Origin of the sequence: Bacillus sp. FSL W7-1034, from assembly GCF_038593365.1 — a bacterium.
Classification (GTDB): Bacteria; Bacillota; Bacilli; order Bacillales; family Bacillaceae; genus Bacillus; species Bacillus altitudinis.
Genome location: NZ_CP151989.1, coordinates 979,998 through 1,095,340 on the forward strand (window position 1 = coordinate 979,998; position 115,343 = coordinate 1,095,340).

111 protein-coding genes (2 of these 111 cut by a window edge) are annotated in these 115,343 nt (G+C 41.0%); 66 read left to right on the forward strand and 45 right to left on the reverse strand.

Annotated features, from left to right (window positions below):
* Window positions 1-719, forward strand: the 3' portion of a protein-coding gene (dat, locus tag NST73_RS04930) for a D-amino-acid transaminase (protein WP_144678965.1). The gene continues 136 nt to the left of window position 1, outside the view; 719 of the gene's 855 nt are visible here — the last part of the coding sequence; its start codon lies beyond the left edge, outside the window; the stop codon is at window positions 717-719.
* Window positions 720-767: 48 nt separating this feature from the next.
* On the opposite strand, the gene NST73_RS04935 is transcribed toward dat, so the two are convergent.
* Complete coding sequence (locus NST73_RS04935; RefSeq protein ID WP_017360333.1) at window positions 768-1,274, reverse strand: universal stress protein; 507 nt, start codon at window positions 1,272-1,274, stop codon at window positions 768-770.
* A gap of 559 nt (window positions 1,275-1,833) precedes the next feature.
* On the opposite strand from NST73_RS04935, the gene NST73_RS04940 reads away from it, so the two are divergent.
* Both NST73_RS04940 and NST73_RS04945 read left to right on the forward strand, forming a co-directional pair.
* Entirely contained in the window at window positions 1,834-3,591 is a 1,758-nt protein-coding gene (locus tag NST73_RS04940; protein WP_144678964.1) for an ABC transporter transmembrane domain-containing protein, read from the forward strand.
* Window positions 3,588-5,603 (forward strand): ABC transporter ATP-binding protein, encoded by a 2,016-nt coding sequence (locus NST73_RS04945; RefSeq protein WP_144678963.1) that lies wholly within the window; start codon window positions 3,588-3,590, stop codon window positions 5,601-5,603. Before NST73_RS04940 ends, NST73_RS04945 begins: the two co-directional genes overlap by 4 nt.
* A gap of 125 nt (window positions 5,604-5,728) precedes the next feature.
* On the opposite strand, the gene NST73_RS04950 is transcribed toward NST73_RS04945, so the two are convergent.
* From NST73_RS04950 to NST73_RS04980, 7 genes are all read right to left on the reverse strand, one after another.
* On the reverse strand, window positions 5,729-6,346 hold the full coding sequence (locus NST73_RS04950) for an NAD(P)H-binding protein (protein ID WP_008348943.1): 618 nt from the start codon (window positions 6,344-6,346) through the stop codon (window positions 5,729-5,731).
* A gap of 284 nt (window positions 6,347-6,630) precedes the next feature.
* A complete protein-coding gene (locus NST73_RS04955) occupies window positions 6,631-6,834 on the reverse strand; it encodes an alpha/beta-type small acid-soluble spore protein (protein ID WP_008348940.1) in 204 nt (67 codons plus the stop codon).
* A 227-nt stretch (window positions 6,835-7,061) separates the two neighbouring features.
* On the reverse strand, window positions 7,062-8,168 hold the full coding sequence (gene ugpC / locus NST73_RS04960; RefSeq protein WP_024719977.1) for a sn-glycerol-3-phosphate ABC transporter ATP-binding protein UgpC: 1,107 nt from the start codon (window positions 8,166-8,168) through the stop codon (window positions 7,062-7,064).
* Window positions 8,169-8,306: 138 nt separating this feature from the next.
* Window positions 8,307-9,182 (reverse strand): helix-turn-helix domain-containing protein, encoded by an 876-nt coding sequence (locus tag NST73_RS04965; RefSeq protein ID WP_045034848.1) that lies wholly within the window; start codon window positions 9,180-9,182, stop codon window positions 8,307-8,309.
* 20 nt (window positions 9,183-9,202) lie between these two features.
* On the reverse strand, window positions 9,203-9,412 hold the full coding sequence (locus NST73_RS04970; protein WP_008348933.1) for a YheE family protein: 210 nt from the start codon (window positions 9,410-9,412) through the stop codon (window positions 9,203-9,205).
* Window positions 9,413-9,557: 145 nt separating this feature from the next.
* The gene (locus NST73_RS04975; RefSeq protein WP_144678962.1) at window positions 9,558-10,916 is read right to left on the reverse strand and encodes a YheC/YheD family protein; all 1,359 of its coding nucleotides are present in this window, start codon (window positions 10,914-10,916) and stop codon (window positions 9,558-9,560) included.
* Window positions 10,873-11,979 carry a YheC/YheD family protein gene (locus NST73_RS04980; RefSeq protein ID WP_144678961.1) on the reverse strand — a complete coding sequence of 369 codons (1,107 nt, stop codon included), beginning with the start codon at window positions 11,977-11,979 and terminating at the stop codon, window positions 10,873-10,875. Before NST73_RS04980 ends, NST73_RS04975 begins: the two co-directional genes overlap by 44 nt.
* Window positions 11,980-12,193: 214 nt before the next feature.
* On the opposite strand from NST73_RS04980, the gene NST73_RS04985 reads away from it, so the two are divergent.
* From NST73_RS04985 to NST73_RS05005, 5 genes are all read left to right on the forward strand, one after another.
* Window positions 12,194-13,327, forward strand: coding sequence for a DUF445 family protein (locus NST73_RS04985; protein WP_041507517.1), 1,134 nt, complete (start codon window positions 12,194-12,196; stop codon window positions 13,325-13,327).
* Between the two features lie 122 nt (window positions 13,328-13,449).
* Window positions 13,450-13,806 (forward strand): YlbF family regulator, encoded by a 357-nt coding sequence (locus NST73_RS04990; protein ID WP_008348927.1) that lies wholly within the window; start codon window positions 13,450-13,452, stop codon window positions 13,804-13,806.
* A gap of 446 nt (window positions 13,807-14,252) precedes the next feature.
* Window positions 14,253-15,119, forward strand: coding sequence for a Cof-type HAD-IIB family hydrolase (locus NST73_RS04995; protein ID WP_008348923.1), 867 nt, complete (start codon window positions 14,253-14,255; stop codon window positions 15,117-15,119).
* Between the two features lie 113 nt (window positions 15,120-15,232).
* Window positions 15,233-16,732 carry a coproporphyrinogen III oxidase gene (locus NST73_RS05000; RefSeq protein ID WP_047946612.1) on the forward strand — a complete coding sequence of 500 codons (1,500 nt, stop codon included), beginning with the start codon at window positions 15,233-15,235 and terminating at the stop codon, window positions 16,730-16,732.
* Window positions 16,733-16,807: 75 nt separating this feature from the next.
* Window positions 16,808-18,082: a SidA/IucD/PvdA family monooxygenase gene (locus NST73_RS05005; RefSeq protein ID WP_144678960.1), complete on the forward strand. Its 1,275-nt coding sequence runs from the start codon at window positions 16,808-16,810 to the stop codon at window positions 18,080-18,082.
* A 37-nt stretch (window positions 18,083-18,119) separates the two neighbouring features.
* On the opposite strand, the gene NST73_RS05010 is transcribed toward NST73_RS05005, so the two are convergent.
* Together NST73_RS05010 and NST73_RS05015 are read right to left on the reverse strand one after the other, a co-directional pair.
* On the reverse strand, window positions 18,120-19,343 hold the full coding sequence (locus NST73_RS05010) for a cation:proton antiporter (RefSeq protein ID WP_007497140.1): 1,224 nt from the start codon (window positions 19,341-19,343) through the stop codon (window positions 18,120-18,122).
* 3 nt (window positions 19,344-19,346) lie between these two features.
* Window positions 19,347-19,844 carry a cation:proton antiporter regulatory subunit gene (locus NST73_RS05015; RefSeq protein ID WP_017366937.1) on the reverse strand — a complete coding sequence of 166 codons (498 nt, stop codon included), beginning with the start codon at window positions 19,842-19,844 and terminating at the stop codon, window positions 19,347-19,349.
* Between the two features lie 526 nt (window positions 19,845-20,370).
* Here NST73_RS05015 and NST73_RS05020 point away from each other — a divergent pair.
* Entirely contained in the window at window positions 20,371-21,186 is an 816-nt protein-coding gene (locus NST73_RS05020) for an enoyl-CoA hydratase (RefSeq protein ID WP_144678959.1), read from the forward strand.
* Window positions 21,187-21,221: 35 nt separating this feature from the next.
* On the opposite strand, the gene NST73_RS05025 is transcribed toward NST73_RS05020, so the two are convergent.
* Window positions 21,222-21,410, reverse strand: a complete 189-nt coding sequence (locus NST73_RS05025; protein ID WP_024719988.1) for a YhzD family protein — start codon at window positions 21,408-21,410, stop codon at window positions 21,222-21,224.
* A gap of 173 nt (window positions 21,411-21,583) precedes the next feature.
* Here NST73_RS05025 and NST73_RS05030 point away from each other — a divergent pair, with 173 nt between their 5' ends.
* From NST73_RS05030 to NST73_RS05045, 4 genes are all read left to right on the forward strand, one after another.
* Window positions 21,584-22,798: a DNA repair exonuclease gene (locus NST73_RS05030; protein WP_144678958.1), complete on the forward strand. Its 1,215-nt coding sequence runs from the start codon at window positions 21,584-21,586 to the stop codon at window positions 22,796-22,798.
* Between the two features lie 16 nt (window positions 22,799-22,814).
* Window positions 22,815-25,601: an AAA family ATPase gene (locus NST73_RS05035; RefSeq protein ID WP_096881195.1), complete on the forward strand. Its 2,787-nt coding sequence runs from the start codon at window positions 22,815-22,817 to the stop codon at window positions 25,599-25,601.
* A 62-nt stretch (window positions 25,602-25,663) separates the two neighbouring features.
* Window positions 25,664-26,617: a 3'-5' exoribonuclease YhaM gene (gene yhaM / locus NST73_RS05040; RefSeq protein WP_007497151.1), complete on the forward strand. Its 954-nt coding sequence runs from the start codon at window positions 25,664-25,666 to the stop codon at window positions 26,615-26,617.
* 108 nt (window positions 26,618-26,725) lie between these two features.
* Window positions 26,726-26,956 carry a sporulation YhaL family protein gene (locus NST73_RS05045; protein WP_017360318.1) on the forward strand — a complete coding sequence of 77 codons (231 nt, stop codon included), beginning with the start codon at window positions 26,726-26,728 and terminating at the stop codon, window positions 26,954-26,956.
* 55 nt (window positions 26,957-27,011) lie between these two features.
* Here the strand turns inward: NST73_RS05045 and NST73_RS05050 are convergent, their stop codons facing one another.
* The gene (locus tag NST73_RS05050) at window positions 27,012-27,887 is read right to left on the reverse strand and encodes a peptidylprolyl isomerase (protein WP_024719991.1); all 876 of its coding nucleotides are present in this window, start codon (window positions 27,885-27,887) and stop codon (window positions 27,012-27,014) included.
* A gap of 161 nt (window positions 27,888-28,048) precedes the next feature.
* Here NST73_RS05050 and NST73_RS05055 point away from each other — a divergent pair, with 161 nt between their 5' ends.
* Both NST73_RS05055 and NST73_RS05060 read left to right on the forward strand, forming a co-directional pair.
* On the forward strand, window positions 28,049-28,135 hold the full coding sequence (locus NST73_RS05055) for a YjcZ family sporulation protein (protein WP_008361129.1): 87 nt from the start codon (window positions 28,049-28,051) through the stop codon (window positions 28,133-28,135).
* A 145-nt stretch (window positions 28,136-28,280) separates the two neighbouring features.
* Window positions 28,281-28,370: a YjcZ family sporulation protein gene (locus NST73_RS05060; RefSeq protein ID WP_034647786.1), complete on the forward strand. Its 90-nt coding sequence runs from the start codon at window positions 28,281-28,283 to the stop codon at window positions 28,368-28,370.
* A gap of 53 nt (window positions 28,371-28,423) precedes the next feature.
* Here the strand turns inward: NST73_RS05060 and NST73_RS05065 are convergent, their stop codons facing one another.
* Window positions 28,424-28,609 carry a hypothetical protein gene (locus tag NST73_RS05065; RefSeq protein ID WP_072368131.1) on the reverse strand — a complete coding sequence of 62 codons (186 nt, stop codon included), beginning with the start codon at window positions 28,607-28,609 and terminating at the stop codon, window positions 28,424-28,426.
* An 82-nt stretch (window positions 28,610-28,691) separates the two neighbouring features.
* On the reverse strand, window positions 28,692-29,210 hold the full coding sequence (locus NST73_RS05070) for a DUF3267 domain-containing protein (RefSeq protein ID WP_008348895.1): 519 nt from the start codon (window positions 29,208-29,210) through the stop codon (window positions 28,692-28,694).
* Between the two features lie 234 nt (window positions 29,211-29,444).
* Between NST73_RS05070 and NST73_RS05075 the strand changes: the two genes are divergently transcribed.
* Complete coding sequence (locus NST73_RS05075; protein WP_007497157.1) at window positions 29,445-29,789, forward strand: YhaI family protein; 345 nt, start codon at window positions 29,445-29,447, stop codon at window positions 29,787-29,789.
* Here the strand turns inward: NST73_RS05075 and NST73_RS05080 are convergent.
* Window positions 29,767-30,381 carry an HTH-type transcriptional regulator Hpr gene (locus NST73_RS05080; RefSeq protein ID WP_008348891.1) on the reverse strand — a complete coding sequence of 205 codons (615 nt, stop codon included), beginning with the start codon at window positions 30,379-30,381 and terminating at the stop codon, window positions 29,767-29,769. The genes NST73_RS05075 and NST73_RS05080 overlap by 23 nt on opposite strands.
* A 187-nt stretch (window positions 30,382-30,568) precedes the next feature.
* Entirely contained in the window at window positions 30,569-30,925 is a 357-nt protein-coding gene (locus tag NST73_RS05085; RefSeq protein ID WP_007497160.1) for a YtxH domain-containing protein, read from the reverse strand.
* A 128-nt stretch (window positions 30,926-31,053) separates the two neighbouring features.
* Here NST73_RS05085 and NST73_RS05090 point away from each other — a divergent pair, with 128 nt between their 5' ends.
* A complete protein-coding gene (locus tag NST73_RS05090; RefSeq protein ID WP_008348888.1) occupies window positions 31,054-31,245 on the forward strand; it encodes a hypothetical protein in 192 nt (63 codons plus the stop codon).
* Between the two features lie 55 nt (window positions 31,246-31,300).
* Here NST73_RS05090 and NST73_RS05095 read toward each other — a convergent pair whose 3' ends face one another.
* The 3 genes from NST73_RS05095 to NST73_RS05105 form a co-directional block, all read right to left on the reverse strand.
* Window positions 31,301-31,819, reverse strand: coding sequence for a tryptophan transporter (locus NST73_RS05095; protein WP_342467919.1), 519 nt, complete (start codon window positions 31,817-31,819; stop codon window positions 31,301-31,303).
* Window positions 31,820-31,944: 125 nt separating this feature from the next.
* Window positions 31,945-33,024: a 3-phosphoserine/phosphohydroxythreonine transaminase gene (gene serC, locus NST73_RS05100; RefSeq protein ID WP_039167563.1), complete on the reverse strand. Its 1,080-nt coding sequence runs from the start codon at window positions 33,022-33,024 to the stop codon at window positions 31,945-31,947.
* A 158-nt stretch (window positions 33,025-33,182) separates the two neighbouring features.
* The gene (locus tag NST73_RS05105) at window positions 33,183-33,611 is read right to left on the reverse strand and encodes an HIT family protein (protein WP_039167561.1); all 429 of its coding nucleotides are present in this window, start codon (window positions 33,609-33,611) and stop codon (window positions 33,183-33,185) included.
* Between the two features lie 487 nt (window positions 33,612-34,098).
* Here NST73_RS05105 and NST73_RS05110 point away from each other — a divergent pair, with 487 nt between their 5' ends.
* Genes NST73_RS05110 through NST73_RS05120 form a run of 3 tightly spaced genes read left to right on the forward strand, consistent with a single transcriptional unit; the run spans window position 34,099 to window position 36,806 of the window.
* Entirely contained in the window at window positions 34,099-34,839 is a 741-nt protein-coding gene (locus NST73_RS05110; protein ID WP_008348877.1) for an ABC transporter ATP-binding protein, read from the forward strand.
* Window positions 34,832-36,052 (forward strand): ABC transporter permease, encoded by a 1,221-nt coding sequence (locus NST73_RS05115; RefSeq protein ID WP_135009088.1) that lies wholly within the window; start codon window positions 34,832-34,834, stop codon window positions 36,050-36,052. The genes NST73_RS05110 and NST73_RS05115 overlap by 8 nt, the downstream gene beginning before the upstream one ends.
* 46 nt (window positions 36,053-36,098) lie before the next feature.
* A complete protein-coding gene (locus NST73_RS05120) occupies window positions 36,099-36,806 on the forward strand; it encodes an EcsC family protein (protein WP_024719995.1) in 708 nt (235 codons plus the stop codon).
* Between the two features lie 28 nt (window positions 36,807-36,834).
* Here NST73_RS05120 and NST73_RS05125 read toward each other — a convergent pair whose 3' ends face one another.
* The gene (locus NST73_RS05125) at window positions 36,835-38,022 is read right to left on the reverse strand and encodes a M20 family metallopeptidase (protein WP_144678957.1); all 1,188 of its coding nucleotides are present in this window, start codon (window positions 38,020-38,022) and stop codon (window positions 36,835-36,837) included.
* 495 nt (window positions 38,023-38,517) lie between these two features.
* Entirely contained in the window at window positions 38,518-39,003 is a 486-nt protein-coding gene (locus NST73_RS05130; RefSeq protein ID WP_007497177.1) for an antibiotic biosynthesis monooxygenase, read from the reverse strand.
* Between the two features lie 127 nt (window positions 39,004-39,130).
* Between NST73_RS05130 and NST73_RS05135 the strand changes: the two genes are divergently transcribed.
* The 7 genes from NST73_RS05135 (at window position 39,131) to NST73_RS05165 (ending at window position 49,176) form a co-directional block, all read left to right on the forward strand.
* On the forward strand, window positions 39,131-41,266 hold the full coding sequence (locus tag NST73_RS05135) for a transglycosylase domain-containing protein (RefSeq protein ID WP_017360307.1): 2,136 nt from the start codon (window positions 39,131-39,133) through the stop codon (window positions 41,264-41,266).
* A 124-nt stretch (window positions 41,267-41,390) separates the two neighbouring features.
* The gene (gene hemE / locus NST73_RS05140) at window positions 41,391-42,449 is read left to right on the forward strand and encodes a uroporphyrinogen decarboxylase (RefSeq protein WP_025207037.1); all 1,059 of its coding nucleotides are present in this window, start codon (window positions 41,391-41,393) and stop codon (window positions 42,447-42,449) included.
* A gap of 32 nt (window positions 42,450-42,481) precedes the next feature.
* A complete protein-coding gene (hemH, locus tag NST73_RS05145; protein ID WP_017366949.1) occupies window positions 42,482-43,420 on the forward strand; it encodes a ferrochelatase in 939 nt (312 codons plus the stop codon).
* 22 nt (window positions 43,421-43,442) lie between these two features.
* Complete coding sequence (gene hemY / locus NST73_RS05150; RefSeq protein ID WP_008348859.1) at window positions 43,443-44,855, forward strand: protoporphyrinogen oxidase; 1,413 nt, start codon at window positions 43,443-43,445, stop codon at window positions 44,853-44,855.
* Between the two features lie 175 nt (window positions 44,856-45,030).
* Complete coding sequence (locus tag NST73_RS05155) at window positions 45,031-45,609, forward strand: TetR/AcrR family transcriptional regulator (protein WP_007497184.1); 579 nt, start codon at window positions 45,031-45,033, stop codon at window positions 45,607-45,609.
* Window positions 45,610-45,673: 64 nt separating this feature from the next.
* Entirely contained in the window at window positions 45,674-47,983 is a 2,310-nt protein-coding gene (locus NST73_RS05160) for a YhgE/Pip domain-containing protein (protein ID WP_342499427.1), read from the forward strand.
* 143 nt (window positions 47,984-48,126) lie between these two features.
* Window positions 48,127-49,176, forward strand: a complete 1,050-nt coding sequence (locus NST73_RS05165) for a M42 family metallopeptidase (protein ID WP_024720001.1) — start codon at window positions 48,127-48,129, stop codon at window positions 49,174-49,176.
* A 32-nt stretch (window positions 49,177-49,208) separates the two neighbouring features.
* Here the strand turns inward: NST73_RS05165 and NST73_RS05170 are convergent, their stop codons facing one another.
* Window positions 49,209-50,498: a cation:dicarboxylase symporter family transporter gene (locus NST73_RS05170; protein WP_008348850.1), complete on the reverse strand. Its 1,290-nt coding sequence runs from the start codon at window positions 50,496-50,498 to the stop codon at window positions 49,209-49,211.
* Window positions 50,499-50,837: 339 nt separating this feature from the next.
* The gene (gene yhfH, locus NST73_RS05175) at window positions 50,838-50,975 is read right to left on the reverse strand and encodes a protein YhfH (protein WP_008359029.1); all 138 of its coding nucleotides are present in this window, start codon (window positions 50,973-50,975) and stop codon (window positions 50,838-50,840) included.
* A 155-nt stretch (window positions 50,976-51,130) separates the two neighbouring features.
* On the opposite strand from yhfH, the gene NST73_RS05180 reads away from it, so the two are divergent.
* The 3 genes from NST73_RS05180 (at window position 51,131) to NST73_RS05190 (ending at window position 54,592) form a co-directional block, all read left to right on the forward strand.
* Window positions 51,131-51,874, forward strand: coding sequence for an MBL fold metallo-hydrolase (locus NST73_RS05180; protein WP_201268119.1), 744 nt, complete (start codon window positions 51,131-51,133; stop codon window positions 51,872-51,874).
* 2 nt (window positions 51,875-51,876) lie between these two features.
* Window positions 51,877-52,866 carry a lipoate--protein ligase gene (locus tag NST73_RS05185; protein WP_008348846.1) on the forward strand — a complete coding sequence of 330 codons (990 nt, stop codon included), beginning with the start codon at window positions 51,877-51,879 and terminating at the stop codon, window positions 52,864-52,866.
* A 172-nt stretch (window positions 52,867-53,038) separates the two neighbouring features.
* Window positions 53,039-54,592: a fatty acid--CoA ligase family protein gene (locus NST73_RS05190; RefSeq protein ID WP_342473975.1), complete on the forward strand. Its 1,554-nt coding sequence runs from the start codon at window positions 53,039-53,041 to the stop codon at window positions 54,590-54,592.
* 208 nt (window positions 54,593-54,800) lie between these two features.
* Here NST73_RS05190 and NST73_RS05195 read toward each other — a convergent pair whose 3' ends face one another.
* Entirely contained in the window at window positions 54,801-55,217 is a 417-nt protein-coding gene (locus NST73_RS05195; RefSeq protein ID WP_007497192.1) for a hypothetical protein, read from the reverse strand.
* A gap of 177 nt (window positions 55,218-55,394) precedes the next feature.
* On the opposite strand from NST73_RS05195, the gene NST73_RS05200 reads away from it, so the two are divergent.
* Window positions 55,395-56,678, forward strand: a complete 1,284-nt coding sequence (locus NST73_RS05200) for a M48 family metallopeptidase (RefSeq protein WP_144666918.1) — start codon at window positions 55,395-55,397, stop codon at window positions 56,676-56,678.
* A gap of 46 nt (window positions 56,679-56,724) precedes the next feature.
* On the opposite strand, the gene NST73_RS05205 is transcribed toward NST73_RS05200, so the two are convergent.
* The 4 genes from NST73_RS05205 to NST73_RS05220 all read right to left on the reverse strand — a co-directional run bounded on the left by NST73_RS05205 (window position 56,725) and on the right by NST73_RS05220 (window position 61,822).
* A complete protein-coding gene (locus NST73_RS05205; RefSeq protein ID WP_045034875.1) occupies window positions 56,725-57,870 on the reverse strand; it encodes a S8 family peptidase in 1,146 nt (381 codons plus the stop codon).
* 386 nt (window positions 57,871-58,256) lie between these two features.
* Window positions 58,257-58,841, reverse strand: a complete 585-nt coding sequence (locus tag NST73_RS05210) for a histidine phosphatase family protein (RefSeq protein WP_342499428.1) — start codon at window positions 58,839-58,841, stop codon at window positions 58,257-58,259.
* A gap of 61 nt (window positions 58,842-58,902) precedes the next feature.
* The gene (locus NST73_RS05215) at window positions 58,903-60,198 is read right to left on the reverse strand and encodes a globin-coupled sensor protein (protein WP_007497200.1); all 1,296 of its coding nucleotides are present in this window, start codon (window positions 60,196-60,198) and stop codon (window positions 58,903-58,905) included.
* A 91-nt stretch (window positions 60,199-60,289) separates the two neighbouring features.
* Complete coding sequence (locus NST73_RS05220; protein ID WP_342499429.1) at window positions 60,290-61,822, reverse strand: FAD-dependent oxidoreductase; 1,533 nt, start codon at window positions 61,820-61,822, stop codon at window positions 60,290-60,292.
* 142 nt (window positions 61,823-61,964) lie between these two features.
* Between NST73_RS05220 and NST73_RS05225 the strand changes: the two genes are divergently transcribed.
* Window positions 61,965-62,825: an SDR family oxidoreductase gene (locus NST73_RS05225; RefSeq protein ID WP_017360297.1), complete on the forward strand. Its 861-nt coding sequence runs from the start codon at window positions 61,965-61,967 to the stop codon at window positions 62,823-62,825.
* A gap of 64 nt (window positions 62,826-62,889) precedes the next feature.
* Here NST73_RS05225 and NST73_RS05230 read toward each other — a convergent pair whose 3' ends face one another.
* A complete protein-coding gene (locus NST73_RS05230; protein WP_003210924.1) occupies window positions 62,890-63,120 on the reverse strand; it encodes an IDEAL domain-containing protein in 231 nt (76 codons plus the stop codon).
* 289 nt (window positions 63,121-63,409) lie between these two features.
* Here NST73_RS05230 and NST73_RS05235 point away from each other — a divergent pair, with 289 nt between their 5' ends.
* The 3 genes from NST73_RS05235 (at window position 63,410) to NST73_RS05245 (ending at window position 66,106) form a co-directional block, all read left to right on the forward strand.
* The gene (locus NST73_RS05235; protein ID WP_017366958.1) at window positions 63,410-63,988 is read left to right on the forward strand and encodes a competence protein ComK; all 579 of its coding nucleotides are present in this window, start codon (window positions 63,410-63,412) and stop codon (window positions 63,986-63,988) included.
* Between the two features lie 143 nt (window positions 63,989-64,131).
* Window positions 64,132-65,238: a D-TA family PLP-dependent enzyme gene (locus NST73_RS05240; protein ID WP_342473977.1), complete on the forward strand. Its 1,107-nt coding sequence runs from the start codon at window positions 64,132-64,134 to the stop codon at window positions 65,236-65,238.
* A 385-nt stretch (window positions 65,239-65,623) separates the two neighbouring features.
* Window positions 65,624-66,106, forward strand: a complete 483-nt coding sequence (locus tag NST73_RS05245; RefSeq protein ID WP_008348662.1) for a hypothetical protein — start codon at window positions 65,624-65,626, stop codon at window positions 66,104-66,106.
* 30 nt (window positions 66,107-66,136) lie between these two features.
* Here the strand turns inward: NST73_RS05245 and NST73_RS05250 are convergent, their stop codons facing one another.
* Window positions 66,137-67,576: a PLP-dependent aminotransferase family protein gene (locus NST73_RS05250; protein WP_342467924.1), complete on the reverse strand. Its 1,440-nt coding sequence runs from the start codon at window positions 67,574-67,576 to the stop codon at window positions 66,137-66,139.
* A 143-nt stretch (window positions 67,577-67,719) separates the two neighbouring features.
* Here NST73_RS05250 and NST73_RS05255 point away from each other — a divergent pair, with 143 nt between their 5' ends.
* From NST73_RS05255 to NST73_RS05285, 7 genes are all read left to right on the forward strand, one after another.
* Window positions 67,720-68,889: an MFS transporter gene (locus NST73_RS05255; RefSeq protein WP_342467925.1), complete on the forward strand. Its 1,170-nt coding sequence runs from the start codon at window positions 67,720-67,722 to the stop codon at window positions 68,887-68,889.
* A gap of 62 nt (window positions 68,890-68,951) precedes the next feature.
* A complete protein-coding gene (locus NST73_RS05260) occupies window positions 68,952-69,230 on the forward strand; it encodes a barstar family protein (protein WP_041507495.1) in 279 nt (92 codons plus the stop codon).
* 159 nt (window positions 69,231-69,389) lie between these two features.
* Complete coding sequence (locus tag NST73_RS05265) at window positions 69,390-70,340, forward strand: ABC transporter permease (protein WP_268416792.1); 951 nt, start codon at window positions 69,390-69,392, stop codon at window positions 70,338-70,340.
* Window positions 70,333-71,283, forward strand: a complete 951-nt coding sequence (locus NST73_RS05270) for an iron chelate uptake ABC transporter family permease subunit (RefSeq protein ID WP_342467927.1) — start codon at window positions 70,333-70,335, stop codon at window positions 71,281-71,283. The genes NST73_RS05265 and NST73_RS05270 overlap by 8 nt, the downstream gene beginning before the upstream one ends.
* Window positions 71,274-72,032, forward strand: a complete 759-nt coding sequence (locus NST73_RS05275; RefSeq protein WP_342473978.1) for an ATP-binding cassette domain-containing protein — start codon at window positions 71,274-71,276, stop codon at window positions 72,030-72,032. Before NST73_RS05270 ends, NST73_RS05275 begins: the two co-directional genes overlap by 10 nt.
* Window positions 72,033-72,054: 22 nt before the next feature.
* A complete protein-coding gene (locus NST73_RS05280) occupies window positions 72,055-72,999 on the forward strand; it encodes a siderophore ABC transporter substrate-binding protein (protein ID WP_342467928.1) in 945 nt (314 codons plus the stop codon).
* Window positions 73,000-73,138: 139 nt separating this feature from the next.
* Entirely contained in the window at window positions 73,139-74,095 is a 957-nt protein-coding gene (locus tag NST73_RS05285) for an LCP family protein (RefSeq protein ID WP_007499147.1), read from the forward strand.
* Between the two features lie 232 nt (window positions 74,096-74,327).
* On the opposite strand, the gene NST73_RS05290 is transcribed toward NST73_RS05285, so the two are convergent.
* Window positions 74,328-74,762: an enoyl-CoA hydratase gene (locus NST73_RS05290; RefSeq protein WP_268416794.1), complete on the reverse strand. Its 435-nt coding sequence runs from the start codon at window positions 74,760-74,762 to the stop codon at window positions 74,328-74,330.
* Between the two features lie 85 nt (window positions 74,763-74,847).
* Window positions 74,848-75,210 (reverse strand): hypothetical protein, encoded by a 363-nt coding sequence (locus tag NST73_RS05295; protein ID WP_017360224.1) that lies wholly within the window; start codon window positions 75,208-75,210, stop codon window positions 74,848-74,850.
* 158 nt (window positions 75,211-75,368) lie between these two features.
* Between NST73_RS05295 and NST73_RS05300 the strand changes: the two genes are divergently transcribed.
* Together NST73_RS05300 and lepB are read left to right on the forward strand one after the other, a co-directional pair.
* Window positions 75,369-75,986, forward strand: coding sequence for a TVP38/TMEM64 family protein (locus tag NST73_RS05300; RefSeq protein WP_017366969.1), 618 nt, complete (start codon window positions 75,369-75,371; stop codon window positions 75,984-75,986).
* Complete coding sequence (gene lepB, locus NST73_RS05305) at window positions 75,986-76,498, forward strand: signal peptidase I (RefSeq protein WP_007499139.1); 513 nt, start codon at window positions 75,986-75,988, stop codon at window positions 76,496-76,498. The genes NST73_RS05300 and lepB overlap by 1 nt, the downstream gene beginning before the upstream one ends.
* A gap of 239 nt (window positions 76,499-76,737) precedes the next feature.
* On the opposite strand, the gene NST73_RS05310 is transcribed toward lepB, so the two are convergent.
* Entirely contained in the window at window positions 76,738-77,880 is a 1,143-nt protein-coding gene (locus NST73_RS05310; protein WP_007499137.1) for an AbrB family transcriptional regulator, read from the reverse strand.
* Window positions 77,881-78,155: 275 nt separating this feature from the next.
* Between NST73_RS05310 and NST73_RS05315 the strand changes: the two genes are divergently transcribed.
* From NST73_RS05315 to NST73_RS05325, 3 genes are read left to right on the forward strand one after another with little or no spacing between them, the layout of a single operon-like run.
* On the forward strand, window positions 78,156-78,578 hold the full coding sequence (locus NST73_RS05315; RefSeq protein ID WP_007499135.1) for a BlaI/MecI/CopY family transcriptional regulator: 423 nt from the start codon (window positions 78,156-78,158) through the stop codon (window positions 78,576-78,578).
* Window positions 78,571-79,410: a M56 family metallopeptidase gene (locus NST73_RS05320; protein WP_250027040.1), complete on the forward strand. Its 840-nt coding sequence runs from the start codon at window positions 78,571-78,573 to the stop codon at window positions 79,408-79,410. The genes NST73_RS05315 and NST73_RS05320 overlap by 8 nt, the downstream gene beginning before the upstream one ends.
* A gap of 57 nt (window positions 79,411-79,467) precedes the next feature.
* Complete coding sequence (locus NST73_RS05325; protein WP_008348626.1) at window positions 79,468-79,878, forward strand: DoxX family protein; 411 nt, start codon at window positions 79,468-79,470, stop codon at window positions 79,876-79,878.
* Between the two features lie 191 nt (window positions 79,879-80,069).
* Here the strand turns inward: NST73_RS05325 and NST73_RS05330 are convergent, their stop codons facing one another.
* Window positions 80,070-80,516 carry a ferritin-like domain-containing protein gene (locus NST73_RS05330; protein ID WP_342499430.1) on the reverse strand — a complete coding sequence of 149 codons (447 nt, stop codon included), beginning with the start codon at window positions 80,514-80,516 and terminating at the stop codon, window positions 80,070-80,072.
* A gap of 166 nt (window positions 80,517-80,682) precedes the next feature.
* On the opposite strand from NST73_RS05330, the gene addB reads away from it, so the two are divergent.
* From addB to NST73_RS05355, 5 genes are read left to right on the forward strand one after another with little or no spacing between them, the layout of a single operon-like run.
* Window positions 80,683-84,192 (forward strand): helicase-exonuclease AddAB subunit AddB, encoded by a 3,510-nt coding sequence (addB, locus tag NST73_RS05335; RefSeq protein ID WP_342499431.1) that lies wholly within the window; start codon window positions 80,683-80,685, stop codon window positions 84,190-84,192.
* Window positions 84,170-87,874, forward strand: a complete 3,705-nt coding sequence (gene addA / locus NST73_RS05340; RefSeq protein WP_342467930.1) for a helicase-exonuclease AddAB subunit AddA — start codon at window positions 84,170-84,172, stop codon at window positions 87,872-87,874. Before addB ends, addA begins: the two co-directional genes overlap by 23 nt.
* A gap of 25 nt (window positions 87,875-87,899) precedes the next feature.
* Window positions 87,900-89,075 carry an exonuclease subunit SbcD gene (gene sbcD, locus NST73_RS05345; RefSeq protein WP_342467931.1) on the forward strand — a complete coding sequence of 392 codons (1,176 nt, stop codon included), beginning with the start codon at window positions 87,900-87,902 and terminating at the stop codon, window positions 89,073-89,075.
* Window positions 89,072-92,467, forward strand: a complete 3,396-nt coding sequence (sbcC, locus tag NST73_RS05350) for an exonuclease subunit SbcC (RefSeq protein ID WP_342467932.1) — start codon at window positions 89,072-89,074, stop codon at window positions 92,465-92,467. The genes sbcD and sbcC overlap by 4 nt, the downstream gene beginning before the upstream one ends.
* 17 nt (window positions 92,468-92,484) lie before the next feature.
* On the forward strand, window positions 92,485-92,784 hold the full coding sequence (locus NST73_RS05355) for a hypothetical protein (protein ID WP_017360217.1): 300 nt from the start codon (window positions 92,485-92,487) through the stop codon (window positions 92,782-92,784).
* A 47-nt stretch (window positions 92,785-92,831) separates the two neighbouring features.
* Here the strand turns inward: NST73_RS05355 and NST73_RS05360 are convergent, their stop codons facing one another.
* The 8 genes from NST73_RS05360 to NST73_RS05395 all read right to left on the reverse strand — a co-directional run bounded on the left by NST73_RS05360 (window position 92,832) and on the right by NST73_RS05395 (window position 96,301).
* A complete protein-coding gene (locus tag NST73_RS05360; protein WP_003211468.1) occupies window positions 92,832-93,050 on the reverse strand; it encodes a spore germination protein in 219 nt (72 codons plus the stop codon).
* A 22-nt stretch (window positions 93,051-93,072) separates the two neighbouring features.
* Window positions 93,073-93,507 (reverse strand): spore germination protein GerPE, encoded by a 435-nt coding sequence (locus NST73_RS05365; RefSeq protein WP_008348609.1) that lies wholly within the window; start codon window positions 93,505-93,507, stop codon window positions 93,073-93,075.
* The gene (locus NST73_RS05370; protein ID WP_003210893.1) at window positions 93,507-93,683 is read right to left on the reverse strand and encodes a germination protein GerPD; all 177 of its coding nucleotides are present in this window, start codon (window positions 93,681-93,683) and stop codon (window positions 93,507-93,509) included. The genes NST73_RS05365 and NST73_RS05370 overlap by 1 nt, the downstream gene beginning before the upstream one ends.
* Window positions 93,680-94,294 carry a spore germination protein GerPC gene (locus tag NST73_RS05375; RefSeq protein WP_008348607.1) on the reverse strand — a complete coding sequence of 205 codons (615 nt, stop codon included), beginning with the start codon at window positions 94,292-94,294 and terminating at the stop codon, window positions 93,680-93,682. Before NST73_RS05375 ends, NST73_RS05370 begins: the two co-directional genes overlap by 4 nt.
* A 31-nt stretch (window positions 94,295-94,325) precedes the next feature.
* Window positions 94,326-94,559: a spore germination protein GerPB gene (locus NST73_RS05380; protein ID WP_035392485.1), complete on the reverse strand. Its 234-nt coding sequence runs from the start codon at window positions 94,557-94,559 to the stop codon at window positions 94,326-94,328.
* A 14-nt stretch (window positions 94,560-94,573) separates the two neighbouring features.
* Window positions 94,574-94,795 (reverse strand): spore germination protein, encoded by a 222-nt coding sequence (locus NST73_RS05385; RefSeq protein WP_003211745.1) that lies wholly within the window; start codon window positions 94,793-94,795, stop codon window positions 94,574-94,576.
* A 127-nt stretch (window positions 94,796-94,922) separates the two neighbouring features.
* Window positions 94,923-95,084, reverse strand: a complete 162-nt coding sequence (locus NST73_RS05390) for an aspartyl-phosphate phosphatase Spo0E family protein (protein WP_008348605.1) — start codon at window positions 95,082-95,084, stop codon at window positions 94,923-94,925.
* A 122-nt stretch (window positions 95,085-95,206) separates the two neighbouring features.
* The gene (locus NST73_RS05395) at window positions 95,207-96,301 is read right to left on the reverse strand and encodes a CotH kinase family protein (RefSeq protein WP_342473982.1); all 1,095 of its coding nucleotides are present in this window, start codon (window positions 96,299-96,301) and stop codon (window positions 95,207-95,209) included.
* 906 nt (window positions 96,302-97,207) lie between these two features.
* Here NST73_RS05395 and NST73_RS05400 point away from each other — a divergent pair.
* Window positions 97,208-98,113: a fumarylacetoacetate hydrolase family protein gene (locus NST73_RS05400; protein ID WP_007499116.1), complete on the forward strand. Its 906-nt coding sequence runs from the start codon at window positions 97,208-97,210 to the stop codon at window positions 98,111-98,113.
* Window positions 98,114-98,204: 91 nt separating this feature from the next.
* Window positions 98,205-98,573, forward strand: coding sequence for a YisL family protein (locus tag NST73_RS05405; protein ID WP_007499115.1), 369 nt, complete (start codon window positions 98,205-98,207; stop codon window positions 98,571-98,573).
* A 38-nt stretch (window positions 98,574-98,611) separates the two neighbouring features.
* On the opposite strand, the gene NST73_RS05410 is transcribed toward NST73_RS05405, so the two are convergent.
* Window positions 98,612-99,139 carry a DUF2777 family protein gene (locus tag NST73_RS05410; protein WP_342473983.1) on the reverse strand — a complete coding sequence of 176 codons (528 nt, stop codon included), beginning with the start codon at window positions 99,137-99,139 and terminating at the stop codon, window positions 98,612-98,614.
* 155 nt (window positions 99,140-99,294) lie between these two features.
* Between NST73_RS05410 and asnB the strand changes: the two genes are divergently transcribed.
* The 4 genes from asnB to NST73_RS05430 all read left to right on the forward strand — a co-directional run bounded on the left by asnB (window position 99,295) and on the right by NST73_RS05430 (window position 105,105).
* Complete coding sequence (asnB, locus tag NST73_RS05415) at window positions 99,295-101,136, forward strand: asparagine synthase (glutamine-hydrolyzing) (protein ID WP_047945600.1); 1,842 nt, start codon at window positions 99,295-99,297, stop codon at window positions 101,134-101,136.
* A gap of 147 nt (window positions 101,137-101,283) precedes the next feature.
* Entirely contained in the window at window positions 101,284-102,801 is a 1,518-nt protein-coding gene (crtI, locus tag NST73_RS05420; RefSeq protein WP_342467934.1) for a phytoene desaturase family protein, read from the forward strand.
* Window positions 102,798-104,273: a phytoene desaturase family protein gene (crtI, locus tag NST73_RS05425; RefSeq protein WP_342499432.1), complete on the forward strand. Its 1,476-nt coding sequence runs from the start codon at window positions 102,798-102,800 to the stop codon at window positions 104,271-104,273. The genes crtI (NST73_RS05420) and crtI (NST73_RS05425) overlap by 4 nt, the downstream gene beginning before the upstream one ends.
* Window positions 104,266-105,105 carry a phytoene/squalene synthase family protein gene (locus NST73_RS05430; protein WP_024720032.1) on the forward strand — a complete coding sequence of 280 codons (840 nt, stop codon included), beginning with the start codon at window positions 104,266-104,268 and terminating at the stop codon, window positions 105,103-105,105. The genes crtI (NST73_RS05425) and NST73_RS05430 overlap by 8 nt, the downstream gene beginning before the upstream one ends.
* 85 nt (window positions 105,106-105,190) lie before the next feature.
* Here NST73_RS05430 and NST73_RS05435 read toward each other — a convergent pair whose 3' ends face one another.
* Window positions 105,191-106,567 (reverse strand): MATE family efflux transporter, encoded by a 1,377-nt coding sequence (locus NST73_RS05435; protein ID WP_342499433.1) that lies wholly within the window; start codon window positions 106,565-106,567, stop codon window positions 105,191-105,193.
* 113 nt (window positions 106,568-106,680) lie between these two features.
* Between NST73_RS05435 and NST73_RS05440 the strand changes: the two genes are divergently transcribed.
* From NST73_RS05440 to NST73_RS05450, 3 genes are all read left to right on the forward strand, one after another.
* Window positions 106,681-107,547: an AraC family transcriptional regulator gene (locus tag NST73_RS05440; RefSeq protein WP_058337495.1), complete on the forward strand. Its 867-nt coding sequence runs from the start codon at window positions 106,681-106,683 to the stop codon at window positions 107,545-107,547.
* A 14-nt stretch (window positions 107,548-107,561) separates the two neighbouring features.
* On the forward strand, window positions 107,562-108,122 hold the full coding sequence (locus NST73_RS05445; protein WP_035392472.1) for a GNAT family protein: 561 nt from the start codon (window positions 107,562-107,564) through the stop codon (window positions 108,120-108,122).
* A 63-nt stretch (window positions 108,123-108,185) separates the two neighbouring features.
* Window positions 108,186-108,461, forward strand: coding sequence for a hypothetical protein (locus tag NST73_RS05450; protein WP_008348576.1), 276 nt, complete (start codon window positions 108,186-108,188; stop codon window positions 108,459-108,461).
* A 168-nt stretch (window positions 108,462-108,629) separates the two neighbouring features.
* On the opposite strand, the gene NST73_RS05455 is transcribed toward NST73_RS05450, so the two are convergent.
* Window positions 108,630-109,166 (reverse strand): serine O-acetyltransferase, encoded by a 537-nt coding sequence (locus NST73_RS05455; RefSeq protein ID WP_017360201.1) that lies wholly within the window; start codon window positions 109,164-109,166, stop codon window positions 108,630-108,632.
* A gap of 386 nt (window positions 109,167-109,552) precedes the next feature.
* On the opposite strand from NST73_RS05455, the gene NST73_RS05460 reads away from it, so the two are divergent.
* The 5 genes in view from NST73_RS05460 to NST73_RS05480 are tightly spaced (each overlapping or abutting the next) and all read left to right on the forward strand, a layout consistent with a single transcriptional unit that may run on beyond the window.
* Window positions 109,553-110,899: an aspartate aminotransferase family protein gene (locus tag NST73_RS05460; protein WP_045034701.1), complete on the forward strand. Its 1,347-nt coding sequence runs from the start codon at window positions 109,553-109,555 to the stop codon at window positions 110,897-110,899.
* Complete coding sequence (locus tag NST73_RS05465; protein WP_058337493.1) at window positions 110,886-112,382, forward strand: aspartate aminotransferase family protein; 1,497 nt, start codon at window positions 110,886-110,888, stop codon at window positions 112,380-112,382. Before NST73_RS05460 ends, NST73_RS05465 begins: the two co-directional genes overlap by 14 nt.
* A complete protein-coding gene (locus tag NST73_RS05470; protein ID WP_056407991.1) occupies window positions 112,379-114,160 on the forward strand; it encodes an IucA/IucC family protein in 1,782 nt (593 codons plus the stop codon). The genes NST73_RS05465 and NST73_RS05470 overlap by 4 nt, the downstream gene beginning before the upstream one ends.
* Window positions 114,157-114,711 (forward strand): GNAT family N-acetyltransferase, encoded by a 555-nt coding sequence (locus NST73_RS05475; protein WP_342499434.1) that lies wholly within the window; start codon window positions 114,157-114,159, stop codon window positions 114,709-114,711. Before NST73_RS05470 ends, NST73_RS05475 begins: the two co-directional genes overlap by 4 nt.
* Window positions 114,686-115,343, forward strand: the beginning of a protein-coding gene (locus NST73_RS05480; RefSeq protein ID WP_342499435.1) for a lysine N(6)-hydroxylase/L-ornithine N(5)-oxygenase family protein. 692 nt of this gene lie beyond the right edge of the window; 658 of the gene's 1,350 nt are visible here — the first part of the coding sequence; the start codon lies at window positions 114,686-114,688; its stop codon lies beyond the right edge, outside the window. The genes NST73_RS05475 and NST73_RS05480 overlap by 26 nt, the downstream gene beginning before the upstream one ends.

The window sequence follows — 115,343 nt, forward strand, 5'->3', positions numbered from 1 at the left end:
AGCATACTGAGCGTCTATTCAAGAGTGCAAAGGAAATCGGCATTCATCTGCAAGGTACAGTATCCGATATGGAAGAGAATTTGAAGAAGCTAGTCGCAGATAATCAAGTGATTGATGGCGGCGTGTATATTCAAGTCACGCGAGGCGTCGCACCTCGTAAACATCAATATGGTGCACTTACCCCTCAGATTACGGCATATACATTTCAAGTGAAAAAGCCTATTCAAGAGCAGACAGCTGGTGTGAAAGCTCTATTGTCTGAAGATCTTCGCTGGTTAAGGTGTGATATTAAAAGCTTAAACCTTTTATATAACGTCATGGAAAAGCAGAAAGCGTCTGAAGCTGGTGCGTTTGAAGCGATTTTAATAAGAGACGGCTTTGTGACAGAGGGGACGTCCTCGAATGTATATGCCGTCATTGACGGTGTCATTCGTACACACCCAGCAAATAACCTGATTTTAAACGGCATTACACGTAGAAAGCTGCTAGAGGTTTGTCAGGAAGAAGGATGTCGTGTGGAAGAAACCCGCATGAGTAAAGACGAACTTTTGCATGCACAGGAAATTTTCATCAGTTCAACGACAGCTGAAGTGATTCCAATTGTAGAGATAGATGGTCAGCCAGTTGGGGAAGGTGTTCCAGGAGAGATCACGAAGCGTGTACAGGAAGGGTTCCAGAAAAAAATTAAGTATGAAAGCGAAGCATCCATTTCTTCGTAAAAAGAAAAAGGCTGTAAACCAATGTTTACAGCCTTTTGTGATTCATATTTATTTCACGATCAGTACAGGTATATCTGATTTGGACGATAACTTTTCACTCACACTGCCAAAGAGCATTTTTTTCAATCTGCTTTGGTCACGTGCTCCCATGACGATGAGGTCTGCTGAAATCTTTTCAGCGTATTCGATAATCGCTTCTGCAGGCTCCCCTTCAACAATTTCAATCGCAGCTTCAAACTGCTCTTCATTTAACAGCATTCTTGCTTCTGCAACGACCTCTTCTGTATGATCTTCAAAAATCAAGGGACTTTGCTGTTCATCATGAGGTACATACACAGGGGGTGTTTGAAGGTCTGCCATGCCGCCTCCGATATAAGCGCCGCCAGTCATTGGGCGAGGTGCATCAAACACCTGTCTGCTGGATTTCCCATCATGAGCGTAAGCAACGGTCAGCTTGGCATTCAACGTTTTGGCTAAAGCGATTGCCTTCTTTAATGCTTTCTTACTGTCTTCATGTCCATCAAACGCAACGACCATCCGATCAGCTTGAAACAATGTCCTCATTCCTTTCAAAAGGAGTCTATACGTTCATGGTATACCCGTTATGAGAAAAAGATACACATGAAAGCGATTGTGTTTTTGTTAGAAAATTTCATTTATTGAAAAATATTTATTGACAAAATGGTGACAGCCACTATAAGATAAAAAAAGATTCAAGAGCCAAAAGGAGGAAATGTCATGTGCAACATCATTGGAAGAATGAAATCAAACTGCATGAATGGGTTGATTCACGTGACAATTACACCTTCATTGGTCATTGAAAAGGGACTCGTATGTTCCAATTGATCGGATGAATCAAGGCGTATGTTGCGTATTTGTCAACATGCGCCTTTTTATCATGTATAAAAGAGGCGTACCAGTTAGCTGGTTGCCTCTTTTTTTGTTGTATACATTTCGTATCTCGAAATAATGGAATGCATCAACAACTAAATGAAGAGGAGTGAAAGCATGTGAACATGCCAAAGGCAAGACAAATGACAAAAGTTCAAAAAACGAAACAAGGTGACAATCAGGAAAATATAGAAAGCGGCTAGCTTTAAAAGGAGAGACAAACATGTTTTCAGTATTTGTGAAATTAGGCTGGTTCTTTAAACAAGAGTGGAGGCGCTATACAATCGCCATTACGCTGCTGCTCATTGTGAATGTGCTTGAAATGCTGCCACCGAGGTATCTAGGTCAAGCAGTTGATGACATTCGGTCTGGTCAATTTACAACATCCAGTATCTTATTTTACGTAACCATTTTTTGCTTACTTGGTGTCAGTGTCTATGCGCTCACCTACTTTTGGATGTATCAGTTATTTGGCGGCGCGAATGTCATGGAGCGTGTGATGCGCGGAAAATTAATGCGCCACTTACTGAAGATGACACCCACCTTTTATGAAAAGAAAAAAACCGGAAATCTAATGGCGCTAGGTACAAATGATTTGAATGCTGTGGCTTTAACAACAGGCTTTGGCGTTTTAACATTAGTCGATTCCACTGCTTACATGCTGATGATCTTTTTTACAATGGGGCTGACGATCAGCTGGAAATTAACTTTAATGGCCATTATCCCGATGCCGTTGATGGCGATTTTGATAGCGTTTTATGGCAGTAAAATTCATGAACGCTTTACAGTTGCTCAAGATGCATTTGGTGATATGAATGATCGTGTATTAGAATCAGTTGCCGGCGTTCGGGTGATTCGGTCTTTTGTGCAGGAAAAACAAGATGTGAATCGCTTTCGAGAAATGACAGACGATGTCTTTCAAAAAAATATGAGAGTAGCGATCATTGATTCATTGTTTGAGCCGACGGTGAAATTGCTTGTGGGGATCAGTTATTTAATCGGTATCGGTTATGGCGCATATCTTGTGTTCCAAAGTGATTTAACCATTGGTGAGCTTGTCGCATTTAACGTCTATCTGGGGATGATGATCTGGCCAATGTTTGCCATTGGTGAATTGATTAATATCATGCAAAGAGGAAATGCCTCATTAGACCGGTTGAATCATACACTCAGTTATCAACCGGATGTAACTGACGCAGCCAAGCCAAAAAGATTACAAGAGCCTGGCGATATACAATTTGAACATGTGACATTTAGGTATCCAACTTCCTCTAAAGATAATCTAACAGATGTCTCCTTTACTGTACGAAAAGGGCAAACGATTGGTATTACAGGAAAAACGGGAAGTGGAAAAACAACGATTGTCAAACAGCTTCTTCGTCAGTATCCGACAGGTGATGGGAAGATCTTGCTTTCAGGTGTTCCAATTGAGGACTTTGAATTGGATCAACTGTTCCAATGGATTGGCTATGTTCCGCAAGATCATGTCCTTTTCTCAAAAAGTGTAGAAGAGAATATGCGTTTCGGTCATAGAGACGCGAGAGAAGCTGAATTAGCACAAGCGATTAAAGATGCTTACTTTGAAAAGGATTTACGCCTTTTACCAGAAGGCTTGGAAACCATGGTTGGAGAAAAGGGAGTGGCGCTGTCAGGAGGACAGAAGCAGCGGATTTCCATTGCACGTGCTTTATTAATTGACCCAGACATTTTGATTTTGGATGACTCGTTATCTGCAGTTGATGCAAAAACAGAAACGGCTATTTTAGAGAATTTAAGACAAAATCGTCATGGAAAAACGACATTTATTACAACCCACCGTCTATCAGCTGTAGAGCATGCGGATCTCATTCTTGTCATGGAAGAAGGACGTATTGTTCAAAAGGGAACCCATCAAGCGCTTATTCAGCAAGATGGATGGTATAAAGAGCAATTTCTGCGTCAACAGCTGACAAATCAGCTGGAAGGAGGGGATGAGGCATGACAACAGGGAGAAGACTTCTTGCCTATGCACTCCTATATAAAAAAGTATTGTCTGTTGCTTTGATCTTTCTGATCATTGCAGTTGGTGCTGAGTTGACAGGACCTTTCATTGGGAAAAAAATGATTGATGATCATATTTTAGGTGTAGAAAAACCGTATGTTGAGGTAAATGAAAAAACAGATAAAACGGTTTATTACCAGGGAAATAACTATATAAGAAGTGACCGGCTACAGAATCAAAATGAAGCTGGAAAGCAAATCAATGTCGTGCAAGTCGGATTTGGGTACTATTTTGTGAATGAACCGATTCGATTTGACGGGAGCAGGACAATAGAAGGGGATCAGCTCACCATTGAAAATGGGAGCGAACGTGAGACGTATCAGGTACAGCGTTTATCCAAAGAGGAAATCTTTGCTTTTTATCAGCCGGAAATCAGTGGTTTGGTACAGCTTGTTCTATTTTATTTTGGGATGCTCGTCATTGCGATTTTCTTTCAATATGGGCAGCACTATTTACTCCAGCGTATTGCAAATCGCATTATTCAAAAAATGCGAGTGGACGTATTTGAACATATTCAAACGCTTCCGATTCGGTATTTTGATAATTTACCGGCTGGAAAGGTTGTCGCCCGGATTACGAATGACACAGAAACCATTCGTGATTTATATGTTACAGTACTAGCGAATTTCGTCACAAGTGCCATTTACATGGTTGGAATTTATATCGCCATGTTCTTATTAAATGTGAAGCTGGCGCTTATTTGTTTAGTGGCTGTTCCGATTATTTTCCTATGGTCGATGACTTATCGAAAGTTTGCGTCAGTTTACAATCACCGCATTCGATCCATCATCAGTGAAATTAATGCCAAGCTAAATGAAGCCATTCAAGGAATGACGATTATTCAAGCATTTCGACATGAACAAGCAACGAAAGAAGAATTTGATGAGCTGAATAACAATCACTTTCGATATCAGCGAAAGATGCTTCATTTAAATTCACTGCTTTCACATAACTTGGTGAATCTACTTCGGAACTTAGCATATGTCGCACTCATTTGGTATTTTGGCGGCGCGTCCTTAAGTGCGACGGGCATTGTGTCGATTGGGGTACTCTATGCATTTGTCGATTATTTAAATCGTTTGTTCCAGCCGATTACAGGCATTGTGAATCAATTCTCTAGATTAGAATTAGCCAGGGTTTCATCTGAACGGGTCTTTCGATTATTAGATGAGCCAGGTACTGAAGTGGAAGAACCGGTTCAGAAGAAAATCGAGGGGCACGTTCAATTTCAGGATGTTACCTTTGCGTATAATGAAGGGAAAAATGTATTAAAGAACATCACCTTTGAGGCCAAAAAAGGTCAGACGGTGGCGCTCGTTGGACATACCGGTTCTGGGAAAAGTTCGATCATGAATTTGCTGCTACGTTTTTATGATATTCAGCATGGGGATATCCTCATTGATGGAGAAAGCATCTATGATCAGTCGCGCCAAACGCTGCGTAAACAAATGGGCATTGTACTGCAAGATCCTTATTTATTTTCTGGAACGATCGCATCCAATGTCAGTTTAGGAAATGAAGACATTAAAAGAGAAACGATTGAAACATCGTTAAAGCAAGTGGGCGCAGCAGAACTATTAAAGCATTTGCCTGAAGGTTTTGATGAACCAGTTGTTGAAAAGGGGAGTACTCTTTCCTCTGGGGAGCGTCAATTGATTTCATTTGCCCGTGCACTGGCATACGATCCAGCGATCTTAATTCTAGATGAAGCGACGGCTAACATTGATACAGAAACAGAAGCCATCATTCAACGGGCACTGGATGTCGTCAAAGAAGGACGAACCACTTTTGTCATTGCGCACCGATTATCTACTATTAAGAAAGCTGACATGATTTTGGTGTTAGAAAAGGGTGAGATTGTCGAGCGCGGCAGCCACGAAGAGCTCATGGAGCAAGGCGGACTGTATGCGCAAATGTACGAATTACAAAAGGGAGCTGTGACGAGCGGCTGATAGGATGAGTAGCAAAAGCCTCTTTCAATTTGAAAGAGGCTTTTTCATGGCAATGAAAAAAGTCGAGGCTTCATGATATGATCTCGACTTTTACTGGTTGTATATCATTTACACGAACTAAATGGTCAATAAGCGATACCGACACGTTGATGCACAAATTCTTTTGAGTTTAACTGCTGATACAAAAAGTGTGCGGTATCTTCAACTGAGATTTTCTGTCCATCTATAGGGAGAAAATTCTTTTCATAGCGATATGACCGTGTCACTTCTCCATCTGGTAAATAGGTTGGGCAAATGATTGTCCAATCTAGTTCAGTTGATTGAAGAATTTCAAATGCTTTGGCATGTTCTTTAGCAGCTCGGGAAGTGGTTCGCCTTGATTCATTTGTTTCAAAGCGGTAAAGCTCAGGCTGCTGCCTTGCTTTCAAAATCCCCGCAGTGCCAATCGTTATAATTCTTGATGTTCCTGTTTGCTTCATGGCTTGTACGATATGCTCCATTGAAACAGATAAAGTATCATCACCATCTGTTGATAGACAGCTCACGACAATATCTGATCCTTTAATTGTTTCAAGCACATCCTCTTGATTTCTGGAATTGCCGGTGACTTGAAACATACCCGCAAGCATTTCTTCCCGGTTTGTCCGAATTAACGAGCGAACCATGTAACGATCATCTTCTTTTACGAAACGAAGAAATGCTTGTCCTACACGTCCATGAGCACCGAAAAGAGCTATTTTCATCTGATCGATCCCTCCACTACATACTATAAGTGAAAAGAACTTAAAATGGTACAGTTTTATGTCATGCTTTTTTTATAAAGATGAAAGGACCGAATACTATGAGCATATTCACATAATAGAGAGAGACCGACAAATTGTAGAAGTTCAAAATTCACACCTGAAATAATGTCCATGAAGATCCGCTCCTTTCTAATACATCATATGAATTCAAAAGGAATCGGTGAGGGATAAAACCAAAAAAAGAAGACACCATAAGAGGTGCCTTCTATGATCCAGATATGAAATTAAGCTTTTGTTCCGCCAAGGTTTTGCTGAGCGTAAGATACAAGACGTTTCGTGATTTCTCCACCAACTGAACCGTTAGCACGAGCTGTTGTTTCTGCTCCAAGGTTTACACCAAACTCAGAAGCGATTTCGTACTTCATTTGATCGATTGCTTGCGCTGCTCCAGGAACTAGTAATTGATTTGAACTATTAGAATTTGCCATGATGTTGAATCTCCTTTTTATATATGATTTTTTTGGTTGGGTTTGCTGGAGTCGCACCAGCGAAATGACCAAGTCATTTGCCACTTGGCGAAACCCAATGCGGTAACTGCTTTGTACTAAATATTATGGTTCGCTACGAAAAAAACATACGGAAAAAGAACATGGTAAATGTTGTTTTCATATACAAAAAACCACCACCCAATGGTGATGGTTTGTGGAACGTCTTCTTATTCAGCTGAGCGGATGCGGAGCTCAGTCTCTGTATCAAAGAAGTGCGCTTTATTCATATCAATGGCAAGAGGGATCGTCTGACCTGCCTGAATATCTGTGCGAGAATCAACACGTGCAATAAACGTTTGACCAGCGAGAGAAGAATAAAGCATCGTTTCGGCTCCCATTAATTCAGCCACTTCTACGTTTGCTTCAATTTTTGTTCCTTCAGAAGCCTCTATAAACACAGGCTCATCATGGAAATCTTCAGGTCTGATGCCTAGAATCACATCTTTTCCGATATAGCCCTGACTGCGTAATACTTTCATTTTTCCTTCTGGTACACGAATGTGCGTATTCCCAATGGCAATGGCTCCGTCAGACAGTTTTCCTGTAAAAAAGTTCATCGCTGGAGAGCCAATAAATCCTCCTACAAAGACATTCTCTGGGTTTTCATACACATCCTTTGGTGCGCCAACCTGCTGAATAAAGCCATCTTTCATGACAACAAGCCGAGTAGCCATTGTCATGGCTTCTGTTTGATCGTGTGTGACATAGATGAATGTCGTCTGCAGCCGCTGATGAAGTTTAGAAATTTCGGCACGCATTTGAACACGAAGTTTAGCATCTAAATTAGAGAGAGGTTCATCCAAAAGAAAGACTTTTGCATCGCGCACAATGGCCCTTCCAAGTGCAACACGCTGTCTTTGACCTCCAGACAATGCCTTAGGTTTTCGATCTAAGTATTGTTCAAGCCCTAATATTTTTGCAGCGTTTCGTACCCGCTCATCAATTTCTGCTTTAGGAAATTTTCGAAGCTTTAATCCAAAAGCCATATTATCGTACACATTCATATGAGGGTATAAGGCATAGTTTTGGAAAACCATCGCAATATCCCGATCTTTTGGTGCCACATCATTCATTCGCTTGCCGTCTAATAGAAAATCCCCTTGTGAAATTTCTTCAAGGCCTGCAATCATGCGGAGGGTTGTTGATTTTCCGCACCCAGATGGACCAACAAACACAATAAATTCTTTATCCTCAATATGTAGATTAAAGTTATCTACTGCTGTTACTTTGTTATCGTACACTTTATAAATTTGATTCAGCATCATTTCAGCCATAGGTGGTAGCCTCCCAGTCCTTTTTTGAAAGCGCTTTACTTATAAAAGAAGTGTATAAAAAGGAAGGGTGTCTGTAAATGGACAACGTGCACAACATCTTATTTTCATTTTTAGGCAAGGTGCTCATGATAGGATCATTTAAGAAAGATCGAGAAGGTTCATCATGAAGTAAGCAGCTGACGCTTCTTGAAAATGACGTATATCTAGTCCTGTCCGTTCAATAAATTTATCAATCCGATACTGAAGGCTGTTTCGATGAACATATAACGCTTTTGCTGCCTGCGATGCATTTAAATTACACTGCATATAGGTCGTGAGAGTCCGGTAAACGTCCCGATCAAAGATTGTTTCTATAAATGCATCTGAAATAGCGGCAGAAACTATGTCTGTATCATGGCGAATGAAAGCAGGTAGACATTGATAAAATGTTGCAACCCCTGACCTAAGTTTTCCTTGCTTCAGATGCCATAAAAAGAGCTGATGTTCATTTAATAATCTCATTTTTAAATTTCCATTCGGCAAATGCAGCTGTCCTTGCATGAAGACAACGTCTGTTAAAAAATCACTTGTGATGGCTTGAGACAAATCATGTAGCTGTTCAAGTTGACCATTTTCTGATGTAGCGTTTGTTTGAATGAGCATAGCTGTTTCAGTGCCTGTCCATATGAAATGAATATGTTCGAGGCTGCTGTTCACAGCCTCTTTTATTTGCTGCCTTTGTTCTGCTTGGTGATCCATTTTGAAAAAATGAACACGGACGGATTGATCGATGGTGATTGATTTGTTTTCAAAGAGATAGCTGTACCATTTCTGTTCTTCTTCCGTTTCCTGCGTATGAGGTACATCAATTGGTGTGAGGAATGAATTGAGAAGAAGCGTTTCCCTTTCTGTTAGCTCCGTTTTGTTTACTCCGAAAATTTCGCCTTCGTCTGTTTGATACCAGAGAATTTGTTTATCATTTGTTGGTGAACTGATGATATGGTGTCCGTAAACAAGTTTTAGTTTTTCTAACATGGCGAGGCTCCTTAAACAGTTTAATCATACACATGGAATAGCATTAATTCGTGGATTTCTTCTTTTAAGGTTGGTTCAACTTCATGAGGCGGAAGCTGAGAGCCCCATTCAATATCACCCGTTTTGTGATAAATGCCTTCATAGTGTGAACCATTATGAAAAAAGGATATTTTCCAGCCAGGTAATTGCGCTTTTTTAAAGAGAGGTTTCCATTGAAAATGAGAAATCATATCATCATTGCCTCCTTGCTTTTATTGATGAAACAATAAATACACACGACAATACGGAAACAATCTTGAACTTGGTTTTATTGTATCTCATCTGATGAAAAGAGCATAGGGAAAGCGCAGATTTCAGAGACATGAAAAGAAAACATCAATAGGCGTTTGCATGGTCTATAGGAGAAAGAGCCATTTGTGTTAGGTAAGATGCGTATTCAACGATTCTTTTCCCAATCAGCCATTCTGAGTTTTTCAATGGTGCATGCAGAAAAATCTCGCGGCCTGGACGAGAATTGGCTTCAAACATCCAGATAGCACCTAAGTGATCAATACCTAAGTCAAAACCAATTTCCCCAATCAGACCAGGCATTTTTTCATCTATCACACGACTAAGTGCGAGGGCAGTATCAGAGAGCTCTTGCAAAACCTTCAAACGTTTCTCTGCATCAGGAAAGATATCATACAGTGTTTTTACTGAACCACCATGCAGTTGATGGGTTGTGACAGTGTGATCTCCTGAAACTTTTCCAGCAGCGGCTGTAACAGTCCAATGACCATACTTATTTTTATTCGTATGAATTCTAAAATCCATTGGTTGATTGTCTATTTGAAGAAGCTCAATGCCTTGTTGTGCAATCAAGTCGTGAATTGCACAATCTTCCCGCAGTTTTTTCACGAAATGGTCTACGGAATGATATGAAGTGGATTTCCCTTTATTTGAGCAGACAGTGACCCCGCTTTCCGTCTTCTTTAACTGATAAATACCGTCTCCGTGACTGCCGTTTGTTGGTTTTAAATAAATGACATGATGCAGATGAAGGAGTGTTTCTATTTTATTTAAAGCATCAACAGGATCTAATCGTATAGAATGTGGTAAGAAAGAGCTTGTTTTTTCATCTGTTAATAACTGTTCATGAATGTCCCATTTATTAAAAAAATAAGGGTTGAACCAAGGGATATCGTAGTCTTGAGTGAGTTTTCGTTTTGTTTCTTGAATGAATGCCGACTGAGCAGCCTTTCTATTAGGCAGCCGGTCATAAACAACGGATGGGAGGGGCATCTGCTTTTTTACCCAGCGCTCCTCTTGGTAAAGCAAACCTTCTACTATTCCTTTATCCCAATCGATAGAATGAGTACCAAAAAGATATGCAAAACCAGCATGCTGCCTGCAAGATTGCAGCAATTTCATAAAATAGGAAGATCTTGCGCCTAAAGGTGCTGTATTTTGTTCGAATCCTGCAGTGAAAATGCCGATGAGAGGTCCTATATAGAGTGTATGTTGAACTAATATGACATCAGCTTTCGTTTTGTATGGAATGAGTAAAGCGCGATAAAGGTCTTCTGATAATAAAATCCTTTGTGATTGATGATGATAGGAAATGGTGAAATCATCTACTAAACAAGAACCTAAAGCAATAGATAAAATTGCCTCCTGCTCTTTAAACTGAGCAGGGAGATATACTGTTTTTTCACTTGCTGAGTGAGGAGCGATGATGTAGCGTTTTCTCTTCATAAGGAACCTCCTTTTCTTCAGCCATCATCGATTTGGCATGTTCAAGTATGGTCAGAATCAATTGATTCTCCCTCTCAGGGTAAGCTTTTAAAAAAGAGGATCGTCCTGGCTTTGATCTTACATTTGAGATGAAAAGTCTGCCTTCATTTGTATGAAGCAAGTCTATAGCGAATTCAATACACGGTGAGAAAGTTTTGTCTATAAACGCTGGAAGAGATGATTGAATGGAGGCAATATCATCTAACAACAGCTCCTTGATGTGTGGCTTTAATGAGTTTAAATAGTGATCAAAGGCTACCACATGAATGGAATTTTGTGTATTGCTTAAAAGGCTGTTTTCTACTGATGGTTTTGTATGAATCCCCATGCTATTCCATTGATTTTGTGAATTTTTTACAAGAAAAATCCTAATTTCATTGAATATAACGTCTTTTTGATCATTCGTGTTAAAAAATTGAAGGAAAGATCGGCCGATATACTTTTTGCACCAACGCTCAACCTCTTCTGAATGTGAAAAGGTGATGATTTGCTGAGAGTTTAGCTGCACAGTAATGAGTGATTTGTCTTTTAAAGAAATGAAGCAAGAGGGTGCTGAGTGCTGTTGAGAAAGCGGCTGTATTTTACAATATCCGCCCTTTCTGACCAAGTTGAGCAGGTCTGAAGGCTCTGTCAATAGAGAGCAGACAGGTAAGTATGGTTGTAAAGAAGGGAGGAGACGGAGCTGCTCGAATAGCCGCATTTTATTTGAAATTCCAGTATTCAAAAAAACGGTTTTTGGATACTTTTTTAACCAATTCATGATAGGTTTTGCTTTTTTAGATTGTGCGTCATGCTGATAAAGACAACGATCATAAATCAAGTCAGGAATCTGAAATTCTGACGCTTCAAATCCTTTGCCAGTCTTAAATTTTTGACCGTGAATGACATTTGAAGCAGGCTTTAAATCTAGGGGTGAAAAACGAACAACTTCTAAATCAAAAGAAGAGGCTGCTTTGGCAAGCTGATGTGTGAATGCTTCTTCATGCTTCGGAGAAAGAGTGACAATGCCGAGCGTTGACGTCATGAAACTACACCTACTTTTCAAATTCTTTTTTTAACATCTGAAAAACACTTTTTGTTGATTTTACATAAACTTGGCGTTCCTATATCATTACGACAGATCGTTGTCTCATATGTCACATTGAATGCTTCATTTGCTTGGACTCTTGACAACAACTATAATACGTATAGATAAAAACAATAAACTTCAGGTGTTGTTTGAAAGGTAGATGACGACTTTGGATATATTCACAACGTTTATCTTTATGATTGTGATAGGTGCAGTGATAGGGGCAGCAACAAACCATCTCGCGATTAAAATGCTTTTTCGTCCGTATAAGCCATATTATTTATTTGGGAAGCAGCTCCCATTTACACCGGGTCTCATTCCTAAAAGAAGAGATGAAGTAGCCAAGCAGGTTGGCGTCATGGTGATGGAGCATTTACTAACGCCAGAGGGCATTAAAAAACGATTTGAATCATCAGAGGCAAAGCAAGAGATATTGCGGACAGTGCACCGATATATTGATAAAGGTGCTGATATGGAAATGACGGTTTTCTCCATGTTAGAAAAATACGGTTTTTCACAGGCTGACGTTAAAGCTGACGCATGGCTTCATCAGTGGACTGATCATAAGCTCCACTCACTGCTTGAAAAGTATGATCAGCAAACATTGTCTGAGCTGTTGCCACAGGATGTAGAAAATAAGCTTGCATCAAAAATTCCAGATGCCGCAGATTATATTTTAAAGAGAGGCATTCATTATTTTGAAAGTGATGAGGGAAAAGCAAGACTCGGTCATATGATAGACGATTTCTTAAAAGAACGAGGAATGCTTGGCAGTATGGTCCAAATGTTTTTAGGGAATTCAAGCTTAATTGATCGCGTGCATCCTGAAATGATGAAGTTCTTAAAGAATGCAGAGACAAAAAGGTTTTTATCAGATTTACTTGTTCAAGAATGGGACAAGGTAAAGCAATTTTCTTTACATGAGCTTGATGAAAAATGGAATGTGAAGGAGCTTCTATTTAGTTTGAAAAAGCAATTGCTTTCACATTTTTCTACAAAGGTGCTGTTAGATAGACCAGTAGGAGTTTACATCAGTGCAGTAGCGGATGATCTTAAGACCAAGTTTGCTCCATCTCTCATTGATAAAGGGATTGAAGCCGCATCTAATGCGCTTGAGGGACTGCTCGCAAAGCTCCAATTTGAAGAAATTATTCGTGAACAAATTGAACTTTTCCCGCTTGAAAAAATGGAAGAGCTTGTGATCAGCATATCTAATAAGGAGCTGAAGATGATCACATTTTTAGGCGGTCTTTTAGGTGGATTGATCGGTGCTGTCCAAGCGATTTTTGTCACCTTATTCTAAGGCAAGATCGAGAAATTTCGATGAATTTATTGTATATATGTGAAACGAAAGCCATAGTTTGTTATAGTGGAGTGGTGTCCGCCGATCCATATCGGTGATAACGGATAGAAAGGAGACATAACATGTCTGTAAATCTTTATGATGTTGCATATGACCTTGAAAAAGCACTGCGTCATAGCGAAGAATATTCAGCGTTAAGAAATCTTTATGATGAGGTAAACGGGGATGAATCCTCTAAAAGAATGTTTGAGAACTTCCGTGACATTCAAGTAAACCTTCAACAAAAACAAATGACTGGTCAAGAGATTACACAAGAAGAAGTAGAGCAAGCGCAAAAAACGGTTGCACTTGTGCAGCAACACGATAAAATCTCTCAGTTGATGGAAGCAGAACAACGCGTAAGTGTTCTCATCGGTGAATTAAATAAAATTATCATGAAGCCTCTTGAAGAGCTTTATGGAAATACTGAAGAAAATTAATTGAAAGGGCGATCATATTCGCCCTTTTTTTCATTCATATCGCCGCTTGTATATCTTTAAAAAAAGGGTTGTCGAAGCTCGTAAATTCTGCGATAATACTTATTGAAAGTGCTTTCAAAAAGCGCTATCGTGATGAATTGGGTGCGTTCCACTTTGGATTTACGGCGATGAGCCAAATGAGAGAGAAGCGCTTCTGGGAGAAAAGCAAAGCATAAGGGGATATGATATAAGCAATGCTTTGGTGTGTGAAAGATGAGGGGATCATGGGGAGCTTCATCACGCCATTGTTACGCATCCAAACCATACATAAAAAAAAGCCTAGGGGTAGGCTTTTTTTATTTGCGATTGAGGCATAAAACAAGGGCTGCTTCAACTGCATGTTCTAAAGCGCTAAGCTAGGGCATATCCTCATCGTAAGTACAGTCATCAAGAAGGGGGATGCCTCAGTGTCAAAAAAGCTACTTGCACTCAATATAGATGGAACGTTGCTTCGTTCCAATGGGAAAATCCATTCCGCTACAAAAGAAGCTGTGGAATATGTTAAGAAAAAAGGGGTTTACGTGACGATTGTCACCAACCGTCATTTTCGATCTGCACAAAAAATTGCCAAGGCGTTGAAAATACCAACTTCAACTCTTGTGACGCATAGTGGTGCATTTATCGCTGATAAGCTTGATGAGCCGCTCCATGTGAAGAAATTAACGGAAGAGAAAACATTTAATCTTGTGCAGATCCTTGAAAGCTTTGATTGTAATGTTCGCTTGTTACATGAAAAATTCTCAATCGGCAATCGGAAAAAAACACAGTCTCAACTGATGGGAAAAACGTTGATTCATCCGTCTGATCCCATTTTCTATCCCGTTCAATTTGTTGAATCATTAAGTGATATGCTTATGGATGAACCGGTTAGCACACCTGTCATTGAAGTGTATTCGACGGCAGCACTTCAGCCTGAAATCCACACAACCATTCAACAAGCATTCCCATCTGTTGATCTGATTAAGATCAGTGATGAGAAAATGAACATTGTATGCAAAGGGGTATCGAAAGAAGCAGGACTTTCTCTTTTAACCTCAGCACTAGGTTTTACATTAGAAGATACGGTCGTGATCGGTCACGGGACAGACGACATCCCGATGCTTGAGTTAGCTGGCTTAGGTGTTGCGATGGGGAATGCACCTCATTCGGTCAAACGTAAAGCCGATTGGGTGACACGTTCTCATGATGAACAGGGTGTTGCTTATATGATCAAAGAATACTTTAGAATGCAGCAAAGGGAAGGTTTTTTACATCAATTTGATATTAAACGATAATATAGTGAAGGCCCTGTCTATTTAGAAATGGCAGGGCCTTCATCTGTTCTCTTCATTGCTTTTCCTAGATGAATTTTGTAAAATGAAACAAGTTTGAAGATAAAGGTGATACGATGCGAATTTTAGTTAAAGGGCTGTCTGATGAACGATTTCATCGACCGCTTGTCAATATAGCCAATTTATTCGAGGAAGATAGTGAAGTGCTGTTTGATTCAGGTGAAGCGAACGATGGCCTGGTCATGGTGTTTGATTGGAAAGAAACTGGCGGTATGGTGGAGGCTTCTGGCCATATTGCTGGATCAGATATGACGAGTCGTTTTACAAGAGAGATGCCGGAGGGCTTGAACGATAAAGAGCGCTGGAAGCAAATCAAAAACACTGTGCTGTCTGTTTATTTACATCTGCTTCAGGAATATACAGGAATGACGCAAAAATGGGGGATTCTTACGGGGATACGCCCTACGAAATTACTTCATAAGATGCTAAGAGAAGGCATGACAAAGGAAGAAGCACATGCAGCGTTAAAGCGCGATTACTTGATTCATGATGAAAAGATCAATTTGATGCAGGAAATTGTTGATCGTCAAATCAAAGCCATTCCAGATCTGTACGATCTGCAGGAGGAAGTGAGTATTTATATCGGTATTCCTTTCTGTCCAACAAAATGTGCTTATTGCACGTTCCCTGCTTATGCCATTCAAGGACAAGCTGGAAGAGTAGGAACGTTTCTTTTTGGGCTGCATTATGAGATGCAAAAAATGGGCGAATGGTTAAAGGAACACGGGATTAAAGTGACGACTGTTTATTTTGGCGGAGGTACTCCAACGAGTATTACAGCAGAAGAAATGGATTTGCTGTATGAGGAGATGTATCGCTCTTTTCCAGATGTGAAACATATTCGGGAAGTCACTGTAGAAGCGGGACGACCTGATACGATTTCACCTGATAAGCTGGAGGTGCTCAACCGTTATCATATTGACCGGATTAGTATCAATCCGCAATCATATGAGAATGAAACATTGAAAGCGATTGGCCGGCACCATAGTGTGGAAGAAACGATTGAAAAGTATCATTTATCAAGGCAGTATGGCATGAATAATATTAACATGGACTTAATCATTGGGCTGCCAGGAGAAGGGCTAAAGGAATTCCAACATTCCTTGCAGCAAACAGAAGAACTGAAGCCTGAATCTTTAACGGTGCATACCCTTTCCTTTAAGAGAGCGTCTGAAATGACCCGCAATAAGGAAAAGTATCAAGTGGCAGACCGTGAAGAGATCACACGTATGATGGATGAAGCGGTTGCTTGGACAAAGGCACATGACTATCATCCGTACTATTTATACAGACAAAAAAACATTTTGGGGAATCTCGAAAATGTCGGGTATTCGTTAGATGGACAGGAAAGTTTGTATAATATTATCATTATGGAAGAGGTGCAGACGATCATTGGCATTGGATGCGGCGCTGCGAGTAAATTCATTGATCCGCGAACCGGAAAAATTACGCAGTATGCCAATCCAAAAGATCCAAAGTCTTATAATGATCGTTATGAGCACTATACGGAAGAGAAGATTCAGTTTCTTGAGTCATTATTTGTTTCTCACATGTAAACACTGCGGTGACGCAGTGTTTTTTTCATTTGTAAAAGGGTATATAGGGGGTAAAAAGATAAAGCAGGTGTACATATGATGGATGTGATCGGAATTGGGATTGGGCCAGCAAATTTAGGATTGGCCGCTTTATTAGAGGAGTATGAAGATGTGACATGCTGTTTTTTTGAACAGGAAACCGAATTTGCTTGGCATCCTGGTATGCTCATCAAAGGAACGGACTTACAAGTTTCCTTTCTAGCGGACCTTGTGACAATGGCTAATCCAAGGAGCAAGTATACATTTTTAAATTATTTACATGAATCAAACAGGCTTCACCGATTTTATACATTTGAACAATTTGATATCCCCCGGAGAGAATTCAATGAGTATTTATCATGGGTTGCAGGTGAATTAGATAGCTGTCAGTTCGGGATGAAGGTGGAAGAAGTGACCGACTGTGAAGACGGGTATCTTGTAAAAGTTCGGCGGTTGAAAGATGGTGCGCTTTCTGAATATCGTGCAAAGCATGTCGTCCTTGGAACGGGAAGCAAGCCGATGGTCCCTGTCGATGTGCCAGAAGCTGCGTTGCCGCATGTGACCCATAGCAGTCGTTATGTAGATCAACAAAAAGAACTTCATGAAGCTGAAACAGTGGCGGTGATTGGTTCAGGTCAGAGTGCAGCTGAAATTTTCTTAGACCTGCTTCAGCATCAGAAGAAAGGACAGCAGCTTTCGTGGTTTACACGTTCAAGTGAATTTAGAGAACTAGAGACAGCGGAGCTTGGTCAGGAGCTATTTACACCTAAGTATGTTGAATATTTTCATTCCCTTCCTTATGAAGAACGGATGAACACATTGCCTAGACTGGCAGGATTAAGGAATGGCATAGATGCATCGACGCTTTCTCGTATTTATCAGGAATTGTACCATCGCTCCGTTTCAGGAGAAGAGCCTTCTGTACTCATTCAGCCAATGACTGAGCTTGAAGCGATACATATGGAGGATGAGCAGCAGTTAGAGCTGCATTTGAAACAATGGCAGCTCAAGAAAGAAAAGAAAATCACAGCCAATCATGTGGTATTGGCTACAGGATATACGCCTAATATTCCGGAATGGTTTAGCGCATATGAACCATTGATTGAATGGGAAAGCGATGAGCATTTTAAAGTGACAGACGACTTCAGGCTTGTGTTTAAAGACAAACGGTCTCATCATTTCTTTACATTCACGAACCTCGATCACTCTCATGGAACAGCGGCGACCAATTTAAAACTAGCGATCTACCGCAATCAGAAAGTCATCCGAACCATTCGCGGGGATACGAAAGAACAAGTGAAGCAAGAAACAGCATTTCAGCAATTTGAATAGATATAAAAAAAGGGCCCCAGCACTGGGCCCTTTTCAATTAAATGGTTGTTTCTCTTTTTACTTTCGGTTTTTCAGTTTTCCATTTGAAGATTTTGTTTAGGATTTGATAGATACGCTTTGATTCTTTCGTCACTAGCGGTCCTAAAATCGCAAGGATTAATACATATAATGCAGCAAATGGCTTCAATGTAGCGGCAAGCCCGCCTGCAATCCCAAGTTCGGCTACAATGATGGAAAACTCTCCTCTTGATACGATGGTTAATCCAATATTAGAAGAAGCTTTATGAGAGAAACCGGCTCTTCTTCCAGCAAACATCCCGGCGGTGAAGTTCCCAATTAAGGTGAGAATGACAGCGCCGATCGCAAGCCAGAAGGCATCTCCTAATGTAAATGGATCAATACTCAATCCGAAGCTGAAGAAGAACATGGCGCCAAAGAAATCTCTAAAAGGAACAACGAGATGTTCAATGCGGTCTGAGTGCTCTGTTTCTGAAAACACAAGACCGAGTAAGAGAGCGCCAATGGCCTCTGCGACATGAATCGTCTCTGAAAAACCAGCCACGAAGAACAAAGCGGCAAAAATGACAATGATAAATACTTCATTTGAACGGATATCGAATAGTTTGTTTAATAGTTTTGGTAGCTTACGTGCGATGATAAAGAAAATCATCATGTAACCAAAAGCGATTAAAATAGATAATAAGGCACCGCCAACGGACGTGGCATCTCCAAGGACAAGACCGGATACGACAGATAAATAGACGGCGAGAAAAATATCCTCAAACATAATAATCCCAAGAATTAACTCTGTTTCAGGGTTCGCTGTCCGTTTTAAATCGACAAGGACTTTGGCGACAATGGCGCTGGATGAAATGGTGATAACGCCTGCCATAATGAGAACTTCAAGGAATCCAAAGCCTGTGATAAACCCATACAGCAATCCTAAGCTAAAGTTGATCAAAATATAAATAGATCCGCCGACTGCAATGGATTTACCCGATTTTATGAGTTTGCCGACAGAGAACTCAAGCCCGAGGTAGAATAGAAGGAACAGGACACCCATTCTACCAAAAAACGAAATAATCTCGGTGCTCTCGATAAACTTCAAATCAATGATCCCGATGGTTGGTGCATGCGGACCAACAATCATCCCGAGGACAATGAGAAAAGGAATGATAGAAAATTTAATTTTATTGGCGATTAAGCTGGCAATGGCGATGAGAATAAGCGCCGTTCCAACTTCAAAGACTAAATGATCCATTCATCACTCTCCCCCTCTAGAAAGAAAATCACGTATCAATCGCTTCAAGTGTTTTCTTTCGCCTGAAATGACCATCGTATCATTTGCTTGAATTATCGAATCGGCACCGGGGTTGAGTAATTTTTCATTTGTATGTTTAATGATCGCAATGACGGTGACTTCATAATTTTGTCTCACATCTAAATCGCCGAGTGTATGTCCAACCGCTTTTGCGTCTTTTTCTACCTTAAACCATTCAATGATCAAATCATTGAACGCCATTTCAATCGTTTCAAGTGCTTGCGGCTTATACACCATACCGCCAATAATGGCAGCAATTTGCCGGGCTTCAGCATCATCGAGAGAAATGGTGGACAGTACTTCATCTGGATCTTCATCGTCGAAACGATAAATCTCCCGTCTGCCATCATCATGAATCACAATCGTCATCTTTTCTCTATTTCTCGTTTCAATTTCAAATTTCTTTCCAATCCCAGGAAGATCATTTTCTTTAATGTTCATTTTATCCCTCCGAATATGATAGGTTTTGTTTTTCATATAGTGAGTACGGATGAAATAAAATGAATCAGTCGAGGTAATTTGATTGGTACATAATGGGGATTGCACACTTCATTTCTAAAAAACATAAATCAATAGATAACGCTGTGGTTGATGCAAGCTTTACAAGAAAAGCTTTTGAAGCGCCTATTGATAACCTCTGTTTTAACAGAAGAGATGCGGCATGTTTTTTTGAGAATGGAGGTGTCTTCACAGCGTTGATTTCTTCATCATAAATCGATGGAGAAATCAGGCTGGGTGTGCTCGCTTCTGCTTGTGAAGCAAAAACGACATTTGAAAAGGGAGAAAACATGACGATGCAGCTAATCAATATACATATGGAACTTCTTATCAATCATCCTCCCCCTTTCAAATGATGTTTTATTTCTTATTTTACTATATAAAAATATATTTCTCGTTTCAACAATTATGCTTATTTTAGTATCAGTTGATCTTGAAATTTTTTATGTAGAGGAAAAGGAATTACTTGATGGAAATTGAAGTAAGTCATGAGTTTGAAAAGAAAGAGGGGGAATGGATGATGACATATATCAATTGTCAGGTAGACGGGGATATTTTTGAAATCGTTTTCAATAGACCTGAAGCGTATAATTCGTTTCATGTTGACATGTTTGCTGAATTGAAGGAAGCGTGTGATACAGCGAGTGAGAGCAGTGCGAAAATTGTTGTTCTTAAGGGGATGGGCAAAGGGTTTTCAGCAGGCGGAGATATTGGCATGATGCTAAAGCAAGATCGTGAAGAAGATTTTCATCGCGTGATGGATTTGATCGAGGGAATTACACTTTCTTTAGCCAATATGAAAAAAGTGACGATTGCACTTGTCCACGGGGCAGCGGCCGGTCTTGCTTTTAGCTTTGCCCTTAGCTGTGACTATTTGTTTATGCATCAAGATGCTAAACTTGCCATGAACTTTAATGGAATCGGGTTAATCCCAGATGGCGGAGGGCATTTTTTCCTCACCAAAAGAGTTAGTGAACAAACCGCTAAACAATTGATTTGGAGCGGACAAAAGCTACCGGCTGAAGAAGCGCTCAAGCTTCGCCTTGCAGACGGCGTGTTTCAAGATGAGGTGGATACGTATCAAAAAGCGTGCGTCAAGCCATTTTTAAATATGCCGCTTCAAGCCTTTGTTGAAACAAAGATGATTTATTTTCAGCAGTCAGAATCACAGCTGTTAGCCGTTCTTCAAAAAGAGCGTGCTGCACAAGCTAGACTGAGACAAAGCAATGATCATCAGGAGGGTGTTCAAGCATTTTTGGAAAAAAGACGTCCTGTGTTTCATTAAATAGAAGAATGAATGGCCGGCGGATGCCGGCTTTTTTAACGTTCAAATAAAAGAAGTTTACCTGCATCATTTACGAGCCGGTGAGAATGCTTTGTGTATTGTTGTTCGATTAAACGATGACGTCCTAATTCTTTTGCTTTTTCATCACTATCTGTGGTGATTTTTTCGTTTAATAAGGTTTCACCTGACGAATCAAATACAGTCAAATAGTAGGTTTTCTCCATCTCTGATCTTCCCTTTCTTTTTGTTTTTTAATGAATTATACAAGGAGGAAGTTAAAACCTCTTTTTTCACCCCTAAAAATGTGTTTTTTAGAATGAGAGCGATAGAACGTGCATTCGTAAAAACGGCGTGATAAAATATGGACAACTACAGTAACGTACAAGGAGATAGACGTTTGACGAAGCTCACTTTTATTCATGCCGCAGATCTTCATTTAGATAGTCCGTTTGCGGGAATGTCCAATATACCGAACCGAATTTTTAAGAGGTTGAAAGAAAGTACATTTCAAAGTGCCAAGAACATGTTTGAACTTGCGATTGATCGAGAAGTAGACTTTATGCTGCTGAGCGGAGATATATTTGACGAATCGAATCGTAGCCTAAAAGCACAGCTTTTTTTAAGAAATCAGTTTCTTAAGCTGCAATCACACGGGATTGAAGTGTTTATTATTTATGGTAATCATGATCATTTAGGTGGTGAATGGACAACAATTGAGTGGCCAGAGAATGTTCACGTTTTTTTGAGCAGTACGCCAAGTGAGCAAGCCTTTTATAGAGAAGGTCAGCTTGTGGCAAGTATTTACGGGTTCAGCTACAAAGAGCGAGCGGTCCATGAAAATATGACACCTTATTATGAAAAAACAACAGATGCCCCCTATCATATTGCAATGCTTCACGGAACATTAGCAGGTCAAGAAGGGCATGATGCGTATGCACCATTTCAGCTTCAGCAGCTTCTAGCGCGGGATTTTGATTATTGGGCGCTTGGACATATTCATAAGCGGGCTCTTCTGCATGAAGACCCAATGGTGATCTATCCTGGAAACGTGCAAGGAAGACATATAAAAGAAACAGGAGAGAAAGGCTGTTATGTCGTTTACCTATCTGAAGATGCTCAAAGAGCGGAGTTTATGGGCTGTTCAGATGTCATCTTTGAGACATTGACAATAGATATCACACATACCGCTCATATGACCGATCTTGTGATACTTGTGGACAAAAAGATGAGTGGACTGAAAGAGAGAGGTGTTCCTCATTTTGTGAAAATCGAACTAACTGGCGATGCTCCTGCTTATATGGAGCTCACGCAGCTTGAAGTGCTTGAGGAGCTGATGGCTGTTCTTCATGAACAGGAGGAAGATGAAGACTTGTTCGTTTGGGTGATGTCGATTGACTGCCGGACACATGAAGATGCCGTCTATCCAGAAGATTCTTTTTTGACAGAACTAACAGCAGAAATTGCCGAGTTTGATGCGTATGATGAGCTGCTTTCACCGATCAAGCGTCATCCAACCTATAGAAAGGCAGGAAGAGCTTTTACAAAAGAGGACGAGATCGATATTAAAGAAGAGGCACAAAGGCTGCTGGCAGAACAGCTGAAGCATTTATGAGAAAAGGAGAGGCATGATGAAAATACGTTCACTCCATATTGCGAATTTCGGGAAATTTTCCAATCAAACCTTCCACTTTTCTGATGACGGTTTTCAGTTAGTTTACGGCCTGAATGAATCGGGGAAAACGACATTGAAGGCGTTTATTGAATCGATGTTATTTGGTTTTTCTAAAAGCCATATGTATAAGCCAAAGCATGGCTCATTTTATGGCGGGTCTCTTACATTTTTAGATGAGGAATTAGGTGTGATTCATATTGAAAGAACATCTGATCATGGCGGCCAAGCTCAGGTGTTGCTGCCAAATGGTGAAGTGAAAGATGAAGCGTTTCTACATGCGATGTTAAAGGGAACAGATCGCAGATTATACCAATCGATCTATTCTTTTGACGTGTTTGGTCTGCAAAATGTACAAGCATTAAATCAAGATCAAATAGGGGAATTTCTACTCTTTTCAAGTTTGTTTGGCTCAGATGCGGCATCCAAAATGGACAGCAGGCTGCTAAAACAGCAGGAGCAGCTTTTTAAACCGAATGGACGTAAGCCTGAATTAAATCAGCAGCTTGATCATGTAAAAGAGCTGTCAGGTAAGTTGAAACAGGCCAAATTGGTAGAAAGTCGTTATACCGAAAAGAAAAAAGAACAAGCTGAATTAACCGAGAAGGTAGAAATGCTTCAGCATGAAATGAGACAGACTGAAGAAGAGATTCAGCTTTTGACTGAACATATTCGACTTTATCCTATGATAGAAAACAAGATAGAGTTAAAAAAAGATTTGGCTAGTTATCCTGAACGAGTCAAACGGTTTAGACCGGAAACCGCACATGAACTTGATAAATTAGAATCACACCTTCACCCAAAAAAGGCGCAAGTGACGGCACTGAAACAAAAATTAGATCATTTGCAAACGTCGCTCACGCAAGTTCGGCCACTCTATGACAAGGATACGGTATTGGAGATGAAGCGAGTCATAGCTGAATCATCGGATGCTGAACTTGTGAAGAAACGCTTAGCAGCAGGGAAAACAGAGCAGAATTCTTTGAAACAAAAAATAGAAGAAGCATCAGCGAAGCTGAAGTGGCAGCGTCCAATCAAGCTTGACCAGCTGGATGATTCACTTGACTTTGAGTGGGAATTAAAAGAGGCTGTGAGCCAATACGTTCGTTTAATGGATAGGAAAACGCATCTCGATGACCGGTTTGATCATGCAAGACATGAGCTGGAAGAAGCGGAAACCGCTCTAAAAGGATTAAAGGAACAGCCCGTTAAACAGCAAGATGCAGAAGATGTCAGGGGCACAAGGGCTACAGTGAAACAGAATCATTCCAGAGTGTGGTTATTCCCGCTGATGTTCGTGCTATGTGCTGTCATTCTCACGGTCTTATTCGTTTTAGCAGAGAGCTGGGTGACGTTACTGTTTGCAGGATTTTCCGTTTTTGTCTTGATCGCTATTTATCCAGTGCTTAAACAGACTCAGATGAAGGAAGCAAACGACAGTAACGCCTATCATTCCTTTCAAGTTCAAACAGCTTCAGCTGAAACGCTAGTGAAGCAAAAGGAGCTTTTATACGAAAGAATGATACAGCAATATGAAGACTGGGAGCGGGAACTGGAACCTGTACAGCAACAAGTAGAAGATATGAGAAGGCAGCTGGGTTTGTCCTCAGAGCTCTCATTCCTTGTGGAAGCTTTCCATATCTTGAAACAATTAAAAGCGAATACAGCGGCATATGAGGCGCTTAACAAGGAAATAGAGATGCTCACACAGCAGCAATCGACCTACGAGCAAAGAGTTTCAGCGCTCATGAGTCTCCTTCAAAGAAAAGAAGGGACCATTCAAGAGAATATCTCAGCCTTTCAAGAGATATTGAAAGATGAGGAAAAAAGAGAAAAAGAACGTCAGACATTGCACGTATCCATTCAACATGTAGAGCAGCAGCTGACAACATTAGAAGGAGAAGTTCAATATTATGAAAAACAAACGGACGAGCTTTTTCGAAAAGTAGAAGCAGCGTCAAAAGAAGATTATCATGTCCTATCTCATCTATCCAAAGAATACCGGGAGCGGCTGTACAATTTGCAGCAGCTGAACCAAGAGCTACACAAAAGCGGTTATATAGATGAGGAAGAGGTCATTGTCCGTAAAGGTTTACGCACCCTTGAGGAGCAGTGTGCACAAGCAAAAAGACATCTGAATGACATGCAAGAGAATGTGACGAATATGAAAAAACGCTTGGCAGAATTAGCAGTTGAAATACGCCAAATAGAAGCATCAGGTACAGTGTCTGATTTGACTCATCAGCTTGCTGTAGAGCAGGAGCAGGCAAAGCATCTAGCGAAAAAATGGGCGGCTATTCAGCTCGTTCGTTCCGTCATTCGAGAGAAACTCAATGAGCATAAAGAAACGAGGCTACCAGCACTCCTCCAAACAGCTTCCCGATTTATTCAGCCGTTAACGAATGATCGATATGAAGTGATTTTATTTTCTGCCGAAGATGACCGGCTGATTGTGAAACGGAGGGATGGACGCCTATTCCGCCCGGAGGAGCTTTCACAAGCAACATGTGAGCAAATTTATCTCTCGATTCGTTTTGCACTTGCTTTGTCCCACCAGCAAGATTGTCAGCTCCCATTTATGATGGATGACAGTTTCGTTCACTTTGATCATGTCCGTCTAGACAGGGTGCTGGAGCTGATGAGTGAACTCACTCGTTTTGAAACACAGCTGTTTTATTTCACTTGTCATCATTATATGAAACAAGCAGCGGAAGACGGGCAGATTACGAGCTTAGCAGTGGAATGATTGACAAATTATGACTTATGTTATACTTATATGAGCAGAAACATGGAAGGAGCATTTATTGAATGGCTAAAGGGATCATGACCTATGACGTCGGCGAACAAGTTGACCTGCATTTATTAATTAAATCATCTACTAAAGGGATTGCGAGTAATGGCAAACCATTTTTAACGTTAATTCTTCAAGATCAAAGTGGAGATATTGAGGCGAAGCTATGGGATGCAAAGCAGAATGATGAACTCACATATGCTGCGCAAACCATTGTGAAGGTAGTAGGTGATATTCATCATTATCGCGGAAGGAATCAGCTGAAGCTTAGGAATATACGTCCTGTTGCTGAAAACGAACAAATCCGCATTGATGATTTTCTAGAAACAGCTCCTATTCCAAAGCACGATATGATGGATACCATCATGCAATATATTTTTGATATGAAAAACCCTAATATTCAGCGTGTCACAAGACATTTGCTGAAGAAATATGGACAGGAATTCGCTGATTACCCAGCAGCTACGAAAAACCATCACGAGTTTGTTTCGGGTCTTGCCTATCATGTGGTATCGATGCTTCATTTAGCGAAATCCATTGTTGATCTATACCCATCACTAGATCGAGATCTTTTATATTCAGGGATCATTCTACATGATTTAGGGAAAGTCAAAGAGCTTTCGGGTCCTGTCTCCACCACATATACAGTAGAAGGGAACTTAATTGGCCACATTTCTATTATGGTGACAGAAATTGCGAAAGCCGCAGAGGAGCTTGGCATTGATTCTGAGGAAATTCTGATTCTGCAGCATTTAGTGCTGAGTCATCATGGAAAAGGGGAGTGGGGCAGTCCTAAACCACCAATGGTGAAGGAAGCCGAAATTCTCCACTATATAGATAATTTAGATGCAAAAATGAACATGATGGATCGTGCGCTTGAGCATGTGAAGCCAGGAGAATATACAGAGCGTATTTTTGCACTAGAGAATCGTTCGTTTTATAAACCAACCTTTCACAATGAATCCTCATGATAAAACGCCCGTTTGATGCGGGCGTTTTTTTTCATAACTTGTCTTCTTTTCGCATAAGCATGTAACACAAAGGAAGAGAGATTAGTCCTGAAAAAGGAGGCGAAGACAATGTTATTTTTTCCATGGTGGGTATATGCATGTATCATTGGTATTATCTTTTGTGCCTATAAATTAATGACGACAGCCAAAGAGGAGCAAGAGATTGATCAATCCTTTATTGAAAAAGAGGGAGAAATCTTTATCGAACGAATGGAGCAGGAGAGAGAGCGTAGACGTCAAGGACAGCAAATGAAACGATCCCAGGAAACGGCGAAGCATGAGGACCATTCGATTGCATAATCAATAAGAATAAAAAAACCCCTCTACAAGTTCATGTAGAGGGGTTTTTCGTTCATTATTGGTTTGGTGTTTGTTGTGTGGTTTGCTCAGATTTTTCTTTGAATGTATTTTCAAGTTCTTTATCTTTTACTTTCACATCAGCATCTTTCACCAATTTGTTTAAGATCGTTTGAATTTCATTGTTGTCTGCTTGTTTTTGATCAAGCAGTTCTTTTTTCAAGTCTGCTTTCATGTCATCGTATTTACCGCGTTCTTCGGTCTTTTTAATGATATGGTAACCAAATTGAGATTTTACTGGTTTGCTGATTTCATTTACTTTTAGTTTGAAGGCAGCTTTACTGAAGTTCTCATCCATTTGGCCTTCTTTTGCGAACCAGCCTACGTCGCCGCCTTGTGCTGCTGAAGCAGTGTCAGTTGAATATTCAGATACAAGGTCATCCCACTTTTCGCCTTTATCTAATTTCTTTTCTACTTCATCTGCTGTTTTCTTGTCAGCAACTAAAATGTGGCTTGCACGGATTTTCCCTTTTAGGTCATCGTAATACGCTTTTACTTCTTTGTCAGTGATTTTGATGTTAGCTTTGGCAGCCTTTTGAGTCAGCAGCTCATATTTTACTTGATCTTTGATGTAATCTTTTCCGAATTCATCTTGAAGTTGTTTTAAACGATCTTCACCAAGTGTCTTTTTATATTCTTCCAATTTCTTATCAATTTCTTTATCTGATACTTTGTATTTGTCAGCAAGAACCTTTTGTTGAACAAGTAGGTTTAAAGCATCTCCACCTGCTTGTTTCTTAAGTGTTGTGTAAAGCTCTTCTTTTGTGACATCTCCTGATTTTGTGGTTGCGATCACTTCTTTGTCACCGCTACTGCATGCGCCAAGAGTTAAAACACTTACTGCTGTTACAGCTGCTAAAGCCATTTTTTTCATTCAAAAAACACTCCTAATCTTTCCAATTTATTTATCATTGCTTGTATCATAACATATTGTGACATGCTGTAAAAAGAAATGCAAATGGGAGGGCATTCGTCTAGTCAAATTTTTGCGACCAACATACACATATATTGATCACAAAAAGGAGGCTGAATTATATGGGAGCAGGATATTCTAATGGGTTTGCTTTATTGGTCGTGCTATTCATTTTGCTGATCATCGTTGGTGCAGCATATCTTTATTAATTAAATCGCTGTGACAGAAAGGAGCCGTCCTGCCATGCGTGCGGGCGGTTCTTTTTTAAAACGATGACAAGTGCCTAAACGTTTTAAAATTTTCTGCATACACTGAGCTTAGAACAGAGGAAGAACTGGCAGGAGGTGTTTTCACATGGGAGGAGAAGTCTTTGCTGGCGGTTTTGCACTAGTCGTCGTGTTATTCATCTTATTGATCATTATCGGTGCATCTTGGATTTACTAATAGATCATCATACACAAAAAGCTGCCATCAAACAGGCAGCTTTTGCTTTGATCTTAAATAGATATGGTAATTTCAACAAATGATGAGATCAGTAAGATCAGTATCGATACATTGATAAAGCGAAACACCTTATCTTGCCGTTCTTCAGGAATCTCTCTGACAAGGCATAATGTATTAGTAAGCCTGTTTATTGAATACACAATAAACGCGGCAAAGACGATGAAGTAAAATAAAACTATCGGAGATCCCCCCTCTCTATGCTATTCCCATACTACATTACCAAATTTTTTATGAAAAAGATAGAAGTTGGCTTTAAAAACCTCATGATGAGGAAGTTGGGTCAACTAAAATATCAAACTCGTCTTGGGCTTGATCAATGATGCATGATTTTGGCGCTTTTAGCAGTTTCCAAGCAAATAAAAAGTCAGGCAAACAATAGCCTGCATGAATACTTGCGATCATGATAAAATAGTGTGCGTACATTGGAAATGCCATTCCTAAAACAAAGTAAACAGGTGAGATGACACAAAACGGGCTGAGCAGTGAGAAAAGCATCACTCTCTTAGGCACGCGCTGCCAGCAATTTCGTTTAAATAACGTCATTTTTTTCTTATGTTTCATGACTGGGATCAAGTGAACCACGCGGTGGACAAGCAATGTCGCAAGTAAAAGCACGATAAAAAGCGGTGCATTGTGACTGCTGAGCCTCGTTTCAGGATGAGTCAGTTGAAAACATAAAAATGCCATAATGAAAAAAAATACAGTCAGACATATGGCTGAAATCATCATTCTCGTATAACCATAATCCTTTTCAAGATTAATGGTCTTCCAACAATTCATTTTTCATCCTTCCAATCTCAAAAAAACTAATTGAATATCTCAAGATAATTTACTCTTCCTGAGGATAAAAATCAATGGTTTTCAAGAAAAAAAATAAATTGTTACATTCATATGGAATAAAGAGAGGAAACTTTGGGTTTTTCAAGAAAAAAAGACATAAGAGGGAGGTTCGTCTCTTTCGTCAATGAGTAATTTCGGCTAAAATAGAGTGACTAAGAGAAAGAGGGAACGTACATGAGTATTGAGGAACGAATGAGCCAGCTCGAATATTATATGGAACTGTTACTGACGGCGACAGATATGAGCCGTTATCCATATTATGCGCTATTGATCCGGCAGCGTGTATCGAAAGAAGAGGCAAAGGACATTGAGCGTATTTGTGCTGAGCTCTCAGATGAAATGGACAAGCAAAAAGCACAAGGCTACGTCATGTTCGACGATCTCCTTGCGCTGTTTGCGGGACAGTTAATTGAAAAGCTGGATGTTCATGAGACGATTTTTGCTTTGCATGATCAAGGGCTGTTTCAGCCGTTAATGAATGAATTTATAAAGATCATTAAACAATTTGATTTGCTTTAGCCGCTTTTTCCTCTGCTGAGTCTTCAAGTTCTTCAGGCTTTTTCGTGACTTTCCCACGTTCATTCAAAAAGTCCTTCTCAATGTTTGAAAACGATTTCTCAAAAATCTCCATGAAATCCTCACCATAAATGTTTCGGATAATACACATCATTTCTAAAATTTCAGGGAACTTTCCGTAAATGTCATGAAGCGGCTGTGCGCCTTTGACAATACCAGTTCGGGCCGGGTCGTAATCTTCGAGTAGTTTATGGAATGTCTCTTCGCCTTTTGGCGTTAGTTCAATATACGTATTGCGTTTATCGTTTAACTTTTTAGAAAATTTTAAAAATCCTCTTTCCTCTAATTTTTTAGAGAAGTTAAACGCCGTTGATACATGCATGACGCCAAACTTTGCAATTTCTGATATTGAAGCTCCTTTTAATTGATACGCAATCCACAAAATATGATGTTCATTGATATTTAGGTTATACGGTTTGATCCACTGCTGCCAGTCCTTTTCAATGGATTTCCAAAGAGCTTTGCTCAATTGGGCCATTCTTTGACTGAATAAAAGTGCTTCTTTTACATCGAAAGGCTGTTCCGAATGATTCATCCATTTCACCTACTTCTCTTTTTCTTGTAATTCTATTATGCCAATAAAATAAAGATTAATAAAGCTGAAAATTCAAGAATTTTTAAAAGTCATGAAAAACATTGACAAAATAACCTTTTTTCAACAAAAAAAGTGCGGGATACGCACCCCGCACACTTTTGTAAACGAATATTTTTTTGTGAGTATATTAGTTTTGTAAGGTTTTCTCCAGTTGTTTGAGCTTTTCCTCAATTTCCTGAATTTCCTTTTGTAAGTCCTGCTGATGAGGTTTGATTTCCTCGCGCCATTGCTGAATGGATGTTTGCAATTCAGTTCCGACCTCTTTAATGACCTCAGCACTTTCTTTTGCGGTTTCAACAATCTGCTCTTTTAAAGCTTGTCCATCTCTTTTTAATCTTGTCAGCGTATCTTCGAATTTGTCATAGCCGTCTTTCATCTTTCCGCGTACATCTCTGCCAGAAGAGGGAGTCGTCAGGAGCACTGCCGCACCTCCGAGGAGACCGCCTACAAATAATCCTGTTAATAAAGAACGTCCACTAGCCATTCCAATCACCTCTAGTCAAATTTTACACATTCGCATGTTCTCTCTGAGCTGACGATCAGCTTCATTGAACTTCCATACATAGCTTGCTTTATTTTAGCATACTTTTGAAGAAAAGGGAGGGGAGAAGGTTGTCTGTCTTTCTGTTCGTTTTTACGTGTATGTGTGTGATTTTCGCAGGTGGTTCTATTCATTATGTAAGGCAGCTTGGGTATGCAGGGTCTTATCCGCCAAAACATGTATTAAGACAAAAAGCAATTGTGTGTGCGGCAGGTGCAGGGATTTCGCTCTCCATTTTGCTACTTACCCTTTTTCTTTTATAGAAGCATGAAAGCATGAAAAAAACCTCTTCATCTAATGAAGAGGTTCAGTTATTCGTTAAGCGACTTCAATCATTCTTGCGCGCTTTAATATGGACTGAGCAATCGGGAAGACAAATACCATAGCTATCGTATTGATCACAGTTGCTGGCAGGACAACACCTACAAGAAGTGCTGGTAACGCAGCCGGCAGTCCAGTAATCAGTAAAGCGGCAGATAGGAAAATCACGCCCGATACGACGGTCCCAACAGCGGTGAGTACAGCGGTCAGAACGACTTTGTTCTTGATCTTCTGGCAAGATAAGAAAAGGGCTAAGAAGATAAAGGCTGTCACCGGTTTATCAATCATATTGGGAATTTGTCCGCCTGGAAAACCTGTTGTCAAAGCGGAAATGACCCCAGTAACTAGGGCGATCACAATGACATGCTGTACCTTCGGAAAAAGGATGATGCTTAAAAACATCATGACCAGCATCATATCAGGTTTCATTCCGAAAAAGATGGGCGGGAAAATCGTATGCAAAACAGCTCCCATTGCTGCAAGCAATGACATAATCACTAATTCTTTTGTTTTCATTTCTATGCTCTCCTCTGCTAAGCTCTTAGAACTCTCCAATAATATGGCTGATCATTTATTGCAAGAGTCATGACTTTATATTTCTCGTTATTATAACAAATTTATTTCACGATAGAAAAGCCTTTTTACTCATTTTCTTGCTGGAACTTTTTCATAAAGTCCGCAAGCTTTTGGCAGTCTTCTATAGAGACGGCGTTGTAAATCGAGGCTCTGCATCCGCCAACAGAACGATGGCCGGCGAGTCCAACCATTTGTTCTTGTTTTGCTTTCTCCACAAAGGATGCAGTGAGTGCATCATCACGAAGGGTAAACGTGACATTCATATGTGAACGGCTGTCAGCACGTGCATGTCCTTTGTAAAAACCGCCGCTTTGATCAATCGTATCATACAGAAGCGCTGCTTTTTGTTCATTGCGTTTTTCTGCTGCTTCTACACCGCCCGCCTGTTTCACATGCTCCAGGACAAGGGATAGCATATAAATCGCAAAAGTCGGTGGTGTGTGATAAAGAGAATTGGCTTTGGCATGTGTTGAATACTTTAAAATTTTAGGTGTGCCGCTTTTTTCTTTCTCTAATAAACGTTTGCGCGCGATCACAATCGTGATACCAGAAGGCCCTAGGTTTTTTTGTGCCCCGGCATAAATGAAATCAAATGAAGACACGTCTATTTTTTTGCTGAGAATATCACTGGACATGTCGGCAATAAGCGGGAGTGACGTGTTCGGGAACGTTTTCCACTGAGTACCGAAAATGGTATTGTTCGATGTGATGTGCAAGTAAGCACCGTCATTTAAAACGGAAGCATCTACATCTGGAATATACGAATAGTTGTCGTCTTCACTTGAGGCAAACACTGATGTTTCACCAAACCCATTTGCTTCTGACAAGGCTTTCTCTGACCAAGCACCTGTTTGGATGAAATGAGCCGTTTCGCCTTCATGTAAGAAGTTCATCGGAATCATTGCAAATTGAAGACTTGCCCCGCCTTGTAAAAAGAGGACCTCATAATCTTCTGGAATGTCCATCAATTCTACCAAGAGTGCTTTCGCTTTATTGTGGACTTCTTCATACTCACCGCTGCGATGAGAAAGTTCCATCACAGACATCCCGGTTTGTTTAAAATCAACAAGTTCTTCCTGTGCTTTTTGAAGCACTTCTAGCGGCAGCGCCGCCGGACCAGCATTAAAATTCGTCGTTCGCTTCATCACAATCTCTCCCTATTTCTCGCGTTAATGGATCAAAAGATAAAACCATCCTATCACAAATTTGAAGCATTTGGACAAAAAATTTGAATCGTCCTAAATATCTTACGATTCAGAGGATAAGCACAGAAAAGAAGTGAAAAAAAGAAAAACCTCATCAATTAAGATGAGGTAAGGCGCGTACGGATGGCAGAAGAAATGTCTTTTAAATCCTCTGATGTATATTGATCTTGGTGAGATTTCCATACGGCACCAAAGCCGTCGCCTTTGCCATAACGTGGAATGATGTGCATATGGTAATGGAACACAGATTGCCCGGCTTTTTCACCGTTGTTGTTTAGAAGGTTTAAACCAATTGGTTCAAATTCCTGTTTGATGGCTCTAGCGATTTTTGGAATCGCTTGGAAGTAATGATTAGACACTTCTGGTGTCATGTCATAAATGTTTTCTTTATGTATTTTCGGGATTACAAGGGTATGTCCTTTTGTTACTTGGCTGATATCAAGAAAAGCCAATACATGCTCGTCTTCATATACTTTTGCACATGGAATGTCTCCATCAATGATCTTGCAAAAAATGCAGTCGCTCACGCCATGTCACTCCTCATTATTTTTCCTTTATCGTATCACAAAAAGAAGCAAAAAAGAAAACAGGACAAGCGAACTCCTTTGGTCGCTCATCCTGCTCCTGCAGAAGAAATGCTGATGCTTTCATTTGATATGCCTTTTGAATTCTCTATTTACTGAAATAAAGAATTCATATGCCTGCTATTTCTGCCGTAAACACCTCATTTGACGTTTTGGTTCGTCGTATACATATTTGTATAGGACACAAAAATCAAGAATCAGTGAAGCAAAACAGAAGCTAAGGTTTTTAGATGAAAAACCAATTTGTCATGCGGTTATTGCCTTTAACAAACACCTCATTTACGTATTGGTCATCAAGTTCATTTCTTCTACATACATTATGATGACCAGTATGCCGATGTTTTATTCATGAGTTGTCTATAGGTAAACATTTCAAATTGTCTTTCGTTTTTGGTACTATAAAGGAAAAAAGAAAGAAAGGAACGAACTGATGTCCCTTCTAACTGTAAAAGATGTAACGGGTGGATATACAAAGAATCCCGTTCTGAAAAATATTTCATTTGAATTAGAAAGAAACCAAATCGTTGGTCTCATTGGCTTAAACGGGGCGGGAAAAAGTACAACCATTCGTCATATTATTGGATTAATGAAACCTCATAAAGGGGTCATTGAGCTAAACGGACGAACCCTTCAAGAAGATCAAGAGGCGTATCGTTCACAATTTACGTTTATTCCAGAGACACCTGTCTTATATGAAGAATTAACGTTAAAAGAGCATTTAGAGCTGACAGCGATGGCTTACGGCCTTTCAAAAGAACAATTAGAAGAACGTCTGCCGTCTTTGCTGAAGGAATTCCGAATGGAGAAGCGATTGAAATGGTTCCCTGCTCATTTTTCTAAAGGGATGAAGCAAAAGGTGATGATTATGTGTGCGTTTCTTGTGGAGCCAGAGTTGTATATTATCGATGAGCCGTTTTTAGGGCTTGATCCGCTTGCGATCAACGCACTATTAGAACGTATGAATGCGGCGAAACAAAATGGCGCAAGTGTTCTGATGTCTACGCATATTTTAGCCACAGCGGAACGTTATTGTGATTCCTTTATTATTTTGCATGAAGGGGAAATTAGAGCGAAAGGAACACTGACAGAACTAAGAGAACAGTTCAACATGAGAGATGCGACACTCGATGATCTTTATTTGGAATTAACAAAGGAAGAAAGCTATGAGTAAAACAACGCAAACCATTTGGAAATCACGATTAGAAGAACACGTACAAGAAACAAGAAAATATTTAAAATATATGTTCAACGATCATCTTGTGATTGTGCTCATTTTTTTCCTTGCAGGCGGGGCGAGCTGGTACAGTAATTGGCTGAAGCATATTCCAGCTCACTTCCCATCCTATTGGGTCATGGCAGTTGTTTTCTCATTGGTACTGACTAGTTCTTACGTGCGAACGTTGATCAAAGAGGCAGATCTTGTGTTTATGCTTCCTTTGGAAGCTAAGATGGACCCTTATTTAAAACAAGCGTTTAACTTTAGCTTCATTTCTCAGTTATTTCCTTTGATTGCCGTGTCCATTATTGCACTTCCGCTATATTCGGCTGTCTCCTCAGGCGATCTGATGCTATATGTGCTCATTTTGGCGCAAATGATCTTAATAAAAGGTCTGAATACAGCGATTCAATGGAGAATCACTTATTTTCAAGGGAAACATGTCAGATGGATTGATGCAGTGATTCGTTTTCTGCTCAATACAATGTTAATGTATACCGTTTTACAAGCAGCTTATGCCATTGCCATTGTTTTTTATCTTTTATATGCTGTCTATCTCATTTATCTAACAAATGCAGTAAAAAAACAGCCCTTTCAATGGGAATTGCATATTTCTGATGAGCTAAAACGAAAACAGCGTTTTTACCGCTTGGCAAACTTATTTACGGATGTCCCTCATTTAAAGAAACAAGTGAAAAGAAGGGCGTATATGGACTGGGTCTTGCAGTTTGTCCCTTATGAACAGCGTAAAGCTTTTTCTTATATGTATGTGAGGGCGTTTTTACGTTCAAATGACTATTTTGGTCTTGTGTTTAGGTTAACGGTCGTGTTTGTGCTCATCCTCTTGTATACAGGTGCAGCAGGCTGGGTGGGGGCATTACTTGTCTTGTTTACAGTCTTTATCACAGGTGTACAGCTTGTCCCGTTAACAAAGCATTTTGCTCATCTGTCGTTACAGGCACTTTATCCTGTGTCTCAGCAAGAAAAAGATCGAAGCTTTTTTATTCTCGTACGAAATGTACTCATCATCCAGTCAATTGTACTGAGCTCCGCCGTTTTCCCAGCAGGTGGATGGAAGGGAAGCGGACTTGCTCTTCTCATTTCATTGGTATTTGTGCTTGTCCTATTCAAGCCTTACGTACAAAGCAGATTAAAAAAGATGAGATAAGCATTTTTTACAGCGTGTGTATGATGTCACCAAGGAGGGAACTGGGATGAATGCAGCTGAACGGGAACTGTATGAAGAGGCCATTTTTTTTCAAATGCGTTTTTTAAGAAAACCATCCAAGATCGAGCGGTTTTCAAAAGGCGTTCAGCAGCAAGTGAATCGCCGAATCCCTGCTCGATTTCATCAAGTCATCACAAGTGCGGTGAAAACAATGGTTGAATCCACCGTATCAGGAAGCCATTTTACTTCATTTACAGTCATTGATGAACAATTGTCTATTGTAGAGCGAAATGAGCTGGCAAAGGAAAAGGTGACATATTATCAAAAGGCCGCTGCGATTGAAGGAATTGGCACAGGTGCGGGTGGATTGTTTCTCGGAATGGCGGATTTCCCTCTCCTTTTGAGTATTAAAATGAAATGTCTATATGAGCTTGCTTGTATATATGGATTTGATTTGTCTCAAAAAGAGGAAAGGCTCTTTTTGCTTTGTATTTTTCAACTCGCCTTTTCAAGCAGTGCACACCGTCAAAAAATGATGAAACTCATTGAAGAATGGGAAACAACCCGGGAAGAAATGGATTGGTATAGCTTTCAGCAGGAATATCGAGATTATATTGACCTTGTGAAGCTGTTTCAATTAATGCCTGTGGTCGGTGCCGCTGTTGGTGGGGTGGCAAATCATCAGCTGACAGGACAGCTTGGTGAAGTCGCACGCCATGTATTTCACTTGAGAGTGTTGAAAGAATCGAAATAGAAAAGCCGCTGGTGGCAGCGGCTTTTTTTTATTCATCGTAGGAAAGGACGGCATGAGCGAGTACCTTTGCTGCGACAGGCATTGCGTTTTCGTTAATATCAAATTTCGGATGGTGATGTGGATACACATCTTGGCTGTTTTTTGGCATAGCGCCTGTGTAGAAGAAAGTACCAGGAACATGCTGAAGGTAGTAAGCAAAGTCTTCTCCGCCCATTTGGGTTTCGGCTTCTTTTACTTCTGTGACTCCTTCTGTCTGTTTGGCTATTTCTGCTATATATTCAGTTGGTGCAGGGTGATTTTTGACTGCAGGATAGCCTCTTACATATTCATAAGTATAAGAGGCATCGTGCATGTGGCAGACACCTTTCACCACCTGCTCAATTTCACGTTCAATGATATGGCGTGCACTCTCTTCAAAGGAACGTGCAGTACCTGTTAGCACGGCCGAATCTGCAATGACGTTAAAGGCATTTTCAGCGACAAATCCCCCTACAGATACCACCGCAGAATCAATCGGGTTGACTTTACGGGCCACGACCTGCTGAAGATTGGCTACAATTTGTGAACCGATGAGTACGGCATCTTTCGTCAGGTGCGGCTGTGCGCCATGTCCGCCTTTACCTTGCACTTGAATAGAGAAACGATCGGCCGCTGCCATAAAGTTCCCGCTTTTATAAAGAACAGTGCCGCATGGCTCTGAGGACCAAAGGTGGGTGCCGAAAATGACGTCAACACCGTCTAAACAGCCATCTTCAATCATTGGTTTCGCACCGCCGGGGGCATATTCTTCAGCGTGTTGATGAATGAGGACGATTTTTCCTTTTAATTGATCTCGGTGCTCATGTAAGATCTTCGCTAAGACGAGAAGTGTTGCTGTGTGGCCATCGTGACCGCATGCGTGCATGACGCCAGGTTTTGTTGAACGGTAAGGTACATCCTTTTCATCATGAATGGGAAGTGCATCAAAATCAGCTCTCAGTGCAATGGTCGGTCCAGGGGAAGCTCCTTCAATAAAAGCGAGTACACCATGTCCGCCTACATGTGTGCGTGTTGGGATATGTAATCTGTCATAATATTGAGCGATGTAAGCAGCGGTTTCCTCTTCCTGAAAAGAAAGTTCTGGATTCATATGGAGATGGCGTCTAATTTCAACCATTTCCTCATAATGTTCATCAAGACGTTCATTGATCCTTTTGTGTAAAGTGGATACTGTCATTGATCCGAAAACCTCCTTTAGGCTCTTTTACTGATTGTATGGTAATTGTTAGAATCTTTCAACAGAAGAGGATGTCGAGAATGACAGAAAAGGTCATTTTACATAAAAGTCGAAGGTTAAGTATGAAGCTTGAAAAAGGGGGAGTGGCATTGGGAAGCTGTCCAAATTGTTCAAAAGCATTTTCTTTCGTCGAAAAATTTCATTTATCGCATACGAGAATGATGCTTTGTCCAAGCTGCCGGCATCAAATCAAAGAAACGTTCGTTTCGAAGATGAGCTTTTTGATGATTTGTTTGATTCCACTGTTGGTACTACTTATTCAGATGAAAGGTGCTTCACCTATGCTCAAATGGCCAATCTTATTAGGGTGGATCTTGCTGAATTTTTATGTACTTCAGCCAATCATTCATCGGTACGAGCTTAGAGATAAGTGTTGAAAGCCCAGCAGAAGGGCTTTTTTTTATGAAAAAAAGAAGTGCGAAAAGCAGCACTTCCTTAATGGTCTATGACGGCATGATAGGATGTCAGATAGGCAGGACGAGAGAAGATGGAGCCAGTATCCTCGTGTGGCTGAAAGAATGCTTCTGACTCTTGAAAGTCTTGAAATAAGTCTTCAGATTCCCAAAGGGTCAATATCAAGTATACTTCTTCATCCTTTTTTGGTCTTAACACACGAAGCGCCTGAAAGCCGCGCTGGTGTTCTGACATGTTTGTTTTTTTCTGAAAGGTGGATTCAAAAAGTGCTCTGCTTTCGAGCTTTACAGGGATATGATTCAGCGTGACAAAGCCAGATTGGACGAGCTCACCTTTTGTATAAATCACATCATAGGCATGGGGTGCTTTAAAGACTGTCTCACCCTCCGTTTCATGAAAAAGAGCTGCTTGTTCCTTACCGACCGTATAAAGCAGATTTTCAAGATGATGTTTTTTTGCGATTTTTTGCAAAAAGTCTGCTGTTCCATATGTAATATAGAAATTCATCTAAACCGCCTCCTGCTTGATAGTATAACAAAAGAATGATATATAATTCTTTGGTAGTCAATCCATAAAACATATTATGAAGCAATACATCCCATACTATCCGTATAAAGGAATGAGGTGACCTAATTTGAAGAAAAAGAAGATAATCATTCCATTAGTCATTGCAGGAAGTACAATCGTGCTTTCATTTATTGGCTATCTGACCATTTTATTTTTAGGACATTATGTCATAGATGAGAAGAAGCTCGTTTTTCACGCTTCCTCGAAAATCATTGATCAGAATGGAAAAGAACTCACAAGCATGTATTCAGAAAATCGGGACCCTGTGTCATTAAAAGAGGTCCCAGATAAAGTGGCGAAAGCTTTTGTTGCTGTAGAGGACAAGCGCTTTTATGAGCACCACGGAATTGATGCACAATCGATTTCAAGGGCGGTTTATCGAGATATATTAGCAGGTGGAAAGGTAGAAGGCGGCAGTACCATCACCCAGCAGCTCGCCAAAAATATCTTTCTCACAAATGATAAAACGTTTCTTCGAAAAACAAAAGAAGTCATTATTGCGATCAATTTAGAAAGAGATTATTCAAAGGACAAGCTGCTTGAAATGTATTTGAATCAGCTTTACTTTGGTCATGGCGTCTATGGGATCCAAGCAGCAGCCAATTACTATTTTAGTAAAGATGTAAAAGATCTCACTGTCAGTGAAGGAGCTACACTTGCTGCCATGCCAAAGGCACCTTCAACGTATTCCCCTGTTCTACACCCAGATAAAAATAAACAAAGACGGGATACCATCCTGAATTTAATGAATGAACAAGGATATTTGTCTTCTACAGAAACAGTTGAAGCAAAAGGAAGAACACTTGGTATTCATTTAAAAAAGAAATCAGAAACCCCTTGGGTGGACAGTTATGTAGATCTCATGATTAAAGAAGCAGAATCACAGTATTCGATTTCGCATGAACAATTGCTTCAAGGCGGCTATACCATTACGGTACCAATCGATATGAATTTGCAAAAAGTTGCCTATGATGCAATGAAAAACAATCGTTATTTCCCGGGAAAAAGCGGGTCACCTGAAGGCAGCGCTGTGTTTATTGACAACGCATCTGGTGGTGTAAAAGCAGCAATAGGCGGACGAGAATATCAGGCAAGAGGCTATAACAGAGTCACAGCTGTTAGACAGCCTGGTTCTGTCTTTAAGCCGATCGCAGTATATGGTCCAGCGATGCAGGAGAAAAAATTCAGACCGTATTCACTGCTTGAGGACAAGGAAAAAAGCTATGACGGCTATTCTCCAAAGAACTACGATGGACAGTACGAGGGCAGGGTCACGATGGTAGAGGCTCTCATGAAAAGTAAAAATACATCTGCCGTATGGACGTTAAGCCAGCTTGGCATCGATACGTCTAAATCCTATCTTGAGAAAATGGGGATGGATATTTCGGATAAAGGACTTGCCATAGCGCTTGGTGGTCTAGAAAAAGGGGTTTCTCCATTGCAGATAGCTGGAGCATTTCATACATTTGCAAATGAAGGCGTTTATAAAAAGCCGTTCTTCATTCAGAAAATCACGAATGATGATGGAGAAACCGTTGAAAAAAATCGAAACAAAGAAGAACGAGTGTTTAGCGTACAAAATGCTTGGAATATGACAAGAATGCTTCAACAGGTCGTCAAAGGCGGAACCGCTCAGAGTGGATCATACGCTGGAGATTTGGCTGGTAAAACAGGGACAACTACGTATTCCGGTGTCAAAGGGGCAACGAAAGATGCTTGGTTTGCTGGCTACACGCCTAGTACAACAGGGGCAATCTGGATGGGGTATGACAAAACGGATAACAGTCATTATTTAACTGGCGGCAGTCAGTATCCAGTGCAGTTAATGAAAGATATTTTAACGACAGCCCAAATAACCAATGAAACCTTCCAAAAACCAGAGGGAATTAAAGAACTTCAATCGCCAATCCATTTAGAAGGACTGTCAGGCTTTGAAGCACGTTATGCATTTAAAATCAAAGGGCTCTTTACATTGGAGCTGTCATGGGATGAACAGGAAGACAAACGCGTTGAATATCGTATTTATGAAAAAAGAAATGGAAGCGAGACCCTGATCGATTCTGTAACAGGAACTAACAGCTACACAATGCCGTATGCAAATGTGTTTTCAGATGCGCAATATAAGGTTGTTCCATACAATACTCAAACACAAGAAGAAGGCGAAGGCAGTGCTTATATCAAGCCAGAGGCTTTTGGACGTTAATATTCGGCGATTTTTTGAACATTGAGCCGCTTTAGTATACCGAGCCTTGAAAAAGCGGTATAGTAAAAGCAGTGTTTGAGCCTTATACAAAGAGAGTGTGAGGCGAAAGGTGGAATGAAAGGTAATGGGAAAAACGAAGGCTTTTAATGACACGTTCTTAAAGGCGTGCAAAGGGGAAAAAACAGACCATGTACCGGTTTGGTATATGAGACAGGCAGGACGCTCGCAGCCTGAATATCGTGCCCTTAAAGAAAAATACGGGCTATTTGAAATTACGCATCAGCCAGAGCTATGTGCTTACGTAACAAGACTTCCTGTAGAACAATATGGTGTAGATGCCGCTATTTTATATAAAGATATTATGACTCCGCTTCCAGCTATTGGAGTGGATGTTGAAATTAAAAATGGAATTGGACCAGTGATTGACTCGCCTATTCGGACAAAGGCAGATATCCAGCGTCTTGGAGAGCTTCATCCTGAAGAAGACCTGCCGTATGTGCTTGATACGATCAAGCTGTTAACAGAGGAGCAGTTGAATGTTCCGCTGATTGGTTTCGCAGGTGCACCTTTTACGATGGCAAGCTATATGATCGAAGGCGGTCCATCTAAAAATTATCATAAAACAAAGGCGCTCATGTACAGTGAGCCAGAGACATGGATGCTTTTGATGAATAAATTAGCCGATATGACGATCACATACATACGCGCTCAGGTAAAAGCAGGCGTCCGAGCATTTCAAATCTTCGACTCTTGGGTTGGCGCTTTAAATGCAGCAGATTACCGGACGTTCATTAAGCCTGTCATGCAGCGTATTTTCACAGAGCTGAAGTCTGAAAACGTACCAATGATTATGTATGGTGTCGGTGCGAGCCATCTGGCCAAAGATTGGCATGACTTGCCGCTTGATGTCGTTGGACTGGATTGGCGTATGAGTATAGACGAAGCGCGAAAAGAAGGCTTAACAAAAACGTTACAAGGAAACCTTGATCCAACGATTTTACTTTCTCCTTGGGAAGTGATTGAAGAAAGAGCAGCAGCGATTTTAGATCAAGGGATGAAATCAGATCAATTCATCTTTAACTTAGGTCACGGGGTATTTCCTGATGTCTCACCAGACACGTTAAAGAAGCTGACAGATTTTATTCACGATTATTCAGCTAAACATAAAAAGACATCCATCTAAATGATTTCAAATGATCTGAAGGAGTGTTGGTTGTGGAGAAAAAGAAAATGGGGCTACTTGTCATGGCATATGGCACCCCATATAAAGAAGAAGACATTGAACGTTACTATACACATATCCGTAGAGGCAGAAAGCCAGAGCCGGAGATGCTGCAAGATTTAAAGGACCGCTACAAGGCAATTGGCGGCATTTCTCCTTTATCAAAAATTACAGAACAGCAGGCAAATGGTTTGTGTGAACATTTGAATGAGATCCAAGACGAGATTGAATTTCATGTATACATTGGGTTAAAACATATTGAGCCTTTCATTGAAGATGCAGTCGCTGACATGCACCGAGATGGCATCACAGAAGCGGTGAGTATTGTCCTTGCACCGCACTTCTCCACATTTAGTGTGAAATCGTATAACAAACGTGCACAAGATGAAGCAGAAAAGCTTGGCCATCTGAACATTACTTCTGTTGAAAGCTGGTACGATGAACCGAAGTTTGTGGACTATTGGGTGAAACAAGTGAAAGAGACGTATGCATCCATGAGTCAGGAAGAAAGAGATTCAGCAGTGCTGATTGTGTCTGCACATAGTCTTCCTGAAAAAATTATTGCAGCAGGGGACCCATACCCTGATCAGCTTGCACAATCTGCAAAAATGATTGCTGAAGGTGCAGGAATTGAGCATTATGAAATTGGCTGGCAAAGTGAAGGCAATACGCCTGATCCATGGCTTGGACCAGACGTACAGGATCTCACGCGTGACCTATTTGAGCAAAAAGGCTATAAAACATTTGTATACGTGCCTGTTGGATTTGTCGCTGATCACCTTGAAGTGTTATACGACAATGATTATGAATGTAAAGTCGTCACGGATGAAATTGGTGCAGCCTACTATCGTCCAGAAATGCCAAATGCGAAACCAGCATTTATTGATGCACTGGCAGCAGTCGTATTAAAGAAGCTTAATGAAAGCAAGTAATCATATAAAAGAAGGCGATCCTATGCATGACAATCAAAAACACCTTGTCATCATTGGCGGTGGCATCACGGGTTTGGCCGCCGCCTTCTATTTGGAAAAGGAAATTGAAGAAAAAGGCCTTCCTATCCAAATATCTCTTATTGAAGCGAGTCCTAGGCTAGGTGGAAAAATTCAAACATTATATAAAGACGGTTATATCATTGAACGTGGACCCGATTCATTTTTAGAAAGAAAGGTTAGTGGACCCCAGCTGGCAAAAGATGTTGGCCTATCTGATCAGCTCGTCAATAATGAAACAGGGCAAGCGTATGTATTAGTCAATGAAACCCTTCATCCGATGCCAAAGGGGGCTGTCATGGGCATTCCAACTCAAATCAGTCCTTTCATTACAACTGGGCTTTTTTCAGTTGCCGGAAAAGCACGTGCAGCGATGGATTTCGTTTTGCCAAAAAGCAAACAGACAGAAGATCAGTCTCTGGGGGAATTTTTTAGAAGACGTGTGGGTGATGAAGTGGTGGAGAATTTAATTGAACCGCTACTATCAGGCATTTATGCTGGTGACATTGATCGCCTGAGCTTAATGTCTACCTTCCCGCAGTTCTATCAAACAGAACAGAAGCATCGCAGTTTGATTCTTGGGATGAAAAAATCACAGCAGCATGCAAAAGCGCAACAAGTGACAGCGAAAAAGCAAGGACAGTTCCAGACAATCAATCAAGGGCTGCAAGCACTTGTTGAAGCGGTCGAAAGTAAACTCAAGCTGACGAAGATTTACAAAGGGACAAAAGTGACCCAGATCGAAAAAGCCGAGGGAGGCTATGGCGTTCAATTAGACAGCGGTCAAACGCTTTTTGCAGATTCTGCCATTGTGACAACTCCTCACCAATCGATCTATTCCATGTTTCCAAAAGAAGCAGGGCTTGAATACTTGCATGACATGACATCGACTTCTGTTGCAACAGTTGCACTCGGATTTAAAGAAGAGGATGTTCACAATGAATATGATGGTACTGGTTTTGTCATCTCAAGAAATAGTGATTTCTCCATTACAGCATGTACGTGGACAAATAAGAAATGGCCTCACACTGCACCTAAAGGAAAAACATTGCTCCGTGCATACGTTGGGAAAGCTGGCGATGAATCAATTGTCGAACAGTCTGATCATCAAATCGTGAGCATCGTGCTGGAGGATTTGAAGAAAATCATGGATATTAAAGCAGATCCAGAGCTGACGACAGTGACTCGCTGGAAAACAAGCATGCCGCAATATCATGTGGGTCATCAAAAACAGATTTCGACGATGCGAGAAACGTTTAAGCAATCATATCCTGGTATTTATATCACGGGTGCTGCATTTGAAGGTGTTGGGATTCCTGATTGTATTGATCAAGGGAAAGCTGCCATCTCAGAAGCTGTATCTTATCTATTTTCATAAAAAACAAACTCCCTTTTCTGTCATGGAAAGGGAGTTTTTCATGTTCGTATGTTTAGAAAAGAGTGGTGAATAATAAAATTGAACAAAGTTGTTGCATCTGAGGAAAAGGATGTGGTATATTACTTTCTGTACTTAATGACCGAAACGTTCAAATAGTCATTTTGGGAGTGAGATCATGAGTGTTGATAGGAGACAAATGATTTTAGATGGAGCAACAAAGGCATTTACCCAGTTCGGGTATAAAGCCACGACAATGGACCTTGTAGCAAAGCTTGCCAACGTTGGAAAAGGAACGATTTATACTTTTTTCAAAAACAAAGAAGAGCTGTTCGATGAAATTTTCACATCACTGTTAATGGAGATGAGGAAAATTGCAGATGAAGCAATAGATGAGAAGAATAGTTTCTCAGAAAACCTTCATTTAGCACTCTTTGCAATATTAGAATTTCGAAAAAACCACCAGCTTACAATTAAAATCTTTCAGGAAAATGCGGAGCTTGGCACATCAGCAGTGAAAGAAATGATTGAAAAAATGGAGCAGATGATCATTCGCTATATTAAAACAAAAGTAAAAGAAGCGATTGAAAAAGGCGACATTAAGCCCTGTGATCCTGAATTGACGGCATTTGTGATGGTGAAACTATATATTGCACTTATTTTTGACTGGGAAAAGCGATATGAGCCTTTAACAAAAGAAGAGGTCGCTGAATCGCTCGAGCTTTATGTACTAAAAGGACTGTCTGCAACAACATAATTTTTTTTGAGTTCAAATGACCGAATTCTTAATTTAGTCATTCATCAATGGGAGGAAAACAGCAATGAATTTAATTCGGAATCAATGGAAAGACATTGTGACGAGCAAAAAACTACTGATCCCGATTTTAGCTGTCTTATTTATTCCACTGATTTATAGTGGTGTATTTTTAAAAGCTTACTGGGATCCATATGGTACAGTTGATCAATTACCTGTAGCGGTTGTCAACTTGGATGAAGGCAGTCATTATGACGGCAAAACCCTTCAAGTGGGCGATGATTTAGTGAAGGAATTGAAGAAAAACGATAGTTTTAAATGGCATTTTGTTGATAGTGAAGAAAAGGCCATCAAGGGGTTAAATAACGAAGACTATTATCTCGTCGTCGAGATTCCGAAAGATTTCTCGAAAAATGCGAGTACAGTACTAGACAAACATCCGAAAAAATCGAATCTGAAATATTATACGAATCCAGGCGCAAACTATGCTGCGTCTCAAATTGCGAATAACGCCATTATCAAATTAAAAGATTCGGTTTCAAAGGAAGTCACAGAAAATTATGCAGAGGTCATCTTTGATAACTTCAAAACGATTGCAAAAGGATTAGATCAAGCAAGCGATGGAGCGAAGAAAATTGATTACGGAACAAAAAGCGCAAAAGACGGTAGCCAAAAGTTAAAAGACAATCTGGCGAAATTGGCAGAAGGAACGTTAACGTATAGCGAAGGTGTTCATCAGTTTGCAGGAAAAATGGGTGAACTGAACACTGGAATTCAATCTCTTGATAGCGGTCTTGGTCAGCTCTTAACAGGCTATCAAACGATTGATCAGAAATTTGGTGAACTTGGCACAGGAATTGATACATTGACCGAAGGGTTAAACACAAGCCGTGAAGGACATGAGCAGCTTTCTTCTAAAATGCCGCAATTCACAGCAGGCATTGAGCAGCTGAACAATAAAGCACAGTCATTTTCAGAAAAAATCGCTGCTGTTGAGAAAGTATTGTCTTCACCTGAATTAGCGAACCTTGAAAAGATGGCGCCTAAGATTGATCAGGTGAAAGAAGATGCAAAAACGTTCAGTACCAAACTTGCTTCTTTAAAAGAAGCATTATCTAATCGAGATGCAAAAGTAAAAAGTATTATTCAAAACAGCTCGATGACAGATGAAGAGAAAAAGGAGGCAATGGACCAGCTAGACAGTCTTCCTACAATCGAACTGCCTGATTTGTCTGGTCTTGAGCAAAGCTTAGCGGCGCTGCAGGAACTGCCTGACGCAAGTGAAGTTCAGTCTGCGGTTGCATCTGCAAAAGCACAGCTACAGCAAGTCAAGCAGCTGCCAGAGAAAACAGAACAGCTGTATACATCGACAGTCGCCATACAAAATGCGATTGATCAAATGACATCTGGTACGAATAAATTGTATCAAGGTGCACTGAAGCTTCAAACGGGCCAAGGGAAATTACAAGATGGCCTGCAAACAGCAAATGGAAAGCTTGATACAGCGAAAAGTGGTGCGGATAAACTGGCAAATGGTTCAAGCCAGCTTAGTGCAGCATTGAATAAACTAGAAAGTGGATCAGCGAGTATCCAAAGCAACTCATCTAAACTGGCTGAAGGGTCAAAATCCCTTGATAAAGGATTAGGTGACTTAAAAAGTGGAACTGGAAAGCTTTCTGATAAGCTAAAAAGCGCTGCAGATGAAACAGGAGACATTGATGCGGGGCAGGACAACTACAATATGATTGCAAGCCCAGTCAAAACAGAGAATGATACAGCGAAAAAAATTGATAACTATGGAACAGGGCTCACACCATATATTTTATCAATGGGACTCTTTGTTGGAGCTCTTATGCTGACTGTTGTATTCCCAATGAAAGATCCTGCAGGACGCCCTAGAAATGCGTTTGAATGGTTTGTCAGCAAATATAGTGTGCTTCTCTTAGTCGGTATCTTGCAGGCAGTGATTGCAAGCTCCATGCTGATCTTTGGACTTGGACTTGAAGTGGAAAGCCTCTGGCGCTTCTATCTCTTTGCGATCATCGTCAGTCTGACATTCCTAGCGATCATTCAGCTTCTTGCGACGACGATGGGGAACCCAGGACGCTTTATTGCCGTCATTATCTTGGTTCTTCAGCTTGCAGCAAGTGCGGGTACATTCCCGCTTGAGCTTGTACCAAAATTCTTCCAAGTTATTCACAGTCTGCTTCCAATGACGTATACCATCAACGGATTTAGAACGATCATTGCAAGCGGTGATAACAGTTATTTATGGCACCAAGCAGCGATTCTTGGAACAGTAGCCATCATCATGATGGCTGCAACAACAGCATACTTTGCTTGGAACATAAGAAAAATGAAACAAGAAGAAGCATAATCAAAAAAACCTTTCTCTTTCATGAGAAAGGTTTTTCTATTAGAAATTAGACATCAGGAACCCGAAGCGATATATTTTAAGAAGGATGCTGAAAAAAGGCATGCTTGGAAAGAATTTCTTTTAGATGAAGGAGGATATGCCGAATGACAACGGAAGTAAATGAAACGATTCAGCTTATTCAAAAGCTTGTGTCGATCCCAAGTCCATCAGGAAATACAGAGAAAGTGATTGGCTTTGTCGAACGTTTTTTACAAGATTTAAATATTGAAACGAAGCGAAATCGAAAAGGCGGATTAATTGCCACCCTAAAAGGAACAGATGACAAGGAACACCGCATGCTGACAGCACATGTCGATACGCTCGGTGCGATGGTCAAAGAAATTAAATCAAATGGCCGGCTGCGTCTTGCACTCATTGGAGGCTTTCAATATAACTCGATAGAAGGCGAGTATTGTGAAATTGAAACAGTAACAGGCCGTACATACACAGGTACCATTCTGATGCATCAAACGTCCGTTCACGTATATGAGGATGCTGGAAAAGCGAAGCGAAATCAAGAAAATATGGAGATTCGCTTAGATGAGAAAGTGAAAAATGCAGACGATGTGCAAGCACTCGGCATTCAAGTAGGAGACTTTATCTCATTTGATCCTAGAGTGGAAGTGACGTCTTCAGGTTTTATTAAATCAAGACACCTTGATGATAAGGCAAGTGTGGCGTTGTTGCTGAGATTGATTCACCGCATTCAAACAGAGAACATCACATTGCCGCATACGACACATTTCTTAATTTCAAATAATGAAGAAATCGGATACGGTGGGAACTCGAATATCCCGGAAGAAACGGTGGAATATTTGGCTGTTGATATGGGAGCCATCGGTGACGGTCAATCAACTGATGAATACAGTGTGTCAATATGTGTGAAGGATTCTAGCGGTCCTTATCACTATGGTCTGCGCAAACATTTAGCCGCATTAGCTGAGGCAAATAAGATCGATTACCGCCTTGATATATACCCTTATTATGGTTCAGATGCGTCAGCAGCGATTCGAGCAGGGCATGATATCATTCATGGACTGATTGGACCTGGCATTGACTCTTCGCATGCCTTTGAAAGAACCCATGAAGACTCATTGATTCATACAGCCAATCTTCTGTACCACTATGTTCAAAGCAAATTAATCACAGTATAAAAAAAGAACCCCGATTGCGGGGTTCTTTTTGATTAGCTTGAAAGTTGTGTTGGCTCAGGTACATCTTGTCCAGTCATCACGCGGTGTCCTTTTTCAGGGTCATATTGCCCTTCCCATTTAGACATCACGACAGCTGCAAGTGCATTACCAGTTAAGTTGACAACGGTTCTTGCCATATCCATGATACGATCAACACCTGCAATAAAGGCTAGACCTTCAGCAGGAACACCGATCGTTCCAAGTGTTGCAAGTAATACAACAAAGGATGTACCAGGAACGGCAGCCATTCCTTTTGATGTCACCATCAATACAAGGATTAGTGTGAGCTGCTGTACGATCGTGAGGTCAATGCCATATACCTGCGCTAAGAAAAGCGCCGCAATGGCTTGATACAAGACGGAGCCGTCCAGATTAAACGTATAACCAATTGGGATAACAAAAGAAACAATTCCTTTTGGACACCCGATGCGCTCCATTTTATCCATGACTCTCGGTAAAACTGTTTCAGAGCTGGATGTACTAAAGGCGAGAAGCATTTCGTCTTTCATGTAAGCAAGAAATCTGAAAATATTGACGCCAATCATCTTTCCAATAATTCCGAATACAACGATAAGGAAGAGAGCGAGCGCAAAATAAACAAGACCTACGAGCTTACCTAATGAAACAAGAGATTCAAGACCAAATTTTGATACTGTCACACCAATGAGCGCGAACACACCAAATGGTGCAGCTTTCATCACAACATTGACGACATGGAACATCGCATGTGACACACCTTCAAAGAAGGCGAGCACTGGTTTGCCGCGTTCACCAATCGCTGAAACGCCAAGTGCGAATAATACAGTGAAGAAAATAATCGCAAGCAAATCACCTTCCGCCAATGATTGGAAGAAGTTCGTCGGAACGATATGAAGGAACGTATCAGCAACTGATTTACTGCTTTGTTCTTTTTCCGTTTCAACATACTGGCTAATATCCTGTTTTTCTGTATGTCCAAAGTCAACGCCTGCACCTGGTTGAACAAAGTTCGCAAGCACAAGACCAAGGATGATCGCAAACGTTGTGATAATTTCAAAATAAAGAATGGTTCTAAAACCAAGCTTCCCTACTTTTTTACCATCACCCGCACCTGCAACACCTAAAATTAAGCTAGATACGACAATCGGAATGACAATCATCTTAATGAGTCGTAAGAAGAAGTCTCCAATTGGTTTTAAATATGTCTCAACACCAGGGTTACCGAAAAAGATCGCACCAACCACGACACCGAGAATAAGACCGATTAGGATTTGAGTTGCTAATCCAAATTTTAATTTTTTCATAGATTTCCTCCCTAACATATTCATTAAAGGAATATTCCCATTATATTAAGTTTTAATATATGAATTAAAGTATAACTAAAATTAAAGAGGTTCGTCCACGATTAAATTATATTAAGAAAATACAAAATTATTTGAAAAAATGGACACTTCGAACCCCCTTCGTTGTTTTAAGTCAATAAAAAGTGCCTTCCGAACTAAAAGTCATCATATGAAAATACTAAAAAACCCTTCTGTACCAAGGGTTTTACCTTTTTACCTATTTTTCAGAAAAAATAAAAAGCACTTTTGACTCCAACTGACGAAGGAGGAAAAAAGTGCCTTTTCGTTCTATTTATTTCCTTATTTAAGATAACTTACTTGTGAGCATTCCTCACATTCATTACCGTAACACTCGTGCTGTTCCATTAAATCATTTCCACATTTTGTGCATTTTTTTGAAGGCAAATTTCTAAAAAACTCAGTGATTTTTCCTAGCATTTGTCATCCTCCAATACGTTTTATTGCTATCATTGTATTATAACAGATTGATAATTGTCAATCTGTTTTGTAACAATAGGCAAGAAGAATGCTTTTTTTATGAAAAATGGGTATATTGTAAGAAGGGGATTTTTTGAAAAGGAGGAAATATGACGATGAAATTAACCGTGATTGGCTGCTACGGAGGATTTCCAGCAGCTGGTGAAGCCACATCAGGTTATCTTTTTGAATCAGATGGTTTTCGTCTGCTTGTCGACTGCGGGAGCGGAGTTCTGTCAAAGCTTCAGCAATACATTGATATAGAAGAACTAGATGCTGTACTCCTTTCTCATTATCATCACGATCATATTGCAGATATCGGACCTCTCCAATATGCGAAGCTAGTGGGTTATCATTTAGGAAAAAGCAGTGGTCCGCTGACGATCTACGGACATACCGGGGATCAAGCAGCATTTCAGCGGCTCTCTGATGATGTACATACAAAGACAAAACCTTATCACCCGGAAGAGGGCATTCAAATCGGACCATTTCAAATTGATTTTTTGAAAACGGTTCATCCGGCAGAATGCTATGCGATGAGAATTCAAGCAAATGAGGCTGTGGTGGTGTATACAGCTGATTCCAGCTATCAAGATGCATTTATCCCTTTTAGCAAGGATGTAGACTTACTTATTGCCGAAAGCAACTTTTACGCTGGACAAGACGGATCGGGTGCAGGACATATGAACAGTACTGAAGTAGGGAAGCTGGCAAGTGAAGCAAATGTTGGAGAGCTTATCATCACCCATCTGCCTCATTTCGGTCGGCATAAAGACCTAGTCAATGAAGCACAGGCGTTATATACTGGCAATATACAGCTTGCCCAATCAGGGCTTAGATGGAACAAGGAAGGAAGATAGAGATGCTGTTTATCGATAACGAGCAACATTATGACCCAATGATTAATTTAGCAATTGAAGAGTATTGCTTAAAATATTTAGATCCAGAAGAAACGTATTTGCTGTTTTACATCAACCAGCCATCCATTATTATTGGAAAGAACCAAAATACAATAGAAGAAATCAATACAAAATATGTGGAAGACAATGGCATCAAAGTCGTTCGCAGGTTATCTGGCGGTGGTGCAGTTTACCATGACAAAGGAAACTTGAACTTCAGTTTTATTACAAAAGACGATGGGGACAGCTTTCATAACTTTAAAAAATTCACCGAGCCAGTCATCAAAGCGCTTGAAAAGCTTGGCGTCAAAGCGGAATTAAGCGGCAGAAATGACATCATGGCAGATGGGCGTAAAATTTCGGGGAATGCTCAATTTGCTACACGAGGACGTATCTTCAGTCATGGCACCCTATTATTTGATTCAGAAATCGAACATGTTGTCTCGGCATTAAATGTGAAGAAAGAAAAGATCGAATCAAAAGGCATTAAATCCATTAGAAGCAGGGTTGCGAATATTAGTGAACTGATGGATCAAAAGATGACAACAGAAGAATTTAGAAAAATTCTTTTAAGCTATATTTTTGACACGAACGGAGACGTGCCTGAGTATCAGCTGACAGAAAAGGATTGGGAGAAGATTCATGAGATTTCTCGTGATCGATACCAAAAATGGGAATGGAACTACGGCCGTTCACCTAAGTTTAACTTGCAGCACTCTAAGCGTTTTCCAGCTGGATCGATTGATCTTCGATTAGAAGTGAAAAAAGGCATCATTCAAGACTGCAAAATTTTTGGTGACTTCTTCGGTGTAGGGGATATTGCTGATATTGAGAAACGACTCATCGGGCAGCAATATGATCGCAAAACCATTAGTGATGTATTAGAAGACATGGATATGCGCCATTATTTTGGTAACGTATCAAAAGAAGATTTTCTGGATTTGATTTATTAAGCAAGGACAAGCACGGCTAGAGATAGCGGTGCTTTTTCTAATGAAAGGGATGAAAGCGGTTTACATTTGATCTTGTGAATTTTTTCGATTGTCTATTATAATAGAAAGGAGGAATGTTTGGTCATAAAATGAATGGCTATTCATTCATTGATGAAGTATAAGGGGTGGGAGAATGGATTTGATCAAAAATCTTGAGCAGACTGCGATGACCAAGGGAGAGAACGTCGCACTGATCTTTGAAGGGAACAAGTGGACCTATCAAGAACTGATGACAAGTATCGAACGTTTTGCAGATGGTTTAGTGAGCGAAGGGTTTCAAGTGGGAGATCATATCGCGCTGATTTTAGGAAATTCACCGCAATTTGTGATTTCATTTTTTGGTGCATTAAAGGCAGGACTTGTTGTTGTACCTGTCAATCCAACATATACGCCAAGTGAAATCGGCTATATGCTGGTCACTGGTGATGTAAAAGGGATTGTTGCACCGGATCAGCTTCTGCCGATATACGAGCAGGTGTATGAACAGCTTCCAGCTATTGAACGAGTCATTATTTGTGCACAAAATGAATCTGCGTGCAGGTCAAGTTTAAAAGAAGTATCTGATCGTCTTGTTTTCTTCGGAAAGCTTGTGTCTGGAGATGCGCCGGAAACTGAGCATCCTGTCATCCAACCTGACGATACGGCCGTTATTTTATTTACATCTGGCACAACAGGAAAGCCAAAAGGGGCAATGCTCTCTCATGTTAACCTATATTCAAATGCAAGAGACATTGCAGAGTACCTGTCAATTGATGAGAAGGACAAGGTGATTGCTGCATTGCCGATGTTCCATGTGTTTTGTTTGACCGTCTGTATGAATGCCCCTTTGATTCATGGAGCGACCATCTATGTCCTGCCGCATTTCAGCCCATCAGAGCTTTTACGAATGATGGAGAAAGAAAAACCAACGCTATTTGTTGGTGTTCCAACCATGTATAACTATTTATATCGTCAGGACGGTCATGAGGAAGCGATGAAGTCGGTGAGGATTTGTATATCAGGCGGTGCGTCCATGCCTGTTGCTTTACTTCACGGTTTTGAAGAAAAGTTCGGTGTCACGGTGTTAGAGGGCTATGGATTGTCAGAGGCTTCCCCAGTGACGGCATTCAATCCCCTTGATGGAAAGAGAAAACCAGGTTCAGTCGGAACTGATATTATGAATGTGAAAAATAAGATCGTGAATGAACTTGGAGAGGAAGTTGGACCAAACGAAGTCGGAGAATTGATTGCAAAAGGGCCAAACATTATGAAAGGCTATTATCAAATGCCAGAAGACACAGAAGCAGCACTGAAAGATGGCTGGCTGTACACAGGAGATTTGGCGAGAAGAGATGAAGACGGATATATTTATATCGTCGATCGAAAAAAGGACATGATTCTCGTTGGCGGGTATAATGTCTATCCAAGAGAAGTAGAAGAAGTGCTTTATCAACATGAAGCTGTAGCAGAAGCCGTTGTCATCGGTGTGCCCGATCCAAACACAGGAGAGGCTGTTGTCTGCTACATTTCCCCTAAGAAACATGCTCACATCAATCAAGAAGACATCATCACACATTGTTCACGCTATTTGGCGAAATATAAGCAGCCCCAAACGATCCATTTCATTGATGATATTCCAAAAAACACGACTGGTAAAATTTTAAGAAGAGCGCTAAAGGATAAGTACCAAGCAGAAACAAGTAAATAAAAAAAGAGTCTCTTCTTATGAAGAGGCTCCTTAGCGTCGTGTGTAGACAAACCCTCGCATTCTTTGTCAGTCCTGTGTGCTGGTGCTCACGAATGTCACATTCGCTCCGCGCCTCCTAGACTGCAAAGGTTTTCTATCACGCTGAAAAGAAGACAAGGGGATAAAATCAAGTTCATTTTATCCCTTTGTCAACAATCTAGGGAGTCTCTTATGAAGAGGCTCCTTTTTGAATCGCTTCTTGTACCTGTTTTCGAAAGGAATTTGACTGTTTTTGATTTAATTCATAATAGGTGCCGTCTACTAAAAAAACAACTTGAGAGCGGTTGGTCCATAGCTGAAAAGAAGTACCATTTGTCCGTCCGAACATGACCTTGGCGATATAATCTGGCTTCTTTACATTCTTTTTGAGATGGCTGCTTGTTTGTTTCCCTTTGTTTAATTGTTCAATTAGATCCTCAGTTGTATCTTTATCATCTATTTCATAAGAAATGGACTGGTTCGTCGGTGAAAGCAATAATTTCTCTGCTCGATTTTCATCGAAGATGTCACTTGTCCGGCTGAACACATAAAAGAAGGTAATCAGTAAAAGCCCAAAGATCACAATTCCTGCAAGGATTTTCTTCATGATGAACCTCCAACTCACTTTTTTATAGTTAGTTTCTCCGATTTTTGAACAGCATAATCATTTTTTTCACTCAAGCTTTTTCAGATAGGGCATGCTATGATGGAGCCACATGAGACAGGTTCTAAACAAAAACGTGCGTGATTACAATAGAGAGAGAAATGGAAAGGAGGCTGACCAGTGCGAGTACGCAAATGGGTAGCTCTTGCAACGGTAGCATACATATTGTACGGTCTTTTTATTTATTCTTACTTATTTCTAATGGGGGATTCATCTGTCCCTGACAGTGTGAAAGGGACAAGTGCAGACCCGCATACATTTATGACAAGCCATGAGCTTTTGATCAGTGGAAATTACTCGAACATTCGTAACCTGTTGTACTTTATGACAATTCCTTTAGATTGGTATGTCTTTTTCCTTTTGCTCATTTCAGGGTTTTCAAGGAAATTAGCAGATTGGAGCTTGGTAGCAGCTCGTTTTGACCTTTTGAGCAAACTTGTGTATGTGTTTGTGCTGTCATTTTTGACGATGCTGATCACATTGCCGGTCAAGTGGGTGAGCTACCAGTTGTCCTTGTACTACGGTGTTTCAGCACAAAGCACGGCAAGTTGGCTAAAAGACCAAACGCTTGATTTTTGGATTCAATATCCACTGCTTGTTCTATGCGCAATTGTGTTCTTTTGGCTCATTCAAAAGAAAAGGAAATATTGGTGGCTGTATGCTTGGTGTTTAACCGTTCCAGTTACACTGTTTCTCTTCTTTATACAGCCGGTCGTTATTGATCCACTCTACAATGATTTTTACCCATTGAAGGATCAAGCGCTTGAGAAAAAGATATTAACTCTTGCAGAGAAAGCACACATTCCAGCAGATCATGTATATGAAGTCAACATGTCAGAGAAAACAAACACGATGAATGCTTACGTCACAGGAATTGGTGAAAATAAGCGTATTGTTTTGTGGGATACGACACTTCAAAAGCTGAAAGACCGTGAAATCTTATTTATCATGGCGCATGAGATGGGACATTACGTGATGAAGCATGTGTATATCGGTTTAGCAGGATATTTAGTGCTGTCTCTGGTTGGATTTTTTGCCATTGACCGTTTTTATTTTTCCCTTTACCAAAAAGGCGCTTCTTCATTTCGTCTGAAGGCACCACATGACGTTGCTGCTCTGCCGCTTCTGTTGATCATTGTGTCTATGCTGTCATTTGTTGCTTCTCCTTTTACAAATGCTGTGTCAAGGCATCAAGAACGTGCAGCTGATGAATACGCCGTGAACTTGACGAAAGATGGAGAGGCGGGGGTGACGTCATTTCAAAAGCTTGCAAAATCAGGGCTTTCCCAAGTCAATCCGCCACTTTTAGTGAAAATATTCCGCTATGGACACCCGACGATGATGGAGAGAATCATCGATATGGAAAAAGCCGCAAAAAAAGAGGAAACATCGAAAAAGCAATAAATAAAAAATCCGGCTCAGTTCGCCGGATTTTTTTGTCACACTTATTTTAGTTAGAAGCCGCTTGAACGTTAATTAATCCTTTTCCATAATAGAACGAATTACCAAGCGGTGTTGCCGTATTTTCTAAGCGCTGACGAACCTGAGACGTTGATAGATTCGGATACTTAGAAAGGATAAGCGCTGCTGCTCCTGCTACATGAGGAGATGCCATTGATGTTCCCGTATAAGACGTATATCCACTGCTTGGTACTGTACTTAAAATCGATGTACCAGGTGCAGAAACATCTAATTCAGGACCTGCGCTAGAAGACGAGTTTCTGACATTGTTGCTGTTCACGTTGGCAACAGCAATTGTAGAGTCGTATTTTGCAGGATAGCCTACGGTGCTAGTAGAGCCAATTGAACCTGAATTCCCTGCTGCGGCAACGACAACTACTCCGCGGTTATTCGCTGTGTCTACAGCATTTTTAAGCGCTGTGGAGCCGTTTGGTCCGCCTAAGCTCATATTGATGACATCCATGTTATTGGCAACAGCCCATTCAATACCGCTGATAATCCAGCTGTATTGTCCATCTCCGTTTCGATCTAACACTTTAACGGCATACAAGGAGGCGCTTGGCGCAACCCCAAGAACACCAATCGTGTTATCAAGGGCAGCAATGGTTCCGGCTACGTGAGTTCCGTGTGATTGAAAGTCTTGTGTGGCATTTGGCTCTGAAGGGACGAAGCTAGCACCGCCTGCAACATTTAAGTCAGGGTGTGCGGCGTGGATTCCAGTATCAAGGACAGCTACTTTGACGTTAGCACCTTTATAACCTTGAGCGTGTACGGCTGGAGCTTTGATTTGAGGGATACCATAAGGGACGGTTTGGGCATATGCTTCTGCTTTGTGGTCTTCTTCTACATAAGCAATGCTAGGGTCGTGTTCAAGTTTTTTTGCGGCTTGTTCAGACATCTTCACTTGTGCAGCATTAATGAGGCGGTATTGTTTTTCTAATTTCCCACCATTTTGTGTCACTGCTTGTTTCTTAGAGCTGTTTGTGGTGGCAGAAGCTTTAAAGCCAACGATATAGCTTTTTTCGCTTTCTGACTTTGAGGCAGTCTCGGCATTTGCCATCGAGCCTCCAAACCCTGCTGAAAACAGAAGAGGGACAGCCAATAAAACACTTGTCATCACATTTTTCTTTTTCACGCACATTCCACATCCCTTTTTCTTATTTCAGAATAATCATCCGTAGTCTATTAGAATGATCCGTTTGATTATTCTGTATTTTCAGTTTAATAGAGATAGGCAAATAAGAGTAGGCCCGAATTTTTGTGGAAGTCCTAGCGAAAAATAGGGAATTAAGTCGCTTGGAAATGATGGTAAAATATGTTTATTCTATATTTCCAACGGTTTCCTATTAAAAAGGAATCGTGCTTTTTTTCTCATGATCCATTTGAGGATAAACATTCGATACCCGAAATGCCATAAAATAGGTAGAAAAGGCTATCATCTATTTCGAATTTCGATATAAAAAAATATTATTTTATCATTGTTTTTGACATGAAAAAGAACCTGCTATGAAAACAGGTTCTTTAAGAAGGGGCAGATTGTGTTAAATGGCTGACCACGTTGTAATCGTTCACCTTCCATTCACCATCTGTCCATTCCACATAATTTAAGCAGGCATTCTCAAGCCTTGTATCCTTAATACCCATATGTTCGTCAGCTAGTGAGGTGAGTAAGGCATGGATGGCAGCACCGTGTGCTACGATTAGTACCCGTTGATCTGGGTAGGTTGCTCTCACTTTTTCGATACCTTCTAGCATTCGATCTTGAAGTGCCGATAGTGGTTCCATATTTGGATACTGTTTATTTGGAAACAGTTTCTGACGTTCCTCAAATGACATGCCTTCAGCGTCGCCATAGTCACGTTCAATAAAATCGTCCATGATCACGAGCGGTGCATGTACATGCTGTAAAATCAAATGAGCTGTTTCTTTTGCCCTTGATAGCTGACTGGAAATGACAACATCCCAGTGGGCATCTTTTAAGTAAAGACCGGTTTGTTCCGCTTGCCATTTACCAGTGTCATTTAAAGGGATATCTGTTCGTCCTTGAATTCGTTTCGCTGCATTCCAATCGGTTTCACCGTGTCTGACTAGGCAAATTGCTGTCAATCAAATCCCGCCTTTTCTATCTTTTCTTCTATTATACTAAAACAGAAGAAGAATGACTGGATCAGTGATTTGTCAGACTCGTTAAGGATTCGACCGAACTTGCCACTTGGGACACAGTTTGTTTGACTTCTTTCAATTCGTTTAGGAATGTTTGCAAATCTATTTCAATTTTTCCGTTTTGGTTTTTGCTTAAGTTCATGCTGCTGACGATATCATCGAATAGCGAGTTGATTTGGGTCATTTTTTCTTTACTGTCTGTCACAAGTAAATTCACATCAGCAATATGCTGTGACACAATGGCGATTTGTGAATTTGTGTTGTTGACGAGCTCAGATACAGTTGAAACCGTTTTCTTTGTATCCTCTGATAATTTGCGAACCTCATTTGCAACGACAGCAAAGCCTTTGCCATGTTCACCTGCTCGAGCTGATTCGATTGAAGCGTTTAAAGAGAGTAAATTCGTTTGCTCCGCAATACCTGTGACGATCCCAAAAATTTGTTCAATTTGTTTCGCAATTTCTTCTAAGCGTTTAATTTCTGTTTCAATCTTTGTCATACTGCCGTCAATTTGGTTCATTTGCGTCTGCTGAATTTCTAACTCTTTTTTACCGCCAATTGATTTCTCTTCAACTTGTGCTGAAATCTTTGTGCCAGCCTGTGACATATCCGCCATCTCATCAGATTTTGATACAAGTTTGTCCACTGCATTTGTTGTGTTTGAGAAGAGAGAAGCAAGTGAATTAGATGTTTCTGTAATTTTTGTATGAAGCTCTTTTTGCTGTAGTTCTGCTTCATCACGAACTTTAGAGTATTCATTTTGGAACGTATCTAGGACAAGCTGCTGCTCTAGATTTAAAATTTTCGTCGTCGCTTTCACTGCCGTCTGATATTCTTTGAAATCTTGGATATGCTGGGCAAATAAATCCATAATGGATAGCAATAGGTCTTGGAAGGCTGCCATATACCATTTAGGTTGAAGTCCAATTCTTAAATGAACTTGTGCAATTTTAATTCTTTTGGCCACATAAGATTCGTCAATCACACCGGCAAACATTTCACTAATATGAATGCGTAGTGTTTTCTTTAGACGCTCGACTGAGCTGTTATCTTGAATGATGTGCATCAAGGAAGACTCGACTTCTAGGTTTTTATAAAATTTATCGACGATATGTTCAATTTCATCTTGAACGATTGGATTCAGCTGTTTCAAGATAAAAAGGTCTTGCTGCGTCAAATCAATCATTTTAATTTGTTTGGCAATGTCCGTATTCTCCGGAAAATTGATTCGTTTTATCCCATCATCCTGCTGTGTGAAAAAAGCAGTGTTTTTCTTTTTACTCTCTTTTTTAAATAACAATGTGTTTGTCCCCCCATGATTATCAAAAATATCAGACTTTATGTTTTTTATCGGATAATTTTGGTTTTTTTAAAGGGAAAACAGTGAAATTTTACTGTTCTTTATATGACCTTTTTAGTGGTTTTTTAGCCGGACCTTCTACTACTTCTCCCGTAATGGAGAAACGAGACCCGTGACAAGGACAGTCCCACGTGCGGTCACTATTATTCCACGCGACTTCACAGCCTAAATGAGTACAGGTTGTATCGACAAGAAAGATATCGCCGTCCTCTGACTTAAATGCGCCACATTTTTTATGCTCATAAGACACAATCCCGCCTTCACCCGGTTTTAAATCATCAATTGTTTGATCAGCTCGCTTTAATTTACCGCTGATCAGCTTCGCTGCAACATTGGTGTTTTCTTTGATAAAGTCTTTTACGAATGCGTCTGACACGAGTCTTGATGGAGTAAAGATGGATTCGTAAGGATTCGATTTTCCTTCGATCAAATCTCCGATCAGTGTCGCTGCTACGTGGCTTGTGGTCATGCCCCATTTTCTAAAGCCTGTTGCCACAAAAATATTCGAATGATGTGATGTCAGGCGGCCAATGTAAGGGATTTGATCCATTGTGATCATATCATGCGTGGACCAACGGTAAAGGACTTCCGTTATACCAAGGGTGGCTTCACCAAACTTTTCTAGTGCTTCATAGTGTGCGGATTCATCTCCGCCTTGTCCGGTTTTATGGCCTTGTCCACCGATGAGCACGACATCTTCTCCATGGAATTTCGCTGTTCTTAATGAATGGACAGGCTGATCAATTCCTAAGTACATGCCGTCTGGAAGCGGTTTTTTTGTTTTGGCTGCGACGACATAAGATTGCTCAGGATGGATTCGCGTGAAATACAGTCCTTTGCCATCGTAAAAAGGAAAGTGTGAGCATGAAATGATAGAGCGCCCCATCAGATGATGGCCACTTTTTGTGATGACAGCAGGGTGTTTTCCTTCTTTTACATCGACTGCCGATGTCTGTTCAAATATGCGCACGCCTCGGTCAATGAGTTGATCGATCAGTGCATGAAGATAATGAAGAGGATGAAATTGTGCCTGCTGCGTCATGGCGAGGGCTGCCTTGATGCCAGCATCAAACGGGAGCGCTGTTTTCCATTCGCGATCGATACCGAGCTGTTTGTACGCATCTAATTCCTTCTTTAACTTTTTGACGCCGTTTTCTTCTGTTGTATAAAGGTAAGCATCTTTTACCTCAAGCTGACAATCAATGTCATACTCTTTCACACGTGCTTGGATGAGCTCCTTTGCTTTTTCATTTGCTTCTACATATAAACGGGCTTTCGGCATACCAATATGCTGAATCAGCTCATGATAGTACACATCATGCTGGGAGGTAATTTTCGCTGTCGTATGTCCAGTGGTTCCTTGCAATACTTGATCAGCATCTATGATGATGACATCCAGTCCGCGTTCTGTCATTTCAAATGCAGTAGCGATACCGGTAATACCGGCACCGACAATGATGACATCTGCTGTAAGATCTTCGCTGACAGTAGGAAAAGAGGGCTTCTCACTATCAGCTAGCCATAACGACTTTGCTTGTTCCGATCCTTTATGTTCTTGTTCCATGTTGTCGCCTCCAGTCACTTATTGTGTATAATTTTTCCACGATGCTGAAAATCATACATTTTAGTGAAAACAAGAGCGAAATACATAAAAAAATGAGCAACACATAAAAATAAACGAGATAAAAAGGAAGGAGTGGACTGACGTGTCAACAAAGCAGCCAAAGAAAACGTTACCGCCTCAGCATCAGAACGAACGTCCAGGACTTGAATATAAAATGAACCCTAGACCTATCTTTGATCGAGAGGTGCAAGGCAAAAAGCTGACAGGGAAAACGGCGATTGTCACAGGTGGAGACAGCGGGATTGGAAGAGCAGTATCTGTCTTATTTGCCAAAGAAGGAGCCAATGTAGCGATTGTTTATTTGAATGAACATCGTGATGCGGAAGAAACGAAGGACTATATTGAAAAGATGGGAGGTCGCGTCATTTTAATATCAGGTGACCTAGGGGATGAAGCTTTTTCACACGAGGTCGTCAAACAAACAAAAGATGCTTTCGGTTCGATTGATATTTTGGTCAACAATGCAGGTGAACAGCATCCGCAAAAAAGCATTGAACAGATTACCTCTCACCAGCTTCTTCGGACATTTCAAACGAATATATTTGCCATGTTCTATTTAACAAAAGCGGTGCTCCCTCATTTAAAGAAAGGAAGCAGTATTATTAATACAGCATCGGTCACTGCTTATAAAGGTCATGAAACCTTAATTGATTATTCATCGACAAAAGGGGCGGTTGTAACGTTTACAAGGTCATTATCTCTATCTCTTATCAAACAAGGGATTCGGGTAAATGGGGTAGCGCCTGGACCGATTTGGACACCACTGATTCCATCCACATTTACGGAAAAGGAAGTGTCTGAATTTGGTGGAGATGTCCCAATGGAGCGGCCTGGTGAGCCAGTAGAGTTAGCGCCAAGTTATTTATTTTTAGCGAGCGAAGACTCTTCTTATATGAATGGACAAATGATTCATGTGAATGGCGGAACCATATTAAATGGATAAAAACAAAAAACTTGCGGTAAAGAGACAAGTTTCTGTCTCTCTGCCGCAAGTAAAATCATCATAATTAATGTAAGCAGTGTTCTGCATATTGAGCTGACAGGTCGTTGAATCGCTTTTCATCACGCTGATCCAGTGCCTTATCAATCTCTTCTCTAAGGAAGGTTAAGCGCTGTTTATAAAGCGCCTCATCTAAAACCATTTGAATATAGATGTCTAAAATCGTCACGCCGTTTTCTTCGGTTTTTTGGGTGTTGCGGGACTTCATGAGCTCAGCATACGTTTTTTTCTCTTTCATAAAGAATCCCCCCGATGCCTTTTTTATAGTATATGGATTGGCGGAGAAAAAATCAACAAGAATTTATAATTTTTAGACAATTTATTTTTGAGTCATATCGACACCCCTTGTCCAGTCGACAAGATGCGATATATCTTTAAAAATGGCTTTTAGATAGATCGAATGTACTAAATAACATGATAAAAAGATAATTTTAAATAAATATTGAAAAAATCCTGTCGTTTCTTATACGTTGGTGATAGATTAATAGTATCTAAAATAACCAAAAATTAACACAGGAGGAAATGAAGTGTCAGGAATTAGTGAAACACCATTAGATTCATACGTCATTAATCAAACAACAATGGCGGTCCTTCCGGTTGAAGAAGGAAAACGAGTATATTCAAAAGTGATCGAAAGAGAGACAAGCTTTTACGTTGAATTAAAGCCGCTGCAAATTATAGAACGCAGTTGCAGGTTCTTTGGCTCAAGCTATGCAGGCAGAAAAGCGGGAACATATGAAGTAACAGGTATTTCCCACAAGCCTCCCATCGTGATTGACTCATCCAATCATCTGTATTTCTTCCCAACCTATTCATCCAACCGCCCTCAATGCGGATGGATCTCCCACAAATACATTCATATCTTTCAGGAATCATCCCTCGGAGACACGGTTGTTACTTTTACAAATGAGCAATCGGTCAAACTAGATGTCTCATATAAGTCATTTGAGAGTCAGGTACACCGAACAGCGTATCTCCGAACGAAATTTCAAGATCGACTTGATGGAGGTCTTCCTAAGAAACAAGAATTTATGCTGTATCCAAAAGAACAGCAGCTCAACCTTGTGTATGATTTTATCTTAAGAGAACTTCGCAATCGTTATTAGTGAGAGATCAGCGGCAGACAGCCGCTGGACTGCTTACTCATCGCCATCACTTTTTTGCAGAAAAAACCATTGATTATCGTATAAAAAAATATATAATTTATATATATCGTATAATTTTTTATATAATGAAAGGGGTCATGGGGATGATGTATGAAGAACTGGATACGCCGGCACTACTCATTGATAAACGGGTGTTGATGGAGAATGTAGCGGCGATGCAACAATACGCAGACCGTCAGCATGTCAAATTGCGCCCTCATACGAAAACTCATAAAACGCCTGCACTTGCCAAGCTGCAGGAAGAGAAAGGTGCATCTGGCATTACGGTAGCGAAAGTAGGAGAGGCTGAAGTAATGGCAGCCCATGGGCTAAAGGATATTTTTATCGCCAATCAAATTGTAGGTGAGATTAAACTCAAGCGGATTCGTAAACTGGCAGAGTCGATACAGATTTCATTCGGTGTAGATTGTGTTGAGCATGTGAAGCAGATTGAGCAAGTCTTTTGTGAATCAGAGAAAAAAGCGGAGGTTTTAATTGAGATAGAGGTTGGAGAGGGAAGGTCTGGTGTCATTGAAGAACGTGATTTCTGCCACATATTAGAGGCGATTCAAACAAGTGATGCCGTTCATTTAAAGGGGATTTTTTCTCATGATGGTCATACGTATCAAGCGGAAAGTAAAGCACATTGCCGGACATTATACGAGGAGGCTGTAAATCGAACACTCCGTTTTGCGCAGATTGCAGAAGAAGCTGGTATGCCGCTAGAGGTCGTCAGTATTGGATCAACACCGCCATTTTTATTTCAATTTGATATTCCAAAAGGAGTCACTGAAATACGGCCAGGCACATACATTTTGATGGATGCTTCCCAGTCCAATGTAATCGGCACATATTCACATTGTGCAGCATCTGTGCTGACGACGGTCATTAGTAAACCGACAGAGCGCCGGGTGATTACAGATGTAGGGGCCAAGGGGCTGACGGCACAAACGCGTACAAAAGGGCTGACCAAAACAGAGGGCTTAGGCAAAGTGAAAGAATATGATGATGTATTTGTTTCAAGCGTATTTGATGAGCATGCCATTATCTATCATGAAGGCTTTCGTCAAAGTGTACAGATCGGTGAGAAGGTGCAAATGATTCCGAATCACATCTGTCCTGCTGTGAATCTTCATGAAAAAGCATATCTCATTCAAGATGGCAAGGTGGTAGAAGAGCTGGAGATTGCTTGTAAAGGAAAGCTGCAATAAATGGGTAGGATCATAGAGGGTGTTGCCGCATGCATAGCAGAATATAAGGCAGCTTCCATTCTAAGAAAGATCATCATTTGAAATCCATACATCTAAGGAAAAGGCGCCGAAAGGGGTCTTTTTTATTTGAGAAAAAATGGCGAAAATGAAATAGATTGAAACCAAATGTGCCTTTCTCGTCGTCTATTGACTGTATCATCATGAAATGGCAGGGAAATGTGAACCATTAGAAGGATTTTCATTCATTTCCGCATAAATCACAGAAGTGATACATGCGGTCTGTTACAATAAAAATAAGTCATTTCTTACAAGGTGTTCGTATGAGGTAAAAGTTGATCATATTTGACCGATATGAACAAATGGGAAAGAGAAATGGGGGCCCTGTATGAAAAAACGATGGCATTTGATGCTGCTATTTACCGTGACAGTGACACTACTCACGGCCTGCAATCAAGCAGGTCAGCCGCCTTCAAAACAAAACACAAAAGAAGCTGCGTATGAACAATGGGTTCAGCGTTATATGGATGAGTTAAATGAAGCATATGAAAACATGACCGATCAATTTATTTCGGATGGACATGGAAAAATTCAAGTAAATGAAAAATTGACAAAAGCGACGAAAGCATTCGACCGTGTCATTCAAAAAGGGCTTACTCATCAAGAAGTGCCAGCTGTGTATCAAAAGGCAGACAAACAATTAAAGACAGGTCTTGCTTCATTTGAAAAAGGAATTAGCAAGGTAGAGCAGCTGTTAAAGCGTCCTGATCAAGAAAAGCTGTTTATGTCAGCTACTCAACATTTTCAAGATGGATTGCAAGAGACAGCCTCTTTCATTGAAGAAGTGGGAAACGTTCAGCAATCACAATGAAAAGCCTGGAAAGGAGACTTCCAGGCTTTTTTAGATGTGCAGTGTTTGCTTTAATCGGCGTACACCTTCTTGAATCATGGCTTCATCCGTACAGGCAAAACCAAGCAGCAACCCTTTCCTTTTGCTTTCATAACAATAGGGGCTTAATGGATAAATGCCGACACCTGCCGCTTTTGCGGCCTCAATCGTGCCTTGTTCATCAAAGTCTGATGTTCCTTCCAAAAAGACGTGAAGGCCTGTATCGGTTCCATATAAACGGAAGTGTTTGTCAAAGTGATGTGTCAAAAGAGCATCCATCATCGCTGCCTGCCGTTTTTTATACACCTGTCTCATCCGCCTGACATATCGCGTAAACTCTCCTTCTCTGAAAAAAGAGGCAAGAGTGATTTGCTCCATGATCGGCAGCTGTCTTTGAATAAGTGATTGCAGTGCAGCGATTTCTTTAATGACTGCTTTGGAGCCGATGATGGCAGCAAGGCGGATGCCTGGAGCAAGTACCTTGGAAAAACTGACAATATAGATCACATGATCGGGTGCTTCTGAAAATAAAGAAGGAAGCGGTCCGCCATGATAACGATAATCCCCATCAAAATCATCTTCTAATATGTAAGATTGAGCCTTCGCAGCAAACTGCAACAGCTCCCGTCTTCTATTGACGCTCATACAGACACCGGTTGGCCGCTGATGAGAGGGCGTTACAGCGATCAGCTTTGTACGTTCTGGCAATGTATTCACCATCATTCCTTCTTCATCGACTGGTGCGGGGTAAATAGTCATTTCGCGATGTAAAAAGGACAACCTTGCTCCAGGAAAACCAGGATCTTCAACAGCGACTGTATCTCCTTTTTTGAGCATGACTTGTGAAATCAAGTCAATGGCTTGCTGTGTGCCTCCTGTTAACACCATTTGGTCTTCTTCTATATCAATGCCGCGTTCAACCGATAAGTATTGGCGAATTTCTGAACGTACTTCCCATAATCCGTGCGGAGAAGAATAGCCCCAATCTTTCATATTTAAGCGCTGTAATGCTTTTAGAAGCGAGCGTTTCCATATGTTTTGAAAATGGTCGTCGATGGCTGGTTCTTGATGGCGGAAATCAATCTCAAGTGTGTCATGAAATTGATTGGCCGAGAGCCAGTGATCCATTTGTTTTTCAGCCTCGTCAAAGTGAGGTCTTGTCGGAAGTGCAAAAGGCGGTTCGTTTTGATGTGGGGGAGAAGCAGCATTGTGATCACTTGAAATGACCTTTGTTCCGCCTCTTCTAGAGGTGCTGACATAGCCTCTTGCCAGCAGTTCATCATAGGCAAGCTGTACGGTGGATCGAGATACGTTGAGCTCTTGTGCTAATACTCTTGACGGAGTCAACTGATCCTCAGGATTCAGTGTGTTTGTATGAATTTTTTGAATGATGCCATTGACGATTTGCTGCCAGAGCGGGGTAGAGCTGGAACGGTCTAAATGAATGTACACAGTGCACCTTCTTTCCCTTGTCATGTCATCATTGATGATGACATGGAATTATGGACTGGTCAATAGCTTCGTTTTTGGATGTAGGAAGAAATCCAAATGATGTGTACACTGGTTCATATCATTTGCACAGAGGAGAGAGTCCCATGATTCCTGCATCAAAAGAAGAAACAGCACAGCTATCTATGATTCCGTTTGTGTTCGTTTTATTTAGCCTTTTTATGATTACAACAGCAGTGAACCTGCAAGTCCCTCTTTATACGGAATATGCAGAGCAGGCAGGATACGGAAAGGCGTCAACAGCCCTTGTGTTTGCTGCGTATGTTTTCGGACTGATTCCAGTATTACTGTTACTTGGCGGCATGTCTGACCGGGCAGGACGAAAACCGATTTTATTGATCGCTCTTTGCTTTTCATTATGTGCCACCCTGCTCATGATCGTGCATCCGACCATACAAATGCTCTTTGTCGCCCGGCTGCTGCAAGGAGTGGGACTTGGGTTAAGTGTTGGCACATGTACTGCCTACTTGATTGCTTTATATCCAGAGAAATCGGGCTGGATCCCAACGTTTATCGCATTATGCAGTTCAATTGGATTTGGGGGAGGTGCTCTTTTTACAGCGATTCTTTCTTTTGAGCAAGTGTCACTGACGCCTCTTAGCTATTGGATTGTGTTGGTCTTGATTATGTTGACGATTGTTGCTGTATTCTTTTTGGTGCCGCCTGTACAAGGGGAGGCAAGTAAACCGCTAATGAACATGCCGAGGTTTCCAAAAGGGACAATGCCTGCGAACATAGCCATTGCTATCGCATGGTCTGTGTGCGGTCTTGTCATTTCGATTTTGCCAGCACAGCTTAAATTAAATGGCTATGAATTGTGGGTAGGCCCAGCGCTGTTTTTTATTAATATGGCAGGTGTTCTGATGCAGCCTTTTGTCCGAAAGATGAATAGCAGTGCAGCGCTTCGTATCGGTTTTATTTGTCTTCCGTGTGGATATGGCCTGCTGTTATTCGGTGCTAATAGCGGGTCCATATTCCTTGTCCTTGCTGGAACTCTTTTAGCGGGCACAGCTTGCTATGGATTTACTTACTTAGGAGGTCTCCAGCTGATTGTTGAGAAAGGGAAGAAGGAAGCGGCTAGAGCCGTTGCTGGATATTACTTGTTTGCGTATCTAGGTCTTGGCATACCAAGTGTGTTCGTTGGTCTCTTTGCTGATATGTACGGTACTCAGACAGTGTTAACGCTCTTTTTCACGCTCGTGTTGTCTGCCTGTCTGATCTTGTTTAGTTTAAGTTTCAGAGAGAGGCAAAAGTGAAATGGATTCTTTCTCTTTCCTCTCCAATTCGTTTAAAATAAAGACAGAAGAGGGGGAGGGAAATGAAAAAAGTACAGCTAAATGGTGCGATGTGCAGATCACAAGAGGAGCTTCATGATCAACTAAAAACAGTGTTACAACTTCCTGATCATTACGGCAAAAATCTTGATGCCCTTTGGGACTGTTTAACAGGAGAAGTGAGCTTGCCTTTAGAGCTCACGTGGATTCATTATCAAGCAAGCAAAGACGAGCTTGGTGATTATGCAGAGAATTTGCGGCAGTTATTTCAAGAGGCTGAAGAGGAACTGCAAGGGCAGTTTCAATTGAATATTGAAGCGTAAAAAAGCAGCTGATCCCTAAAGCTGTTTTTTTATGCGGTTTTCACCCTCTCTCATTCTACTATTGAATATTTCACTAAATATGATAATATATGAACTGTCGCTTAATTGATAATGATAATCATTTGTGGCAGAGAGCTTGATAGAAAGTGTGAACCCTGTATGAAGTTGTACCAATTAATTTTGTTGTTTGTGTGTTTGGCATGTGCGTCGCTGTTTGTCGGAGTACAGGACCTGTCTCTTTTACAGTTGTTTCATCTATCAGATGAACAAATGAACACCTTATTTTCAAGTCGCATCCCGCGGCTGATGAGTATTGTGCTTGCTGGCATGAGCCTGAGCTTATGCGGTTTTATTATGCAAAGCATGACGAGAAATAAATTTGTCTCTCCAACGACTGCAGGAACAATGGATTGGGCCAAGCTGGGTATTTTAACCGCTATGCTTGTTTTTACACAGGCAAGCCCGCTGATGAAAATGGCGATTGCGTTTTTATTTACGTTAGCTGGCAATCTATTATTCTTAAAAATTTTACGCCATATTAAGGTGAACGATACGATCTACGTACCGTTAGTCGGCTTAATGTTTGGCGGAATTGTTAGTTCAATTTCCACGTTTATAGCCTATAAATATGATTTGATCCAAAACGTATCCGCATGGCTGCAAGGGGATTTTTCTCTTATTGTTCAGGGGCGTTATGAACTGCTCTATGTGAGTGTTCCTCTATTGATCATCGCGTATTTATATGCTGACCGCTTTACAGTGGCTGGTATGGGTGAGAGCTTTGCCGTCAATTTAGGTTTAACGTATAAACGTGTCATGGCAGTTGGTTTGGTGATTGTTTCGATGATTACGTCTGTAACGATTTTGACTGTTGGCATGCTGCCATTCCTCGGCTTAATCATTCCGAATATTGTATCGATCTACCGAGGGGATCACTTGAAAAAGAGCCTGCCGCATACGGCTTTATTAGGGGCCATTTTTGTGCTCATATGTGATGTACTCGGACGGGTGATCATTTATCCATATGAAATATCTGTCGGGCTTATGGTTGGCATCATTGGAAGTGCGATCTTCCTGTACATGTTATTAAGGAGGAAGCGCTATGCATAAGAAACGAACATTATTTCTCATTGCAGCCATTGCAGCCGTATTCGTTGTCATCTTCGTCACCTTTCAAATGGGGTACTGGGAGTACACAGTGCCGAGCCGTTTAAAAAAGGTGCTTTCCATGACTTTGACAGGAGGCGCGATTGCCTTTTCTTCTGTTGTGTTTCAAACATTGACCAATAACCGAATCTTAACGCCAAGCATTTTAGGGTTAGACGCGCTTTACTTGTTTTTGCAAACGGCGATTATTTATCTTTTTGGATCGACCAATATGATGATCGCGAATAAGAACCTGAATTTCTTTCTCTGCGTTGGATTAATGATTCTTTTTTCTGTGCTGCTCTATACAGTCATGTTCAAGCGCAAAAACAAGCATATTTTCTTACTCCTGCTTGTCGGGATTGTGTTTGGAACATTGTTCAAAAGTCTTTCTTCCTTTATGGAAATGCTCATTGACCCGAATGAATACCAAGTCGTACAGGACAAGTCTTTTGCCAGTTTTAATCACATGAACACAGATATTTTACTCTTCGCTTCTCTTTTATTTGCGGCACTTTGTCTTTATATATGGACCTTCCGCGCGAAATTAGATGTCATGTCATTAGGAAAGGAACAGGCTGTGAATCTCGGGATTGACTATGACAGGATCACAAAAAAGATGCTGATCGTCATTGCCGTCCTTGTTTCGATTGCGACGGCCCTCGTCGGCCCGATTACGTTTCTTGGCTTACTCGTTGTAAATGTGGCAAGAGAGCTGTTTCGTACATATCGGCACACGTACTTGCTATTAGGCTCGTTTTTCATTAGTGTCATTGCGCTTGTAGGCGGGGAATTTCTTGTGGAAAAGGTATTTACGTTTCAAACACCGCTTAGTGTGCTGATTGATTTAGTCGGCGGACTGTATTTTATTTATCTACTTTTAAAGGAGAGTCGTTCATGGTCGTGATGAAGGGAGTCAGTAAGACATATAACGGAAAAACAGTGCTTCACGAAACAACTGTCAGTGTAAAAAAAGGACAGCTGACCTCTCTCATTGGTCCAAATGGCGCAGGCAAAAGTACGCTTTTGTCCATCATGAGCCGCCTGATTCAACCTGATACTGGGGAAGCTTATTTAGAGGACAAACCTTATCGTGCGTACTTTCCTCAGGAGCTTGCGAAAAAAATGAGCATCTTGAAGCAGTCGAACCACATGAGTGTGCGTTTGACCGTTCGTGAGCTTGTCAGCTTTGGCCGCTTTCCTTACTCTCAAGGCCGCTTGACAAAAGAAGATGAGAACATGATAGATGTGTCGCTTCAATACATGAGACTCGTCGAAATCCAGCATCAATATTTAGATGAACTAAGCGGCGGACAAAGGCAGAGAGCCTTTATTGCCATGGTGCTAGCTCAGGATACGGATTATATTTTCTTAGATGAGCCTTTAAATAATTTAGATATGAACCATTCAGTTGAAATGATGAAGCTGTTTCAGCAGCTCGTGAAAGATCTTGGAAAAACGATTGTTGTTGTTCTCCATGATATTAACTTTGCATCTGTCTATTCAGATCACATCGTCGCCTTAAAAGAGGGTCAGGTGATCAAAGAAGGAAGCGTTGATGAAGTGATTCAAACAGAAGCACTTGAACACATTTATGACATGCGCATACCGATCGAAGTCATTCGTGGTGAGCGTATTTGCTTATATTTTTCTTGAAAAAATGAAGAGGTGATCAATCATGAAAAAATGGATTTGGATGATAACAGTATTAACAGCGATTGCTGTCCTTGCTGCCTGTGGTAACCAAGGAGAAACAGCGGGAACGAATGAGGAAACCGTAACAGTAAAGGATATGTTGAATAAAGACGGTGTGAAGATCAAGAAAAACCCGAAAAAAGTCGTCGTCTTTGATATGGGAAGTCTCGATACACTTGATAAGCTTGGTGTCAACGTGACAGCCTTACCAAAACAAGTGATTCCTCACTATTTATCTAAATATGAAAGTGACAAATATGAGAATGTCGGCGGGTTAAAAGAGCCAAACTTTGAGAAAATTGCAGAGATGAAGCCTGACTTGATCATTATTCAGCACCGTCAAGCAGATGCATTTGATGAATTTTCTAAAATTGCTCCGACGATTTATATGGATGTAGATAATGCAAACTATATGGAATCATTTAAAAAGAATGCTGAAACATTAGGAAAGATTTTTGATAAGGAAGACAAAGTCAAAAAAGAACTGTCTGCCATTGACCAAAAAGTGGCTGCATTAAAGAAACAAGCAAAAGAGTTAAAGAAAAATGGACTCGTCATCATGGCGAACGACAGCAAAATGACGGCATTTGGTCCTAAGTCAAGATATGGTCTGATCCATGATGTATTTGGGATCACACCAGCAGATCAAAAGCTAGAGCCATCTGATAAACATGGACAAAGCATTTCGTATGAGTATATGGTCAAAACGAACCCAGATTACTTATTTGTCGTGGATCGAGGCGCGGCGATTGGAGAAGAAACGTCTGCAAAACAGCTTGTTGAAAATGATTATGTGAAATCAGTCAAAGCGGTTAAAAACAATCATGTGGTGTATTTAAACTCTGACATGTGGTATTTAGCAGGCGGCGGCCTTGAATCATTAAATGCGATGATTGATGAAGTGAAAAAAGGAATTGAACAAAAGTAATGGATGAAAAGCTGCTTATTTTGAGCAGCTTTTTTATTGTGGATACATAAAAATATGTTGCATGCAGGAAACTTTCATCAAAATATGTTATAGTGGAACCTATATTGTGAGACTAAGATAGAGTGAGGGTTCGGAAAGGATGAAGGAGAAAACAAGATCAAAAAGAAGGCTAAGACCTTGGGTGAAAGTCGTGCTGTTTATCATGGCATTTGTCATGATCATGGCAGTATCTGTCACAGGATACGCATACTATAAAATTTCAAAAGCGTCGAATAAAGCGCAAGTATCTTTAGAAAGAGGAGAGACCTCGCAAAAGCGTGTGAAAGCTTTTGATCCAGGAAAGGATAGCTTTTCGGTGCTGCTCTTAGGGATTGACAGCCGTCCAGGTGAAACGGTAGACGAAGCAAGAAGTGATGCGGTCTTACTGGCGACGGTGAATCGAACAGACAAAACGATCAAGCTCCTAAGTATTCCTCGTGATTCTTATGTTGATATACCGGGGAGAGGATATGATAAAATTGCTCACGCCCATGCGTTTGGGAGTGCAGATTTATCAGTCAAAACGGTAGAGAATTTGTTAAACATCCCGGTAGACTATGTGATTGCAGGAAACTTTAAGGCGTTTCAAGACATTGTCGATGAGCTAAATGGAATTGACGTAACGATTGAAGATGAAGGCATTGCAAAACAAATGGAAAAGGATTCAAAAGGAAAAGTTCATGTGGAAACAGGCACGCATACGCTCAGTGGTGAAGAAGCATTAGCGTTTGTGAGAACGAGAAAGGCAGATAGTGATCTCATGCGCGGAAAGCGCCAAATGGAAGCACTTCAAGCCATCTTTGAAAAATCCAAATCCATTTCTTCCATACCGTCTTATGACAACATCATTGATACACTTGGGGATAACGTCTCCACCAATTTATCCATGAAGCAGTTGATCGGTCTATTCCCTTTACTGAGTTCATTAAAATCAGTGGATACCATTCAGTTAAAAGGGCACGATTACCAGCCTGGGAATGTGTATTACTTTGAGTTAGATGGACCAGGATTAGAAGAAGTGAGACAAGAGCTGAGAAAACAGCTCGAATTATCATAATGGAGAAAGAGCCTGCCGCTGTGGCAGGCTTCAGCGTGTAGACAAACCCTCGCATTCTTTGTCAGTCCTGCGTGCTGGTGCTCACGAATGCCACATTCGCTCCGCGCCAGTACTCGTCCTTCCTAGACTGCAAAGGTTTTCTATCACGCTGAAAAGAAGACAAAGGGCTAAAATAAAGTTCATTTTAGCCCTTTGTCAACAATCTGGAGCCTGCCACTGTGGCAGGCTTTTTTTAATAATAGAGGGTTGCAGGCATCGTTGGGTACCACACACCATTTAAAGCAAGCGCCCAGCCATACACCTTTTGACCTGATTCAATCTTGTCCTTTACCGAAATGAGCGCTTCGTATGAAAAGACTTGATAAGTCTGTCCGGTTTTTTTTGCGACAATGACCGATAGAATATTGTCATTGAATACACTTGGCTCTTCGTCCGTACTCGTCCAAGCAATTCGATTATAGTAATTCATGTTGAAAGGATTTTCGAGTGCTTTCACTTCAAACTTCACTCGTTTTCCAACGATAGAAACCGTTGTATAGGCTACACTTGTTATTTGTGCAGATGCTGCTGGGGCTTGTTTTCCTGTCTGCAGTGGTTCTAATGCTGACACTGTGCTTGGCACAAGTAATCCTGCTGCTAAGGTGAGTGCTGTTATTTTTTTGAACATGAGTTGGAACCTCCTAATTTTTGGTATAACAATCAATTCGCCAAAAACTGAAGAGTTCCTTCTATAAATGTAAAATATAACCATATTATTTTCCTGAATGGAGGAAATAATGGGTGAGCATTTCCTCTACACGATGACGTATACGGGGATTAAAATATTTATGCTTTTCTTCATAGCCATTTATCAGAAATAAATATGTCGTAAATCCTTCATCGTGTTCAATTTGCTGTACGTTCATTTTTTCTTTACGTAACTGTTGTTTCAGTTGATAAAGGGCTTTTTGTGCTTCTTTTAATGAAGAGGTGACTAGCTGAATATATGGTTCATTTAGTTTGAATGTTTGATGTTTTTTAAGGTACGTCAAATCACGATTGAGGATGGAGATGACCATTGGAAGAAAGATGGCCTGTTCCATCATCTGAAGCTGTACGCTTGATAATCTCGTCATGTCCATGCCTGCTTTCTTTATTTATAGAACATTTGTTCTTATTTATTATATCGGAGGAGTTAAAAAATCTCAAGGGGGGCTGAGAGGGATTCATTTGTATATTTTTATGTTTTCCATGTAAAATGAAAGATAGACAAACCTTGAAGGAGTCAAACAAGTTGCCATTATTTCTTTCTATATTTACTCATGAAAATATCACATCATTTTTTGAAAGCTACAAGGCTTTTGGACCCATTGTGGCTATATTACTCCCTTTAATAGAAGCATTTCTACCGTTTTTACCTCTCGTGGCATTTGCGGTGGCCAATGCAAATGCTTTTGGGCTATGGGAAGGCTTTTTATTGACCTGGATTGGTGCAAGTGCAGGGTCTATCCTTGTCTTTTTACTGATCAGAAAATTTGGACAGATGAGGATGCTGAACTTTATTAGCAGACACCCTTCTATTCAAAAGCTAATGCTTTGGGTTGAAAAGCGGGGATTTGGTCCGTTATTTATTTTACTCTGCTTTCCTTTTACACCTTCTGCTGCCGTTAATGTCGTAGCAGGTCTATCAAGAATCAGCGTCTGGCAGTTCTCATTAGCTGCTTTATCAGGGAAGTGTGTCATGCTCTTTATTATTAGTTTTATCGGCTATGACATTTCAGCTTTAGTAAAGAATCCGTTAAGAAGTGTTTTTGCGGTTCTAGTCATTGCTTTATTATGGTATGTTGGAAAGAGAGTAGAAAATAGGTTGAATATTCGGATGAGTCAGCGTGAGGACAAAGGAGGCTCTTAATGAAAAAGAAGCCATTGCTATGGTTCATGATTATTACATGCATCGTCTTGTTGTTCCAAGTAAAGAATTTCATGTTTGTCACGTACAAAGTAGAAGGGGTTAGTATGGACCCGACATTTACAGATGGAACAGAATTATTAATTAACAAGTTCTCGCCAAAACTCACGAAAATTAGCCGGTTTGACTATGTATTATTTCATGGCCCTAAAAATCAAATCTTGATCAAACGGGTCATTGGGCTTCCAGGAGAAACAATCAAATATGAAGATGATCAACTGTTTGTTGATGGTGTGAAATGGAAAGAACCGTATTTAAAAGAGCAGAAAAAACATAAAATGGGCAACGTCCTAACAGGTGATTTTCAGCTGAAAGCCATCACCGGTCGTCAGAACATACAAAACAATCATTACTTCGTGATCGGAGATAATCGAATACATAGCTTTGACAGCCGGCATTTTGGAACGATCTCAAAGGATCAAGTAGTCGGTGTAAAAAGGAATCATGATGAATAAAAAAGAGCCGCTCTGCTTATGCAAAGCGGCTCAGCGTGTAGACAAACCCTCGCATTCGTTGTCATGTCTGCGCTCCAGTGCTCACGAATGTCAAATTCGCTCCGCTCTGGTGCTCGACCTTCCTAGACTGCAAAGGTTTTCTATCACGCTGAAAAGAAGACAACGGGCTAAAATCAACATCATTTTAGCCCGTTGTCAGACCATCTGAAAGCCGCTCTGCTTATGCAAAGCGGCTCTTTTTATTTAGCGGCTTTATAATCAGTCTGTCTTTTTGCCCAGACATGATGTAAGAAACGAAAAAACGGTGGCAGCATGGCGATGACCAAAATAATTCTAACGACTTGTACAGCCACAACAAATGTGGAATCCTCGTGAAGTGTAACAGCTGTTGTCGCCATTTCTGCAATACCGCCAGGCGAAAAAGCAAGAATGGCCGTAATGACAGAAATACCTGTTATTTCTGCAATGGCAATTGAACTGAGAACGGTCGCAGCAATCAATCCGGCTGAGCTGACGACGGCCACAATCAAGGTATTTTTTAGCCCGACAAACATTTGTTTATTCATTTTTGACCCGATGGTTGCCCCTAGAAATACCTGTGACGCAATGTTCGCTTGGGCTGGCCAGTAAGGAATCAAATCATGACCTGTCAAGGCGCCTGCCCCTACTTGGAGAGCCGCCACACCTAACATACTGCCGATCAGCCATGGGGCGGGAAAGTGAAGACGCACGGCTAGGCGTGACATCAGCCATGCCCCTAAAATGAGTGCAGCAGTCCAAGAAATGTTTGATATTGTGAAAACGCCTGATGAGAAGGCGCTGCCTTGGGCGACTACCACATCTGATTGGCTTTTTGTATTTAAATAAAATACCGTAAAAGGAATGGTCAGTACGACCATTAACACGCGTATCGTTTGTACGAGACTCACTACAGCTGTATTTGCTCCAACCTCTTGGGCGATGCCCGGCATAGCGGAAAGACCGCCGGGGGCAGTGCCTACAAAGCTGGTCAGCATATCTGTTTTACTCAGCTTCCATAAGACAAACCCGGAGAGCATGGCTAATAAAATAGAAAAAACGAGCATGAAACTCACGGGAAGCCAATTTTCAGCGAAAATGTGAAGGACTTTCATGTTCATTTTTTGTCCTAGTTCGATTCCGAGAATGAATTGACCAAGGAGTAGCCATCTGCTGTGAATACGTAAGGTATTCTTTCCTTTACGCTGAAACAGGGCGGGACGGCGCAGGGCAATAAATGCAGCTGTCATTAATGTGCCAATCATCCAGCCGATAGACATCCCTGTTAGAGACAAAAGGAATCCACCTAAACCGCTTACCGCAATCAAAATGAGATCGGTTCGAAGGCTGTTTCCTTGCTTCATCACGTATAAACCTTCTTCCTGTATATTTGTTCAGTAAGTGAAATGTTGTTATCTTCACTATAATACAAAAGTCTCTATAAATAAAATACGAATTTTTTTAGTATTTTCATAAGATTATCTTATGGTTAACTCTGTTAGAAAAGAGATTTTTTTGATATAAATGACATATAATTTTCGCCAAAAACAAATACAATATACAACGATTTTCCCCTATTTTTGTTATCTGTTGACTATCATTTTCAATTACACTACAATGCTTAGTGTGAGGTGATGACATGAAAATTCCTTCTTTTAAATATAACGAAAAGGGATTGAACCGCTTTTTCGGTCCTTTAGAAGGAAGGATTATGGAGATCCTTTATCAAGGTGAGGATATGCCGATTAAAGAGGTACAGCAGAAGCTGTCAGATGAGAAGCCAATTAATTTCAACACGGTCATGACGGTACTCAATCGATTAACCGAAAAAGGAATTGTGGAAAAGAAAACAAAAGGGCGTTCATCTATCTATAACCCTGTTTTAACAAAAGAAGAATTTCTAAATGAGCAAACGAAATGGATTACTCAAGGACTGATGGATGATTTCGGCCCCCTTGCAGTCAATCATATGGTGGACGCAATTGAAAGTGCTGATCCTGAATTACTGAAGGTACTCGAAGCAAGGCTTGCATCCAAAAAAGAGGAGAAACGACATGATTAAAATGAAGTCGAGTCTGCTGTTTTTAGGCGGTATATTGATTGGCTTAGTGATCTTTTACCAGATGGGCTATTATGTACTCTCGAGCTTTTTTGGCTGGAATCAAGCATATAACCTGATCCATGTATGTCAATCTGTTCTCGAATTTTATGGATTCACTCCTTTAAAGTATTTTCTGGATGCGTTCGTCTTGTATACGCTTGGTTTTGCCGTTTTCTATATGACAAAGCAGGTCAGAAAGTATCTTCATTTCAAAAGAAATATGATGATGGCAGTCGATCAACATTCAACGCAAAGTCTATCAGACAATTATAGAAATGAGATCATTGTGTTTCATTGCCATGAACCGCTTGCTTTCGCAATGGGGATGCTTCGGCCAAAAGTGTATCTCTCAACAGCGCTTATAGACATGCTGGATGAAGGGGAAATCGATGCTGTTGTCTATCACGAATTACATCACAAATACAGCTACGATCCTTTAAAGACTTTCGCTTTCTCTATGCTCACAAAAGTGATTTGGTACATTCCTGTGTTAAAGCATATGAGACAAAGTTACTCCGTTTTTCGTGAAGTCATTGCAGATGACTATGCCATTCAGCAGACAGGGACTGAGCTTGGAGTAGGGCAAGCCCTTTTGAAACTCATTAAAAATAGAACCCAGTTTCAAAAACAAACAAAATTTGCCGTGTCCTTTGGAGATCGAGCATTGAATTTAAGAATCCAAAAAATCTTAAACCCAACATACAACATACCGTTCAATGTACCACTTATCCCAATTGTGACATCAGCCATCCTCATGTTGGTCTTAATGATTATGCTCAACTTAAATTACTAATTTTTTTTACGAATGAACATTACATGATGTAGTGTAAAAATGGGAGGAAATCACTATATGAAAACAAATCAAGAAATAGGAACACTTTTTGTACGCGTCATCTTAGGCATTATTTTCTTTTTACATGGGCTTCAAGCATATCAAGGTGGACTAGGAGGCACTGCTGCATTTTTTGGTCAAATTGGTGTCCCTGAATTTATGGCCTATATTGTCAAAACAATTGAACTGGTTGGTGGAATTGCCCTAATTCTAGGTTTAGGCACACGTCTTTTCGCAGCTTTATTTGTGCCAATTATGGCTGTAGCCATTATCACAGTTGGTTTTGCAAGAGGATTTGTGGGCGGTTATGAATTTGAACTTTCTTTAATGGTCATGGCGCTTTACTTGACACTTAGTGGCAGCAAGATGCTATCGATTGATGGATTGTTAAAACAACAGCAGCAAAGCAATGAAGCAAAATTTCATTAAATAACAAAAAACTCCTTCTGCGATTTGTAGCAGAGGAGTTTTTTTATGGTTAAAAGGTCGTTTTATCATTAAAAAAGGAAAAGCGAAGAGGCGTTTTGATGATGACAGCCCTTTATTTCACATATTGAATGAGCAAAAAAGCAATTTCATTTTTTGACGGAACATACGATCTCCTATTAAAATAGGGGTAACTAAGAAACATGGTGCGTTAAAAGATATAGAAACCAGACGGCATGCTGCTGTTCATCTTGAGCAATACGCTTCATTAATTCCTTTGTTCCTTGATCACGGACATAGTCTGATACCGTTAAGTAAAAATCGACTGTTTTTTGTTCGTCTTTAAAGGCAAATAAGAGACCTTCCCTAAATTGGTCTGGACAAGGCTCTGTTATGCTTGGTTTGTGGTTTTTACCAGTCAAAGAATAGTATAGCTTTGTAAATAGCTGATAATGTCTGACTTCATCCTGACGTATTTCTTGAATGATTTTTTTCGCTTCAGGATTTTTTGCTTTTTGTGCAAGTTTTTCATAGCATTGGATCGCAGAATATTCGCCATTGATGGCCTTTTCAAGGTCTGCAATGATCCTTGTGTTTTGGCGCATGTCATATGGCGAGTAGTCATAATAACTGTAATACATGATATTGCCAGCCTCCTTTTAGATCATGATGGTTTATGATATGAAAAGAGTCGGGAAAGGTGCCTATTTTCTTTTCAATCGGAGGAGAAAGGGAAGGTGATAGGAAAATAGCTATTTACCTTTATTTTCGCTAGAATATGAGTACATAAGAAAGGTGTTGTGGAACGTGGAGATTCAGTTTTTAGCAGGCAGATCGGGGAGTGGAAAAACGACTGCAATTCTAGAAGAAATCAAAGAACAACTGCGGCTTGATCCGCTGGGTCCGCCAATCATTTTTTTAGTCCCGGATCAAATGACATTTTTAATGGAATATGAGCTTGCAAAAACGTCTGAAGCTGGTGGAATGATCAGGGCCAAAGTCTTTAGTTTTACTCGGCTTGCCTGGTCTATATTACAGCAGACTGGCGGTGCGAACCGTCAATTTGTCACAAGCACAGGGATTCAAATGCTCTTAAGAAAAGTAATAGAAGAACAGAAAGACAAGTTTAAGGTATTCAAAAAGGCGAGTGATAAACCGGGATTTGTTGAGCAAATAGAAAAGACGATGGCTGAATTCAAAAGGTACTGTATGATGCCGGAGGATATTGAAAAAATCTCGGCAGCCAGCATGCATTCAGAGTATACAGAAGAAAGACGTGCGGCGGAAAAATTGCATGATCTTCATGTTCTTTATCAGCAGATGGAGCAGCATCTGCAAGATGAGTATGTGCACTCAGAGGATTACTTGACACTTCTGGCTCAGCAAATTCCTTTATCAGAAGAATTGAGAGGGGCACACATTTATATAGATGGTTTTTATCAGTTTACCCCCCAGCAGCTTCTTGTCATTGAACAGCTTTTGCTACATGCCGAAAAAATAACAGCTGCATTCACAGTGGATCGTTCCTATCATGACACGCAGCCAAATGAACTTGATTTATTTCGCATGACAGGTAAGACATATTCCCAGCTTTATCAGCTGGCTAAAGAGTGCGGAGCGGCTATTTCTGAGAACATTTTGGAGAGAAATAAGCGGCATCTTCATACCCCAGATCTAGCTTATTTAGAAAATCAATATGAACAGAGACCTTTGCAGCCGTATCAAGAAGAAACGCCTCACCTTACCGTATCGAAAAGTGCAAATAAACGAGCTGAAATTGAGGGAGTAGCGAGAGATATTCTTGATTTAGTAAGAGGTGAAGGTCTTAGGTTACGAGACATCTCAATTGTTGCAAGACATGTAGAAGACTATAAAGATACGTTAAAAGAGGTGTTTCGAGATTACGATATTCCTTTCTTTATTGATGGAAATGAATCGATGCAGTATCATCCGCTCATTGAGTTCATTCGTTCGAGCCTCGATGTCATAAAAGGGAACTGGCGGTATGAGGCGGTGTTTCGCTGTGTGAAAACGGAGTTCTTATTTCCGCTTGAACTCGCTAAAAACAAAGCGAGAGAACAGGCGGATCAGCTTGAAAACTATTGTATTGCTTACGGTGTAAAAGGTGAACGCTGGACGAATGGTTCACGATTTCATTATCGCCGCTTCCAATCACTAGATGAAGATTTTGGACAAACCGATCAAGAAATAGAAATGGAGCAAATGCTGAATGATGTAAAAGAATGGATTGTACCGCCTCTCTTTCAATTGCAAAAAAGATTGAAAAAAGCGCAAAAGCTAAGAGACATGGTGGAGGCAGTGTATATCTTTCTAGAAGAAGCCCAAGTGCCAGAAAAGCTTGAAAAGGCAAGGCTTGAGGCAGAAGAAGCAGGCAGGTTAGCTGAAGCGATGCAGCATGGGCAAGTGTGGGATGCTGTCATTCAATTGATGGATGAATTTGTTGAAATGCTGGGCGAGGAGGAGCTCTCATTTCCATTATTTCAACAGATGATGGATACAGGACTGTCCTCTCTCAAGTTTGCTTTGATTCCCCCTTCACTTGATCAAGTGTTTATCGGAAGTATGGATTTATCCAGAATGTATCAAGTAAAGTGTACGTTTGTCATTGGAGTAAATGATGGAGTTATACCTGCACGGCCCTCTGATGAAAGTGTATTGTCTGAAGACGACCGGGAATGGTTAAAGCGGGCAGGAGCAGAGCTGGCAGAGACAGGGAAGGAACGGCTGCTGGATGAACAATTTTTGATATATCAAGCGCTGTCCAGTCCATCGCACTACCTGTATTTATCCTATTCAGCTTCAGATACGGAAGGGCGGTCTCTTTTGCCTTCGACCCTCATCAAGTATTGTGAGGAACTGATGCCAAACCATCAGCAAGCCCTCTATGTGTTAGATCCAGAGCAGTTGGATGATCAGGAGCAATTAAAATTTGTAACAAACGAGCATGTCTCGTTATCCTATACCGTTTCGCAGCTGCAACAATGGCTCAATCAATATCCGATCAGCGGCGTATGGTGGAGTGTATATAATCATTTGATGACCTCGTCCAACCGTGACGTATCAAAAAAAATCATGTCCAGCTTGTTCTTTACCAATAGAGCGAAACGTTTAAAGCCGAATGTCACAAAAGAACTTTACGGTGACCATATTCAGGGCAGTGTTTCAAGAATGGAGAAATTCAATGCATGTGCATTTTCTCATTTTGCTTCCCACGGGCTAAAACTAAAAGACCGACAATTTTACAAATTAGAAGCACCTGATATCGGCCAGCTCTTTCACTCGGCTTTAAAACTGATTTCAGATACGCTTGTTGAACAAAAAAAGGATTGGAAAAACTTAACGAAGGAAGATTGTGTGACCTACTCAAGGCATGCAATTGAACAGCTGGCTCCACGTCTGCAAAAAGAAATTTTATTAAGCTCTAATCGGCATGCTTATATAAAAGAAAAGCTTCAAAAAATCCTCATCAGGGTGTCTTCTATATTAAGCGAACATGCAAAAGTGAGCGGATTCTCTCCGGTTGGACTTGAGTTAGGTTTTGGAGGTCAAGGACCTCTGCCGCCGTTTACTTTTCAATTAAAAAACGGCTGCACGATGGAGCTTGTTGGAAGGATTGACCGAGTGGATAAAGCAGAAGGGTCAAAAGGACTTCTATTAAGAATTGTCGACTATAAGTCCAGTGAGAAGGGGCTTGATCTAGCAGAAGTTTACTACGGTTTAGCCTTGCAAATGCTCACTTATTTAGACCTGACCATTACGTATTCTAAAGAATGGCTTGGCATGGAAGCGACACCGGCAGGAATTTTATACTTCCATATTCATGACCCGCTGATTCAAGCGCCTATTCCGCTTGGAGAAGATGCAATTGAGCAGGAAATATTGAAGAAATTTAAAATGAAGGGTCTATTGCTCGAAGATGTGGAAGCAGTGAAGTTGATGGATCAAACACTCGAATCAGGAAGATCACAAGTCATCCAAGCTGGTTTGAAAAAGGATGGTTCTTTCCGATCTGACTCTGCGGTATTAAGTGAAGATCATTTTCACATTCTCACAAAACACGTTCGGCGAACCTTTGAAGAGGCAGGAGAAAGAATTACAAGCGGTGAGGTAGAGATAAACCCATATAAATTAAAGGATCAAACCCCTTGCCGCTTTTGCTCCTTTAAGTCTATTTGCCAATTTGATGAATCAATAGAAGATAATGAATTTAGGGTGCTCACCTCTGAGAAGGATGATGTCATGTTAGACCGGATCAAAAAAGAAGGGGATCAGTATGCAAATACCAAAACCGAATAACAGTACTTGGACAGATGACCAATGGAACGCCATCGTTTCAGAAGGACAAGATATTCTTGTTGCTGCGGCGGCAGGGTCAGGGAAAACAGCGGTCTTGGTTGAACGGCTCATTCGAAAAATGACTCGGCCGGAGCAGCCAGTTGATGTGGACAGGCTGCTCGTAGTGACTTTTACCAATGCTTCAGCAGCAGAAATGAAGCACCGGATCACTGAAGCACTTGAAAAAGAACTATCTAAAAACCCTGGATCACTTCATATGCGGAGACAGCTGTCACTTATGAATCGTGCCAATATTTCTACCTTGCACTCCTTTTGTTTGCAAGTTCTTCGCACTTTTTATTATGAGATTGACCTTGATCCAGGTTTTCGTTTGGCTGATCAAACAGAAGGAGAATTATTAGGAGATGAAGTGTTAGATGAACTGTTTGAGGATGAGTATAAGGCTGGAAAGCCGTCATTTTTTGAACTCGTTGATCGTTACACATCTGATCGGCATGATTTAGATCTTCAATGGCTTGTCAAAAGAATTTATGAGTTTTCTAGGTCACATCCAGCGCCCGAACAATGGATGCGGGCATTCCTTTCTCTTTATGATGTGGATACACAGACAAAGGTAGAAGAATTACCCTTTTATCCATATATCAAAGAGGACCTTTCTCTCGTTTTAAGAAGCTGCCAGGAACTGCTGGAACAAGCGCTCACTTTATCAAAAGAGCCGGGCGGTCCAGCACCGAGAGCAGAGAATTTTATAGATGATTTAGAGCAAGTAAATGAATTAATAAGGCATCAAGATGATTTTGAGACACTTTATGAGCTTTTACCAACTATCAATTTTAAAAGGTTAAAGACTTGCAAAGGGGATGACTATGACCCAGCTCTGTTAGAAAAAGCAACAGATGCACGCAATCAAGCCAAAAAACAATTAGAAAAGCTAAAAGATGAATACTTTATGCGCAGTCCCGATCAGCATTTAAAAAGCTTGGCTGAAATGAAGCCAGTTGTAGAAACACTTGTAGAGCTTGTGATTCAATATGGAGAGCGTTTCGAAAGAGCAAAACAAGAAAAATCAATCGTAGACTTTTCGGATCTAGAACATTATTGTTTGCGCATTTTAGCGAAGCAGGACGCAGAAGGAAATCTCATTGAAACAGAAGCGGCTAAATACTATCAACAGCAATTTGAAGAAGTACTCGTGGATGAATACCAGGATACAAATCTTGTCCAAGAAACGATTTTAAAGCTTGTGTCTAAAGGGAAACAACCGGCAGAAGGCAATCGCTTTATGGTTGGTGATGTGAAGCAGTCCATTTATCGCTTTAGACTTGCAGAGCCGATGCTCTTTTTAAATAAATATAAACAATTTAAAGCAGATAACAAAGAAACAGGTAAAAGAATTGATCTAAATAAAAACTTCCGTAGCCGGGCTGATGTTTTAGACAGTACCAACTTTCTGTTCAAACAGCTGATGGGAGAAACAGTTGGAGAAATTGAATATGACGAACAAGCTGAATTAAAGCTTGGAGCGAGTTATCCGCAAAGCGAAGACACGACGACAGAAATGCTTCTTGTTCATTTAGATCAGCACGACACAGAAAGCGATGAAGAACGAGAAGAGCTAGAGACGGTACAATTTGAGGCGAGAGTGATTGCAAAGAAAATAAAAGAATTGGTAGAACAGCCTTTTCAAGTGTACGATGCAAAACAGCAGCTGACACGCAACTTGCAGTATCGAGACATTGTGATCTTGCTTCGATCAATGCCGTGGGCTCCGCAAATGATGGAAGAGTTGAAGAAGCAGGGAATCCCTGTTTATGCGAATCTTTCCTCAGGCTATTTCGAAGCGACAGAGGTATCTGTCATTCTTTCTTTGTTAAAAGTGATTGATAATCCATATCAAGATATTCCGCTCGCTGCTGTTTTAAGGTCACCTCTTGTTCATTTAGACGAAAATGAGATGGCACTGATTAGAACCAGTGATAAAAAAGGCACTTATTATGACGCTGTGAAGGCATTTATGAGTGTGACACACTCTGATCATCCGACATGCAGAAAGCTGGAGCGATTCTTCCTTCAATTACGCAAATGGCGTGATTTTTCGATTCAGCATTCGGTAGCAGAACTGATTTGGGAAGTGTACCGAGATACACAATATCTAGATTATGTCGGCGGGATGCCAGGAGGTAAGCAAAGACAGGCAAACCTTCGGGCTTTATATGATCGAGCGAAACAGTATGAAAAGGCTGCATTTAGAGGGCTGTTTCGATTTCTTCGATTTATTGAAAGAATGCAAGAGCGTGGAGATGATCTTGGAGCGGCAAAAACGTTCAGTGAAACAGAGGATGTTGTCCGCATGATGACCATTCATAGCAGTAAAGGACTCGAATTCCCTGTTGTATTTACTGCAGGACTTGGCAGAAACTTTAACATGATGGATTTAAACCAGTCCTATTTGCTCGATAAAGAATTAGGTTTTGGCAGCAAATATATTCATCCTGAGCTGAGAATTAGTTATGCAACATTACCGCTGATCGCGATGAAAAAAAAGATGAGAAAAGAGTTGTTATCTGAAGAACTGAGGGTTCTATATGTGGCGCTCACAAGGGCGAAGGAAAAATTATTTTTAGTCGGCTCTGTCAAAAATCAAGTGAAAGCTTTAAGTAAGTGGCAAAATGCCGCAAACGGAGACGACTGGCTTCTCCCTGATTTTGAACGTTATCAAGCGAGAACATACTTAGATTTTATTGGCCCTGCCCTTATCCGTCATCAAGCGATGTCTTCTCTTTTAGAAGAATCGAGAGAAGTCGTTCTCTCGCATCCATCATCATTTTCTATCACCTTTCATCAAGCGTCCGATCTTCTACAAGAAGACATGTCACTTGAAAAACAAAAACAAGACGAAGTGCTACAAGCATTAATGGAAGGTGTGCCTGTTCAAGGATATGGCGATTACGAGGAGGAAGTAAAAGAAAGACTTTCATGGCGTTATCCATATTTAGCGGCCTCCCAAGTAGGGACAAAGCAGTCAGTTTCCGAGATCAAAAGAATGAAAGAAATACAGGATGAATACAGTGTGCCTGCTTCCATTCGAAAAGCTCATGCGACACTGTACGAACGACCGGCTTTTATGAAGAAAAAAACACTCACAGCTGCAGAACAAGGGACGGCCATGCATACAGTCATGCAGCATATACCTCTTCCTTCAAATGAACCATATGATGAATCTCGTGTAGAAGAGCTGCTCCATTCTTTAAAAGAGAAAGACTTACTAACAGATGAACAAATCCAGTCCATCAATCGAGAAGGAATTGTGGCCTTCTTTTCTACTGCTATTGGTCAAAAACTGCAGAAAGCGGACTGGGTGAAACGAGAAGTATCGTTTAGTATGGTTTTACCGGTTAAAGAGGTATACAGCCATATTGATGCAGAAGGTGAACCTGTGCTCATTCAAGGAATGATCGATTGTTTATTTGAAGCAGATGGCAAGCTCTATTTACTTGATTATAAAACAGATCGAGTGACTGGCAGATTCTCAGGTGGATTAGAGGAAGCTGAAGCGATGTTAAAAAAACGCTATGAAACGCAAATATCGTTGTATACAGCAGCGGTAGAACGTTTAACAAACAGAACATTAGAGGAGAAAATCCTTTATTTCTTTGATGGAAATCTAGAAATTTCTTTATAGGTGGAATGAATGAGAGGTGAATCACATGAGGATTCTGCATACAGCGGATTGGCATCTAGGGAAAACCCTTGAAGGTCGAAGCCGGCTTGAGGAGCAAGCGGAGTTTTTAGATGAATTAAATCAAATCGTCAAGGATGAACACATTGATGTCATTGTGATGGCAGGCGATGCCTTTGATACAGTAAACCCTCCTGCTCGCGCAGAACAGCTTTTTTATGAAAGTTTGTCTGCATTATCTGATAAAGGAAAGCGTCAGGTGGTTGTGATCTCTGGCAACCATGATAACCCAGACCGTTTATCAGCCGCATCTCCTTTAACGAATGAGCAGGGGATTCATTTAATTGGATATCCGACAAATGATTTAATTCATGTCGATGTTTCTTCTGCAAGTGAACGTCTATCTATTGCAGCACTCGCTTACCCGTCTGAAGCAAGGCTAAACGAGGTGCTGGCTGAAACATTTGAAGAGAAACTGCTTCGTGATCAGTACAATTTAAAAATACAACAAATGTTTCAACATTTAAGCAGCCAATTTCAGGCGAATACGGTCAATATCGCAACAAGTCATATTTATGTGGCAGGTGGCAGTCAAACGGATTCGGAAAGGCCGATTGAAGTGGGAGGCGCATATACCGTTGCGGCCGAAAGTCTGCCTGAGGCGGCTTGTTATGTCGCATTGGGGCATTTGCATCGCCCCCAAACCATTAAACGTGCCAAGACGATTGCCCGCTATTCTGGATCTCCACTTGCATACAGCTTTTCTGAAGCAGGCTACGCCAAATCAGTCACCATTGTGGATGCAAAACCGAATGAAACAGCAAGCTGGAAAGAAGTGTTTTTATCAAGCGGTAAACCACTTATGAAGTGGAAGGCGACTGAAGGGCTGAGCCAAGTACACAATTGGCTGGATGAAAAGCGGGATCTTCAAGCCTGGATTGATTTAGAGATTCACTTAACAGATCAGCTGTCGATCGAACAAATTCATCAGCTTAGAAAACAGCATAGTGGATTTGTCCATATTAGACCAAAGTTTAAAGAGTTACAGCAAAAAGAAGAACAAAAACAAGTGGAAAAGCTCTCGATTGAAGAGCGGTTCGTGAAATTTTATGAGCGTCAGACAGGTGGAGGTCTACCTGATGAAAAAACCGTCAAGCTATTTTTAGAGCTTGCCAATGACATGCAAGAGGAGGAAGCGAATTGAAGCCGATCACGTTAACCATTAAAGGACTTCATAGCTTCAGAGAAGAGCAAACCATTGACTTTAGCTCCTTATGTGATGCAGGTGTGTTTGGTATTTTTGGACCGACTGGAAGCGGAAAATCGTCCATATTAGATGCCATGACACTCGCACTCTATGGCAAGGTCGAACGTGCACTCAATAATACGCATGGTATTTTGAACCAAGCTGAAGAAAAGCTGTCTGTCTCCTTTACGTTCGCTTTGCAAAGAGAACACCATATTTCTTATAAAGTGGAACGTGCCTTTAAACGTGCAGATGAAATGAAGGTTAGAACGACGTTATGCCGATTGATTGAAATTGGTGATACGCAGACAGTTCTTGCAGATAAAGCAAGTGAGGTCAATCGTAAAATAGAAGAATTACTTGGTTTAACCATTGACGATTTTACGAGAGCGGTTGTTTTACCCCAAGGAAAGTTTGCGGAATTCCTTTCATTGAAAGGAGCCGACAGACGCCAAATGCTTCAGCGTTTGTTTAATTTAGAGAAATATGGTGATCAGCTCGTCAAACGTTTACGCGCAAAGGCTCAAAATCACTACGGACAGAAAAACGAACTGCTGGCTGAATTGACTGGATTAGGAGAAGCTGGGCCAGAGGCATTAGCGAAAGCTAAAGAAGCAGCTGCGCAGGCGCAAGCTATTTTTCATGAGAAAAAACAAACGCGGGACGAAGCGTTCACTGCTTTTACAAAAGCGCAAGCCATCTGGCAGTATCAAAAGGAACAAGAAGCGTACGAGAAGGAACAACACAACCTCAATCTGCTGGCATCCACGATGGAAGAGAAAAAGAATCAACTTCACATTGCAGAGCAGGCAGAGACATTAAAGCCTTATGCGGATGCATTAACAAAGGCTGAAAAGCAGCTCTCTCAAGCATCAAAAGAGAAGCAGGAAGCAGAAAAACATTTACTTCATCAACGAACGATCTATGATCAAATGACGCAGGAGTATGAGCAAACGCGGCAAAAGAAAATGGAAAATGAGCCAGAGCTTCTTCAAAAGAAAGAGCAGCTTATTCAATTAAAAGAAATTGAACGAAAAAAAGAAACAGCTCTTCAGGAAAAGACCGTACTAGAGCAGCAAAACCATGAAAAAGCGCAGCAATTGACTCAAAAAAAAGCGGAAGCCGAAAACGTGCAATCTTTATTAGAGCGTGCGCTTGCGAAACAAACACAGTTGAAGCATGAGCTGGAACAATTACAAGTCTCTGTCAAAGAGCGGAAACTTGTACAAGACGCACTTCGTTTCAGTGAAAATGTTCAAAGAATGAATGTGAGCATTCAAAAGGAAGAACAAAAGATTGAGAAGCTAAGACAGCGTTCAGCACAGGCGACACAATCGTATGAAAAGCTTCAAAAACAGCAAAAAGATCATCATGAAAAAATAAATCAATCGTTTCAAGCGATAGAGCAATTGTATTTTTATGTATGTGAATTTGAACGAGGTCTTACAGAATGGAGTCATAAAGAGCAGGACAAAAAACAAGAAAAATTAAAACAGCGTGATGTTGTCAGATCGGCAGAATTAAGAAAAGAATTAGCGGCAGAGCTAGTAGACGGTGAACCATGTCCTGTTTGTGGATCGATTCATCATGATCCAAAGGCTGTGATAGACAATGACCATGAAGAAACGGTTGCCCAAATTGATGAATGGATTGTAAAAATGGATAAAGAGCTCAAGCTGGCAGAGGAATATGCTAGAGACATGTTTGCTGCAAAGCAGCTGCTTGAAACGCATGCCAATCAATTAGTTAAACAGTTCTCCTTTTTATCTCAAAAAGCCCCCGATTCGGAAGTAGCTGCAGCAGTAGAAGCAGTACAGAATCCGCAGTCTTTGCACCAGCTGATTCAAGAATGGAAAGGCGTAAAACAAGATATTCAAGCAATCGAAAGCAAACGAGCTCGTTTAATGGACGTCACTTATGATCAAGCGGCAGAAATGAGCAAAGTAAAAGACCAACTGACATTTGAGCAGCAGCGCATACAAGAACTAGACATGCTGATCAAGGAGCTTCGATCTGAGCTTTCCGAACAACTGACGCAATTTGAACAGACCTTTCCTCACCTGACAATCAACCAAGTGCAGGAAATGCAGCAACAAATTGACGAAAAGGATCAACAAGCGGAAGGTTATCAAGAGCGTATTGAGAAGAGTATTTCTTTTCTAGAGGAAAAACAGCAGGCAAAAGAGCATCTGCAAACAGCTATATACGATCTAGAGAAGGAACTCGATAAGCTGGCGCATCAGCTGGGAAGCCAGCAACACCTGATCGATCAATATGAAACAGATTTACAGCGATATCCTTTAAAAGCGGCTTCTCTTTCTGATGAACTGTACGAAGTTCAACAATCTCTTGTTCATCTAAATGAAAAAGAACAGCAATCGTACGAGCAATTTAAGCATGCACAGCAATTATTTAGTGAGGCACAAAGCCATTTCTCAAGCAGTGAACGTCAGCTCCAAGAGGCGAAGCGGCGAAAACAAGAAGCTGAGAAAGCGTGGCAAAAAGAAACAGCATCTACTCCTTTTGCTCATCCTCAGGAGATAGCACCTGCTTTAATGGATCGATCTGTACGTCTTACAGTCAAACAGGAAATTGAGGAATTTGAGGATAAAAGAAAGCAATGTGCAGCAAACTTAAAGCGAATTTCTGAACTGTTAAAAGGTGAGTCGCTGGATGAAGACGAGTGGACAGACATTCAACTAAAAAAAGAAGCGGCAGAAAAAGCGCTTGAAGAAGCGACAGCGCTGAGTGGATCTGCACAGGAGCATCTGCGAGTGATTGAAGCAAACCATCAGCGCTTTGCAAGCATTCATGAACGCCTTGAAGAACTGCAGCAAGAAATTGACCGGCTGGATAAGCTTCAAACGGTGTTTAAAGGGAATACATTTGTTGAGTTCCTAGCAGAAGAACAGCTAGAAAGTGTCAGTCGTGATGCTTCTCATCGTCTTGGGATTTTGACAAGACAAAGGTATGCCATTGAAGTCGATTCAGAGGGCGGTTTTGTGATGCGGGATGATGCCAATGGAGGTGTCAGACGTCCGGTATCCAGCTTGTCTGGGGGAGAAACTTTCCTGACGTCTTTAGCACTTGCCCTTGCTCTGTCTGCACAAATTCAGCTGAGAGGTGAGTTCCCGCTGCAATTCTTCTTCTTAGATGAAGGATTTGGTACACTCGATCAAGACTTGTTAGATACGGTGATTACAGCATTAGAGAAGCTACAATCTCAAAATTTGGCTGTTGGTGTGATCAGCCATGTGGAAGAATTAAAGATGAGACTGCCAAAGAAACTGATTGTCCACCCAGCAGATCCAAGCGGGAAAGGAACAACAGTCTCGATGGAATTAATGTAAAGTGAGGTGATCTCAGGATGGCAAAGCAAACGATTGGATTATGTGAGCTGTGCGGAAGACAAGAGGTCGTCCTTACAGAACATCACTTAACGCCAAGAGAAGAAGGAGGGGCCTTTCTACCGACTGCCTTCCTGTGTATCCCTTGCCATAAACAGGTACATGCTCTTTATACAAACCAGGAGCTTGCCGCACGTTTGAATACGCTGGATGCCCTAAGACAAGATGAAAAGCTTGTTCCGTACATCAAATGGATTCGAAAGCAGCCGGCAAGCAAGCTGGTCAAAACAAAGAAATCAAGACAACGCAGAAAGAAATAAGCATAAAAAAGCGCTCCTCTAAATGAAATGAGTGTAGAGGAGCCGCTTTATGCATTGCCTACCATATTCTGATCATTTAAGTCAGGATCCACATAGTTGGTGGCGCTAATGCCATTATTTAAAATCAAGAAATCTCCGGTATTCCCCGCTCCAGAGCCTAAAGCAGATTTTGAAGAACTTTTAGGCGAAAGATAAAATGAGTCACCGACGTTTACGACGCCCCCAGAAATCGAGTTAATGTAAATGGGTCCGACAATTGCTGGCATAATCGACATCCTTTATTCGAAGTCATATCACCATCATATGCGCAGGTAGGTCCAATTGTGAGTTTGGCGGATGTTCGTCGTTGTTGCTAAATAACTCTCGAATATGCTTCACTCGCGCAACGGCATTTATTCCGCACGTAGAGCCAATTTGATAGATAGAGGAGGAAGAGACCCCTTCTACATGAATGGACGACACTTTAATGAGAGGCTTTTCATGATAAAAGGCCGTTCTAACCGCTCGTTCTGGCAGCATCAATGGGATCGGCTCATAATACACTTCAAATTCTTTTGCATCTAGGTTTTCAGCTTCATTTCCATAAAATAAACTAATCGTTCGCTGGACAGCTAGCACCTTCACGTTCGGACAGAGCTCTTGTGTATCACCAATTTGAACAACACTTGCAATCCCGACAGAATTCACCTTCGAGAACTTCACTTGAGATGTGCGCTTGATCATTATCGAGGGGCTAGAGGAACAAACGGGCCAATAATTAATGATTCTGGCGGTGTATCGAAAATCGATGACAGTTGTACATGGTCCGTGTCCCCGATAATAAATAGGGAAGAGGACGATACCCCAACTACTTTAATGCTTCCAGTTTCGATGTTGCGGTTGACGACTGTGAAATTCATCCGTTTTCCTCTCCTTTCGTTTCATTTGGAATATGGGCTAAAAAGTGCTCGATTGCCCGTTTGACATCATGTTTCACGTATTCAGCAATTTGCTCGGAACGTTGAAGCGGGGTCATATCTTCCCTTTGTGGCAGCTGCCCCGCATAATATTTGATTCTGCTGTCTATTTGTTTTCGAATGTCCTCAATGATATGGTGTTTGTTGCTTTCATCAAGCGAGCCTTCGTATCGCTGCTCTAGTTCTTCAAGAAGCTGCGGTGCTTCTTCATTTAAGAATGCATCGACAAGCTGGCGTGTTTGATTGAAAAATTGATCAGCCATTTCTTGCTGCATCATTCCAATTCCCGGGGTTGTTGTTTGGCCCACTTCAAAATTTTGAACACTATTTGGATCAGATGGATTGAGGCCGATATTTAATGTGCCTTCCAGCCGCTCGATTTTCAGTTGATCAAATTGATAATCAATCCGTTCAATCGTTGTTGTCGGTTTATCTTTGATCATTTGCATTTCCTGCTGAAGCTCGTTAAGCCTTTTTTCAAGCATCATGATTTGCTGTGTTTGCTTTTGAATGATGCCATACATTTGTGAAGCGCTGTTTTGATAGTCATACATATGCATACACCTCCGGGGATTGCAGATGAACTTATGTTGTTGGTGACTGAAGCGGTACAAAAGGTGCCGTGCTTGCGCCTTGAGACTCTTCAATTCCTTGTGTGCCTGCTGCGGCAGGTGCTGACTCTACATAGCTTCCAGTGTTATACAGATTGGAGAGTGCCTTGATTGATCCAGCACTGCCGATTTGCAGAACGGATGAGTTACTCACAGACTCCACACGTAAGTAATTAATTTGTATCGCTTGATTAATATAGAAGTTCAATGGATTCTCACTCCTTACAAGTTACCAACAAGCGGTTGATCAATGACATCACTATCATACGTATTTGTCACACTTTTATAGTTGCTAATGCGTAATTGATCACCAGTGTTAAAACTGCCTGCGCCGGCAAACGTTTTAACCTGACTATTTGGAGAAATGGTGATGCAGTCTCCAACATGAACGACTCCGCTCGTTCCGACGGCATTTACTTTAAAGGCTCCAACAATAGCCGGCATAGCGGTGCACATCCTTTAGAAAAATAGGGCACTTCGTTTTTGGGCGTTTCACCATAGCTTATGATGGGTCTTTTAATATGTGATTGTCTTTTTGAAGAACTTTGATGAGAGGAATGAAGTGTATGGTTTACCCTTTATTCGAGCATTCTTTAGAGGTGGTTTTGATGCCTTTATTTAAGAGTGTGTCAAGCTCTTGACTGCACCTGATGGTTTCTTCGGCATTCATTCCGAATTTTTTTGCGGTCTCAATCAAATGTAATCTTTTTTGTTCAATTTCATAATTGATCATAACGGACGCCAACTCTCACATTTTTTATCAAATAGAAGGATATGGTTAGTATACCCTATTTTTCTATAAAAAAAGCTCTTTCGTCAATATGAGAACTAAAGTGACAAAATTCGAAAGTGTGTTTACAGGCGCGATGTCTCTTTTTTAATCTCAGTTTGTAAATAACGTCGTCTTTTGTTGATATACTGTCGGATTAATTCTCGCTCTGAACGCAGCATGTCTTGTCGGTTTTTCGTATATGGATCATCTCCAATTCGCTGCTCAATCGAAGCATGCCATGTCTCAATGATGGGGAGAAGCCGTTTTTCTAAAAAATGTGTATCTAGTACGTGCTGGAAAAGGGCATAATAGTCTCTTTTAAATGCAGGGATGTCTAGTAATCTAGCGGTTAATGTATTGAAACCGCTGACTGGAATATAATCAAACGCCATTTCTTCTCCGTGAATATCACGACCCCAAGTCGCATCATAATCCCAAGGCATTACTTGAAACCTTCCTTGATCATTCACATAAAGCGCATAGTTATGAACAAAGCCATCAAAATTTTGGGTACACACGACACCAATGAGCCAGCGGAAATATTGTGTTACATCAAGGTACTGCTCAATCTTATTTGCAAACGTGTCGTCCCTTGCGGTGTTCAAAAAGTAAATAAATTCACTCAGCTGCTTGTCGTGTTCAGGAGTTCCCGTTTTTTTCTCATAACCGAGAAGAAGATGTTTTTTTGGCTTTTTATCAAATGAACTTAAAAGAGAGAAATTGGCGTCATCATCTACAGCATAATAAATGCCGCCTCCATGCAGCTGTCGTTTTTGGAGGAACAGCTCATCTACAGATTCTATTTTTAAATAAATGCCTTCTTTTCTTCCATTAATGGTCAGAAACACATGAGAAGCGGATGGGCTGAATACACCCATCTGTTCAAAGAAATAAAAAGACAGCCTGTTGCGAATGAAAGAAGGATCATTGTACTCTGCATTTAAGTGAAAAAGGGATTCGCCCTGTCTTTGCTTTGGTTTTCGATATTCAATTTGATAGGATTTTTTCTTGAGCTTTCGGATGTGTGATCCTCGGTATGAGGCATAAATATGTGACTTCGTTTGGCCGGTTTTCAGAATGGCCTCGACGGGTTCATCGTTCCATACGTCCTTTTTTAATTCCATGAGATCTTTTGGATGAATCCAGATATCCAGTTGTTTTAAAGGTTCTTTGTCCATGCGTTCATCACCCTCCTATATCTCCTCCACTATATGAAAATGAAGGAATGTCCTGTACCTGCTGGTAGGTATTCATGGAGTTTTCTAAGAAAGAGGCATTCGCCAAGAACACTTGTCTATCGAGTCTCGTAACATAAAGCAGAGAAGATAAACAGCTTTGTCTGTTTGTTTTGTCAGAGCACAGATTGGGAGGGGAATTGTTCGTGAGCACATTTGATCATTCGCATATTGAACATGCAGTTGATTCACTTCGAAGTGAGGGGCGTGATCATCACTTAGATCGTGAACCAGAATCGGGATATTCGCACAAATCATCTCGTTCTCGTCATTCAAATCGCCGTCACTGGTTCTTTGGTGGAGGAGGCTGCCGTAAGTCACATCGCAGCAAAAAAAGCCATAAAAGCTATCGTTCTAAAAAAAGCTATCGCTCTAAAAAAAGTCGCTGCTCAAAGAAAAGTGTAAAGAGCGAGAAACCATGCAAAAGCAAAAAGTCGTATAGAAGCAAGAAATCATGCAAAAGCAAAAAGTCGTATAAAAGCAAAAAGTCATACCGCAGTAAAAAGAGTAAACCAAAAAAATCATGCCGCAGCAAATACAGATCTCATAAGAAAAGCTGCCGCAAATCACATCGCAGCCATCGATCTAAGCGTTCTCATCACCATAAACGGAGTCACTCTTGCCGAAGATGCGGAAAGAAAAAACATCATTCCCGCCATCAAGGAAATGTTGATCGTAAATGGGATCAAGGGAATATGTGGGAGTATCGACGCTACCGCTAAATATCAGGTCTTCATTTTTGAAACCCTTTTTAAAAGAGAGTATGATAAAAAAGGGTTTTTTTTATTTCGTAGAGAAATAAAAATGAGACATCATAATGTAGTGAAATGAAGATTGTGAGGGGAAAACATGAAGTTTTTTACAGGTGAGATACATAACAGATTGTTTATCGGGGTCGTCATTGATGATGAATGGGTGATGGACGTCAAAAAGGCAGAAGCAAAACTATTTGAGCTGGAGACATTGCCAAACTCTTTATCTGAATGCATCAACATGGGGGACAAGTTTGTCGAACACGTCAAACAGCTTCTTGATTGGGCGGAGAAAAAAGAAGAAGACCGTGGCTCTTATGTCTATCCGCTTTCGGACGTGACACTCCATGCACCGATTCCAAAACCAACGAAAAACATCATGTGTGTTGGGAAAAACTATCAAGATCACGTCATGGAAATGGGAAGTGCGGCAGATATTCCTAAAGACGTGATGATCTTTACAAAGGCGCCTACCTCTGTTGTAGGGCATGAAGCGGACATTCTTCTCCATGAAGATGTGACAAGTGAATTGGATTACGAAGGGGAGCTTGCCATTGTCATTGGCAAAACAGGAAAGAATATTGCTCCTGAAGAGGTCCACGATTACATTTTCGGTTACACCATTTTAAATGATATAACGGCAAGAGATTTGCAGAAAAAACACAAACAATTTTTCATCGGAAAAAGCTTAGATACAACTTGTCCAATGGGACCTTATATCGTTCACAAGTCAGTGATCGAGGATCATGGAGCACTCCATGTGGAAACAAAGGTAAACGGAGAGGTTCGTCAGTCTGCCAGTACGGAATTAATGATCTTCCCAATTGAAGACATTGTGTCAACTCTTTCAAAAGGGATGACGCTGGAAGCGGGAGACATCATTGCAACAGGTACACCTTCTGGAGTCGGCAAAGGTTTTGAACCGCCAAAATTTTTAGCCTCAGGCGATCAGGTTGAAGTAACAATTGAACCAATTGGGACGTTATCAAATCGCGTCAAATAAAGGCGTGTTGACACAGGATTGTCGCTTTGTGTTCGACTTATTTCGTGGTACGATGAGAAGGTAATTGTTCTGATAAAGGGGGAAATCACAAATGGGAACACATTTACATATTACAGCGTGGGTGCTAGGTATTATTTTATTTTTCGTTGCCTTTGCATTAGCAGGTAAAAACGATAAAGGCGCTAAAATTGTGCATATGATCGTACGACTGTTCTACTTGATTATTATTGCAACAGGCGTAGAGCTGTATGTTCGCACAGGAATGAAAATCCCGGGTTACGGGGGCGAGTATGTTGGAAAAATGATACTTGGTATTCTTGTGATTGGTTTCATGGAAATGGTCCTTGTACGCAAGAAAAAAGGAAAATCGGTGACGGGTGTATTCATTGGTTTTATTGTGGTTGCCATTGTGACCATTCTTCTCGGCTTACGTCTGCCGATCGGTTTCCATATCTTTTAAGATAAAAAGGGCATTGCTTATCAAAAGCAGTGCCCTTTTTATGTGAGATCAAACTGAGACATCAGCCGGTGACCGTCAGACGTCGTCCATTCCAATTGAACTTGATTTGTACCCGAATGATGGTGGAATTGAAGGGCAAGTGATTGCATGTCTCCTGAAAACTGAAAAAAAGACACGCGATGAGAAGGATGGAAGGAAGAGAAGACACAATCATAGACGGAAAAGCCAAGCTGTTCTACATAGTCAATGATCTGATAAAAGACGCTTTCCGGTACGAACATGAGCAAATCAAGCCACCCTTTAGAAAGAGACGCTGGATATTGAATACATTCTCCGCCTTTTACCTCCATCAACTGTCCGTTTTCACAAAGAACGACAGACCCGAGCAATTCTCCTTTTGTCCATCGCTCCTTTTCTTTCAAACAGATCATAGAACTTTGAAGGCTTTCAGGCAGCATGATGTCTCCTTCTTCGTCTTCAATCAGACAATGACCGTTTTCCATCAGTAAGTACCCGTTACACCATTTTGGGTGGTTTTGCTGAAGATATGTCATTCGGTTCTCCATTCGCAAAACCTCCTTTCCTCTTTCTTTTCTTACCAAATGAAGCTTGTCCTATACACAGGGGGAAAAAGGACAAATCAACTATCAAGGAGCCGATGCATAAACTAAGAAAGGCTAAATGAGAACACTTGATGAAAAACGGATGGGAGCTGATGATGATGTGTGGAATAACAGGCTGGGCAGACTTTAAAAAGCAGCTCATCCAACAGGATCATGTAATCAATCAAATGACAGAGACATTATCTAAACGAGGGCCGGATGATACAAATACGTGGAAAAGTGAGCACGTTCTTTTCGGCCATAAACGGTTAGCCGTTGTCGATGTTGAAGGCGGAAAGCAGCCGATGACATATACCCATCAACACCATGATTATACGGTGGTATACAATGGAGAACTTTATAACACGGAGGATATACGAAAAGAATTATTCAAAAGGGGGCACCGCTTTCTTGGGCATTCTGATACAGAGGTTCTTCTTCACGCCTATACAGAATGGAAGGAAGAGTGTGTGACCCATTTTAATGGAATTTTTGCATTTGTCATTTGGGATAGTGAACGTGAATTATTATTTGCAGCGAGAGACCGGCTCGGTGTCAAGCCATTTTTCTATACAGAACGTCATCATTCCTTTTTGTTTGGCTCAGAAATCAAAGCACTTCTGGCTCATCCTGAAATGAAAGCCAAAGTGGATCATGAAGGGTTATCAGAAATCTTTGGTTTAGGGCCGTCTAGAACACCAGGGCAAGGCGTATTTAAAGGGGTGAAAGAGCTGAGACCTGCTCATGCCTTAACCTTCTCAAAAGATGGTTTGCGTGTGTGGAGGTACTGGAATGTCAAAAGCAAGCAGCATACAGATTCGCTTGATGACACCGCTCAGCACGTGAAGGAACTCTTTACGGATGCTGTTACAAGACAACTCGTCTCTGATGTGCCTGTATGTACGTTTTTATCGGGCGGTGTGGATTCTAGTGCCATTACGGCCATTGCCGCCAAGCACTTTGAGAAAATAGGGAAAGCCCCGCTGCATACGTATTCCGTTGATTACGACGGAAATGATCAATTCTTTGAAGCAAGTCAATTTCAGCCGAATGCTGACGGCCCGTGGATTGATCGAATGACCAAAGCGTTTCAAACGAATCATCACAGCTGTATCATTGGGCAAAAAGAGCTGGCTTCTTATTTGAAAGAAGCGGTTGAAGTGCGAGATTTGCCGGGGATGGCAGATATTGATTCATCCTTACTATGGTTCTGTCGAGAAATTAAAAAGGATTTTGTTGTCGGTTTATCAGGTGAATGTGCAGATGAAATTTTTGGAGGTTACCCATGGTTTCACATGGCAAGCGAAACCAATGGATTTCCGTGGATGAGATCAACGGAAGCACGCATTCAGCTTCTTCAAGACTCATGGCAAAAGAAATTATCACTGAAGGAATATGCGCAAAGCAAATATGAAGAAACCGTGGCAGAAACCCCTCTTTTAGATGGGGAAACTGGAGTAGATAAAGCCCGAAGAGAACTTTTTTACTTAAATATGATTTGGTTTATGACAACACTGCTGGATCGAAAAGATCGTATGAGCATGGGGGCGAGCCTTGAGGTACGTGTACCATTCGCAGATCATCGTCTTGTTGAGTATGTATGGAATATTCCTTGGGAAATGAAAATGTATGGAAATCGGGAAAAAGGGGTTTTGAGAAAAGCATTAGAGGGAATTTTACCGAATGAAGTGCTTTATCGCAAGAAGAGCCCTTATCCGAAAACACATCATCCTGCTTATACTCAGGCGGTAAAAGAGATGTTAACAGATTGTCTCGCGCAAAAGGATTCTGTGCTTCATGAATTTTTAGATCCACATCAATTAAAACAGCTGATTGAAACAGAAGGGGCTTCTTTCCAGGTTCCTTGGTATGGTCAGTTAATGAAAGGCCCACAGCTCATTGCCCATTTGGCACAGATTCATCATTGGTTTGAAACATATCGAATTGATATAGAAGCATAACAAAGGGTCGGCTTTCTTGCACTTGTTGAAAGGAAGTCGGCTTTTTTGATACATAACATGAGACTTTTAGAGCACATCAAAAGTTGATCTAACCGCTTCAATTTGTATAATTAACTTAAAGTGAATTAATTTGGAGGAAAAAGGATAATGAAAATCATTGTGATCGGAGCAGGACCAGGGGGACTTGCAGCAGCTATGATGTTGCAAAGCAAAGGACATGATGTTCATATATATGAAAAACAGTCCTTTGTTGGCGGACGTAACTCTAAGTTTCAACTTGGTGATTTCACGTTTGATACAGGTCCTACTTTTCTCAGTATGATTCATATTGCAGAGGAACTATTCACCTTTGCCGGTAAAAATCTCTATGATTATATAGATGTGATTGAATTAAAAGAAATGTATAGATTAATCTTTCAAGATGAGAAGCTTGATATGATTCGAGATCGAGACGAAATGTACAAACGTCTAGAAGCCTTTGCACCTGGTGAGGGCGAGGGGTATGTACGTTTTATGAATGATACAAAACGAAAAATGGACCGCCTAACGCCGATTCTACAAAGTAAAATGGATCGTTTCCATCATTATTTGCGTCCAAAAGTCATCAAAGCACTTCCTCAGCTCTCATTAAATAAAAGCTTATATGATGTGCTGTCGTATTATTTCTCAAATGAATCGGTGAAATATGCCTTTACATTCCAATCAAAATATTTAGGGATGTCACCTTGGGAATGCCCAGGAGCGTTCTCAATTCTTTCCTTTATGGAGCATGACACAGGCGTTTATCATCCGAAAGGCGGAGTGAATCAGCTGTCAGAAGCGATGGCAAAGGCAGCTGTTGAATCTGGGGCTACCCTTCATCTATCAACTGGAGTTGACAAGTTGCTGACGAAAGGCAGGAAAGTGAAGGGCATTCGCTTAGAAACTGGTGAAGAAATACAGGCAGATGAGGTGGTCGTAAATGGTGATTTTGCACACGTGATGACAAAGCTTGTAGAGCCGGGTCTTTTAAAGAAATATAGCGAGAAGAAACTGAAAAAGAAAAAATTCTCATGTTCCACCTTTATGCTGTACCTAGGTTTAGATACGATATATGATGAGCCGCATCATACCATCGTTTTTTCCGATGACTATGCGAAGTTAGTCAAAGAAATTACGAAAACCTTTGAGCTGCCGGATGATCCGTCCATTTATATTCAAAATGCAAGTGTGACAGATGATTCGCTTGCGCCAAAAGGCAAGTCCGCTCTTTATGTGTTAGCACCCGTTGCCAATAATCAAAGCGGTATTGACTGGGAAGCGCATCAAGAAGAATTTAGAAAGCTTGTGCTGGATACGCTGGAGCGGAAAACAGGCTTTAAGAATATCAGGCAGCATATTGAAGTCGAGCGGATGATCACACCGAAGCACTGGGAAGAAGAGCTGTATGTATATGAAGGAGCTACATTTAATCTTGGTCATCAGTTGACGCAGATGATGGTACTCAGGCCGCATAATGAATTTGATGAGTTGAAACACTGCTGGCTCGTTGGTGGAGGAACCCACCCAGGCAGCGGATTGCCAACCATTTTAGAATCAGCGCGTATTACGACAAATGCGATTCTGTCAAAAGAGAAACATACGCACAAAAGAGTGCCACATCAAGAAAAGGGGAGCGCCTCATGAAAAAACATATATTGATTGCTGGCGGCGGTATTGGCGGAATGATCTCAGCTCTCTATTTAAAAAAAGCTGGACATGATGTCACCCTTGTTGAAAAAAATGAACGGCTCGGCGGGAGACTTGCTTTTGTACGTGAGAAAGGATATAAAGTAGATGAAGGTCCGACCATTGTCCTACTTCCTGATATGTTAAAAGGCATTTTACATGACGTAGGCATTGATGAAACATCTCTTGATCTCTTGCAGCTCGATCCGCTGTATACGATCCACTATCAAGATGGAACCTCCTATACGAAATACTCTGATACACTGCGACAACTAGAAGAAATCAAACGTGTATTTCCAAAGGAAGAACAGGGATATTTAACATTTATGCAAGAAATGACGGATCGGTTTCAAGAAGGGCAGGAAGCTTTTCTAGAAAAATCATTTCATGAAAAACGAACCTTTTTTACAAAAGCGAACATGAAGATTTTAATGAAATTAAAAGCATATCGAACCGTTCAAAGTTCTCTCAAAAAATATTTTTCAGATGAGCGCCTCCGAGATGCATATGCACTTCAAACCCTCTATGTCGGAGGAAATCCGTATGAAGCATCTGCCATTTATTCGCTTGTTTCATATAGTGAGCACGCACACGGAATTTACTATTTAAAAGGCGGTTATGCGAGTTTAGTAGATATATTGGAGAGACAGCTCTTAAAGACGGGTGTACACATAAGAAAAAGTGAAGAAGTCGCACAATTTGAGTTTGAGGGGAAACGTGTGGTCAAGGCAACAATAAATGATGAGCACATAGCAGCTGATGCATTTGTGCTGAACGGAGATTATCCAGCGGCGTTAAAACAGCTTGGTTTAGGTGAACAAGACCGGCGTAAATACGTTCCATCCTCCGGCTGCGTGATGGTGTATCTAGGGTTAAACAAAGTATACGATGAAGCACCTGTTCATCAATTTTTCATGGGAGAACACTTTGATCAGCATATGAGAGAGGTGTTCCAAACGAAAACGATACCTCAAGATCCATCATTTTATACATTTAATCCATCGACCATCGATCCATCCCTTGCCCCAGAAGGCAGCAGTGTCCTATATATGCTCATTCCTGTTCCATCAGGAGATCACATCAATTGGGAACAAGAGACAGACTTTGTGGATAAAATGGTGGAGCGTCTTGAGAAAAGAGGCTTTCCACAGCTGCGAGAGGCGGTTGTCTGGCAAAAGGTGAGAACACCGAATGATTCAATGCGAGAAGGATTGTTTGAAGGCGGCAGCTTTGGACTCGCTCCTAATTTGTTTCAATCAGGTGTGTTTCGCCCGCAAGTAAAGGTTGCAGATGTAGACAATCTATATGCGGTAGGTGCTTCCATCCATCCCGGCGGCGGGGTACCGATCGTGATGCAAAGTGCAAAGCTCATGGCTTCTGTACTGCTTAAAGAGCTGAACAACAGAAAGGAAGTGAAGCTAAGTGGTTGATGTGCAAACAGCATTGAAAATATGTGAAGAGACCATTCAAACCCATTCAAAAACGTTTTATCGTGCCTTTTCCATGCTGCCTAAAAAGAAAAGACAGGCTGTTTGGGCCGTATATTCTTTTTGTAGGAGAGCGGATGACATTGTAGATGAGTCTCCTTCACCAAAGGAAGAACTGGCGTCTTTTCAGGAGGCATTTGAACGTTTCTTGCAAGGAGAAGTAGATCGTGATGATCCAATGTGGGTGGCGCTGGAGTATACATTTCAACAGTTTCGTATGGATGAATCCCCATTCCGTGACCTGCTGCGAGGACAGGAGATGGATTTAGAGCAACATCGATATGAAACGTTAGATGAACTGCTCATCTATTCCTATCATGTCGCAAGTACAGTTGGATTAATGCTGCTTCCGATCATTGCACCGCGTAAAAAAGAACAGCTAAAAGAAGCTGCGATTTCCCTTGGGATTGGCATGCAGTTGACCAATATTCTTCGAGACATTGGTGAGGATAAGGCGGAAAGGAACCGCATTTATTTGCCAAAACAAGTCATGGATCAATTTGGGTATACAGAGCAAGAATTACAAGAAGGGATCGTCAATCAAGCCTTCCAGCATGTATGGGAATATATTGCTTTTGAGGCAGAGGCGTACTATGAGGAATTTTTTGACCATCTCCATGAATTCCCACTTTATTCAAGGATACCAGTGAAAGCAGCTGCTCACTTTTATAAGGCTATTTTAGATAAAACTAGAGAAAACGAATACCGCGTCTTTACGAAGCGGTCATATATTTCAACACAAGAAAAAGCACTTATTTTAGAAGATATTACGTAATGAGAAGAAGACAAAGGGGTAAAATAGAGTTCGTTCGTTTTAGCCCTTTGTCAACAATCTGAAAGGACTGCACCCGCAGTCCTTTTTATGTGGAAGTAAACCGGTACTCCGTCCATACCCTTGAACGCCACCGCCTATACATGAAGATACCTCTTACCCATTCATCCAAGATAAAAGAAATCCAAACCCCGATAAGGCCCATCTCAAGTTGAATGCCTAATAAATAAGCGATCGGAAGGCCGATGCCCCACATTGAAATCATCGCCATATAGACTGGAAACTTCGCGTCACCAGCTGCCCGCAAGGAGTTGATGATGACCATATTAAAAGAACGTCCAGGCTCTAAAATAATTGTCAATATGAGGAGGAGACTCGCTATTTGAATGATCTCACTGTTGCTAGTGAAAAAAGTAAGTAAATGCGTCGATGATAAAGATAAAGCAGTAGAAGAAAGAAGTGAGATGGCAATGGCCCAGTATAAGCTTTTCATGCATCTTCGATAGGCCGCATCAAATTCTTTCGCCCCGATCAGGCGCCCGATTAAGATTTGTGTTCCTTGGCTAATGGCGGCACCAAATAACATAATGAACATCATCAAATTCTGGGTATAGACTTTTGCTGCCAGTGCTTGCGTGCCCATAAATGTGATAAACAGCGTAATAATCATTTGAGAACCATTATAAGAAAGTTGTTCTCCAGCAGAAGGAATGCCGATTTTTAGCAGTTTTTTTAAATGCGTTCGCTGGATGTAAAACATTCGTTTGAATGAAAACCGCAATCCAATGCGGTGTCGAACAATGAGTATCATGGCTGTAAGACCGATCAACCGTGCAAATGATGTGGAAAGAGCAACACCCATGACACCTAATACAGGGAAGCCAAATGGTCCAAAGATGACCAAATAATTACCAGCAACATTTAACAAGTTCATACCGATGGTGACATACATCGTATCTCTCGTGAATCCATAGCTTTTTAAAATAGCACTATAGGTCATAATGAGCGCCTGAATAAAAGAAAGCAGGCCGACAATCTGTAAAAAGACGGTTGCATCTGGCATGAGCTCGCTTGATAATCCCATCATATGCAGGATGGGCACAGCTAACACAAACATAAGAAGACTGATCACAAAGCTAATGAGGAAGTTGGTGCCTAGTGATACATAGGCAACTTGGGTCGCTTCCTGCTTGCGGCTCGCTCCTAAAAGCTGCGCAATGACAATCGTCGTCCCAGTCGTAATGAAGCTGAACATCACAATCAATAGATTTAATAGCTGATTGCTTACCCCTACTGCGGCAACACTATTGTCAGAATACTGGCTGAGCATCAGTGTATCTGCGCTCCCCATCAGCATATATAAAGAGATTTCGATAAAAATAGGCCAAGTTAATGCAAATAATGAAGGGTGGGATTTTTCACTTTTGGCTTGAACCTTTTGTATTGTCAGTGCTTGTGGTTTCATCACATCGCCTTCTTTCGTATAAATCCGATTTATAGTGTACCTTGCATCGACTATAATAAGAAGAGATGAAACCGAAACTTATTGGAGAAATCCGACTTCATAAGGGGATGAATATGGGTCCGTTTATTACATTTACTGTACCGCCATTTCCAGTCTATATTGCTTCAGGCAAAGGTGTATTCCATCGAGGAGAACGACATATCTCCAGAATTTTCACCGTATTTGATCTTCTTTATGTCACGAAAGGTGAATTGTGGATCACAGAAGACGAGGTGCCTCATCACGTAAAAGAGGGAGAATATATCATCTTATCACCGGGACTTGCCCATGGTGGACATCTGCCATGCAAAGAAGAAACACTTTATGAGTGGCTGCATTTTTCAATTGATTCATTTGAGTTTACAGATCGGCCGAGAGAACACTGGTTTGACATGAAGCAAAATCAAGCCACTTTTGAAAAAGCAGCAAGCTATGAATTTCGTCTGCCCCGAAAAGGAAAAGTGAAAGGGGGAAGCGTGCTACAGAAGCATCTTTCAGCGATGCACGCTTTAAATGATGATGCGTCTGAACTTCAGCTCAAAAAGCAGCTTCAATTTGAGGAAATGCTCATTCATTTACAAAAAGAAGCATTTCATATTCCAAGTGCAAAGGAGACTGTCGCTTCAGAAGTGGTTCACTATCTTGAACGTCATTTTACGCAAAAATTACAGATGGAGAAGCTGGCAGAGATTCTTCATTATCATCCTGATTACATGACAAGGTGTATGCAGACCGTGTACGGACTGACGCCGAGCCAGTACATCAATCGACTCAAAATTGAAAAAGCCAAAAGCCTACTTGCTTCAACGAATGAAAAAATAGCTCTCATTGCAGAACATGTAGGCATTGATGACCCAACGTATTTTTCAAAGCTGTTTCGGCAAAATGAAGGCATGACGCCTATCGAGTATCGTCATCTTGCTAAAAGAACGACAAAGTAAAGGAACGTGAACAGATGAAAGGAAAAAAAGAAGAGATTGTGAGCATACGTCCATTAGACGAAACCGATTTAGAAGTGGTATGGCATTTAAGGTTTAAAGCGCCAGACCAGGCTTATCGAAAGTGGAATGCACCGTATTTTATTGAACATGACATATCGCTTGCTGCATTTAAAAAACGCTATTTACAGGATGATTCTGTCCTGCCAAAACTATTTGGCATTGATGTTGGAGGTGAATTAAAGGGCACAGTTTCTTATTATTGGGAGAATGAACGCACACGTTGGCTGGAGTGTGGGATTCTTATTTATGACTCACGTTTTTGGAATGGGGGCGTTGGAACAAAGGCATTGCGTCTATGGATCGATGAACTCTTTTCACACATTGATATCCCACGCATCGGTCTGACCACCTGGTCTGGAAATGAACGCATGATGCGTTGCGCAGAGAAATGCGGGTTTATCCTTGAGGGAAGACTGCGTAAGGTACGTTACTATCAAGGGGAGTATTATGATTCGATGCGGTATGGGATGCTGAGAGAAGAATGGCAAAGCCTTCCGAATCATTCATTTGAATAGTTGTTTTTAAGATTAGGAAAAAAGTATAGTAAGATTAAATAAATTGAAAAAGAAGGGTGGCGGATGAATGTGAAATGGATTACAGGTTGGTTTGTATCCATCTTAGTCGCAATCTACCTATTCGTTGATGCACCAAAACACGGGAAAAATAAATGGTTATGGGCCATCTTAGGTCTTTTACTCGGGCTCTTCACACTTGGAATATATCTCATTCAAACAGGAAGAAAAGGGTTGGGCTGGACAGTACTGATTGTGTCCATTCTCATCTATGCGATTGCCATCCTCGTCTTTGTCTTGTACTTTCTCATGCTGGTCTTCGGGTACTCCAACGCAAATTAGAGAGTACGGCTGTGGTGATTTGTTTCACTTCAAGTTGCTACCGATTGATGGTTTGATTGCGCCAAAGCATCTTAGGATAAATGGTGATGGGGCTCGGGCAGGATGATCCTCATGTTTATCCATCTTATTTTATCTCATGTGGCTCACTGCTTTGGTCAAGTAAGTCCTTCATAAAGAAGGGCTTTTTTCTTTTATTTTTTGAGCAGGGACACCTGCAATGACAATTCGCTCTTCATGAAAGGAGCGATTCACTACTGCATTTGCTCCGATGGAAATATGATTCGCAATATAAATATTTCCAAACAGTTTAGCTCCAGGGCCGATCCATACATGATCTCCGATGACGGGCACATCTTTTTCATGATGGTTTTGACCGATATTCACGCCTTGATGAATATCACAAAACGCGCCGATTTTGGCATGCTTGTTCACAATCAACAGCCCAGTATGGTTGATTCTGAGCCCAGGTCCAAATACACCAATTGGGATATCAAAGCCAAGCTGCATGCCTTTCTTTTTATGTAAGTAACGATAAAACCATTTGCGTAACGTAGCACCGCTATTCGTATAGTACTCATATTTTCGTAAATATCTTTGATATTTCCAAATATCATCCCCAAGCCACTTTGGTCTTTTTCGATTGATGGCAAGTGCTTTCTGATCTTGTGCCAAGTAGTGGTGAAGGTCATGCTTCGTTAAAATCATCAGATCTCCCTCGATTCCCTTTCGTTTCAGAGAAATTATACCATCATAACCATTTATATCAAGATGAAATAACGTTCATTTTTTGTTTTACTACATTCATTTCATTCTGCCGTCCCGTATCAAACAAGGGAGCTACAACGAATAGAGCAAAAGAACCAGGAAAATTGATTTGTAATTTTTTTCAATATTTTTCATACTCAAACGTTACATCGCCTTATGGCTGTAGATGTTTGTAAAAAATACACGAAATTACTCGTTAAAAAGAGAATATAGCATTCATATGCTTTTAGAATCATCTTTTTGAATACAATTGACTTTCGTATCTTACATCCTCTAGGCTAGTAAATGAAAATGATAATCTTTATCAATTGGAGGAGTGTTTTATTATGTCCATCAAAACCGTTTCTAAAAATCAGCAATTTTTAGAGCAACAAAGTCAAAGAGAATCTAATGCAAGGTCTTACCCGAGACGGTTCCCATTAGCCATGCAAAAAGCCGAAGGTATGATCGTGACAGATGCAGATGGTAGAGAATTTTATGACTGCCTAGCAGGTGCAGGAACCCTTGCCCTTGGTCACAATCACCCGGTTGTTATAGATGCTATTGAACGTATGCTTCATGAAAAAAGACCGTTGCATACGCTGGACATCACTTCAGAGATTAAAGAAGAATTTGTGAATGAGATTTTTTCTCACTTGCCAGAAGAGTTTGCAAAAAGAGCAAAAATTCAATTTTGTGGACCAACTGGTGGTGATGCGATAGAAGCAGCAATTAAATTAGTCAAGACAGCGACGGGAAATCGTTCCATTCTATCATTCCACGGAGCATATCATGGTGCTACACATGGCACGATGTCATTAAGCGGCAACTTATCGCCAAAGGAAAAAGTACAAGGATTAATGCCAGATGTTCACTTCCTGCCTTATCCATATGAATACCGCTGCCCATTTGGAATTGGCGGTAAAGACTCACATCGCATTTCAAGCTCTTATATTGAGCGTGTATTAAATGACCCTGAGAGTGGAATTCTCCCGCCAGCAGGCATGATCTTTGAAGCGGTGCAAGGGGAGGGCGGCTCCATCCCGGCATCAATTGAATGGATACAAGAAATGAGACGAATCACAAAAGAAAAAGGAATTCCACTTATTATTGATGAGGTTCAATCAGGCATCGGCCGAACTGGTAAGATGTTTGCCTTTGAACATGCTGGTATTGTGCCAGATGTCATTGTGTTATCAAAAGCAATTGGGGGAAGCCTTCCGCTATCCGTTGTGATTTATGACAAAGACTTAGATCAATGGAATCCAGGTGCACACATTGGCACGTTCAGAGGAAATCAAATGGCGATGGCAGCTGGAACTGCTACGCTTAAATATATAAAAGAAACCAATCTGCTTGATCATGTAGAAGAGCTTGGTCAGCGTATGCAGGCCAATCTAAAAGACATTCAAAAACAAGTGCCTGCTCTCGGTGATGTGCGAGGAAGAGGATTAATGATTGGTGTTGAAGTTGTGAATCCAGATGAGAAACAGGATGTGGACGGCAGTTATCCAGCAAATCCAGAGCTAGCCAGTCTCATTCAAAAGAATTGTTTTGATAAAGGCTTAATTGTGGAGACAGGAGGCCGTTTTGGAAGTGTGATTCGATTCTTACCGCCTTTGATCATGACAGAAGAACAGCTTGAAAAAGTCATCACGATTTTTAAAGAGGCAGTTTACGATGCAGTCAACTAAACCGTCTGTCGATTCATTATTTATTCAACAAAGCCAGCTTGGGAGGGAGTCCTTCCAAGCGGCTCTCTACACATCCATCGACAGCTTACTGGCAGAGTGGCAAACAAGCAGAGGACCGTATAGCGGAATATTGCCTGGGAAATTAGCGGCTCATGTCGAATCGTTATTCCAGATTCAACCGGCTGGTGAATCCATTGAGTCTGTTTTTCAAGATATAAAAAATCACCTTTTACCGCATTTAGTTGATGTGTCACATCCTAAATGCCTGGCACATTTGCATTGCCCACCTCTTATTCCTGCTCTGGCAGCAGAGGTGATCGTAAGTTCCTTTAACCAATCAATGGATTCCTTTGATCAAAGCGGCATTGCATCTTTGGTTGAGGAGGAAATCCTCAAGTGGTTATGTGAAAAATTTTCTTATGGAGAACGAGCAGATGGGACCTTTACGAGTGGTGGAACCCAATCTAACTACATGGGACTGCTTTTAGCAAGAGATGCATTTTGTGAAAACACTTGGCAATGGAATGTACAGCAGAAAGGGTTGCCGAGCGAGGCAAACCGTATGCGGATTCTTTGCTCCAAGAATGCCCACTTCACTGTGAAAAAATCAGCATCTCAGCTAGGTTTAGGTGAACAGGCTGTTGTGTTAGTTGAGACGGACGAACATCACCGAATGGACCTGCATGATTTGCAGAAGAAGCTTATGGAGCTTAAAGAGCAGGATTTGCTTCCATTTGCAGTCGTGGCGACTTGCGGGACAACTGATTTTGGCAGTATTGATCCTGTACGTGACATATATGACATGGTGAAGCCTTTCGGTTTGTGGATTCATGCAGATGCTGCCTATGGAGGAGCGCTTGTATTAAGCAAAACCTTCCAAGGAAAATTAGATGGCATCGAGCTGGCTGATTCGATCACGATTGACTTTCATAAGCAATTTTATCAGCCGATCTCCTGCGGGGCATTTTTACTAAAGGATAAAAGACATTTTGGTTTGATTGATTACCACGCAGATTATCTCAATCCAAAGGAAGATGAACTGGAAGGCATTCTGCATCTTGTGAATAAATCTGTTCAGACGACGCGCCGGTTTGATGCGCTAAAACTCCTTCTCTCTCTGCGTATGATTGGAGAAGAAGGATTTGCAAGTATCATTGACCATACCATCCATTTTGCGAAAGATGTGGCTACGTTGATTGAGAAATATGAGCATCTTGAGGTGATCAATCCTGATCCAGAAATCAATGCAGTCGTGTTTCGTTTTATAGATGATCAACAAGCAGAGGACATCAATAAAATCATTCATCGCACACTTTTCCAAACAGGAACGGCTGTCGTAGCAAAAACAGTAGCCGATGGTCAAACTTGCTTAAAATTTACTTTGTTAAATCCGAGAACGACTATTACACATATTGAGGAAATCCTTTCTGACATTGTTGATATCGGGATCGCTCATATTCAATCCGGGAGGGTACTACGTTGAGTCAATATAAACAAATGGCTGAAAATGCAACTATGCAAAGCTTTTTAAACTGTTTTTTACGTGAAACAGGAATTGATCGATCTGCAAAGAAAGAGACAAAAGCAGACGGCTCACTTGTATTTGTAGCAGCATTAGCAAAACAAGATCTTGAGCTTGTCATTCCGATTCGATATTTTTCGCCTGTAGGCCGTCATCTCTTTGATTTTCCCGTTCGCTTTCGCCCGCAAGGCAGTGAGCAACAGGGAACGATCATCGATTACACCACACTTGTTGCTTTATGTTCAAAGGAACTTCTCATTGAATATGGCCGCACAGATGCAGAGGATGAGTTCATGCTTCGCATCATTTTAAGCTGCCGGAATATTGAAAGATTCATCAGAGAGAGAGAAAGTGATCGAGCGGCTCTTTCTTCAGCTGATTTTGAATATATTGAAGCGGAGCAGTCACTTCTTCTTGGGCATTTAACGCATCCTACACCAAAAAGCAGACAAGGAATGACAGAAGAGGAGGAAGCTATTTATTCTCCTGAGCTGAAAGGCTCTTTCCAGCTTCATTACTTTAAAGCACATCCGTCAATTGTGCTTCAGGATTCTTCTCTTTCACAATCTGCGGCAAGTCTCATGTTTGAGGAGCTCATGCGCCAGATGCCAGAAGAAAAAGAGAGACTGACGACGTTAACAGAAGGCGGTGAATATGTCCTGATTCCGATTCATCCGCTACAAGTCCAAGTGGTCATGGAGAAAGCGTTCGTCAAGCGTTATATAGAGGACGGGATGCTGACGTATTTAGGGCCGCTAGGATCTGAATACACAGCGACTTCTTCCTTTAGAACGGTCTATCAAAAAGACTCTGCGTACATGCTTAAATTCTCTGTCCCTGTAAAGATCACAAACTCTTTACGCGTTAACAAACAAAAGGAACTTGATCGTGGAGTTGAGATGTCTCGTATCTTAAAAACAGAATTAGGCGTTTCTTTATATGACAAATTCTCTGGATTCCGTGTGATTGAAGATCCTGCGTATCTATCTATTCAAGGGGATGAGGCGGAATCTGGCTTTGAAGTCGTCATTCGTCAAAATCCATTTTTGCATCATGAAAAAGGGGCAAGCTTAATTGCAGGGCTATGTCAGGATCATGCATATGGAGAAAAATCACGCCTTTCAGGCATTATCCATGAATTAGCAGATGCTGAAGGCAGATCAACAGAAGATGTCAGCCGTGATTGGTTCACACAATATTTATCGATTGCGTTAGAGCCGATGCTTTGGCTGTTTGAAACGTATGGACTTGCCCTTGAAGCCCATCAGCAAAATGCTGTCGTACAGCTAAAGAATGGATATCCGCACACATTCTATTATCGTGACAACCAAGGCTACTATTATAGCGAATCGAAAAAGGATCAGCTTGCGAAGCTTGTTCAAAACTTAAGCGTCAGAAGTGAAACCATTTGTGCAGACGATGTAGCGGTTGAGAGACTGCGTTACTATTTCTTCTTTAATCATTTGTTTGGTCTTGTGAATGGTTTTGGTACAGAGGGGCTTGCAAAAGAAGAAGATTTATTAGCCCTGATTAGAGACACACTGCTTGCGCATGAAGAGACATATGGTGCATCTGAGCTGACGAACAGTCTTCTTCGGTCACAGGAGCTGCCTTCAAAAGCGAACTTACTCACGCGGTTTGAAGATATGGATGAGCTGACGGGTTCTTTAGAAACTCAATCCAGGTACACGTCTGTATTGAATCCGCTCTTTTTACATAAGGAGGCGCTGATTGGATGAGGCATCGAATTGGGTTCATTCGCGCTGAATATGAACGGGACGTCCAGCTTGTCCACAAGTGGATGCAAGAAGAGTATGTCCACCCATTTTGGCATTTGAATATTCCATTTCCTGCTTTTGAAAAGCACTTTTATCAGGCCATTCATGATCCGCATCAAACCCTTTATTTAGGAACCATTGATGGCACGCCGATGAGCTATTTTGAAGCATACAATGTGAAAGGGGATATCATTGAATCGTACTATCAGCCTTCTCCGCATGATCAAGGCATTCACCTGTTAATTGGAGAGCCAGATTATGTAGGGAAAGGATTTGCGGCTCCGCTGCTTCAAGCCATGACAGCATTTCAGTTTGAGCAGAACAAACGAACAGAAAAAATCGTGGCTGAGCCAGATATTCGGAACGGAAAAATGATTCATGTCTTTGAAAAGTGTGGATTCGAACGTGTGAAACCAGTCACTTTACCAGATAAAACAGGTCTTTTGATGTTTTGTCATCGAGATCGATTTGAAAGGAAGTATAACCATGACGCGGTTCAACAAGCAAAATAATGTAGTGGATGTCATTGGGATTGGCATTGGACCATTTAACCTAGGGCTTGCTGCATTATCTGAAGAAGTAGACGAAATTGACGCTTTGTTTTTTGAAAGAAGTGAAGCGTTCCACTGGCATCCAGGTATGCTCATTGAAGGGACAACACTTCAAGTCCCCTTTTTAGCGGATCTTGTCAGTATGGCGGATGTGAAAAGCAAATATAGCTTTCTCAACTATTTGCAGGAACAAAACCGTTTGTATTCATTTTACTTTCTAGAAGACTTCCATATCCCGCGCAAGGAATACAGCCATTATTGCCGCTGGGTCGCGGATCAATTAGATTCTTGCCGATTTGGCATGAATGTCGAATCTGTCTCCATCGTTGAAAAAGCTGGAGAAAAACGATATGAAGTGCATGTCCGTCATGTGAAAGATCAAACGGTAGAGGTGTTTGAAAGTAAGCATCTTGTTTTAGGTATCGGTACACAGCCTGCGGTACCAGTATCTCTTCAGCCAGCTTTAGGGGATCGGGTGTTTCATTCTGCTGATTACTTGAAACGAAAGAAAGAAGGCTGTTTTAAAGGAAAATCCGTGACGGTCATCGGTTCTGGTCAAAGTGCAGCAGAAGTATTCTATGACATTTTATCAG

Bases quoted from the DNA above. Each gene is read 5' to 3' on its own strand.
- NST73_RS04940 (WP_144678964.1), top strand. From the start codon at position 1,834: ATGTTTTCAGTATTTGTGAAATTAGGCTGGTTCTTTAAACAAGAGTGG.
- NST73_RS04945 (WP_144678963.1), top strand. From the start codon at position 3,588: ATGACAACAGGGAGAAGACTTCTTGCCTATGCACTCCTATATAAAAAA.
- NST73_RS04950 (WP_008348943.1), bottom strand. From the start codon at position 6,346: ATGAAAATAGCTCTTTTCGGTGCTCATGGACGTGTAGGACAAGCATTT.
- NST73_RS04955 (WP_008348940.1), bottom strand. From the start codon at position 6,834: ATGGCAAATTCTAATAGTTCAAATCAATTACTAGTTCCTGGAGCAGCG.
- ugpC (WP_024719977.1), bottom strand. From the start codon at position 8,168: ATGGCTGAAATGATGCTGAATCAAATTTATAAAGTGTACGATAACAAA.
- NST73_RS04965 (WP_045034848.1), bottom strand. From the start codon at position 9,182: ATGTTAGAAAAACTAAAACTTGTTTACGGACACCATATCATCAGTTCA.
- NST73_RS04970 (WP_008348933.1), bottom strand. From the start codon at position 9,412: ATGATTTCTCATTTTCAATGGAAACCTCTCTTTAAAAAAGCGCAATTA.
- NST73_RS04975 (WP_144678962.1), bottom strand. From the start codon at position 10,916: ATGAAGAGAAAACGCTACATCATCGCTCCTCACTCAGCAAGTGAAAAA.
- NST73_RS04980 (WP_144678961.1), bottom strand. From the start codon at position 11,979: ATGACGTCAACGCTCGGCATTGTCACTCTTTCTCCGAAGCATGAAGAA.
- NST73_RS04990 (WP_008348927.1), top strand. From the start codon at position 13,450: ATGTCTGTAAATCTTTATGATGTTGCATATGACCTTGAAAAAGCACTG.
- NST73_RS05000 (WP_047946612.1), top strand. From the start codon at position 15,233: ATGCGAATTTTAGTTAAAGGGCTGTCTGATGAACGATTTCATCGACCG.
- NST73_RS05005 (WP_144678960.1), top strand. From the start codon at position 16,808: ATGATGGATGTGATCGGAATTGGGATTGGGCCAGCAAATTTAGGATTG.
- NST73_RS05010 (WP_007497140.1), bottom strand. From the start codon at position 19,343: ATGGATCATTTAGTCTTTGAAGTTGGAACGGCGCTTATTCTCATCGCC.
- NST73_RS05015 (WP_017366937.1), bottom strand. From the start codon at position 19,844: ATGAACATTAAAGAAAATGATCTTCCTGGGATTGGAAAGAAATTTGAA.
- NST73_RS05020 (WP_144678959.1), top strand. From the start codon at position 20,371: ATGGAAATTGAAGTAAGTCATGAGTTTGAAAAGAAAGAGGGGGAATGG.
- NST73_RS05025 (WP_024719988.1), bottom strand. From the start codon at position 21,410: ATGGAGAAAACCTACTATTTGACTGTATTTGATTCGTCAGGTGAAACC.
- NST73_RS05035 (WP_096881195.1), top strand. From the start codon at position 22,815: ATGAAAATACGTTCACTCCATATTGCGAATTTCGGGAAATTTTCCAAT.
- yhaM (WP_007497151.1), top strand. From the start codon at position 25,664: ATGGCTAAAGGGATCATGACCTATGACGTCGGCGAACAAGTTGACCTG.
- NST73_RS05045 (WP_017360318.1), top strand. From the start codon at position 26,726: ATGTTATTTTTTCCATGGTGGGTATATGCATGTATCATTGGTATTATC.
- NST73_RS05050 (WP_024719991.1), bottom strand. From the start codon at position 27,887: ATGAAAAAAATGGCTTTAGCAGCTGTAACAGCAGTAAGTGTTTTAACT.
- NST73_RS05055 (WP_008361129.1), top strand. From the start codon at position 28,049: ATGGGAGCAGGATATTCTAATGGGTTTGCTTTATTGGTCGTGCTATTC.
- NST73_RS05060 (WP_034647786.1), top strand. From the start codon at position 28,281: ATGGGAGGAGAAGTCTTTGCTGGCGGTTTTGCACTAGTCGTCGTGTTA.
- NST73_RS05070 (WP_008348895.1), bottom strand. From the start codon at position 29,210: ATGAATTGTTGGAAGACCATTAATCTTGAAAAGGATTATGGTTATACG.
- NST73_RS05075 (WP_007497157.1), top strand. From the start codon at position 29,445: ATGAGTATTGAGGAACGAATGAGCCAGCTCGAATATTATATGGAACTG.
- NST73_RS05080 (WP_008348891.1), bottom strand. From the start codon at position 30,381: ATGAATCATTCGGAACAGCCTTTCGATGTAAAAGAAGCACTTTTATTC.
- NST73_RS05085 (WP_007497160.1), bottom strand. From the start codon at position 30,925: ATGGCTAGTGGACGTTCTTTATTAACAGGATTATTTGTAGGCGGTCTC.
- NST73_RS05095 (WP_342467919.1), bottom strand. From the start codon at position 31,819: ATGAAAACAAAAGAATTAGTGATTATGTCATTGCTTGCAGCAATGGGA.
- serC (WP_039167563.1), bottom strand. From the start codon at position 33,024: ATGAAGCGAACGACGAATTTTAATGCTGGTCCGGCGGCGCTGCCGCTA.
- NST73_RS05110 (WP_008348877.1), top strand. From the start codon at position 34,099: ATGTCCCTTCTAACTGTAAAAGATGTAACGGGTGGATATACAAAGAAT.
- NST73_RS05115 (WP_135009088.1), top strand. From the start codon at position 34,832: ATGAGTAAAACAACGCAAACCATTTGGAAATCACGATTAGAAGAACAC.
- NST73_RS05120 (WP_024719995.1), top strand. From the start codon at position 36,099: ATGAATGCAGCTGAACGGGAACTGTATGAAGAGGCCATTTTTTTTCAA.
- NST73_RS05125 (WP_144678957.1), bottom strand. From the start codon at position 38,022: ATGACAGTATCCACTTTACACAAAAGGATCAATGAACGTCTTGATGAA.
- NST73_RS05130 (WP_007497177.1), bottom strand. From the start codon at position 39,003: ATGAATTTCTATATTACATATGGAACAGCAGACTTTTTGCAAAAAATC.
- hemE (WP_025207037.1), top strand. From the start codon at position 41,391: ATGGGAAAAACGAAGGCTTTTAATGACACGTTCTTAAAGGCGTGCAAA.
- hemY (WP_008348859.1), top strand. From the start codon at position 43,443: ATGCATGACAATCAAAAACACCTTGTCATCATTGGCGGTGGCATCACG.
- NST73_RS05155 (WP_007497184.1), top strand. From the start codon at position 45,031: ATGAGTGTTGATAGGAGACAAATGATTTTAGATGGAGCAACAAAGGCA.
- NST73_RS05160 (WP_342499427.1), top strand. From the start codon at position 45,674: ATGAATTTAATTCGGAATCAATGGAAAGACATTGTGACGAGCAAAAAA.
- NST73_RS05165 (WP_024720001.1), top strand. From the start codon at position 48,127: ATGACAACGGAAGTAAATGAAACGATTCAGCTTATTCAAAAGCTTGTG.
- NST73_RS05170 (WP_008348850.1), bottom strand. From the start codon at position 50,498: ATGAAAAAATTAAAATTTGGATTAGCAACTCAAATCCTAATCGGTCTT.
- yhfH (WP_008359029.1), bottom strand. From the start codon at position 50,975: ATGCTAGGAAAAATCACTGAGTTTTTTAGAAATTTGCCTTCAAAAAAA.
- NST73_RS05180 (WP_201268119.1), top strand. From the start codon at position 51,131: ATGAAATTAACCGTGATTGGCTGCTACGGAGGATTTCCAGCAGCTGGT.
- NST73_RS05185 (WP_008348846.1), top strand. From the start codon at position 51,877: ATGCTGTTTATCGATAACGAGCAACATTATGACCCAATGATTAATTTA.
- NST73_RS05190 (WP_342473975.1), top strand. From the start codon at position 53,039: ATGGATTTGATCAAAAATCTTGAGCAGACTGCGATGACCAAGGGAGAG.
- NST73_RS05195 (WP_007497192.1), bottom strand. From the start codon at position 55,217: ATGAAGAAAATCCTTGCAGGAATTGTGATCTTTGGGCTTTTACTGATT.
- NST73_RS05220 (WP_342499429.1), bottom strand. From the start codon at position 61,822: ATGGAACAAGAACATAAAGGATCGGAACAAGCAAAGTCGTTATGGCTA.
- NST73_RS05230 (WP_003210924.1), bottom strand. From the start codon at position 63,120: ATGAAAGAGAAAAAAACGTATGCTGAGCTCATGAAGTCCCGCAACACC.
- NST73_RS05240 (WP_342473977.1), top strand. From the start codon at position 64,132: ATGATGTATGAAGAACTGGATACGCCGGCACTACTCATTGATAAACGG.
- NST73_RS05245 (WP_008348662.1), top strand. From the start codon at position 65,624: ATGAAAAAACGATGGCATTTGATGCTGCTATTTACCGTGACAGTGACA.
- NST73_RS05255 (WP_342467925.1), top strand. From the start codon at position 67,720: ATGATTCCTGCATCAAAAGAAGAAACAGCACAGCTATCTATGATTCCG.
- NST73_RS05260 (WP_041507495.1), top strand. From the start codon at position 68,952: ATGAAAAAAGTACAGCTAAATGGTGCGATGTGCAGATCACAAGAGGAG.
- NST73_RS05265 (WP_268416792.1), top strand. From the start codon at position 69,390: ATGAAGTTGTACCAATTAATTTTGTTGTTTGTGTGTTTGGCATGTGCG.
- NST73_RS05270 (WP_342467927.1), top strand. From the start codon at position 70,333: ATGCATAAGAAACGAACATTATTTCTCATTGCAGCCATTGCAGCCGTA.
- NST73_RS05275 (WP_342473978.1), top strand. From the start codon at position 71,274: ATGGTCGTGATGAAGGGAGTCAGTAAGACATATAACGGAAAAACAGTG.
- NST73_RS05280 (WP_342467928.1), top strand. From the start codon at position 72,055: ATGAAAAAATGGATTTGGATGATAACAGTATTAACAGCGATTGCTGTC.
- NST73_RS05285 (WP_007499147.1), top strand. From the start codon at position 73,139: ATGAAGGAGAAAACAAGATCAAAAAGAAGGCTAAGACCTTGGGTGAAA.
- NST73_RS05290 (WP_268416794.1), bottom strand. From the start codon at position 74,762: ATGTTCAAAAAAATAACAGCACTCACCTTAGCAGCAGGATTACTTGTG.
- NST73_RS05295 (WP_017360224.1), bottom strand. From the start codon at position 75,210: ATGACGAGATTATCAAGCGTACAGCTTCAGATGATGGAACAGGCCATC.
- lepB (WP_007499139.1), top strand. From the start codon at position 75,986: ATGAAAAAGAAGCCATTGCTATGGTTCATGATTATTACATGCATCGTC.
- NST73_RS05310 (WP_007499137.1), bottom strand. From the start codon at position 77,880: ATGAAGCAAGGAAACAGCCTTCGAACCGATCTCATTTTGATTGCGGTA.
- NST73_RS05315 (WP_007499135.1), top strand. From the start codon at position 78,156: ATGAAAATTCCTTCTTTTAAATATAACGAAAAGGGATTGAACCGCTTT.
- NST73_RS05320 (WP_250027040.1), top strand. From the start codon at position 78,571: ATGATTAAAATGAAGTCGAGTCTGCTGTTTTTAGGCGGTATATTGATT.
- NST73_RS05325 (WP_008348626.1), top strand. From the start codon at position 79,468: ATGAAAACAAATCAAGAAATAGGAACACTTTTTGTACGCGTCATCTTA.
- NST73_RS05330 (WP_342499430.1), bottom strand. From the start codon at position 80,516: ATGTATTACAGTTATTATGACTACTCGCCATATGACATGCGCCAAAAC.
- addA (WP_342467930.1), top strand. From the start codon at position 84,170: ATGCAAATACCAAAACCGAATAACAGTACTTGGACAGATGACCAATGG.
- sbcD (WP_342467931.1), top strand. From the start codon at position 87,900: ATGAGGATTCTGCATACAGCGGATTGGCATCTAGGGAAAACCCTTGAA.
- NST73_RS05355 (WP_017360217.1), top strand. From the start codon at position 92,485: ATGGCAAAGCAAACGATTGGATTATGTGAGCTGTGCGGAAGACAAGAG.
- NST73_RS05360 (WP_003211468.1), bottom strand. From the start codon at position 93,050: ATGCCAGCAATTGTCGGACCCATTTACATTAACTCGATTTCTGGGGGC.
- NST73_RS05365 (WP_008348609.1), bottom strand. From the start codon at position 93,507: ATGATCAAGCGCACATCTCAAGTGAAGTTCTCGAAGGTGAATTCTGTC.
- NST73_RS05370 (WP_003210893.1), bottom strand. From the start codon at position 93,683: ATGAATTTCACAGTCGTCAACCGCAACATCGAAACTGGAAGCATTAAA.
- NST73_RS05375 (WP_008348607.1), bottom strand. From the start codon at position 94,294: ATGTATGACTATCAAAACAGCGCTTCACAAATGTATGGCATCATTCAA.
- NST73_RS05385 (WP_003211745.1), bottom strand. From the start codon at position 94,795: ATGCCGGCTATTGTTGGAGCCTTTAAAGTAAATGCCGTCGGAACGAGC.
- NST73_RS05390 (WP_008348605.1), bottom strand. From the start codon at position 95,084: ATGATCAATTATGAAATTGAACAAAAAAGATTACATTTGATTGAGACC.
- NST73_RS05395 (WP_342473982.1), bottom strand. From the start codon at position 96,301: ATGGACAAAGAACCTTTAAAACAACTGGATATCTGGATTCATCCAAAA.
- NST73_RS05400 (WP_007499116.1), top strand. From the start codon at position 97,208: ATGAAGTTTTTTACAGGTGAGATACATAACAGATTGTTTATCGGGGTC.
- NST73_RS05405 (WP_007499115.1), top strand. From the start codon at position 98,205: ATGGGAACACATTTACATATTACAGCGTGGGTGCTAGGTATTATTTTA.
- NST73_RS05410 (WP_342473983.1), bottom strand. From the start codon at position 99,139: ATGGAGAACCGAATGACATATCTTCAGCAAAACCACCCAAAATGGTGT.
- asnB (WP_047945600.1), top strand. From the start codon at position 99,295: ATGTGTGGAATAACAGGCTGGGCAGACTTTAAAAAGCAGCTCATCCAA.
- crtI (WP_342467934.1), top strand. From the start codon at position 101,284: ATGAAAATCATTGTGATCGGAGCAGGACCAGGGGGACTTGCAGCAGCT.
- crtI (WP_342499432.1), top strand. From the start codon at position 102,798: ATGAAAAAACATATATTGATTGCTGGCGGCGGTATTGGCGGAATGATC.
- NST73_RS05435 (WP_342499433.1), bottom strand. From the start codon at position 106,567: ATGAAACCACAAGCACTGACAATACAAAAGGTTCAAGCCAAAAGTGAA.
- NST73_RS05440 (WP_058337495.1), top strand. From the start codon at position 106,681: ATGGGTCCGTTTATTACATTTACTGTACCGCCATTTCCAGTCTATATT.
- NST73_RS05445 (WP_035392472.1), top strand. From the start codon at position 107,562: ATGAAAGGAAAAAAAGAAGAGATTGTGAGCATACGTCCATTAGACGAA.
- NST73_RS05450 (WP_008348576.1), top strand. From the start codon at position 108,186: ATGAATGTGAAATGGATTACAGGTTGGTTTGTATCCATCTTAGTCGCA.
- NST73_RS05455 (WP_017360201.1), bottom strand. From the start codon at position 109,166: ATGATTTTAACGAAGCATGACCTTCACCACTACTTGGCACAAGATCAG.
- NST73_RS05460 (WP_045034701.1), top strand. From the start codon at position 109,553: ATGTCCATCAAAACCGTTTCTAAAAATCAGCAATTTTTAGAGCAACAA.
- NST73_RS05465 (WP_058337493.1), top strand. From the start codon at position 110,886: ATGCAGTCAACTAAACCGTCTGTCGATTCATTATTTATTCAACAAAGC.
- NST73_RS05475 (WP_342499434.1), top strand. From the start codon at position 114,157: ATGAGGCATCGAATTGGGTTCATTCGCGCTGAATATGAACGGGACGTC.